The sequence below is a fragment of the Streptomyces sp. NPDC058335 genome (assembly GCF_042723915.1).
GTDB lineage: Bacteria > Actinomycetota > Actinomycetes > Streptomycetales > Streptomycetaceae > Streptomyces.
Window position 1 is genome coordinate 71,222 of the sequence record NZ_JBHXHX010000011.1, and the last position, 112,522, is coordinate 183,743.

General features: G+C 69.0%; 95 protein-coding genes and 21 pseudogenes (1 of these 116 only partly in view). 50 read left to right on the forward strand and 66 right to left on the reverse strand.

The features are described 5' to 3' along the window. Positions 1–135 precede the first annotated feature (135 nt). Positions 136–582, reverse strand: coding sequence for a DUF4383 domain-containing protein (locus ACFWJX_RS22395; protein WP_383245890.1), 447 nt, complete (start codon positions 580–582; stop codon positions 136–138). A 226-nt stretch (positions 583–808) separates the two neighbouring features. Here ACFWJX_RS22395 and ACFWJX_RS22400 point away from each other — a divergent pair, with 226 nt between their 5' ends. The 4 genes from ACFWJX_RS22400 (at position 809) to ACFWJX_RS22415 (ending at position 7,332) form a co-directional block, all read left to right on the forward strand. Then, positions 809–1,513, forward strand: coding sequence for an alpha/beta fold hydrolase (locus ACFWJX_RS22400; protein ID WP_383245893.1), 705 nt, complete (start codon positions 809–811; stop codon positions 1,511–1,513). A 255-nt stretch (positions 1,514–1,768) separates the two neighbouring features. Continuing rightward, the gene (locus ACFWJX_RS22405) at positions 1,769–2,050 is read left to right on the forward strand and encodes a DUF6207 family protein (RefSeq protein ID WP_383245895.1); all 282 of its coding nucleotides are present in this window, start codon (positions 1,769–1,771) and stop codon (positions 2,048–2,050) included. 160 nt (positions 2,051–2,210) lie between these two features. Further along, positions 2,211–5,384, forward strand: a complete 3,174-nt coding sequence (locus tag ACFWJX_RS22410; RefSeq protein WP_383245898.1) for an NACHT domain-containing protein — start codon at positions 2,211–2,213, stop codon at positions 5,382–5,384. A gap of 1,372 nt (positions 5,385–6,756) precedes the next feature. Further along, positions 6,757–7,332 carry a hypothetical protein gene (locus tag ACFWJX_RS22415; protein ID WP_383245901.1) on the forward strand — a complete coding sequence of 192 codons (576 nt, stop codon included), beginning with the start codon at positions 6,757–6,759 and terminating at the stop codon, positions 7,330–7,332. A gap of 154 nt (positions 7,333–7,486) precedes the next feature. Here ACFWJX_RS22415 and ACFWJX_RS22420 read toward each other — a convergent pair whose 3' ends face one another. The 4 genes from ACFWJX_RS22420 to ACFWJX_RS22435 all read right to left on the reverse strand — a co-directional run bounded on the left by ACFWJX_RS22420 (position 7,487) and on the right by ACFWJX_RS22435 (position 9,802). Next, positions 7,487–7,894: a MerR family transcriptional regulator gene (locus ACFWJX_RS22420; protein WP_383245904.1), complete on the reverse strand. Its 408-nt coding sequence runs from the start codon at positions 7,892–7,894 to the stop codon at positions 7,487–7,489. Further along, a complete protein-coding gene (locus ACFWJX_RS22425; protein WP_383245907.1) occupies positions 7,891–8,067 on the reverse strand; it encodes a hypothetical protein in 177 nt (58 codons plus the stop codon). The genes ACFWJX_RS22420 and ACFWJX_RS22425 overlap by 4 nt, the downstream gene beginning before the upstream one ends. A gap of 145 nt (positions 8,068–8,212) precedes the next feature. Then, the gene (locus tag ACFWJX_RS22430; RefSeq protein WP_383245910.1) at positions 8,213–8,722 is read right to left on the reverse strand and encodes an HNH endonuclease family protein; all 510 of its coding nucleotides are present in this window, start codon (positions 8,720–8,722) and stop codon (positions 8,213–8,215) included. A 3-nt stretch (positions 8,723–8,725) separates the two neighbouring features. Then, positions 8,726–9,802, reverse strand: a complete 1,077-nt coding sequence (locus tag ACFWJX_RS22435) for a helix-turn-helix transcriptional regulator (RefSeq protein WP_383245913.1) — start codon at positions 9,800–9,802, stop codon at positions 8,726–8,728. 62 nt (positions 9,803–9,864) lie between these two features. Between ACFWJX_RS22435 and ACFWJX_RS22440 the strand changes: the two genes are divergently transcribed. Beyond that, entirely contained in the window at positions 9,865–11,097 is a 1,233-nt protein-coding gene (locus ACFWJX_RS22440; protein ID WP_383245916.1) for an epoxide hydrolase family protein, read from the forward strand. Between the two features lie 389 nt (positions 11,098–11,486). Here the strand turns inward: ACFWJX_RS22440 and ACFWJX_RS22445 are convergent. From ACFWJX_RS22445 to ACFWJX_RS22455, 3 genes and pseudogenes are all read right to left on the reverse strand, one after another. Beyond that, a pseudogene (locus tag ACFWJX_RS22445) lies at positions 11,487–11,582 on the reverse strand (WhiB family transcriptional regulator); the annotation flags it as partial. Between the two features lie 319 nt (positions 11,583–11,901). Next, a pseudogene (locus ACFWJX_RS22450) lies at positions 11,902–12,048 on the reverse strand (IS701 family transposase); the annotation flags it as partial. Positions 12,049–12,108: 60 nt separating this feature from the next. Continuing rightward, positions 12,109–12,735, reverse strand: coding sequence for an NADPH-dependent F420 reductase (locus tag ACFWJX_RS22455; protein WP_383245919.1), 627 nt, complete (start codon positions 12,733–12,735; stop codon positions 12,109–12,111). A gap of 229 nt (positions 12,736–12,964) precedes the next feature. On the opposite strand from ACFWJX_RS22455, the pseudogene ACFWJX_RS22460 reads away from it, so the two are divergent. Then, positions 12,965–13,259, forward strand: a pseudogene (locus tag ACFWJX_RS22460) (IS701 family transposase); the annotation flags it as partial. Between the two features lie 119 nt (positions 13,260–13,378). On the opposite strand, the gene ACFWJX_RS22465 reads toward ACFWJX_RS22460, so the two are convergent. The 3 genes from ACFWJX_RS22465 to ACFWJX_RS22475 all read right to left on the reverse strand — a co-directional run bounded on the left by ACFWJX_RS22465 (position 13,379) and on the right by ACFWJX_RS22475 (position 16,434). Then, positions 13,379–14,203, reverse strand: coding sequence for a CAP domain-containing protein (locus ACFWJX_RS22465; protein ID WP_383245921.1), 825 nt, complete (start codon positions 14,201–14,203; stop codon positions 13,379–13,381). 1,034 nt (positions 14,204–15,237) lie between these two features. Beyond that, positions 15,238–15,597: an undecaprenyl diphosphate synthase family protein gene (locus ACFWJX_RS22470; RefSeq protein WP_383246395.1), complete on the reverse strand. Its 360-nt coding sequence runs from the start codon at positions 15,595–15,597 to the stop codon at positions 15,238–15,240. 348 nt (positions 15,598–15,945) lie between these two features. Next, positions 15,946–16,434: a hypothetical protein gene (locus ACFWJX_RS22475; RefSeq protein WP_383245924.1), complete on the reverse strand. Its 489-nt coding sequence runs from the start codon at positions 16,432–16,434 to the stop codon at positions 15,946–15,948. 257 nt (positions 16,435–16,691) lie between these two features. Here ACFWJX_RS22475 and ACFWJX_RS22480 point away from each other — a divergent pair, with 257 nt between their 5' ends. Beyond that, the gene (locus ACFWJX_RS22480) at positions 16,692–17,117 is read left to right on the forward strand and encodes a hypothetical protein (RefSeq protein ID WP_383245925.1); all 426 of its coding nucleotides are present in this window, start codon (positions 16,692–16,694) and stop codon (positions 17,115–17,117) included. A gap of 67 nt (positions 17,118–17,184) precedes the next feature. On the opposite strand, the gene ACFWJX_RS22485 is transcribed toward ACFWJX_RS22480, so the two are convergent. The 5 genes from ACFWJX_RS22485 to ACFWJX_RS22505 form a co-directional block, all read right to left on the reverse strand. Continuing rightward, positions 17,185–18,207 (reverse strand): hypothetical protein, encoded by a 1,023-nt coding sequence (locus tag ACFWJX_RS22485; protein ID WP_383245928.1) that lies wholly within the window; start codon positions 18,205–18,207, stop codon positions 17,185–17,187. A gap of 170 nt (positions 18,208–18,377) precedes the next feature. Beyond that, on the reverse strand, positions 18,378–19,115 hold the full coding sequence (locus ACFWJX_RS22490) for an ATP-grasp domain-containing protein (RefSeq protein ID WP_383246398.1): 738 nt from the start codon (positions 19,113–19,115) through the stop codon (positions 18,378–18,380). A gap of 922 nt (positions 19,116–20,037) precedes the next feature. Beyond that, on the reverse strand, positions 20,038–20,217 hold the full coding sequence (locus ACFWJX_RS22495; protein WP_383245931.1) for a hypothetical protein: 180 nt from the start codon (positions 20,215–20,217) through the stop codon (positions 20,038–20,040). Then, positions 20,217–21,794 carry a transporter gene (locus tag ACFWJX_RS22500; protein WP_383245934.1) on the reverse strand — a complete coding sequence of 526 codons (1,578 nt, stop codon included), beginning with the start codon at positions 21,792–21,794 and terminating at the stop codon, positions 20,217–20,219. The genes ACFWJX_RS22495 and ACFWJX_RS22500 overlap by 1 nt, the downstream gene beginning before the upstream one ends. Beyond that, positions 21,791–22,129, reverse strand: a complete 339-nt coding sequence (locus tag ACFWJX_RS22505) for a hypothetical protein (RefSeq protein WP_383245936.1) — start codon at positions 22,127–22,129, stop codon at positions 21,791–21,793. Before ACFWJX_RS22505 ends, ACFWJX_RS22500 begins: the two co-directional genes overlap by 4 nt. Positions 22,130–22,531: 402 nt before the next feature. On the opposite strand from ACFWJX_RS22505, the pseudogene ACFWJX_RS22510 reads away from it, so the two are divergent. Beyond that, positions 22,532–22,690, forward strand: a pseudogene (locus ACFWJX_RS22510) (glycerol-3-phosphate acyltransferase); the annotation flags it as partial. A gap of 76 nt (positions 22,691–22,766) precedes the next feature. Here the strand turns inward: ACFWJX_RS22510 and ACFWJX_RS22515 are convergent. Then, the gene (locus ACFWJX_RS22515) at positions 22,767–23,252 is read right to left on the reverse strand and encodes a carboxymuconolactone decarboxylase family protein (protein WP_383245939.1); all 486 of its coding nucleotides are present in this window, start codon (positions 23,250–23,252) and stop codon (positions 22,767–22,769) included. 181 nt (positions 23,253–23,433) lie between these two features. Between ACFWJX_RS22515 and ACFWJX_RS22520 the strand changes: the two genes are divergently transcribed. Then, positions 23,434–24,393 (forward strand): RNA polymerase sigma-70 factor, encoded by a 960-nt coding sequence (locus tag ACFWJX_RS22520; protein WP_383245942.1) that lies wholly within the window; start codon positions 23,434–23,436, stop codon positions 24,391–24,393. Between the two features lie 65 nt (positions 24,394–24,458). Here the strand turns inward: ACFWJX_RS22520 and ACFWJX_RS22525 are convergent, their stop codons facing one another. Both ACFWJX_RS22525 and ACFWJX_RS22530 read right to left on the reverse strand, forming a co-directional pair. After that, positions 24,459–24,632 carry a hypothetical protein gene (locus ACFWJX_RS22525; protein ID WP_383245945.1) on the reverse strand — a complete coding sequence of 58 codons (174 nt, stop codon included), beginning with the start codon at positions 24,630–24,632 and terminating at the stop codon, positions 24,459–24,461. Positions 24,633–24,748: 116 nt separating this feature from the next. Further along, positions 24,749–25,546: a hypothetical protein gene (locus ACFWJX_RS22530; RefSeq protein WP_383245948.1), complete on the reverse strand. Its 798-nt coding sequence runs from the start codon at positions 25,544–25,546 to the stop codon at positions 24,749–24,751. 177 nt (positions 25,547–25,723) lie between these two features. Here ACFWJX_RS22530 and ACFWJX_RS22535 point away from each other — a divergent pair, with 177 nt between their 5' ends. Together ACFWJX_RS22535 and ACFWJX_RS22540 are read left to right on the forward strand one after the other, a co-directional pair. Next, positions 25,724–26,095 (forward strand): hypothetical protein, encoded by a 372-nt coding sequence (locus tag ACFWJX_RS22535; protein ID WP_383245951.1) that lies wholly within the window; start codon positions 25,724–25,726, stop codon positions 26,093–26,095. A gap of 50 nt (positions 26,096–26,145) precedes the next feature. Then, positions 26,146–26,814: a hypothetical protein gene (locus tag ACFWJX_RS22540; RefSeq protein WP_383245952.1), complete on the forward strand. Its 669-nt coding sequence runs from the start codon at positions 26,146–26,148 to the stop codon at positions 26,812–26,814. A gap of 48 nt (positions 26,815–26,862) precedes the next feature. Here ACFWJX_RS22540 and ACFWJX_RS22545 read toward each other — a convergent pair whose 3' ends face one another. Next, positions 26,863–27,327 carry a hypothetical protein gene (locus ACFWJX_RS22545; protein ID WP_383245955.1) on the reverse strand — a complete coding sequence of 155 codons (465 nt, stop codon included), beginning with the start codon at positions 27,325–27,327 and terminating at the stop codon, positions 26,863–26,865. Between the two features lie 1,014 nt (positions 27,328–28,341). Between ACFWJX_RS22545 and ACFWJX_RS22550 the strand changes: the two are divergent. Both ACFWJX_RS22550 and ACFWJX_RS22555 read left to right on the forward strand, forming a co-directional pair. Then, positions 28,342–28,698: pseudogene (locus ACFWJX_RS22550) on the forward strand (transposase); the annotation flags it as partial. A gap of 431 nt (positions 28,699–29,129) precedes the next feature. Beyond that, positions 29,130–30,155 carry an aldo/keto reductase gene (locus ACFWJX_RS22555; protein ID WP_356596318.1) on the forward strand — a complete coding sequence of 342 codons (1,026 nt, stop codon included), beginning with the start codon at positions 29,130–29,132 and terminating at the stop codon, positions 30,153–30,155. A 223-nt stretch (positions 30,156–30,378) separates the two neighbouring features. On the opposite strand, the gene ACFWJX_RS22560 is transcribed toward ACFWJX_RS22555, so the two are convergent. Continuing rightward, positions 30,379–30,582, reverse strand: coding sequence for a winged helix-turn-helix domain-containing protein (locus ACFWJX_RS22560; protein ID WP_383245958.1), 204 nt, complete (start codon positions 30,580–30,582; stop codon positions 30,379–30,381). Between the two features lie 169 nt (positions 30,583–30,751). Between ACFWJX_RS22560 and ACFWJX_RS22565 the strand changes: the two are divergent. Continuing rightward, positions 30,752–30,895 (forward strand): annotated as a pseudogene (locus ACFWJX_RS22565) (transposase); the annotation flags it as partial. On the opposite strand, the gene ACFWJX_RS22570 reads toward ACFWJX_RS22565, so the two are convergent. The 4 genes and pseudogenes from ACFWJX_RS22570 to ACFWJX_RS22585 form a co-directional block, all read right to left on the reverse strand. Further along, positions 30,840–31,100 (reverse strand): hypothetical protein, encoded by a 261-nt coding sequence (locus ACFWJX_RS22570; RefSeq protein ID WP_383246421.1) that lies wholly within the window; start codon positions 31,098–31,100, stop codon positions 30,840–30,842. The pseudogene ACFWJX_RS22565 and the gene ACFWJX_RS22570 sit on opposite strands and share 56 nt — an antisense overlap. A gap of 97 nt (positions 31,101–31,197) precedes the next feature. Then, positions 31,198–31,530, reverse strand: a pseudogene (locus ACFWJX_RS22575) (alpha/beta hydrolase fold domain-containing protein); the annotation flags it as partial. Positions 31,531–31,688: 158 nt separating this feature from the next. Beyond that, positions 31,689–31,850: pseudogene (locus ACFWJX_RS22580) on the reverse strand (alpha/beta hydrolase fold domain-containing protein); the annotation flags it as partial. A 284-nt stretch (positions 31,851–32,134) separates the two neighbouring features. Then, positions 32,135–32,578, reverse strand: a pseudogene (locus ACFWJX_RS22585) (TetR/AcrR family transcriptional regulator); the annotation flags it as partial. A gap of 316 nt (positions 32,579–32,894) precedes the next feature. Here ACFWJX_RS22585 and ACFWJX_RS22590 point away from each other — a divergent pair. The 6 genes from ACFWJX_RS22590 to ACFWJX_RS22615 all read left to right on the forward strand — a co-directional run bounded on the left by ACFWJX_RS22590 (position 32,895) and on the right by ACFWJX_RS22615 (position 40,233). Next, the gene (locus ACFWJX_RS22590) at positions 32,895–33,785 is read left to right on the forward strand and encodes a helix-turn-helix transcriptional regulator (protein WP_383245961.1); all 891 of its coding nucleotides are present in this window, start codon (positions 32,895–32,897) and stop codon (positions 33,783–33,785) included. Between the two features lie 233 nt (positions 33,786–34,018). Further along, positions 34,019–34,672, forward strand: a complete 654-nt coding sequence (locus ACFWJX_RS22595) for a (2Fe-2S)-binding protein (protein WP_307079922.1) — start codon at positions 34,019–34,021, stop codon at positions 34,670–34,672. Between the two features lie 5 nt (positions 34,673–34,677). Beyond that, the gene (locus ACFWJX_RS22600; RefSeq protein WP_383245964.1) at positions 34,678–35,658 is read left to right on the forward strand and encodes an FAD binding domain-containing protein; all 981 of its coding nucleotides are present in this window, start codon (positions 34,678–34,680) and stop codon (positions 35,656–35,658) included. Further along, positions 35,655–37,862, forward strand: a complete 2,208-nt coding sequence (locus tag ACFWJX_RS22605; RefSeq protein ID WP_383245967.1) for a xanthine dehydrogenase family protein molybdopterin-binding subunit — start codon at positions 35,655–35,657, stop codon at positions 37,860–37,862. The genes ACFWJX_RS22600 and ACFWJX_RS22605 overlap by 4 nt, the downstream gene beginning before the upstream one ends. 146 nt (positions 37,863–38,008) lie before the next feature. After that, complete coding sequence (locus ACFWJX_RS22610) at positions 38,009–39,208, forward strand: XdhC family protein (RefSeq protein ID WP_383245969.1); 1,200 nt, start codon at positions 38,009–38,011, stop codon at positions 39,206–39,208. 47 nt (positions 39,209–39,255) lie between these two features. Beyond that, the gene (locus ACFWJX_RS22615; protein WP_383245972.1) at positions 39,256–40,233 is read left to right on the forward strand and encodes an aldo/keto reductase; all 978 of its coding nucleotides are present in this window, start codon (positions 39,256–39,258) and stop codon (positions 40,231–40,233) included. Positions 40,234–40,593: 360 nt separating this feature from the next. Here ACFWJX_RS22615 and ACFWJX_RS22620 read toward each other — a convergent pair whose 3' ends face one another. The 8 genes from ACFWJX_RS22620 to ACFWJX_RS22655 form a co-directional block, all read right to left on the reverse strand. Beyond that, positions 40,594–40,803, reverse strand: coding sequence for a hypothetical protein (locus ACFWJX_RS22620; RefSeq protein WP_383245975.1), 210 nt, complete (start codon positions 40,801–40,803; stop codon positions 40,594–40,596). Next, positions 40,803–41,015 carry a hypothetical protein gene (locus ACFWJX_RS22625; RefSeq protein ID WP_383245978.1) on the reverse strand — a complete coding sequence of 71 codons (213 nt, stop codon included), beginning with the start codon at positions 41,013–41,015 and terminating at the stop codon, positions 40,803–40,805. Before ACFWJX_RS22625 ends, ACFWJX_RS22620 begins: the two co-directional genes overlap by 1 nt. A gap of 353 nt (positions 41,016–41,368) precedes the next feature. After that, a complete protein-coding gene (locus ACFWJX_RS22630) occupies positions 41,369–42,070 on the reverse strand; it encodes an HAD-IA family hydrolase (protein WP_383245981.1) in 702 nt (233 codons plus the stop codon). A 299-nt stretch (positions 42,071–42,369) separates the two neighbouring features. Further along, the gene (locus tag ACFWJX_RS22635) at positions 42,370–43,419 is read right to left on the reverse strand and encodes an NAD(P)-dependent oxidoreductase (protein WP_383245984.1); all 1,050 of its coding nucleotides are present in this window, start codon (positions 43,417–43,419) and stop codon (positions 42,370–42,372) included. Positions 43,420–43,685: 266 nt separating this feature from the next. Then, a complete protein-coding gene (locus tag ACFWJX_RS22640) occupies positions 43,686–45,200 on the reverse strand; it encodes an MFS transporter (protein WP_383245986.1) in 1,515 nt (504 codons plus the stop codon). Positions 45,201–45,271: 71 nt separating this feature from the next. Further along, positions 45,272–46,117, reverse strand: coding sequence for an SDR family oxidoreductase (locus ACFWJX_RS22645; RefSeq protein ID WP_383245988.1), 846 nt, complete (start codon positions 46,115–46,117; stop codon positions 45,272–45,274). Between the two features lie 86 nt (positions 46,118–46,203). Beyond that, the gene (locus tag ACFWJX_RS22650) at positions 46,204–46,968 is read right to left on the reverse strand and encodes an SDR family NAD(P)-dependent oxidoreductase (protein ID WP_383245991.1); all 765 of its coding nucleotides are present in this window, start codon (positions 46,966–46,968) and stop codon (positions 46,204–46,206) included. 311 nt (positions 46,969–47,279) lie between these two features. Beyond that, positions 47,280–48,323 (reverse strand): NAD(P)-dependent alcohol dehydrogenase, encoded by a 1,044-nt coding sequence (locus tag ACFWJX_RS22655; protein ID WP_307177916.1) that lies wholly within the window; start codon positions 48,321–48,323, stop codon positions 47,280–47,282. A 250-nt stretch (positions 48,324–48,573) separates the two neighbouring features. Here ACFWJX_RS22655 and ACFWJX_RS22660 point away from each other — a divergent pair, with 250 nt between their 5' ends. Both ACFWJX_RS22660 and ACFWJX_RS22665 read left to right on the forward strand, forming a co-directional pair. Continuing rightward, positions 48,574–49,467: a helix-turn-helix transcriptional regulator gene (locus tag ACFWJX_RS22660; protein WP_383245994.1), complete on the forward strand. Its 894-nt coding sequence runs from the start codon at positions 48,574–48,576 to the stop codon at positions 49,465–49,467. Between the two features lie 88 nt (positions 49,468–49,555). Continuing rightward, a pseudogene (locus tag ACFWJX_RS22665) lies at positions 49,556–49,970 on the forward strand (cupin domain-containing protein). Between the two features lie 30 nt (positions 49,971–50,000). On the opposite strand, the gene ACFWJX_RS22670 reads toward ACFWJX_RS22665, so the two are convergent. From ACFWJX_RS22670 to ACFWJX_RS22685, 4 genes and pseudogenes are all read right to left on the reverse strand, one after another. Beyond that, the gene (locus ACFWJX_RS22670; protein ID WP_383245997.1) at positions 50,001–50,657 is read right to left on the reverse strand and encodes a response regulator; all 657 of its coding nucleotides are present in this window, start codon (positions 50,655–50,657) and stop codon (positions 50,001–50,003) included. Continuing rightward, positions 50,654–51,952 (reverse strand): sensor histidine kinase, encoded by a 1,299-nt coding sequence (locus tag ACFWJX_RS22675; protein WP_383246000.1) that lies wholly within the window; start codon positions 51,950–51,952, stop codon positions 50,654–50,656. The genes ACFWJX_RS22670 and ACFWJX_RS22675 overlap by 4 nt, the downstream gene beginning before the upstream one ends. Positions 51,953–52,210: 258 nt before the next feature. Then, positions 52,211–53,041 carry an SDR family NAD(P)-dependent oxidoreductase gene (locus ACFWJX_RS22680; protein ID WP_383246003.1) on the reverse strand — a complete coding sequence of 277 codons (831 nt, stop codon included), beginning with the start codon at positions 53,039–53,041 and terminating at the stop codon, positions 52,211–52,213. Between the two features lie 279 nt (positions 53,042–53,320). Then, positions 53,321–53,494 (reverse strand): annotated as a pseudogene (locus tag ACFWJX_RS22685) (cytochrome P450); the annotation flags it as partial. A gap of 202 nt (positions 53,495–53,696) precedes the next feature. Here ACFWJX_RS22685 and ACFWJX_RS22690 point away from each other — a divergent pair. The 3 genes from ACFWJX_RS22690 to ACFWJX_RS22700 all read left to right on the forward strand — a co-directional run bounded on the left by ACFWJX_RS22690 (position 53,697) and on the right by ACFWJX_RS22700 (position 57,902). Next, positions 53,697–54,326 carry a TetR/AcrR family transcriptional regulator gene (locus ACFWJX_RS22690; RefSeq protein WP_383246006.1) on the forward strand — a complete coding sequence of 210 codons (630 nt, stop codon included), beginning with the start codon at positions 53,697–53,699 and terminating at the stop codon, positions 54,324–54,326. A 348-nt stretch (positions 54,327–54,674) separates the two neighbouring features. After that, positions 54,675–55,460: an alpha/beta hydrolase gene (locus tag ACFWJX_RS22695; RefSeq protein ID WP_383246009.1), complete on the forward strand. Its 786-nt coding sequence runs from the start codon at positions 54,675–54,677 to the stop codon at positions 55,458–55,460. Between the two features lie 198 nt (positions 55,461–55,658). Then, positions 55,659–57,902 (forward strand): ABC transporter permease, encoded by a 2,244-nt coding sequence (locus ACFWJX_RS22700; RefSeq protein WP_383246012.1) that lies wholly within the window; start codon positions 55,659–55,661, stop codon positions 57,900–57,902. 326 nt (positions 57,903–58,228) lie between these two features. Here ACFWJX_RS22700 and ACFWJX_RS22705 read toward each other — a convergent pair. Beyond that, a pseudogene (locus ACFWJX_RS22705) lies at positions 58,229–58,650 on the reverse strand (methyltransferase domain-containing protein); the annotation flags it as partial. A 165-nt stretch (positions 58,651–58,815) separates the two neighbouring features. Here ACFWJX_RS22705 and ACFWJX_RS22710 point away from each other — a divergent pair. The 3 genes and pseudogenes from ACFWJX_RS22710 to ACFWJX_RS22720 all read left to right on the forward strand — a co-directional run. Continuing rightward, positions 58,816–59,151 carry a hypothetical protein gene (locus tag ACFWJX_RS22710; RefSeq protein ID WP_383246015.1) on the forward strand — a complete coding sequence of 112 codons (336 nt, stop codon included), beginning with the start codon at positions 58,816–58,818 and terminating at the stop codon, positions 59,149–59,151. Positions 59,152–59,382: 231 nt separating this feature from the next. Next, a complete protein-coding gene (locus ACFWJX_RS22715; protein WP_383246018.1) occupies positions 59,383–60,333 on the forward strand; it encodes a hypothetical protein in 951 nt (316 codons plus the stop codon). 338 nt (positions 60,334–60,671) lie between these two features. Next, positions 60,672–60,869, forward strand: a pseudogene (locus tag ACFWJX_RS22720) (hypothetical protein); the annotation flags it as partial. A 336-nt stretch (positions 60,870–61,205) separates the two neighbouring features. Here the strand turns inward: ACFWJX_RS22720 and ACFWJX_RS22725 are convergent. Beyond that, on the reverse strand, positions 61,206–63,266 hold the full coding sequence (locus tag ACFWJX_RS22725; protein WP_383246021.1) for an RICIN domain-containing protein: 2,061 nt from the start codon (positions 63,264–63,266) through the stop codon (positions 61,206–61,208). Positions 63,267–63,493: 227 nt separating this feature from the next. Then, complete coding sequence (locus tag ACFWJX_RS22730; RefSeq protein WP_383246023.1) at positions 63,494–64,531, reverse strand: LacI family DNA-binding transcriptional regulator; 1,038 nt, start codon at positions 64,529–64,531, stop codon at positions 63,494–63,496. 529 nt (positions 64,532–65,060) lie between these two features. Between ACFWJX_RS22730 and ACFWJX_RS22735 the strand changes: the two genes are divergently transcribed. The 4 genes from ACFWJX_RS22735 to ACFWJX_RS22750 are packed head-to-tail and all read left to right on the forward strand — an operon-like array spanning position 65,061 to position 70,340. Next, the gene (locus ACFWJX_RS22735; RefSeq protein ID WP_383246026.1) at positions 65,061–66,371 is read left to right on the forward strand and encodes an ABC transporter substrate-binding protein; all 1,311 of its coding nucleotides are present in this window, start codon (positions 65,061–65,063) and stop codon (positions 66,369–66,371) included. A 38-nt stretch (positions 66,372–66,409) separates the two neighbouring features. Next, the gene (locus ACFWJX_RS22740) at positions 66,410–67,390 is read left to right on the forward strand and encodes a carbohydrate ABC transporter permease (protein ID WP_383246029.1); all 981 of its coding nucleotides are present in this window, start codon (positions 66,410–66,412) and stop codon (positions 67,388–67,390) included. Then, positions 67,387–68,271 carry a carbohydrate ABC transporter permease gene (locus ACFWJX_RS22745; RefSeq protein WP_383246031.1) on the forward strand — a complete coding sequence of 295 codons (885 nt, stop codon included), beginning with the start codon at positions 67,387–67,389 and terminating at the stop codon, positions 68,269–68,271. The genes ACFWJX_RS22740 and ACFWJX_RS22745 overlap by 4 nt, the downstream gene beginning before the upstream one ends. Before the next feature lie 56 nt (positions 68,272–68,327). Beyond that, positions 68,328–70,340, forward strand: a complete 2,013-nt coding sequence (locus tag ACFWJX_RS22750) for a beta-galactosidase (protein WP_383246034.1) — start codon at positions 68,328–68,330, stop codon at positions 70,338–70,340. A 349-nt stretch (positions 70,341–70,689) separates the two neighbouring features. Here ACFWJX_RS22750 and ACFWJX_RS22755 read toward each other — a convergent pair. Further along, a pseudogene (locus ACFWJX_RS22755) lies at positions 70,690–70,845 on the reverse strand (IS5/IS1182 family transposase); the annotation flags it as partial. Positions 70,846–70,979: 134 nt separating this feature from the next. Then, a complete protein-coding gene (locus ACFWJX_RS22760) occupies positions 70,980–71,480 on the reverse strand; it encodes a VOC family protein (RefSeq protein ID WP_383246037.1) in 501 nt (166 codons plus the stop codon). A gap of 242 nt (positions 71,481–71,722) precedes the next feature. Here ACFWJX_RS22760 and ACFWJX_RS22765 point away from each other — a divergent pair, with 242 nt between their 5' ends. Beyond that, on the forward strand, positions 71,723–72,406 hold the full coding sequence (locus ACFWJX_RS22765; RefSeq protein ID WP_383246040.1) for a hypothetical protein: 684 nt from the start codon (positions 71,723–71,725) through the stop codon (positions 72,404–72,406). Positions 72,407–72,564: 158 nt separating this feature from the next. On the opposite strand, the pseudogene ACFWJX_RS22770 reads toward ACFWJX_RS22765, so the two are convergent. The 5 genes and pseudogenes from ACFWJX_RS22770 to ACFWJX_RS22790 all read right to left on the reverse strand — a co-directional run. Next, positions 72,565–72,712 (reverse strand): annotated as a pseudogene (locus ACFWJX_RS22770) (IS5/IS1182 family transposase); the annotation flags it as partial. A 48-nt stretch (positions 72,713–72,760) separates the two neighbouring features. Further along, complete coding sequence (locus tag ACFWJX_RS22775) at positions 72,761–73,039, reverse strand: hypothetical protein (protein ID WP_383246043.1); 279 nt, start codon at positions 73,037–73,039, stop codon at positions 72,761–72,763. A 291-nt stretch (positions 73,040–73,330) separates the two neighbouring features. After that, on the reverse strand, positions 73,331–73,636 hold the full coding sequence (locus ACFWJX_RS22780) for a hypothetical protein (RefSeq protein WP_383246046.1): 306 nt from the start codon (positions 73,634–73,636) through the stop codon (positions 73,331–73,333). Between the two features lie 228 nt (positions 73,637–73,864). Continuing rightward, positions 73,865–73,999: pseudogene (locus tag ACFWJX_RS22785) on the reverse strand (cold shock domain-containing protein); the annotation flags it as partial. Positions 74,000–74,307: 308 nt separating this feature from the next. Next, the gene (locus ACFWJX_RS22790; protein WP_383246049.1) at positions 74,308–74,727 is read right to left on the reverse strand and encodes a pentapeptide repeat-containing protein; all 420 of its coding nucleotides are present in this window, start codon (positions 74,725–74,727) and stop codon (positions 74,308–74,310) included. A gap of 126 nt (positions 74,728–74,853) precedes the next feature. Between ACFWJX_RS22790 and ACFWJX_RS22795 the strand changes: the two are divergent. Then, positions 74,854–75,767 (forward strand): annotated as a pseudogene (locus ACFWJX_RS22795) (IS982 family transposase). Positions 75,768–76,203: 436 nt separating this feature from the next. On the opposite strand, the gene ACFWJX_RS22800 reads toward ACFWJX_RS22795, so the two are convergent. After that, positions 76,204–76,473: a hypothetical protein gene (locus ACFWJX_RS22800; protein WP_383246052.1), complete on the reverse strand. Its 270-nt coding sequence runs from the start codon at positions 76,471–76,473 to the stop codon at positions 76,204–76,206. A gap of 2 nt (positions 76,474–76,475) precedes the next feature. On the opposite strand from ACFWJX_RS22800, the gene ACFWJX_RS22805 reads away from it, so the two are divergent. Continuing rightward, complete coding sequence (locus ACFWJX_RS22805) at positions 76,476–76,733, forward strand: sigma factor-like helix-turn-helix DNA-binding protein (RefSeq protein ID WP_383246055.1); 258 nt, start codon at positions 76,476–76,478, stop codon at positions 76,731–76,733. A gap of 219 nt (positions 76,734–76,952) precedes the next feature. On the opposite strand, the gene ACFWJX_RS22810 is transcribed toward ACFWJX_RS22805, so the two are convergent. Together ACFWJX_RS22810 and ACFWJX_RS22815 are read right to left on the reverse strand one after the other, a co-directional pair. Continuing rightward, complete coding sequence (locus ACFWJX_RS22810; protein ID WP_383246058.1) at positions 76,953–78,461, reverse strand: DUF4246 domain-containing protein; 1,509 nt, start codon at positions 78,459–78,461, stop codon at positions 76,953–76,955. A gap of 552 nt (positions 78,462–79,013) precedes the next feature. Next, positions 79,014–80,006, reverse strand: coding sequence for a LacI family DNA-binding transcriptional regulator (locus ACFWJX_RS22815; protein WP_383246061.1), 993 nt, complete (start codon positions 80,004–80,006; stop codon positions 79,014–79,016). 327 nt (positions 80,007–80,333) lie between these two features. On the opposite strand from ACFWJX_RS22815, the gene ACFWJX_RS22820 reads away from it, so the two are divergent. From ACFWJX_RS22820 to ACFWJX_RS22830, 3 genes are all read left to right on the forward strand, one after another. After that, positions 80,334–82,058: a discoidin domain-containing protein gene (locus ACFWJX_RS22820; protein ID WP_383246064.1), complete on the forward strand. Its 1,725-nt coding sequence runs from the start codon at positions 80,334–80,336 to the stop codon at positions 82,056–82,058. Between the two features lie 201 nt (positions 82,059–82,259). Beyond that, positions 82,260–83,630, forward strand: a complete 1,371-nt coding sequence (locus ACFWJX_RS22825; RefSeq protein ID WP_383246066.1) for a DUF1996 domain-containing protein — start codon at positions 82,260–82,262, stop codon at positions 83,628–83,630. A 26-nt stretch (positions 83,631–83,656) separates the two neighbouring features. Beyond that, positions 83,657–84,229: a DUF305 domain-containing protein gene (locus ACFWJX_RS22830; RefSeq protein WP_383246069.1), complete on the forward strand. Its 573-nt coding sequence runs from the start codon at positions 83,657–83,659 to the stop codon at positions 84,227–84,229. Between the two features lie 685 nt (positions 84,230–84,914). Here the strand turns inward: ACFWJX_RS22830 and ACFWJX_RS22835 are convergent. After that, positions 84,915–86,426, reverse strand: a complete 1,512-nt coding sequence (locus ACFWJX_RS22835; RefSeq protein WP_383246071.1) for an MFS transporter — start codon at positions 86,424–86,426, stop codon at positions 84,915–84,917. Between the two features lie 613 nt (positions 86,427–87,039). Next, entirely contained in the window at positions 87,040–87,717 is a 678-nt protein-coding gene (locus ACFWJX_RS22840) for an SDR family NAD(P)-dependent oxidoreductase (protein ID WP_383246074.1), read from the reverse strand. Between the two features lie 196 nt (positions 87,718–87,913). Here ACFWJX_RS22840 and ACFWJX_RS22845 point away from each other — a divergent pair, with 196 nt between their 5' ends. Continuing rightward, positions 87,914–88,603, forward strand: coding sequence for a TetR/AcrR family transcriptional regulator (locus ACFWJX_RS22845; protein ID WP_383246077.1), 690 nt, complete (start codon positions 87,914–87,916; stop codon positions 88,601–88,603). Between the two features lie 253 nt (positions 88,604–88,856). Here ACFWJX_RS22845 and ACFWJX_RS22850 read toward each other — a convergent pair whose 3' ends face one another. Beyond that, positions 88,857–89,546: a TetR/AcrR family transcriptional regulator gene (locus tag ACFWJX_RS22850; RefSeq protein ID WP_383246079.1), complete on the reverse strand. Its 690-nt coding sequence runs from the start codon at positions 89,544–89,546 to the stop codon at positions 88,857–88,859. A 101-nt stretch (positions 89,547–89,647) separates the two neighbouring features. Between ACFWJX_RS22850 and ACFWJX_RS22855 the strand changes: the two genes are divergently transcribed. The 6 genes and pseudogenes from ACFWJX_RS22855 (at position 89,648) to ACFWJX_RS22880 (ending at position 94,711) form a co-directional block, all read left to right on the forward strand. Continuing rightward, positions 89,648–90,586: an NADP-dependent oxidoreductase gene (locus ACFWJX_RS22855; protein WP_383246082.1), complete on the forward strand. Its 939-nt coding sequence runs from the start codon at positions 89,648–89,650 to the stop codon at positions 90,584–90,586. 84 nt (positions 90,587–90,670) lie between these two features. Beyond that, a complete protein-coding gene (locus ACFWJX_RS22860; protein ID WP_383246084.1) occupies positions 90,671–91,273 on the forward strand; it encodes an NAD(P)-dependent oxidoreductase in 603 nt (200 codons plus the stop codon). Positions 91,274–91,302: 29 nt separating this feature from the next. Then, positions 91,303–92,154 carry an SDR family oxidoreductase gene (locus tag ACFWJX_RS22865; RefSeq protein WP_383246087.1) on the forward strand — a complete coding sequence of 284 codons (852 nt, stop codon included), beginning with the start codon at positions 91,303–91,305 and terminating at the stop codon, positions 92,152–92,154. Between the two features lie 91 nt (positions 92,155–92,245). Next, a complete protein-coding gene (locus ACFWJX_RS22870) occupies positions 92,246–92,617 on the forward strand; it encodes a DoxX family protein (RefSeq protein ID WP_383246090.1) in 372 nt (123 codons plus the stop codon). Between the two features lie 52 nt (positions 92,618–92,669). After that, complete coding sequence (locus ACFWJX_RS22875) at positions 92,670–93,587, forward strand: VOC family protein (protein WP_383246093.1); 918 nt, start codon at positions 92,670–92,672, stop codon at positions 93,585–93,587. Between the two features lie 83 nt (positions 93,588–93,670). Continuing rightward, positions 93,671–94,711, forward strand: a pseudogene (locus ACFWJX_RS22880) (LLM class flavin-dependent oxidoreductase). Between the two features lie 284 nt (positions 94,712–94,995). Here the strand turns inward: ACFWJX_RS22880 and ACFWJX_RS22885 are convergent. The 3 genes and pseudogenes from ACFWJX_RS22885 to ACFWJX_RS22895 all read right to left on the reverse strand — a co-directional run bounded on the left by ACFWJX_RS22885 (position 94,996) and on the right by ACFWJX_RS22895 (position 97,360). Next, positions 94,996–95,433 carry a VOC family protein gene (locus tag ACFWJX_RS22885; RefSeq protein ID WP_383246095.1) on the reverse strand — a complete coding sequence of 146 codons (438 nt, stop codon included), beginning with the start codon at positions 95,431–95,433 and terminating at the stop codon, positions 94,996–94,998. Positions 95,434–96,206: 773 nt separating this feature from the next. Further along, positions 96,207–96,395: pseudogene (locus ACFWJX_RS22890) on the reverse strand (hypothetical protein); the annotation flags it as partial. An 89-nt stretch (positions 96,396–96,484) separates the two neighbouring features. Continuing rightward, a complete protein-coding gene (locus tag ACFWJX_RS22895; protein ID WP_383246098.1) occupies positions 96,485–97,360 on the reverse strand; it encodes a helix-turn-helix transcriptional regulator in 876 nt (291 codons plus the stop codon). Between the two features lie 104 nt (positions 97,361–97,464). On the opposite strand from ACFWJX_RS22895, the gene ACFWJX_RS22900 reads away from it, so the two are divergent. Next, positions 97,465–98,163 carry an SDR family NAD(P)-dependent oxidoreductase gene (locus ACFWJX_RS22900; RefSeq protein WP_383246101.1) on the forward strand — a complete coding sequence of 233 codons (699 nt, stop codon included), beginning with the start codon at positions 97,465–97,467 and terminating at the stop codon, positions 98,161–98,163. A 368-nt stretch (positions 98,164–98,531) separates the two neighbouring features. Here the strand turns inward: ACFWJX_RS22900 and ACFWJX_RS22905 are convergent. From ACFWJX_RS22905 to ACFWJX_RS22945, 9 genes and pseudogenes are all read right to left on the reverse strand, one after another. Then, positions 98,532–98,693, reverse strand: a pseudogene (locus tag ACFWJX_RS22905) (methyltransferase domain-containing protein); the annotation flags it as partial. 328 nt (positions 98,694–99,021) lie between these two features. Then, positions 99,022–99,888 (reverse strand): GyrI-like domain-containing protein, encoded by an 867-nt coding sequence (locus ACFWJX_RS22910; RefSeq protein WP_383246104.1) that lies wholly within the window; start codon positions 99,886–99,888, stop codon positions 99,022–99,024. A gap of 357 nt (positions 99,889–100,245) precedes the next feature. After that, complete coding sequence (locus ACFWJX_RS22915) at positions 100,246–100,614, reverse strand: VOC family protein (RefSeq protein WP_383246107.1); 369 nt, start codon at positions 100,612–100,614, stop codon at positions 100,246–100,248. Positions 100,615–101,240: 626 nt separating this feature from the next. After that, positions 101,241–103,064 (reverse strand): ABC transporter ATP-binding protein, encoded by a 1,824-nt coding sequence (locus ACFWJX_RS22920; protein WP_383246110.1) that lies wholly within the window; start codon positions 103,062–103,064, stop codon positions 101,241–101,243. Further along, positions 103,061–103,495, reverse strand: a complete 435-nt coding sequence (locus ACFWJX_RS22925) for a lasso peptide biosynthesis B2 protein (protein ID WP_383246113.1) — start codon at positions 103,493–103,495, stop codon at positions 103,061–103,063. The genes ACFWJX_RS22920 and ACFWJX_RS22925 overlap by 4 nt, the downstream gene beginning before the upstream one ends. After that, a complete protein-coding gene (locus ACFWJX_RS22930; RefSeq protein ID WP_383246116.1) occupies positions 103,492–103,746 on the reverse strand; it encodes a lasso peptide biosynthesis PqqD family chaperone in 255 nt (84 codons plus the stop codon). Before ACFWJX_RS22930 ends, ACFWJX_RS22925 begins: the two co-directional genes overlap by 4 nt. A gap of 28 nt (positions 103,747–103,774) precedes the next feature. Beyond that, positions 103,775–105,640 (reverse strand): lasso peptide isopeptide bond-forming cyclase, encoded by a 1,866-nt coding sequence (locus ACFWJX_RS22935; protein WP_383246118.1) that lies wholly within the window; start codon positions 105,638–105,640, stop codon positions 103,775–103,777. Positions 105,641–105,665: 25 nt separating this feature from the next. Then, positions 105,666–105,776, reverse strand: a complete 111-nt coding sequence (locus tag ACFWJX_RS22940) for a keywimysin-related RiPP (protein WP_215072813.1) — start codon at positions 105,774–105,776, stop codon at positions 105,666–105,668. A gap of 687 nt (positions 105,777–106,463) precedes the next feature. Then, positions 106,464–106,684 (reverse strand): annotated as a pseudogene (locus ACFWJX_RS22945) (cation transporter); the annotation flags it as partial. Positions 106,685–106,875: 191 nt separating this feature from the next. Here ACFWJX_RS22945 and ACFWJX_RS22950 point away from each other — a divergent pair. The 3 genes from ACFWJX_RS22950 (at position 106,876) to ACFWJX_RS22960 (ending at position 111,209) form a co-directional block, all read left to right on the forward strand. Beyond that, positions 106,876–108,081 (forward strand): cytochrome P450, encoded by a 1,206-nt coding sequence (locus ACFWJX_RS22950; protein ID WP_383246122.1) that lies wholly within the window; start codon positions 106,876–106,878, stop codon positions 108,079–108,081. A 405-nt stretch (positions 108,082–108,486) separates the two neighbouring features. After that, the gene (locus ACFWJX_RS22955; protein WP_383246401.1) at positions 108,487–109,545 is read left to right on the forward strand and encodes a type III polyketide synthase; all 1,059 of its coding nucleotides are present in this window, start codon (positions 108,487–108,489) and stop codon (positions 109,543–109,545) included. A 695-nt stretch (positions 109,546–110,240) separates the two neighbouring features. After that, positions 110,241–111,209 (forward strand): helix-turn-helix domain-containing protein, encoded by a 969-nt coding sequence (locus ACFWJX_RS22960; protein WP_383246125.1) that lies wholly within the window; start codon positions 110,241–110,243, stop codon positions 111,207–111,209. A 302-nt stretch (positions 111,210–111,511) separates the two neighbouring features. Here ACFWJX_RS22960 and ACFWJX_RS22965 read toward each other — a convergent pair whose 3' ends face one another. Continuing rightward, the gene (locus tag ACFWJX_RS22965) at positions 111,512–111,868 is read right to left on the reverse strand and encodes a MerR family transcriptional regulator (RefSeq protein ID WP_383246128.1); all 357 of its coding nucleotides are present in this window, start codon (positions 111,866–111,868) and stop codon (positions 111,512–111,514) included. A gap of 425 nt (positions 111,869–112,293) precedes the next feature. Here ACFWJX_RS22965 and ACFWJX_RS22970 point away from each other — a divergent pair, with 425 nt between their 5' ends. Then, positions 112,294–112,522: the 5' end (the start) of an NADP-dependent oxidoreductase gene (locus tag ACFWJX_RS22970; protein WP_383246130.1), read on the forward strand. Its footprint extends 677 nt past the window's final position; the window shows 229 of its 906 coding nt (coding positions 1–229); it begins with the start codon at positions 112,294–112,296; its stop codon lies beyond the right edge, outside the window.

The window sequence follows — 112,522 nt, forward strand, 5'->3', positions numbered from 1 at the left end:
TTTTTGGTTTTGTGGGGTGGTTTTTTTTTTTTTAAAAACACCCCCCCCACCCCCCCCCCCCGGCCCGCCCGCCCGGCGGCGGGGGGCAGTACCCGCCGCGGCCGTCCGCCGCGATGCCCTCGACGTCTTTGGCGGTCAGATCCGCCGGGGGGTGCGCCGCGTGAGCAGCGCGCCGAGCGCGATCATGCCGATGCCGAGGACGAAGTGCAGCCAGTCGTCGGCATTGTTCAGCGGTACGAAGTTGGCGTCGCTGGTGTGGCCGACGAACAGGCCGTACAGCCACAGCACCAGGTAGATCGCGCCGCCTGCGAGCAGGTAGGTGCGGGCGCCGGAGGCGGTACGGGCCATGGCGAGGCCCGCGACACCGAACAGGAGATGGACGATGTTGTGCAGGACGGAGATCTGGAAGATCCCGAAGAGTTCGGCTCCGGAATCGTGCGAGGCGAACTTCATCGTGTCGTAGTCCGTGGTGATCCCGGGGATGAACCCGAGGACTCCCACCAGCAAGAACACCGCTCCCACCAGCAGCGCCGCCTGCTGGACAGGAGTACGGGCACTCGTCATGGGTGTACGTGTGGTCATGGTCGTGGCCTTCTTGCCAGGGGGCGCATCGTCGTGAGCGCCTGTGTGCCGCGAGTACCCAGACTCCGCGCGACTCACCTCCCCGGACCACGCACTGCCAGCGCCGGGGAACAGGCGGGTGATCGGTGGACCGGCGCGGAGCGGGAACCCGCCCGTCATGTCGCACCGAGCCGGGTCCCCGCCGTACGTCCGCCACGACCGCGTCGGGCCGGCGAGCGTGAGGAGCATGGGCTCGGCCCGCCTCGACGAGGGCGAAGGCGACGGCGGCCCGCTGGTCCTGGTGCCGGGCCTGGGAGCGCCGGGCTACCTGCTGCGGACGGGGGCCCGCTGCGCCCGTTCCGGGCCGGTACGCGTGCTGGACGTCCCGGGTTTCGGCGACCCTTCGGGACCGGCCTGCCCGGAGACGCTGAAAGGGCTCGCGGACCTGGTGGCCCGGTGGCTGGCCGTCGTTCCGGGCGGGCCGGTGGTGCTCGCCGGGCACTCCACGGGAGCCCAGGTGGCGTTGCACGCGGCCCTGCGCCGGCCCGGACGGGTACGGGCCCTGGTGCTGTTGGCTCCCACGTTCCCGCCCCGGCTGCGCCGCGTGCGGCCGCTGCTCGCCGCGTTCGCCCGCACGGCCGTCCACGAGTCCCCCGGCATCGTCCCGACCTTGCTGCCCTCCTACCTGGCCGCCGGTCCCCGGCGCCTGGCGATCTGCGTGCGCTCGGCGCAGACGGACGCGCCCGAGGATGTGATCGCCTCGGTCTCCTGCCCGGTCACCGTGGTGACGGGAGAGAACGACGCCCTCTGCCCGCCCGACTGGACCCGCGAGCTGGCCCGCCGGGCAGGAGAGGGCCGGGCGGTGCGCATGCCGGGGGCGCACGCCTTTCCGTACACGTATCCGGCCGCGACCGCGGCGCTGCTGGCCCGGGTGCCCGGACGGTCGCGCTGACGCCCGTGCGCGTAACCGCGGCGGGGGGACCCGGCCCATGGCGACCGCCCCCGTCCACGGGATCACGACTGCCCTGGCCCTGTCGTTCGGATCAGGCCGGCGGTGAGGCTCGGCTCCTGTCAGCCGGCCCACCCCGCGACGCCGGGATGATCCAACGACAGGGCCCTAGGTGTCACAGAAATTGACGGGGGCCTCGGTCGGGTGAGGTTCGCCGGATCGCAGAACCTGCGGGCTGCCTGTTGCGTAGTGCCGGGCATGAGGCAGATCAATGACGCGCGTGCGGCAAGGCCAGGTCTGGCCGTGGTGGAGATTGCGGCCGCGGATGATGAGACCGCGTTCGCGGTCCAGGAGTTACTCAGCGCCCGCTGGGGGATCGCGCCGGCGGACCGTACGACCCGGGAGCCAGGTGAGCCGGGCGTGCGGCTGCGCTGTTTTCTGGACCTGCGCCAGGAACTCGACTCCGGGCATCAGGAGGAGGGCGAGCGACCCGGTTGGTGGTGTTTTCGTGTCCTGCGGCGTTCGGGTGGACCAGGGTGACGCGCTTGCCGATGGCACCGCATGACATGGACGCCGCCGCAGCCAATGCTGATCACCCCGCTTCGCGGTCCTCCGCGTCCTTCGAATCATACCGACGGGACTACCAGCACGCGGTAGCGTCGGCCTCGGCCGGGCCTGTAGAGATGCGGGAGTGAGGGACATGATGGCACGCAGACTCCTGGCGTTCGCCGACGCTCTGGTGCTTCTCGGTGCCGAGCCGCCGCGGCTGGCGGCGTTGGATCGGGCGCTCGGTGGGGCGTTGAATCTGGCGACCGCCGGGGTCAGCGGCACGGTGATCGGCATGGCCGACGCCAACGGACGCCTCCTCGGCCTCGGACGCGACGCGATCCGCGGCGTCGGCGCCCGTCTGGACCGTGCCCAGGGGCGTGCGGAGCGGACCGATGTGCTGCGCGCGGCGCACACGGTCATCGTCGTGGTGGCCTTCTTCGAGGCGATGGAAGAGTTGGAGCTTCCGTTCACCCTCGCCGAGGTGCGGTTGACCCGGGACGAGCAACTCGCCCTCGCCCAGACCGAATCGGGCTCGACCCCGCAGACGCCGGACCTGGTGTCGCTGCTACTCGCCACGGACCTGCCCTGCCCGGCACCGCACATACCGGCCTCGGCGCTCACCGCGATGCTGCTCGCGAGTTACGCGGACTACGCCCGCAGGTTCTACGCCTTCCTCGAAGGCCTCGCTCTGTGGGAGCACATGGACGCGTTGCGGCGCCTTCGGGCCCATGCGGCTCTCATGGATGACCTGCCGCGCGCGGCGCATGACCGATACCAGAGCCTGTACGTCGAGCTCGCCAAGGAGGCACCCGAATTCGGTTTCTGGGTCACACATGTGGCGCAGCAGGCGATCCACACAGACGTCGGCCGTGCCCTGTCCGGGATCGAGACTCTCCTCACCCGCACCACCGAGGCGCTGCGCCCGCCGGTAGACGTGGCCTCCGCGCTGGCGCGCGCTCACCGGGCGGCGCTCGCGCACCCCGTGCTGGACGCCGCGTCGGCGCCGGACGGCATTAGGATTCCCACCCTTCAGGACCTCTACCTCGACCCGGACTTCCGCGTCAGTGCCGTTTCCGGGCAGGCCGCACCGGCCGACCACGAGTGGTGGGGGCGACTGCCCCTCCGCCGAGACCTCACCCACTACTTGGCCGGGGCCCTCACCTCTCCTCAGCTCGCCGAGGCGCCCCTGCTGATCCTGGGCCAGCCCGGTGCCGGCAAATCCGTCCTCACCCGGGTGCTCGCCGCACGGCTCCCCTCCGTCGGTTTTCTCCCCGTGCGCGTGCCGCTGCGGGACGTCCGGGTGGAGGACGAACTGCAGGACCAGATCGAACAGGCGATCCGCGCCTCCACCGGCGAACGGGTCAGCTGGCCGGAACTGGTGCGCGCCGCAGGTGGCAGTACTCCTGTTCTGCTCCTGGACGGCTTCGACGAGTTGCTGCAGACGACCGGCGTCCACCAAACCAACTTCCTGGAGCGCGTGTCCCAGTTCCAGCGGCGTGAGGCGGATCAGGGGCGGCCCGTGCTGGCCTTGGTGACGAGCCGGACCTCCGTGGCCGACCGCGCCCGATACCCCACCAGCATGGTCGTCCTGCGCCTGGAGCCCTTCCGCGCCGAGCAGATCACGACCTGGCTGGCCGTGTGGAACGAGGCCAACTTGGCCGGACTCTCGGCGCACGGCCGCGGCCCGCTCACTTGGCAGCACCTCGAACGGCACGCCGAACTCGCCTCTCAGCCCCTGCTGTTGACGATGCTCGCGCTGTACGACGCTGCCGAGGGTGCTCTGCGGCGCGCCGACGACGACTTCGACGTCACCGAGTTGTACGAGCAGCTGCTGTCCTCCTTCGCCCGGCGCGAGGTCGGCAAGACGACACTCCACGCCGTCTCCGACGAGGACACGGCCGCCCTCGTCGAGCAGGAACTGCAGCGCCTGTCGCTCGTGGCCTTCGCCCAGCTGAACCGGGGTCGCCAGTGGGTGTCGGCCGACGAACTCGAGCAGGACCTCACCGCCTTACTGGGCAGGCAGCCGGTGCGGCCACCGGGATTCCGCACCCCGCTCACCGCCGCCGAAACGGCGCTCGGCCGCTTCTTCTTCGTCCAGCGAGCCCAGTCAGTGCGGGACGGCCAGGTACTCGCCACCTACGAGTTCCTGCACGCGACCTTCGGCGAGTATCTGGCCGTACGCCTTACCCTGCACCTGCTCACCGACCTGCTCGCACCCCGCCCCGCGCTCTCTCTCGGGGACACCCACATCGACGACGACCTCGCCTACGCACTGCTTTCCTACACCTCCCTGGCGTCCCGGCAGATGCTGCGCTTCGCGCGGTCGCTGACCGGCAGGCTGTCCATGGCGGAACGGCGCCGGCTGACTCGGACCCTCATCCAGGTTCTGACCCAGCACACGACGCGCACCGGTGACCAGCACCCGGCCTACCGGCCCGCCCTGCTGCGCACGACGACACGCCACGGCCTGTACGGTTCCAACCTCGTGCTCCTGACGGTGCTACTCGCCGAGCGCTGCTCCGCGGCCGAACTGTTCCCGGGCTCCGCGGACCCGCCGGGTGCCTGGCACCGGCACTGCCTGCTGTGGCGCTCGGCGATGAACGAGAGCCAATGGACGGACTTCGCTCTGTCCCTCGACGTGCATCACACGTGGAACGGCGAGGGCCGGGCCCTGGAGATATCGCTTCGGTCCGAGCCAGGCACCCCACCACAGCCCCTCGACATGAACTGGCACTTCCGCTACCCGAGAGGCAGCGGAGGCCCAGGCTGGTCACGGTCGTACTGGGACGAGCTGTGGCACAAAACGGCCGTGTCCGGCGGAACCAATGACTCGGTGATGCGGCATGCCCTGGATCCGGTATTCCGGTGGCTCGGCCAGGCCGTGACCATGTTCAGTTCGGTCGACGGTGCTCCGGCCTCATCGCTCGCCCACGACCTGCTCGAACTGCTGCTGGCCGATCGCACGACCATGAGCGACAGGGAACTCGGCGATCTCTACGACCGGGCGCTCCAGGGAACACGGCTGCTGATGGACATGCGCCACCCCCACCTGGTGTCGGCCGTGCACGCCCTTCTCACGGCCTTCAGCCAGGACAGGGGACGAGTCCCCGGCGACGCACACGACGACGTCCTGCAGTTTCTGGCACAGCTCATCCAGCTCATGTTCGGTGACAGCGAGAGGGCACAACCATTGCCGGTGACCGTCTTCGATGCACTGTCCCATGCGCTGGCATCCCACCGACCCTTGGTGCACGCCCTCATATCGGCGGAAGACCGGGCCCTGATCGCGCGCCACCACGATCGGGCCACCGGCCCGCCGGAGTGAGCAGGCGGGCCGACGGCCGGCGAGGCAGTCGGTCGGCGACCCTGATTGCTTCGCCCGCCCGAAGCCTACGTTTGTCCCGGCTGGTTTCGCTGAGGCGTATGCGCTCTACGCACTTCGAGCGACAGGTGCATCGAACCTCAGCCCGTTTAAGTCGATTTGCTTCTACCTCAAGGCGCCCCGGTGATCCGGCTCCGGCCCCGCATGTGCCGGACGAGATCACATCCAGCCGGGAGCGCGGCAGACGAAGCCAGGAACGACCATGAATAACGCAGCGTCGGAATACTGCTACTTCACCGGTAAGTGCGGGTCACCACGGAAGCCGTGTTCCCTGTCAAGTTCTTCTGTTCAGCTTCTGGATGCCCGTGGCTTCACGTAGTTTCGCCTCTGACAAGATCACTGCCATGACCGTCTCGTTCCGCATCGATCGAATCCTCAGTGACCGCCCCTTCGCCGAGGTCGGTGATCCAGTCCTCGCCGTCGACGACGAGAGTCGCGGCTTGTTGGCCTTGGCAGGCACACACGTGGCGGTGGCGGGGGTCCCCGACTTCGGCAGCATTGCACCTGTCGGTGTCTACGACACCGACAATCTGGCTTGCCGGGCTCATCTCCGTGCGCGGTATCCCGTACATGCCATGGCTTTCCACGCCGGCTCCCCCTGCTTGCCGTCGGTACAGGCGACTACGACGGCGGTTACTTCTTCGAAGGGGAACTGCTCCTTTTGGACCTGGAAACAGGCCGGAGCACATCGCTCATCGAGCACGAACTCGGCCGCCAGGCCCTGAGCCTGGAGTGGCTCAACGAGCAGGAACTTCGCGTGCTGATGGCGCCGTATGACGACTGGCAGGACAAAGACGCCTGGAATGAGGGACACGTTGCGGTAGTGCGCCGGCCCGACTGGAGGGCCGTACCGCCCCGGTCGCTCACCGGACACGACCTGGCCGGACCACGAGTAGCGGCCCCGCGAAACCGACCGTCGAGAGGACGCACGTCAGAGGGTCTCCAGCCTGAGTAGTGAATGGGACCCGCTCGCAACGTCCACGCAGTCGAGGAGCTGTCCGACGGCAGGATCGTGGCGACCCTCGACGGGATCCAGTTGGAAGCCTGGTTGTCCTCAGGACAGCGACAATGGGCTGTTCAGGACGACGACGGTGGCGCCCGCGACCTTGTCGTAGCCCCGCAGATGAGCGATCGGCGTGGGTCAGCCTGATGCGGCCCCCGTGGCAGGAGCACGCTCAGGCCGTGGTCCGACTGTCGCTCCAGGACGGGGCGCGGCTCGACCGCTTCACTCCGGCGGGGGCGGTGTCCCTGGTGCGATGTGCTGACGGCCTGCCCGCCCTTGCACCCGCCGGCAGGAACGGAGCGGCGAAGCAGATTGCGTATCCGGCGTGGCAGCCGGGTCTACTTCCGGGAAAGTGTCCCCAGGAAGAGCGGGCAGAAACCCGGATCAGGTGACGCCTGGCTCGCGGCTGTGGAACCGAAGAGCATACCGGTCGCCGAACGTCCGCGTGAGCCCAGAAAGGCGGAGGCCCGTCGTCTGTCTCCCTACTCCTGGACGCCTGGCGAGACACACTTCGCAGGCCCCGGCGTGGAGACTGCCGACGGCGACCTGATCCATGCTGGCACTGTCTACCACGGCCACGGATTGCAGCCAGGTGGATCGTTCGTCGTACGGCGCACGGTGGCCGGAGAGAAGCCGACATGGGTCTTTTGGACGGACCGGAAAGCCACGGACCTCGACCACGACATGGAATCCGCCTACGTCACATCCGACGACGGCGAGCTCGTCGTACTCGATCTCCATGACGGCAACGTCCGCTGGCGCCAGCACCTGGTTGTGACCGGAGTGCCCGTGGTGGCGACCGCGCTGACCGTCACCGAACCCGGCCGCCTGCTCATCGGTACCACTGACGGACGACTCCTGGACTGCTCGACCTTCTGGAAGTGCTGACGCTGTAAGGCACACTGCGATCCTTACCGACGGGAGCAGTCTTATTAGGTTGTCGATCGAGAAATCGGAATCACGTTGTCCGCTGGCGTCTTCGGGGCGCGAGCGGGGCGGGGGTCAGCAGCAGGGTCCGGCGTGGCGGTTCTCCTCGGCGAGGTCAGTGAAGGGGATGGGGCAGCAGGCGCTGGACGCGCAGACGGTCAGGTCGTCGCAGCCCGCGTCGAGAGCCGCGGCCAGGGCGGTGCGGATGGTGGTCAGGTGCGCGATCTTTGCGTCGACCTCGGCGAGTTTGGCCGCAGCGCAGTCCTGGAGCCACCGCCACGGGGCGGCCGTGGCGGTGGCGGCCGGCCTCCGGGAGTTCCGCGACCTCTTCGAGGGTGAACCCGAGCCGCTGGGCAGCCTTGATCACTCTCAGCGCGGTGACCGCGTCCTCGCCATAGAGGCGGTGACCGCCGTTGCTGCGCTCCGGCTCGGCGAGCAGGCCACGCCGCTCGTAGTAGCGAAGGGTCTGGATGTTCACCCCGGCCGCTTCCGCGACCTGCCCGCTGCGCAGGCCCGCACTCACCGCTGCTCCCCGGCGGCGGCCGTCCGGGCTACCGCGGCGTCCAGGACCGCCTCGTACGCCTGGTCCACCGCAATGTCCAGACGGACCAGGTCCTGGCCGGCGGTGGTGGTGAAGGTGAAGAACGAGCAGCAGCCGCTCTCGCGCTCCACCAGCTCCCGAACTCGGTCTTCCACACCCTCTCCGCCTGCCAGGTCAGTGCGCAGACGGAGCGGCTGGGGCCTCGACAGCGAGGTCAGGCGCTCGCGGCAGCCGGCACGGCGCCGCGCCCTGCCCCGCCGTCGGTTCCGGGCAGCCTCGGGCCTTCGGTGGTTGTCCCGGCTACCGGGCGCACGTCACCCTCACCGGCACGTTCGCGCACCCGGCCACTCGGTCGGTGGGTGCCAGGCGCTCCGTGTCGTCCACGGTGAGCTGCCAGCGCATCGTCACCGCCACCCAGTCGCTCAGGTACTGGCAGCGGTACGCCTCGGTCGGCGGGAGCCACGTCGCGGGGTCCTGGTCGGCCTTGGACCGGTTGGAGCGGGCGGTCACCGCGATCAGGGCCCGGTCGTCGCCGAGGTCGTTCGCGTACGCCTCCCGCTCCTGCGCCGACCACTGCCCCGCGCCCGAGTCCCAGGCTTCCGCGAGCGGCACCATGTGGTCGACGTCCAGGCCACCGAAGGCGTCCACGTAGACGTCGTCGTAGGGGCTGTACCACTCACCCCCGGACAGTGCGCAGCGTGCGCCCTGCTCGGGGGCGAGGAACGTCTCCGCCAGCAGCACCTCCTTGCGCGTGTTGCACCCGTCCCTGTCGGCGTCCGTCCCGTGCTGGCGCTCTTTGAAAGTTCCCATCGCCTACTCAGGGGCTCCCCGGACCTGCTCACCTTCGTTCCCCACCTCATCGGGGTACTGAGCAGTGATGGAGCCCGTTCGTCGGGAGATGCCCGGACGCCTGCGCGGCAGGAGTGCCCATGCCTTGCGTACGGCATTCAGGCAGCGGGCGGCGTGGGCGTGCAGGGCGTCGGCGAGTTCGGGTGGCGCGTGGGTGAGAGTGAAATCGGCGTCGACCGAGGTGATCATCCAGGCGAGGTCACGGGGGTTGTCGGCGCCCAGGTGCAGTAGGCAGCTGTCATCGTCGACGGGTTCGATGACGCCCATGCCGGGCCAGATGCGGTCGGTGACCGCTGCGGCGGACTCGTGCAGGGTGATGGTGGCCTGGAACGGCCAGGTCCGCGACGACAGCTGGTGAGCCAGATAGGTGGCCACGTCGGTGTCGGGGAGTTCGCGGGGGGTGAACCGCGGTCCAGTCGGTGTGCGCGGAGTAAGTCTGTCGACGCGGAAGGTGCGCCAGTCGGTGCGGTCGGTGTCCCAGGCGACCAGGTACCAGTGACGGTCGAAGCTGACGAGGCTGTGCGGCTCGACCAAGCGCGTGCTGCGGCTGCGGCGAGGGCTGGCGTAGTCGAAGCGCAGCCGCTCGCGTCGGCGGCACGCCTCCGCGATGGCCATGAGGGTGTCCGCGGAGACCTTGGGAGCCGGGGCTGCGCCAGCCCGGACGGTAGCGGTGTGCAGGGTGTTCACTCGGTACCGCAGCCGGGGTGGGAGCATCTGCTCGAGCTTGGTGAGCGCGCGCATCGAGGACCCTTCGATGCCGGCGACCGAGCCACCGGCCGCCGTGCGCAGGCCGATGACGACGGCGACAGCCTCGTCGTCGTCGAGCAGCAGCGGCGGCAGCGTGGTCCCGGCCCCGAGCCGGTAGCCCGCAGTGCCCTGGGTGGCGTTCACCGGGTAGCCGAGCGCGCGCAGTCGCTCCACATCACGGCGCAGGGTGCGTCGGCTGACGCCGAGGCGTTCGGCGAGTTCGGCCCCGGACCAGTCGCGGTGGGTCTGCAGCAGGGAGAGCAGCTTCAGCAGCCGCCCGGAGGTCTCCAGCATGCCGTAAGACTGCCGGAAGGTGAGGACCGAACCTGACCTAAGCGAGTTCTAGCGTCGCAGCCATGGCGAACACAACACCCAGCAGCGGTATCCGCTCCTTCCACATCGACATACCGCAGGCCCAGCTCGATGATCTGCAAGCCCGCCTGGCCGCCACCCGATGGCCGGATGAGCTGCCGGGTGTCGGCTGGAGCCGCGGCGTCCCGGTGACCTACCTGAAGGATCTGGCCGAGTACTGGCGCTCGGCCTACGACTGGCGGGCGCACGAGGCGGAACTCAACACGTTCCCTCAGTACGTGACCACCATCGACGGGCAGAACATCCACTTCCTGCATGTGCGCTCCCCCAGGGCCGAAGCCACGCCGCTGATGCTGCTGCACGGCTGGCCGGGCTCGGTGGCGGACTTCCTCGATGTCATCGGGCCGCTGTCCGATCCCGACGCGCACGGCGGTGATCCGGCCGATGCGTTCCACTTGGTCATTCCCTCGCTGCCGGGGTTCGCCTTCTCCACCCCGCTGGCCGGGCCGGGCATGGACACGGCCCGGATGGCCGGGGCGTTCACCCAGCTGATGGCCTGCCTCGGCTACACGCGCTACGGCGTACAGGGCTACGACACCGGATCATGGGTCGCCCCGGAGATGGGCAAGCAGGCACCGGACCACGTGATCGGCGTTCACGTCAACGCCATGATCACATTTCCCGCCGGGGCGGAGGGCGAGATGGACGGCCTGACGGAGGCCGAACAGCGACGCTGGCATCGGATGCAGAACTTCAACGACGGTTACCTTCAGTGCAATTCCAAGCGTCCGCAGACCGTGGCCTACGCCCTCACCGACTCCCCTGTCGGCCAACTTGCTTGGACCGTGGAGAAATTCAAGGAGTTCACCGACCCGGAAGACGCACTGCCCGAGGACAGCATCCACCGGGACCGCATCCTGACCGAGGTCTCGCTGTACTGGCTGACCGCCACCGCTGCCTCGGCCGCGCAGGTCTACTACGAGGAGATCTCAGCGAGCACCTGGAGCGAAGCCGCAGCCGACGACTGGACTGCCCCCGGCGCGGCGCACGACACCGGCTGGAGCCACGGTCAGGGCGACTGGGCAGCCGGTCCACGAGGGACCGTGCCCACCGCCGTGCTGCTCTCCGCCCACGATGTGACCATCCGCCGCTGGGCCGAACGCGACCACAACATCGTGCGGTGGACCGAACTCGACCGTGGCGGCCACTTCCTCGCGATGGAAGCCCCGGAACTGCTCGTCAGAGACGTCCGCGAGTTCTTCGACAAGGTGCGCTGACAGGAAGCGCCCCGAACCCTCAAGGGCCGGGCGTAACAGTCCCCCGCCCATTGAGCATGCAACCAAGTGAGGACAGGAGCAGAGGTGGGATTTTCAGAAGTCCTCATCACACGGGCCTGAACCAGGTGCGGTTTCCGGCCCGGGTCTCCTGCGCAGCGGGCAGCACCTCGACCGCGTCCTTGAACGGCAGGGCGAGCGTGCCGCCCGCCCCTCCAGCGGGCCAGGATCGGCGTGGGCGGGGAGGGTCAGAGCAGCGAGCGCGGCCGTGGCCGCCGCGAGGGTGGCGAGAAGACGCACGAGCGGGTCCCTTTCACCGACAACTGCGGGCCGTGCCACGGACCGATCGTAGGTTCAGCCCACTTGGGCCATCCTGCGCCCGGCTCCCGGTACCCGGTGCCGTGCCGGCCGAGCTCGGCGCGCGCACTCTCCAGCAGACGGCGCCAGGAGGCCACCGTCGGCCAGCGCTTGAGCAGGGCACGGCGAGTCGAGCCTAGTACTCCAGCCGGCCTTCTGTATTTGTCCTGGTCAACGGCTTGGCGGTGGGGAGTGTAGCGGGGGTTGGGCATGCGCGGGACGGTCTTGGGCCGGCCGTCCCACCAACGTGTGTCCACGCCGCATGTAATGACTGTGTCGGGCACGTGCCTGGTGGCGACGCCTCCAGCGGGACCAGTTCACCGCGTGGTTGCGGCGTGCAGGATGGCGGCGGGGTTGAGTTGCCAGCAGACGACGGATTTCGGCTGGTGTGAGGTCCACGAGGTCGGGTGTGTCGGCCTCGATACCCCCTTTTTCGCGCTCCTGCACGGCCATCACCGCAAGGAACGCGTGGGCGAGCATGGCTAGGGTGACGTGCCGGTACCAGCCGACGTAGCGGCGGACCTCGTACTCATCCAGGCCACACTCGTTCTTCGCGCTCTGGAAGCACTCCTCGATCTTCCAGCGGCATCCGGCGACTTCATGACGGCCTATCACCCGACCATGATCCACCAGTCACATCACATGGACGGCTGGGCTCTAGGCAGAGGGGCGGGTGACCACGTTGATGTTGAACGTGTGAGAACCCAGACCGCCCGCGATGCCCATGAAGAGCAGGGCGAAGTGCTCCTGTCCACGTGCGGTGGTGATGCCGCCGATGTCCAGCTGGGACGAAGCGGGCCAGCCGAGGTCGGTGAGCAGCCGGCCGGTGGTCCGTTTGGCTTCGGCGTCGTTGCCGGAGAGGAAGACGGTGCTCGGGCCATCCAGACCGTCCGGGGCACTCATCACGGTGGAATCCATGGTGCACAGCGTCTTGACGACGGGGGTCAGGGGGAAGGCTTCCTGGATCTGCTCGCCCAGGCTGCTGTTGGGGTGCGAGAGCTCAGTGAAGTCGTCGGAGAGGCCGACCCCGACATCGATCAGCAGGGTGCCGGCCAGCGCCGATGCCCCGATGGAGTGCAGTAGTTCCACGGAGACAGTCCCCGGGGTGGCGTTGACGAGTACCTCCGCGTGGGCGGCTGTCTCGTTCAGGCTTGCCACAGGGAGACCGAGGTCTGTCCGTTCCTTGGGCTGACGTGAACCAAGGAGCACGTCATGCCCTGCGGCGCTCCAGCCGTGGGCCAGTGCTCGGGCGACGTTGCCGGTGCCAAGTAGTCCTAAGCGCATGGTGGGACGCTAACTGTTGTCGGGGCGCTGCGGATCGGACCTCGGGCCCGGGTGGACCGGCACCAAAGACCTAGTTCCATGGTCGCTCGCTACTCACCACGACAAGACCGCCGACTCCCACCGGGGCAGCCGTCCCCTCCCATCGCTCCTGATATCCGGCGTGGCACTTTGACGACAACTCCTAGTACTGCCACGGTGCTTGCCGTGACCTGGCCAGGTTGGTCGTGGTGTGGTTACGGGTGGGGACCTTGCTGATGACAAGTTGTGGGCGGGTGAGTTGGAGCGATTGCACGGGCGGTTCGTGCATCGCTTTGCTCGTAGTGAGCCGCGTGAGTCGGCGCTTGCATACATGCAAGGACTGATCGCTCCGCTGGAGCGCAAGACCGGCTGGACGCTGCCCGAACAGGCCGGTCATGCCGCTCCGGACGTATCCATCGGCTGCTCACCGGATCGAATGGGACGCCGACGAGGTACTCGATGACGTGCGTGACTACGTCGTCGAGCACCTTGGCGACCCGGACTCGCGCAGCACCTACGCCCTGGACAGGACGGCACCCACGCCGGCCGCGGCCGCTCCGGAGCAAGAGCGGCCTCGGCCGGCGTGATGGTCGGCGGGCCGTGACGGGCGTGGGCCCCGTGAGCGTCAGCGGACCGTGCCGAAGTCCTGCGTCCAGTAGTTGCCGGGCTGCGCCACCCCCACACCGATCTCCTTGAAGCCGCAGTCCAGGATGTTGCGTTTGTGACCGGCGCTGGCCATCCAGCCCGCCATGACCTGCTCGGGCGTGGAGTACCCGTACGCGACGTTCTCGCCGTAGGTGCTCCAGAGGTATCCCGCGCGCGTGATCCGCTGTCCCGGGTCGGACCCGTCGGAACCGGTGTGCGACATGGTGTTATGGCTCGCCATGTCCGCGCTGTGGGCCTGGGCAGCCTGCGAGAGCTGCGCGTTCAGGGTGACCGGGGAGCAACCGACCTTGGCACGCTCGGTGTTGACCAGGGCGACCACGCGGGTGACGGCGGGGGCCGTGGTGGCGGGCGGCTTCGGCGCGGCGGTGGTCGTCGAGGGGGGTGCGGCGGTCGGCTTCGGCGCGGAGGTGGTCCTCGTCGGGGCGGGCGGGGTGGTCGTCTTCGAGACAGGCGTCTTGGGCTTCTCCGGGGCGGGCGCCGCAGTCCCGGGAGAGTTCGTCGGCGAGGCCGAGGGCGAAGCCGTCGCCGTGGGCTTCGCGGTCGGGATGTCCCGCCCCCGGTGCCCGTCCCAGGGCGTCTTCCCCACGTCCGTCCGGTGTCCGTTCCAGGACGCATTCCTCCCGTCCGTCCAGGGACCACTGGACGTGGCGATGATGGCCTCGGCTTCTCCGTCGCCCATGCACGCCATGGCGGCCGACGGCACCGCCACCACGCTCATCGCCAGGACGGCGACGGCTATGGGCCGGCGGCGCGTCTTCCTGCGGTGCTTCCGGTCTTTCCTCATGCGGACCTCGTTCGGTCGACTCTCCGTACGCCTCGGGCTCGGTTTCGCACAGACACTGCGCTTGACCTGCGGGGACGCCTTGCGGGGCCGTCATTGTTAAAAGCCGCGTGAGGGCACGGCAACGAGGGCTTCCACTACCTCGCTTAGTAGGCGAGGGCGCCCCTTGAATCCGGGCCGGGATTGTGCCGGGCCGCCCGCGCCGGACGCCGACTGCGCCTCACACTCCGTCATAAGGACGGCCGGGCCGTACGACGGCTCGAGGCCGGTGCCCCGGGCCGGTGACCCCGGCCGAGGTGCCGCGTATGCCTGCTTCCATATGCCAGATCCACCTATGTCGGCCACACGCCACGTACTATCGCGGCACGTTGATGGGGACCGGGCACGTGAGAGATGTCACTGACTTTCCCCACAGCCCTTGCGGTGCCCGGCGCGCGGCGCGATGCGGTCAGGCATCGGTGACCGTGCGCAGGAGCGCGGAGGGCCACGGCCTCCTCGTAGCCGACGGCCGGCCGGGGTGAAGACGCCGGACCATTCGACCTGTCGACGTCTCCGGCTCGCAGGGCACCTCGTGGACGGTGAGGGTGGAGCGGTAGCCGGTGACGGGGCACGCGGCGTCGAGGCGTCGAGGCGTCGAGGACCGGACCAGGTGTCGGCGGTGACCCACGCCAGAATCACGGTGGGGGCGTCCAGACGCTGGCACCGTGCCCGCCCCGAACCTCTCCCCGGCCGACGTTCCCCCGCCTGACGTCACCGCCGCACTGACGCGGCACGGCGCGGCGGCCCCGCCGACGCGCAACCGGCTGAACGCACACCGGATCCGCGGCCGCGGCCGCGCCGCCGACACCGAGGGGGCGGTGTTCCAGTACGGGTGCCACCACAGGCATGCGGACAGTCGCGGCAGGCGGCGGCGCAGGGCAGAATGTCGCGGCGGCCGTTACCGGCGGGGTGCGGTGGCCCGGACCTCCGCCAGGACGACGCCGGGTCTCCCTGAAACCCGGTCCGGAGGCAGAAGTGATTCAAGTTGTGTCACTTCTTCACTGTCGGGGCGGGGCGGCGAGTGAGGTCTGGGTGCCTCCGAAGCGGCGGTCGCGGCGTGGGTAGGCGTCGATGACCTGCCACAGGTGGGTGCGGTCGATGTCGGGCCAGAGGGCGTCGAGGAGGACGAGTTCGGCGTAGGTGGACTGCCGGGGCAGGAAGTTGGAGGTGCGCTGTTCGCCTCCGTAGACGACGTCGCGCAGGGCGAGCTGGCCGGCTTCGTGGCCTGCGGTGCGCGGCTGATTGCGAGCCATCGCCCACCGTCCGTTGCCGTCCATGATGACCGCCACATGCCGGGGAAGCAGATGAGCGGGCAGTTGGGGCGGCTGGGCGCCGCTGGGGTGTGCCACCGGTGGCAGCAGAGTCTGCGGGCCTGGTGCGGTGCGGGCGCCGTTCGCAGGACGCGGCAGGGGGATCGCGGCCCGACTGTCGGCTTGGGCTGCGGTGAGGCCCGGCGGGAGCAGCGGACCAGGCCGCCGGTCGACGGCCCGGACGTGGCGTGCGAGGGCTGGACGGGACCGGGCATGAAGACCCTCCTCCTGCTCGGTTGGGCGGCCCTGGACGGCACGGCCGCGAACACCAGCCAGTACAGCCACGGAAAGCACTGGCGATAACCCCGTCATGGAGCCCCACGGTGGGTATGGTCGTTTGGCTGACGCTTCGTCCTCCACGAGAATTCTGGGGGACTTGTGGACGACTTACCGCCGTCACCTGCCCAAGTGCCGCATCGTCTGCTGGCCGACCCCCTGTTCGTCCGGGCCCTGCGCGAGCGGGACTTCACCGTGGTGTTCGCGATGACCCACGAGGCGGGAATCTCCTTCAACCGGATCGCCGAAGCGTGCGTGCTCAAGTCCGAGCGTGTCAGCCAGATCGCTCGGGGCGCCGCGGCTGTCACCGCGCTGGCAACTGTCGAGACAATCTCCGGCGGTCTGCGCATTCCCGGTGCCTTCCTGGGACTGGCTGCGCACCCCTGGGAGGACACCGCCGCTCTCAGCTCGGAGTCCCACCATGGAGAAGATGATCCGATGAAGCGCCGCCAGTTGCTTCGTGGCGCGCTCGCCGCCGGCCTCACCGCTCCGGCGCTCGCCGCCCTCACCGCCGCTCGGACCGCCGTCGACCAGACCCTCTCCCCCGGCGCCCTGGAGGACCTCGCCGACCTGGAGGCCGCAGCCGAGAGCTACGGGTACGGCTACCACGGACAGGCCCCCACCCGCGTCCTGGCCGACCTGGTCACCGACTTCACGACCCTGCGCCCGCTGCTCACCGTCCCCCAGCCCGCACCGGTCCGGGCACGGCTGGGCCGCATGGCCGGGCAGATGGCCGGGATGACCGCGATCGTCTTACACGACCTGGGAAGTCGCCGTGAGTCCCGTGCATGGTTCGCCACGGCCGCCCGAGCCTCCGCCGAATCCGGCGACCCCCAGCTACACGCCTGGGTCCTGCCCGGGAGGCCATGGTGCCGCTCAATTACGGTGCCCCGAAGACGGCGGCACGCCTCGCCCACCAGGCCCGGCACACCGCCGGCACCCGTCCGACCGCCGCGGCGACGCCGGCGACCGCGGTCGCCGCCCGCGCCTACGCCCTCAACCACCAGAACGAGCAGGCCCGCGCCGCGCTCGAGGCCGCCGACGCCCTCATGGACCGGCTCCCCGAGAGCGAGCGGTCGGACACCTGGCTGACGTACGGCGAGCAGAAGCACCACGTCCACCTCAGCCACGCCTTCACCACCCTCGCAGACACCCGCCGCGCGAACGAGAGCCAGCACCGCGCCCTGGAGCTGTCCGCGCCGACCAGCACCATGACGCGCACCCTGCTGAACATCGACGCGGCGGCGTGCTCCCGCGCTCTGGCAATGGATGAGGCCAAGGCCCATGAGTAGCCTTGGCGCCATGGTGCTGCTCGGGATCATCGCCGTCGCTGGCTTGGGGACGTTCGTCTTCCTCTCGTTATTGGGGGCCGTAATGGGCCAGGCGGTTGGCGTGATCAGCTTCCTGCTGTACCTCGTGGGGGCCGGAATGCTCTTCGCGGTCGGCTACTTCACCGCCCGCCTGGTTTTCGACCTGTCCGAGCAGCGGAGCATCGTTGTCGGTGCGGCGCTCCCGGTGGCCTATGGAGTCGGCCGCCTCATCTGGCTGAACTTGGGGCTGCCCACACCGTTCAGCGACTACGACCGCTGGCGCGGCCAGGACCACCGGGACTACTGGAGCTGACAGATCACCGAAACGGGATGCGGCTGCGCCATCACCGTGCTCGAGGGGCTCGCCGTTCTGGTCGCACAGCAGCGTCAGGATGCCGGTCGCCGCCTCGGTGTCGGACAGGTAGGTCGGCGCGACTTCGAGCATCAGCTCGCCGATCGCGTGGGTGCTGGCGGCGAGGTCGTCGACGACGCGGCGCCGCGCGGCGACGGTCGGGTCCGTCGGCGGTTCGGCGGGCGGCGGGGGCGGTGCCGTGCGGATGTCGCGGACGGCCTGGCGGACCACGGCTCGCACCGTTGCGGTCTCGAGGGCCTGGAGGCCGCTGTGGGCGAGCGTGGCGAGGCGGCGGGTGATCAGCTCCGCAACGTCGCCGCTGCGGCTGGAGACGGTGCTCAGGGCGCGCTGGGACAGGCCGTAGTCGAGCGCGGCCGCGGCGGCCGGGTCACTGTCTCGCGTGCGAGACGTCTCGGTGCCAGCGGCGACGGCGCCGTGGATCGCGGCCAGGGAGCGGGCGACGTCCAGGAGCCGGTACGCCTGCGCACGGCTGATGCCGAGCTCTGCTTCGCAGTACGCCTCCCAGCTCGGGTGACCGAGGGGTGTCCAGACGCGGGCAGCGTGCGCGTCACGGACCCGGGCGGCGAGCACCGCCACGGAGCGCCGGACGTCGTCCATCGCCTCGCGTAGCCCGGCCGTCATCTCTCGGGCCTGCGCCGCGCCCAACGTCGGCCGCGCCGGTTCGGCGACGTCGTCCTGGTCCTGGTCGTGCTCGCCCATGACTCCATCGTCCTGCGCGTCGACGGGCCAGTGCAGGGCGTACGGAAGCTGTCCTCTGACATGCGATCTCGACCGATTGACAGGTGATCTTGACCGAACTGGAAGCGTCAGTTCCTGGAGTGCGGCCGGGCCAGCCCGGCCGCCGGGAAGCACGGTTCGCGCAGTGCGGATCAGTGCCGTTCGAACGCCAGATCTCGCGGCCGCATGTGCTCGCGTGGCCCCGCCGCCCGCAGGACCACGTCCAGCACCCGTGCCGGGTCGGCCGCGTAGGCATGCGAGAACCACGCCATGTTGGCCTCCACCACGGCCCAGCGGTGGCCTGGGCGGTACGGGTCAAGCAGTTGCCCGACGTCCACGACGACGGCACTCGGCAGCGTGTGCCCGGCTGCGGCGGCCAGCCGGTCGGCGAACTCCGTGATCTGCGCGGCGGTGACCCGGTCCGCGCGGTCCGTACCGAGCGGGCGGGGGTCGAGCCGGCTGAACACTGCGTACCGGCTCGCCGTGGCGATCCGGCCATCCAGCAGGAACAGCCGGTACTCCGCCGCGAAAGTCACCACGTCGGACAGCAGCACCGGTGTTGCCGGGTCCAGAGCGGAGGACAGCCGGGAGCCGTCGGTGTAGACATCGGCCGGGAAGGACTTGTCACGGGGCGGCTTGACGAACGTCGGCTGGTCGATCGCCCATGCGTCCGCGATGGTCCCCGCCCGCACCTGGCGGCCGGTGAACTCTTCCGGCAACTCGGCGAGCCAGCCGTCTGTCGGCTCCAGCAACGCGAACCCGAGCTGGCCTGCCAGCCGCGCTGCCGCGACCGGTCCGCCGTACCAGTGCGCAGGGCCTGCCAGGCCGGGCTCCTCCGCCGTCCTGACCGACATCCCTCGGCCCGCCGCCTCGACGGCCAACAGTTCCATCGTCGACGTCCGCCGCCCAGGCATGACCAGCACCGCGAATCCCTCCTGCACTCCGCAAAACCGCCACGCTAGCCCCACCGTGCCCACCACCGCAGCCGAGATTCCCCCGCCGCAGGCCCCAAGGTGGGCCAGGGAACGACGAGCCACAGCTCAAGATCAAGTGGCAGAAACCCGGCGTTGGTCGAGATCACTTGGCAATGTCAGGATCGCCTGTCAGAGGACAGAAGCACAGCGCGCGAGCTCCACCTCACAGGCTCACAGCCTCATAGTTCACCGCGTCACCTGGGGATATGGGGTGTGAGGCTCACAGGCCTCAGAGCGTGACGCCGGGTGCGTGACGTGGAGACATCAACGGTCAGCAACGTGACGGCGCCACTGCTCCTGCACGACGCCCCCTGGCCGCACCACTGACCGACCTGCTGCACCACGGGTCGTCCGAGGCCGTCTGGCACCCCATCAACGGCTCCGAAGAGCGCGTCGGCTGGATGCACGACCGACGCCGCTGATCACTCAACCCGCCACCTCTGCACAACGGCCCCGACCACAGCAGGTCACCGCCATTGCGCAAACCACCCCGACGGTCGCGCAACCGCGAGCAGCGGCAGCCTCACAGCATGGTCCGCATCGCGCACCATGCTGTGAGGCTGCGCAATGAGCATTGCGCAGCCGCTGCGCAGGAGACTGTGCAGCCCGTGGGCAATGGCAAGTTGGCAGAGGCGATCGTTTTCCTGCGCTGTCAGACGGCGGTGATGCGGTCGCACGCCCCCGGCCGCGCCACCGGCCCGGGTTGAGGAGACTGGTCAGACGCTGGCCGACTGGCCTGTCAGTCCTGGGGCGTAAAATCGTCCTGTACAAGCTGGCGCGGTTCGGCGTGATCCTTCACGCTGTACGCCGTCGAGGCAGACGAGGTCTGGGCGGTAGGTCAGCGCCGGGTGACGGTGTAGCCGGCGTCGTTGACATCGGCGGTCCATACATCGCGATCGAACCACTTGGTGATGTTCGGCTGTATCTCGGTGATGGTGCGCATCCTGGCTTCCCAGTCGTGTCCGGCCGGGCCGCGGCTGCCCTCGCAGCCGTCCTTGCCGTGGATGTGACCGGCCATCAAGGCGCTGACCAGGAAACATGCTCCGCGCCGCGTACCTCGCCGGCCGCCCGGCGTCGATCCGTGACGCTGCCCAGCCAGCCCAGCAGAAATCCGGCCGGCACCGTCACCAGGCCCGGGATCGTCACGTCCCAGATCCTGAAGTCCTGGTCGGGGAAGATCGACGCGGGTGTGCCGGACGTGTACGGCGACAGCACCAGCGCCGCGATGCTCAGCATCGTGGCTCCCCACAGGCACCACAGCGCACCGCGGGCGGTGAAGCCGGGCCAGTACAGGGCGTACAGCAGAACGGGCGCGAGGGCGGCGCCGCAGACGGCGAGCCAGAGCGTCGAGACGACCACCAGGTTCCAGTCGGCGACGACGACCGCCACGAGCGCGGCGACAGCGCCCGTCAGCGCCGCCGACCACCGCGACGCGGTTCCATCCGCCTTGTCCGCCGGGCGGCTCCCGGCGGTCTTGCCGTACGCGCCCAGCACGTCCCGTCCCAGGGCGATGCCGGCGGCGAGGGTCACATCCACGACGGCCGCGAGCGCGGTGAGGAAGAGGACGCAGGCCAGGGCCGCGACCAGGAGGCCGCCGCCGTCGAGCGCCCGCCCCAGCATCAGCGGCGTGAAGACCTGCGCCGACGGGCCTGCCTGGCGCAGCGCCTCACCGACGAGGGCCGCGGCGCCGACGCCGACGACGGTGAGCGCGCCGTACAGCAGGGTGAGTTCGGTGAGCATCCAGCGCCCGACGGTGCGGGCGCCGCGCGGGCTCTTCGTCGAGATTGCCCGCATGAGTACGGCGGGCATCGCCAGCGTGGCCATCGACATGCCGAAGGTCTGCCCGATCCGGTTCACGGCGCCCACCCACCCGTCACCGGTGTAGCCGCCCGGACGCAGATACGCCTCGCCCATCCGCGAGCCGTGCGCGGCGGCGTCGAGCAGCCGCCCGGGGTCCCCGCCGAAGCGGTCGAGCACCAGCACGGCAGCGACCACCAGCACGGGCAGGGCGATCGCCGACTTCGCGATCATCACCACGCCGGTGCCCCGGATTCCGCCACTGACGGCGAGCGCCGTCATCACGCAGCCGGTGACCACTATGCAGCCGGTCCGTGTACCGGGCTGCCCGATCAGCGCCGCGGCGACGTTGCCGACCACCACCAACTGCACGACCAGCAGAGGGAAGCAGACGAGCAGGGTCACCGCGCCCCACGAGACGCGCACGGCGGGCCCGCCGCTGCCGCGCGCGTCCAGCATGTCCGCGGCCGTCAACGAGGCGTGCCTGCGCAGCGGCTCGATGATCAGCACGAGGAGCAACATGACCCCGATCAGGCTGCCCAGCATCACGCCGAGGCCGTCGAAGCCGGACGTGGCGACCATGCCCACCAGTACGGTGACCGTCGCGACCGTGGTGGTGTCGCCGCCCATCGCGATGCCCTGCTGCCAGGAGCGCAGCCTGCGTTTCTCGGACCGTACGAGAGCCCGGTCGTCCTCGTCGGCGCCGGTGACGATGCACAGCATCAGGCACATCACGACGAACACCGAGAACACGGCGAAGACGAGGGACCGGGACGAGGGATCGAGCAGCGTGGTCACGACCACCTCCGGGCACCCGGCTGCGGCTCGAGCCGGTCGACCCGTCGCCCGTACACCACGAGCGCGTGCACACCGACGCCGAACGGCACCACGGCCAGGAGCACACCGAGGCTCACCGGCCCGGCGATCCGCGTACCGTACAAGGCCGGCACGAGGGAGGCGGGCAGCACATAGAGCAGCCAGGCCACGGCGATCCGGACGCCGAGCCGCAGCCCGACGGCCAGGCGCGCCGCCTCCTCGGCGTCGGGTCGCTCGCGCTCCGCGGGAGGTCGCCCGGCGGCTGCGAATGCGTCATGGTGCGGCGGCCCCTGCCAGGGCTGCGGTCCGAAGGACATGTGGGCGGCTCCGCTCACGTCGATCCGACACCCCGGAAGGGGTGCGAGTACGGGTGTGGGGGTGGGCGCGGAGTCAATCAGACACATGCACGTACCCGCAGGCCCCGGACGCAGGTCTGTTCGTCCGCCCAATACGGAGCCGTGTGGACGGTGAGCGGGCACTGCGTGATCGGGAGCGGCAGCAGTGGCCGGGACGAGCTGCGGCGCGAGCTGGGCGAGGACCAGGCGCAGAACATGCTGCGTGAGGCGCACCAGGTGCTGCCCACGCTGCCGGGCCGCCGCGCGGTCCTGCTGACCCTGCGGCGCCCTGCCGGAGGTCCGCCTCATCCGGCGCGGCCGATACGATGCCGGGCCCGGTCTCCGCCCCGGTGACGGGCCTGCGTCCAGCGAGAGGACCCCTCAGTGAGGCAGCACCGTTCCGCCCGTGCGGCGGTGTTCTCGGCCGGTTCCTGGGGCACCGCCGTCGCCAAGATCCTGGCGGACGCCGGCACCGACGTCATCGTGCACGCCCGACGCAGCGAGATCGCCGACGCGATCAACTCGACTCACCGCGATGACGGGGCGGGCTGGACCAGTTCCCGACCGCTCCCGCACGACGACCGGCCCCGATCCTTCGATCGGGGCCGGTCTCGGTGCGTCAACCGGCGACGGTGGTCAGGTTGCCGGGCACGTAGGATCCACCCTGGTTGTTGAGGATCACGCCGAGCCGGTTGGTCGCGTTGATCATGGCGACGAGGGAGACGAGAGCGATAGCCTGCTCCTCGTCGTAGTGCTTGCGCACCCGGGCCCAGGTCTCGTCAGTGACCCCTGCATATCCGTCGATGATGCGGGTGCCCTCCTCGGTGAGGGCCAGCGCGGCCCGCTCGGCGTCGGTGAACACGGTGGAGTGCCGCCAGGTGGCGACGAGGCTGAGCCGGGCCGCGTCCTCGCCGGCCGCGGCGGCGTCCTTGCTGTGGATGTCGACGCAGAAGCCGCAGCCGTTGATCTGGCTGGCTCGCAGCTGCACCAACTCCTGGGTGGATTTGGGCAGCGGCGACTCCTGGATGACCTGGCTGACGGCGTAGATCCGCTTTCCGACCTTCGTGCCGAGCTCGGTGTCGAACAGGTTCATACGGGTTTCCATCGGGGCTTCCTCACTCGTGGAATCGTGTGGCTGATGCCCATGAGGCGCCGGTCGCCGCGCTCCCGTGACATGAGGCGGATGTGACGTGGGCCACGGGGCGCGGCTGTCACAGAACCGGGGTCAGCGGCGTCCCGTGTACAACACGCACCATAGGTAGCGAGACAGAAGTCGGGAGCTGACGATGGCGGACAGGGATGCCGGTCCCGATGCAGGGGCGGCCACGACCACGGTCACGGATAGCTTCGTCGCCCACCGCAATCTGCTGTTCACGGTGGCCTACGAGATGCTGGGCTCGGCGGCCGACGCCGAGGACGTCCTCCAGGAGACGTGGCTGCGCTGGTCGGGCGTCGAGCACACCACAGTCCGCGACCCGCGCGCCTTCCTGGTCCGCATCACCACCCGCCAGTCCCTGACCCGCCTTCGCACACTCCGCCGCCGCAAGGAGTCCTACGTCGGCCCGTGGCTGCCCGAACCGCTGCTCATCGCGCCCGACGTGGCCGAGGACGTCGAGCTCGCAGACAGTGTCTCCATGGCGATGCTCCTCGTACTGGAGACCCTCACGCCGACCGAGCGTGCCGTGTTCGTGCTGCGGGACGTCTTCGACCTGGACTACGACGAGATCGCGCATGCCCTCGACAAGAACCCGCCCGCCGTCCGCCAGATCGCGCACCGCGCCCGCGCCCACGTCGCCGCGCGCCGCCCTCGCGAGACGGTCTCCCCCTCCCAGACCCGCGACGCGCTCGCCGCCTTCCAACAGGCGGTGGAAACAGGTGACTTGACCGGACTCCTCAACATGATTGCCCCGGACGTCGTCCTCCTGGCAGATGGCGGCGGAGTCGTCCGGGCCGCCGTGGAACCGGTGGTGGGCGTGACCGACGTGACCGAGGTCCTGGCCAGGCTCAGCGGCGCCCTGCTCCAACCGACCCTGGTCAACGGCCACCCGGCCCTGAGCATCCGCTGCGACGGCCGGATCGACACGGTCGTGGCCCTCCGTCTGGACGCCGGCCTCATCACCGGCCTCTACGCCGTCCGCAATCCCGAGAAGCTGTCACGCATGAACCGCGAGACGGTACTGGTGGGCTGGCGTAATCAACTGTCGCCAGTTCCCCGAGGAGCCCAGCCCGCTGGTGACCTTCCGTGATCCCTCGGGGCGTGTTCGCGAACCCTGAACGACGGCCCCGGGGCCGGTGGGAGCCGGGCATCGGCTCAGCGGACGGCGATCGGGACAACGATCGTGGCCATGGCCGCCACGGCGGTGATGCCAACGGTCATCGGCCCGCGTGCGGCGGGATGGCGGTACGCCAGGTATGCGAGGGCTCCGGGGACAAGGACGAAGGCCAGACCGAGCAGGATGAGAACGAGTAGGGCAAGCGTCGGCACAGAGGGCTTCTTCCGTGATCAGGGCATGCGTGTCTCGCATGTGGCGTGAAGGGTGTGCGGCTCCCGGGCTGGCAGCCTGGGCTACTTGGTTCTGCTGAAGGGCGCCCAATCGCGCGTCAGGATGCCGGCGGAGTGGGGCGTCGCTGCGCTGTTCGGCGGCGCTGTTCGGCGGCGAGCCTTTTGGCCTTGCGCCGGATCCGTTCGCCGAAGGCCTCCGGATCGGTGGCGCCGGCGACGGCCGCAGCCTCGGTCCAGGTGCCGCCCTCGCCGTACGCGTAAGCGAGCACCACCTGCTGCTCGGCGGGATCCAAGCGGTGCAGCATCGCGGTGACCCGTTCGTCCGTGAAGTCCGCGGTTGTCACCTGGTTCAGCACATCGACGTCGGCGGCGACCAGTTCGTACAGCGACAGCCCGTCGCCGAGCGCCGCGTCCAGCGACAGCACCCGCCCGTGCCGGGTCCGCCGCCGCCAGAGCGGCACCTGTTGCCGGTGCTCCCTACGGGCTTGTGCCTTGAGCGCACCGAGCGCGGTCACCGGCAGATACCCGGTGTCCCACAGGGCATCGCTCCAGCTTCCGACCAGCGCGGCCCTCAGTGCATTCCGCCATTGCGCGCCGCGTGGCAGTACGAGGACGTCCTTGGCAATGCCGTCCAGGTCATAGGTCATGATCTCTTCGTCCATAGCCTGCTGGCTGCTCACCAGCATGCCCACCAGTTCCTGCGAGGGCGGCGGTCCGGGCGAACGTTCGGTGATGTGCGCCGGGACGTCGGAGAGGCGGGCGCCTCCGTCCACGCTGAGGATCCTCACGGTGCCATCTGGGGAGGTCACCGCCGGGGGGTGCGGGACGTAGTAGTTACCAGGGCCCCTGACGGCTTGGTCCATGGGCTGGTAGGGCTCGTAGAGATAGTTCCACATCTGCCGGTGCGCTCCTTTGAGTGGGTGAGTCCGTTCTCCTCCCGGTCCCGGGGAGCGGGCTCACCGGTAATAAATCTTCTCCGCGCCGGTGTGATCCCGGGCATAGCGTGGGGGCGCCGCACCGGTTCGGCCCCGGTGTCCTATCCCTGACCCACGGTGCAAAGTAGCGACAGCGGCATGGAGGCGGTAGAACGTCACGACTGCCCGAACTGTGACGCACCCGCCGGCTCCGCCTACCGCACCCGCGGCGGGAAGACCGCCGCGAAGTACCACACCCCGCGCTTCGTCCTCGTCCCCGCGCTCCGCGAGGAACTCGAAGTCCTCGTCCCCGCCGACCGCCACCCCGGCCGCGCGTGGAAGCAAGGCCCGGCGCTCGCCGCCGTGCCCGCGCTCCGCACCGAGCGCCCGGTCCGCATCGGGTACGCGAGGACATCGACCGCCCGGCAGGAGCTGGCGAGCCAGCTCGAAGCCCGGCCTCTACTGGTGGGGCTCGCCTATTCAACTGTCGCGTGTTGGCCCATCCGGCTCCGGAACTGCTACTGCCCGTGACGTCTGGCAGGAGCGGGGCTGATGTCAGAGGGATCCGGTTGGATGAGCCCGTGACTGTCTATGACGTAGCCCGCCAGCTTCCCACCATCGCCGACCTGCGGGACCTGTGCCGCTCGCTTGCGATGCTCGACGCGATCCTGAGCCCGGACTGGGAAAGCCGGTACCACTCCTTCAACGCCGCTTGGGCTGAAGGCGAGGAGATGGCCTCGATGCGCAACGGGTCAGGAGACGAGTACTCCATCGCGTTCTCGGCGGCCGGGGTCTATGTCCGCGGCTTCAGCCATGAATCGCCGATGAGCCCATATGGCCAGGATGGCGAGCCCTGGCCGGGAGTGATCGACGACGTTCCCGATGTTTTCAAGACCTTCGTCGAGGAGCCGGCTTTCACCGACGAGGATGGCGTGCACGTCGTGACGGCCTGCTTGTGGCGGGAGGCGACGGATGATCAGTGGCACCACGGCACGATCGAATTCCCCTCGAACCGCGCCGACCCTGATGGGGCGACGGGTTTGTTCCAACTACTGGTCGACCGCTCACCCGAAGCGTTCCAGCGATTCGCCGAGGACTATTACGAGGTCTCTGTGGATCTGGAGGCGGTAAGTGACCTGTATGCCTTGCGGCCGCTGAGCCAGGAACTCGTGTCGTCGTTGAACGTAGAGGTCACCCTGGCGGACCTGGCCCAAGACATCTCCGAAATCGGCTATCCGCAGGCCCTCTGAGAGCCAATCCGTCTGCCCACCGGCACGTTTTTGCTGGTGGCTTCGTGTTCAGCGGTCGCCGGTTCCCCGAGGAGCCCAGCCCGCTGGCGATCTTGAGTGATCCCCAGGGGCGTATCGGCTCCATGTCCCGCCGGTCTCGTTGCGGAGCCGGGTGGTGGTCTTGTCGTGGTAGCCGAGGGCGTTGGCGACGACGGGAGCGGGCATCTCAAGGAGCTGTTGCCGGGTGGCGGCGCCGCGGGCGGCGGCCACTGGGACACCAATGTCGTTGAGGAGTGCGGACAGGTGGTCGGGGCGGAAGGGCTGGCGGCCGGGAAACAGCCAGGGTGATGCCTGGTTGGTGGCGGTGTTCATGTTGTCGCGGTCGGCGATGTAGTCCAGCAGGAGGCAAGCGGCCGGCTCGGGGACGGGTGAGGCCGGTTTCCCGAGACGGAGAAGTACTGCTTTTCCGTCCTGCACGACGTCGTTGACGGTGAGCCGCACGACCCGGGTGAGGGGCTGGGCGTAGAGAAGCACTCGGCCCCGACCACCCCGACATCGCTGACCCGTTCCACCGGGACCGGTGATCTTCGGAGTTGTACCCCGTTGGGCTGCTTGCCGAGCAGACCGCCGGGGCGCGAGATCACCGTCGTCTACCGCTACAGCCAGAACCTGGACGCCGCGCTGATTCCGTGGCTCATCGCAGGGCCTTGACCCGGACAGCACGAAGCGACCACCGACAGGGAAGGTGCCGGGGGTCACATCTGTGCGTGCAGAGTACGTTGCAGGCTTCTACGCCTTGTTGACGGCGTCTTGGATCACGGTCGCCGCACTCTTGGATCCCGGCAGAATAGCCAGGAGACTAGCTACCCCGCCCACCACGCCGCCAACAGCCGCGGCCTGGAGGAGGCTTATCTTTTCGTTCTTGTGGGCGGTCTGAGCCGACGTCGCGGCGCCGGTTTTATGGGGGGTGCGCCTGCGGTATGCGTCCGACTGTCGACGCGCAATCAGTGCGTGGGTCGTCGAGTCGGCTGCAGGCGCGGGCTTTGGCATGACCACAGGAGGAACAGCCGGTGCCGGAGCGGACACCGGATGCTGCGTGATCTTGTTCCAGACGTCCGTCCAGATTTTCTCCTCGCCGTCGTAGCCGCAGCCGCGGACGAAGGCGAGGAGTTGCGGCAGGTCGACCGGGGTGATGGTACGCGCAATGATCCGCTGGATTGTGCTGGTCGGCAGTACGAACGGTTGTTGGCTCCGGGTCTGAATCTCGCGGATGGTAGGTGCTCCGGCCGCTTCGTAAAACCATTCGAGGGCACGGCTCAGATCCCGCCGGTCGCTGATGAGTCAGGCCTGGGCGCGCTGAGTTCCTTGAGCCTCCCGCGCTCCAGGATCCGGGCCTCGACACGAAGCCTGAGTAGCGTCGGCAGTTTGCCGGGACGGCCGCACGCCTCGGTGAAGGCCACGAGCGTCTTCTCCTTCGGCGTGTACTTGCCGGAGGCGGCCCGCTGGAAGGTGATCCGCGAGATGCCGTCGACGCGCTCGCTCAGTTCTCCGCTGATCGTCTCGCTGACCAGCGGAAATCGTCACGATGTCACTCAGCTGATGCCCTTGCTGGACGCGATGCCCCGCATCCGCGGAATTCGAGGGCGGCCACGTCACGGACCCGGCCGGCTGTTCGCCGACCGCGGCTACGACTACGAAACGTACCGTCGTCTTCTCCGCGCCCGCGGCATCACACCGAAGTTCGCCCGGAAAGGCACCGCGCACGGCTCCGGACTGGGGAAGATCCGCTGGGTTGTCGAGCGGACCTTCGCCTGGCTCCACCAGTTCAAGCGACTCCGGATCCGCTACGAGATACGCGCCGACTCCATCACTCCATCGGTGGCCACTCTGAAAACGCTCAGTTAATCCGCACCGCCGTCCGGCCACGGCTGGTCGCCGACTATCCAGCGCCACCAACGCCTGTCATGCCAACTAGCCCACACTCAAGCCAAATCAAGGTTTACGACCGCCCCCGCCAAGGGGGGACTGACAGACCCCTGGACGAAGGGGGCCCCCTCCAGCCATCGACACTGGGTTTGCAAATGCTTTACTTAATTCGAGCAGGGATCACGCCCATCGCGAGCTGTCTGCGTCTTTCGCACTCAACAATCAGCCTCCTTCAGTGAACCCGATTCGAGTCAAGAACAAAGAGGAGAAGAACCGTCGTGAACCGCCGTGGATTCATGGCTGCCGGCCTTGGAGTTGGCGCAGCGTCCTTCATACCTGCTTCAGCCGCGCAGGCAACAACCCCTAAACCTTCCGCGCCCAGTTCACACCCGATGAGCACAGAGCGCCGCATGCTCGGCTCGCTGGAAGTCTCCGCCCTGGGAATGGGCTGCCAGAACTTCGCCGGGATGTACGGGCCGCCGACCGACACCAAGGAAGCGGTCCGGGTGATCCGGGCGGCCTATGACCGGGGTGTCACGTTTTTCGATATCGCCGAAGTCTACGGGCCGTACCTTGGCGAGGAGATAGTCGGCAAGGCACTGAAGCCGGTACGCGACAAGGTGGTGATCGCTACCAAGTTCGGGTTCGACATCGGTCGGGACGGCCAGATTCAGGGCCTCAACAGCCGTCCCGAGCACATCAGGCAGGTGACCAAGGAATCACTCCGGCGCCTGAAGACCGACTACGTCGACCTCATGTATCAACACCGCGTCGATCCCAAGGTGCCCATCGAGGAAGTGGCCGGGACGGTCCAGGAGTTGATCGCCGAGGGCAAGATCCGCCACTTCGGCCTGTCCGCTGCTGGCGGGGCGACCATTCGTCGCGCGCACAAGGTTCAGCGGGTCACGGCGGTGCAGAACGAATACTCCGTCTGGACACGCGATCCGGAGATAGAAGCACTGCGGGCCTGCGAAGAGCTGGGCATCGGGTTCGTGCCGTGGAGTCCGCTCGGAATGGGTTATCTGACCGGCACTGTCACTCCGATGATGGTGCACGGCCCCGCGGATCTGAGGGCTTCACTGCCCCGCTTCACTCCGGAGGCGCGTCGCGCGAACTGGCCCGTTGTCGAACTGTTGCAGCGTGTGGGAGCACGCCACCAGGCGACGCCTGCCCAGACAGCACTGGCCTGGCTGCTCGCCCGCAAGCCGTGGATCGTGCCCATTCCGGGGCCGATCACGCAGGGGCACATGGAAGAAAACATGGACGCTCTGCAGGTCCGGCTGACCACCGCCGACATCGCGGATATCGAGGACGGCTTCGCTCAGATCAAGGTGCAGGGCGCGCGATTGAGCGAGCCGATGCTCGCCATGATCGACGTCGGGGCCAAGCTGGGGACGAGCTCGGAAGGCGGGCACGGCAATTCGCCCCTGCCGTAAGCTTGGGAATTGCCATCACAGGTCACTCGACCTGCTGAGATCCCAGGAAACCGACGGCGCGTGACATGGCCGTTCTTCACGCTTCGAGAAGTCGAGCAACGAAGCGCGAAAGAACGGCCGCTTCCTATGAGGCTCCCCGTCGACGTGCGTCTCGGTCGGCCGCATCGACGCCGTGATGGTGCGTCCATCCCCTGGGAACAGGACGAAATACAGCCCGGACCGTTCAGCCTGCCGGACTGAGGTTCTCGGCGGCCTCACGCACACAGGCGTCGAGGAAGGCCGGGAACCGGGCGTTCAGTTCGTCGGCGCGCAGAGCGTTCATCTTGGATGTGCCCGCGTAGTACTGGCGGATGATGCCCGCCGCACGCAGGACGTTGAAGTGGTGCGTGGCGGTGAGCGGGCCATCGGCAGATCGAGGCCTCCGCATCTGACGTGCTGCCCGGCGCGGTACAGCTGGGCAGTGATGCTGCGGCGCACCGGATCCACGAGCGCGTCCAGCACCGCCTGGAGGGTGAACTCGTGCGGCTCGGGGTGTGCGGGAATCCGGTCGGTGTACTGGGTCACCCGTACCTCCTTCATGGCGGATGGCTGCTGCGATCCCCGCGTCCTCCGGCAAGACCAGCCGCCACCGCCTCAACCGCGGAGGCGGCCGTCAGGCCAACCACGCCCTCTACATGATCACCGTCAGCCGCATGGCCTGGGAGCCACGCACACGCGCCTACGTGGCCCGCAGGAGAGCGGGCCGAGCAGGGCCGCACCCAGCAGCGCGAGCAGTACGGGTGTGACGACGGCCTGGAACGTGACGCAGAACCAGACGATCAGGGAAACGACACCGCTCAGGAGGAGCACCAGTGCGCTGCCTGCGGCGAGGCGCCGGGCGGGCTCCGGCAGCGGGCTCTGACGGCTTTCCGCCCGGCTCCATCCCGCTTCTGCCGACTGACTCACGGATACGACCGTGGTGCGTATCACCGGTCGCGGTCGGTGCACCTGCAGGCGCCGACGGCGCGGGTGTCGCCCGCGAAGGTCTCTTCGAGGGGTTCCCCTACGGCTGTTCATGGTGTTTCTGTCTTCGCTCGCACTCGGCCCCCGACCGCGGCCGGCCTCGACTCCGCTGCAGCTCGCGCGCAAGCGCCTTCTCCTGCTGACGCCAGAAGTCCCGAGAGACCTCGACATCGGGAAACACCGCGTCAAACCCGTGAAAAGCCCCGGGGACGACGTGAAGTCCACACGGGACCCCGCTGTCGTCCAGTCGGCGCGCGTACTCGACGTCCTCGTCGTGGAAAAGGTCGAGGGTGCCCACTCCGATCCAGGCCGGAGGAAGGCCGCTGAGGTCCTCGCGGCGCGCCGCGGCCGCCGTACGGGGAGACGTCCGGGCCCGCGACGGCGTCGCCGAGGTAGGACGACCAGCCGTACCTGTTGCTCTTGGCCGTCCACAGGCGCACGTCGAGGGCGTCCAGGTCGGTTCGCGTTGTCGTGCGGTCGTCCAGCATCGGGTAGACCAGCAGTTGGAACACCGGACGCGGCACGGTCATGGGCGAGCAGCGCGCGGGCCGCGGCGATGCCGCCGCCCGCGCTGGCACCGCCGATCGCGATGCGGTCGATGTCGATGTGGAGGTGACGCGCCTGCGCGACCAGGCCACGCAGCGCGGCGTAGGCGTCCTCCACTGCGGCGGGTGCGGGACTGTGCGACGCCAGCCGGCGCGCTCGGCAGGGGGAACGATGTCATCAGGTGGTCTCCTCGTCGGGCGCGTTCGGAATCGTCCGGACACCCTGCGGGCGAACGCCGGACCGGTGGGCGGTCGTTTCACCCGCACCGACCGGGAGACCGTCACGCAGTTGTGCCAGGCCCTCGCGGACCAGGTCCGGCAGTGTGGCGCCGGTTTCGCCTCTGGCCCCGATCTCGAGCCGACGTCCGCAGCACTGCGGCTGCCGTGGCGGCCAGGAGTCGCGGAGCCAGGTCCCGCTCGACCATCGGTGCCGGTACGGTCGGCGATGAACTCGGCGAGTCGCTGATAGGCGTCCTCGTAGGCGACAAAATGCTGGGCCCGCATCGTCGGGGTCTCGGCCACTGCGCGCATCAACACCGCGATGTCGTCGCGCTGAACGGGGAACGTCGCTGTGAAGGCCGGAAGCACCTTGACCAGGGAATCCCACACCGGTTCCTCCGCAGGCCTGGCCCGCATGGTGTCGACGAGGGTGGTGCCCCGAGAGACCAATCCGTGGAGGATCGCCTTCTCACGGCTCCCGAAGTAGTTGCGGAACGTCCGCGGCGACCCATTCGCCGCCTCGGCGACGGCCTCCGGGGTCGCCGCGTCCAGACCCTGCTCCGCCATCAATGACCACGCGGCGTGGCTCAACGCGGAGCGCGTCGCCAGCTTCTTCCGCTGCCTCAGGCTCAACTCGAACGTCACGCCGGTGATCATCCAGGATTCTTTCTATTTTGGCAATCTTTCCTGCTTGGCAAATTTTTCACCATGGGCCCACGCTGTGCGCACGGGTCAGCAGGCGTCCATCGGAGCTGTGCATACAGCTACTCGGCGGGGCTCTCTGTCACACCGATAAGGAACTGTCATTTGCCAAGGCACGACGGCGTCGATGGCGCTGGCATGGGGGCGCTGTGGGTAGCCGCCGTCCAGGCAACCGCCCGCGGTCCCGACGCGCCGCCGCACTTCCGGGGGGGGTCTGCCAGTACCCCTTTCAGGGCCCGACGGGGCGGGAGGCCGTCCTACGGTGGTTCCCATGGACCGCAGCAGCGAGATCCGTGAGTTCCTGCGCACCCGCCGGGCCCGGATCACTCCCGAGCAGGCTGGCCTCACCCCACACCCGGGGCCCCGCCGCGTGCCGGGGCTGCGCCGCGAGGAAGTCGCCCAGCTAGCCGGAGTCAGCGTCGACTACTACGTCCGCCTGGAGCGCGGCCGCACCCAGGGCGTCTCCGAGGCCGTCCTGGACGCCGTCGCCCGCGCTCTGCACCTCGACGACGTCGAACGTGCCCATTTCTTCACCCTTGCGCAGCCCAAGCCCACCGCCCGAACCCGCCGCCAGCGCCCTCTCGCCCCCCAAAGGGTCCACCCGGTCCTCTACCGCACCCTGGACGCGCTCAGCGTCCCCGCGGTGATCGAGGGGCGACGGTTGGACATCCTGGCCGCCAACAAGCTCGCCTGCGCCCTCTACACCGACTTCGAAGCCCGGCCCCACCGCGAGCGCAACTTCGCCCGCTACGTCTTCCTCGACGAGGCCGCCCGCACCCTGTACACCGACTGGGACGAGGTCGCCGAGACCTGCGTGTCCAGGCTCCGCCTGTACGCCGGCCGCCACCCCGACGACCCGCAGCTCACCGAGCTGATCGGCGAACTGTCCCTGCGCAGCGACATCTTCCGCAGCCTGTGGGCCGACCACGACGTCGTCGCGCACACCACCGGTACCAAACGCCTGCACCACCCTCTCGTCGGCGACCTCACTCTCGAATTCGCGGTCCTCGCCGTCGAAGGCGACCCCGAACAGTGCCTCGTCATCTACACGCCCGAACCCTCCTCTCCCACCGCCGAAGCCCTGGGCATCCTCTCCAGCTGGGCCACCACGTCCGCCACCAACCCCCACACCACCCGACAGACACGCGACCCGGCCGGCTGACACCCGCGGCGCAACCGCAGGATCACTTCCCGAGCAGCGGGACAACGATGGCCCACGCCGGATGGAGTGCAGCGGCCCTGCCGCCGCAGGCCCTCACGCACCGAGGCGTCATCCGTCATCTCAGGCGACGGGGCGGGCCGGCCGGTTGCCACACCTGGGAGACGACACCAGCTCTCCTGCAAGCGCGCCGATCAGCAAGGCCGTTGACCTTCCACCGAGTAGAAAGCGTACGCATGTCTACTGAAGTCACTGATTCAGCTGCCCCTCCGCCGACCGCACCCCCGTCGGAACCGTCCACGTCGGAACCGTCCCGGCGCACCTTCGTCGCCACGACCGCCGTCGTCGGTGGTGCTGTGATGGCGGGCGGTCTGGCGGGACCACTCGGCCTGGGCGCCGAGGAGGCGGTCGCCGCTGACGGACCACCCAGCGGCCGTGTCTCCCTGACCGTCAATGGCAAGCGGCACACCGTCACAGTAGACAACCGGACCTCGCTGCTGGATCTGCTGCGCGAGCATCTGGAGCTGACCGGCAGCAAGAAGGGCTGCAACGCAGGTGCCTGCGGGGCCTGCACGGTCCTGGTCGACGGACGGCGGGTCAACTCCTGCCTGACGCTGGCGATACGGCTGGAGGGCGCCGAGGTCACCACCATCGAGGGCCTGTCCGACGGCGACGAACTGCACCCGCTCCAGCAGGCGTTCATCGAACAGGACGCCTTCCAGTGCGGCTACTGCACCCCCGGCCAGATCATGTCCGGCGTCGGCTGCATCCAGGAGGGGCACACCGGCTCCAAGGACGAGATCCGGGAGTTCATGAGCGGCAATATCTGCCGCTGCGGCTGTTACGTCAAGATCGTGCGCGCGGTCGAGCAGACCGCGCACGGGAAGTGAGCGCCATGTACCCCTTCTCGTACACCACGGCGGAGAACACCCGCGAGGCCCTGGACGCGGGCCGACGCGGCGGACGCTACATCGCCGGCGGCACCACCCTGGTCGACCTGATGCGCGAGACCGTCGAGCGGCCCAGAACCCTGGTCGACATCAGTGCCCTGCCGCTGCGCGAGATCGTCGTCACCCGGCACGGGGGCCTGCGCATCGGGGCGTTGGTCCGGATGTCCGAAGTCGCCGCCCACTCCGGGGTGCGCGCCCTGTATCCGGTGGTCTCACAGGCCCTAGAGCTGAGCGCCTCCGCCCAGTTGCGGAACATGGCCACCATCGGCGGCAACATCATGCAGCGCACCCGGTGCACGTACTTCCGTGACGTCACCGCGAACTGCAACAAGCGCGAACCCGGATCGGGCTGCGCCGCGTTGGAGGGCTTCAACCGCACCCACGCGATCCTCGGCACCTCCGAGAACTGCGTGGCCACCCATCCCTCGGACGTGGCCGTCGCCTTCGCCGCACTCGAGGCGACCGTGCACCTGCTCGGCCCGGACGGACAGCGCACCGTGCCCTTCGCCGACTTCCTGCTCCGGCCCGGCAGCACACCCAACCGCGAACAGGCCATCCAGCAGGGCGAGTTGATCAGTGCCGTGGAGATCCCGCCGCTTCCCCGCCCCCTGAAGTCCGGCTATCTGAAGGTCCGAGACCGGCAGTCCTACGAATTCGCCCTCACCTCCGCGGCCGTCGCCCTGCACATCCGCGGCGGGCGGATCCAGGAGGCCAAGGTCGCCGCCGGAGGCGTCGGCACCGTGCCATGGAAGCTGCCCGCCGTCGAGAGGCACCTCATCGGCGAACGACCGTCGGCAAGCCTGTGGGCTGCGGCGGCCGAACGCGCGGCCGACGGGGCCCGCCCCCTGGAGCACAACCGCTTCAAAGTCGAGTTGGTGAAGCGCACCGTCGAACGCCAGCTGCGCGTCGTAGGAGGTACCAAGTGAGCCCTCAGCCGCAGGCAGCCGTGGGAGCGCCGCTGTCCCGTGTGGACGGCCGGCTGAAGGTGACAGGGAAGGCGACGTACGCCGCCGAGCACGACATCGGCGGCGTGGTCCACGCGGTCGTCGTCGACAGCACGGTCGCTCGCGGCCGGATCACCGGCATCGACACCCGCGCCGCCCTCGCCCAGCCCGGCGTCCTGAAGGTGATCAGCCACCTCAACGCGCCCAAGCTGGCCTACCGCGACAACCCCGCCTCGATCGACCCGCTGGAAGGCGACAGACTGCACGTCTTCCAGGACGACCAGGTCCGCTTCCACGGGCAGCCGGTCGCCGCCGTCGTCGCCACCACGCTGGAGACGGCACAGCACGCGGCGAGCCTGGTGAAGGTCTCCTACGACGCCCGGCAGCCGTCGACCGACATGGCCGACCCGGCCGACCGCCCGGACTGGAAGCCCATCACCTACGCGCGCGGTGACGCGGACAAGGCGCTCGCCTCCGCCGCCGTACAGCTGGATGTTGCGTACCATCTGGGCCGCAACCACCACAACCCGATGGAGCCGCACGCCACCATCGCCCGCTGGGACGGGGACAAGCTGACCCTGTGGGACAAGACCCAGTGGGTGCCCGGCACGCAGGTCGAGCTGGCCGCCGTGCTCGGTATTCCGCAGGAGTCGATCCGGGTCATCTCGCCGTTCGTCGGCGGCGGGTTCGGCGGCGCGATCCGCTCCTGGCCGCACGTCACGATCGCGGCCGTCGCCGCCCGCGAGACGGGCCGCCCGGTCAAACTCGTGCTCTCGCGCAAGCAGCTCTACTTCGGGGTCGGTTACCGGCCCACGTACGAGTTCCGGCTAGGCCTGGGCAGTGACCGGCGCGGGCGCCTGACCGCTATGGTCAACGACGTCACGGCCGAGACCTCGACGTACGAGAACTTCACGGAAGAGGGCGTCCTGGCCCCCGGCAACATGTTCTACAGCACCCCCAACGTCCGCCAGGAATACCGGACGGTGTCGCTCGACGTGAACACGCCGTGCTGGATGCGCGGGCCCGGCTACGCCACCGGCTCTTTCGCCGTCGAGTCGGCGATGGACGAACTCGCCCACGAACTCGGCATCGACCCGATCGAGCTGCGCAGGCGAAACGAGCCGGCCGAGGACGAGTCGAACGGACTGCCGTTCTCCACCCGGCGGCTGCGCGAGTGCTACACCACCGGCGCCCGCGAGTTCGGCTGGGACCGCCGCAACCCCAAGCCCCGCTCGACCCGCGACGGGGACTGGCTGATCGGCACCGGCATGGCCGCCGGCGTCTACCACCACCTCTACTGGGCAGCCCAGGCGTCGGTCCGGCTCAACGCCGACGGCACGGCCCTGGTCGAGGCCGCGACCAGCGACATGGGCCCCGGCACCTACACCTCCCAGAGCCAGCTCGCCGCCGACGCCCTCGGCCTGACCATGCGCAACGTGACCTTCCGGCTCGGCGACTCCCGCATGCCAGTGACCCCGCCGCACGGCGGCTCCATGACCATGGCCAACGTCGGCTCCGCCGTCCAGGACGGCTGCGACAAGCTGCGCAAGCAGGCGATCGAACTCGCCGTCGAGGACCAGGACTCGCCGCTGTACGGCGCCGACGCCGACACCGTCGTCGTACGCGGCGGGCGGCTGCACGTGAAGGACAACCCCGCGCGCGGGGAGACCTACCAGCGGCTCCTGGCCCGCAACAACCGCACCTACCTCGAGGTGCTCGGCTCCTACACTCCAGAAGAGTCCCACCGGGCCTCGGTGCACTCCTACGGCGCGGTGTTCGCCGAGGTCGGCGTCGACGCCCGCCTCGGTCTTGTCCGGGTGCGGCGGATGCTCGGCGTCTACGACGTGGGCCGCGTCATCAGCCCCAAGCTCGCCGACAGCCAGGCCCTTGGAGGCATGGTCGGCGGCATCGGGCAGGCCCTGCTGGAGCACATGGTCATGGACCAGCGCGACGGCCGGATCGTGAACGCCGACCTCGCCAACTACCTCGTCCCCGTCAATGCCGACATCCCCGACCTCAAGGCCATCTACCTCGACGGCGAGGACCACGAGGCCGACCCCATCGGCGTCAAGGGCATCGGCGAAGTCGTCCAGCTCGGAGTGGCCGCCGCCCTCGCCAACGCGGTCTTCCACGCCACCGGACGCCGCATCCGCGAACTGCCCATCACGGCCGAAGCCCTGCTCTGAGCAACCGGGCCCGCCACGACCGCCCTGCGGGCCACCCCCGCCACGCAGGGCACACCAGGGCCGCCGCCGCGAACTCCGTCCCCCCGGCGGTGCGGCGGCGGCCCGTTCACCACATCCCTCGAGGAAGACCCGGTGAGGACCCGTCCATGCTGAACATCGCGGAAACGCTGTACGCCTGGTGCCGGGAAGCCCGTCCCTTCGCCCTCGCCACCGTCGCCGACGTCAGCGGCAGCGCACCCCTGCCACCCGGCACCGCACTCGCCGTGAGCACCGACGGCGACGTGATCGGCAGCGTCTCCGGCGGCTGCGTGGAGGCAGCGGTCTACGAACTGTGCCGGGAGACCCTCGAATCCGCCGGTGCCCCGGTACTGACGCGCTTCGGCTACTCGGACTCCGACGCCTTCGCCGTGGGCCTGACCTGCGGTGGCGAGATCGAGATCCTGGTACAGCGGGTGGATCCCGCGGTGCAGCCCCAACTCACCGCAGCCCTCGCCGAGATGGTGGCGGGCCGACCAACCGCAGTGGCCCAGATCGTGAACGGCCCGGAAGAACTCCTCGGCGGCACCCTTTACGTGCCTGCCGAGGGCCCGTACGACGGAACCCTGGGCGGGCAACGCGAGGACGAGGTTGTGGCGGCGCAGGCGCGTGCGCTGCTGCGGGCGGGCCGCACCGGCCGGATCGAGGTCGGCGGGGACGCCGACACCTGCCCCGAGCGGCTGTCGGTGCTCGTCCACACCAGTGCTCGGCCTCCCCACATGCTGATCTTCGGTGCCGTCGACTTCGCCGACGCGCTGAGCGAGGCGGGGCGTTTTCTGGGCTACCGGGTCACGGTCTGCGACGCCCGCCCCGTCTTCGCCACCCGCGCCCGCTTCCCGCACGCGGACGAGGTCGTGGCCGACTGGCCGCACCGGTACCTGGCCGCCACCGAAGTGGACGCCCGTACCGCCGTCTGTGTCCTCACGCACGACGCCAAGTTCGACATCCCCCTCCTGCACGTCGCGCTGAGCCTGCCGGTCGGCTACATCGGGGCCATGGGCTCCCGGCGCACCCACGAACAGCGCCTGGAGCTGCTGCGGGAGGCCGGCGTACCGGAGGCAGACCTCGCGCGCCTCAACTCCCCGATCGGGCTCGACCTGGGCGCCCACACACCCCAGGAAACGGCCGTCTCCATCACCGCAGAGATCATCGCCCGGGCCAACGAGGGCACCGGCCTGCCCCTCTCCCGCCGCACCGGCCCGATCCATGCCCCAGTCTCGGCGTCGTGGAAGGGGGCACTGGCGGACCCACCGAAAAGCAGTACCCCATACGCGGGCCCGACGGTGGCCGACGAGTGGTTGCCTGGATGAGGGGCGAGTGCGCCCGGAAATCGGAAACCTAAGAACGGAGCTATCTGATGCAGCACGTTTCACTCGGTGGGCTGAACGTCTCCCGGATCGGCCTGGGCGCCATGGGGATGTCCGCCTTCTACTCCGGTGCGAGCACCGATGACGCCGAGTCGATCCGCGCCATCCACCGGGCACTGGACCTGGGCGTCACCCATATCGACACCGCCGAGATCTACGGACCCTTCATCAATGAAGAATTGGTCGGCCAGGCCCTCCGAGGCCGCCGCGACCAGGTCGTGCTGGCGACGAAGTTCGGCATGTACTCGCACGCCGGCGGCGGACCGTACGTCCTGGACAGCAGCCCGGCGAACATCCGCACCGCCGTCGAAGGCTCCCTGAAGCGGCTCGACACCGACTACATCGACCTGTACTACCAGCACCGGGTCGACCCCGACACCCCGATCGAGGAGACCGTCGGCACCCTCGCCGAGCTGGTAGCAGAAGGCAAGGTCCGCCACATCGGCCTGTCCGAGGCCGGGGTCGAGACGATCCGCCGCGCCCACGCCGTCCACCCGGTCGCCGCGCTGCAGACCGAGTACTCGCTGTGGACGCGCGACGTGGAGGCCGAACTGCTGCCACTGCTGCGCGAACTCGGCATCGGCCTGGTGCCCTACTCGCCGCTCGGCCACGGCTTCCTCACCGGCACGTTCCGCTCTCCCGACGACATCGCCGACGACGACTGGCGCAAGACCAACCCGCGCTTCACCGGCGAGAACTTCCAGCTCAACCTGCGCATCGTCGATGAGGTCCAGGCCATCGCCGCCGAGGTCGACGCCACCACGGCCCAGATCGCCCTGGCCTGGCTTCTCGCGCAGGGCGACGACGTCGCCCCGATCCCAGGCACCAAGCGCGCCGCCCGCGTCGAGGAGAACACCGCCGCCGACCGCATCAAGCTCAGCACCGACCAGATCGAGCGGCTCAACAACCTCACCCCGCCCGCCGGTGAGCGCCACGACGAGAGCGGCATGGCCGCCATCGAGCACTGACCGGCCACACCGGGGCATCGGCGCCCGTCCAGCGCCGAACCGCCCTCAGGCTCACGCGGCTCAGGCTCTCTGAGCTCCCACTGCTGCCCCGGCACGTCCGCCGGGGCAGCAGCTCGTTTTCCACCACGGGCGCCGAGGTCGTACGGGAGACGTCCGGGGCGAGGGTCATATAGGTCGTCAGGCCTCGTTCAGGGCCGTGGTGGCCGGCCCGACGGTGCCCGGCGGGATGCCCCGATGGCTGAGGGCGTCTTCGACGGCCTGGACGCAGGGCCAGTGCGGTATTGCCTGGGGTGTGCCGCGTAATCCTGGCGGGTCCAGCAGCACGGGTCCCCCAGCAGCGGGAGCAGGCAGGGGTGGGGGTTAGGAGGCACGGCGGAAGACGGCGGCGGGGCCGATGACCTGCGGGCCGAACTTGTCACGAATCCGGTCGGCGGCGCCTTCCGCGGCAAGGCGGGCCTCGTGGGCGTCATCGAGGGACAGCTGCCGGGCCACCTGGTCGGCGTCGAGGAGGTCGTCGCCCTTCAGGATCAGACCGGTCAGGCGGCCGCGCTGCAGGCCGGCGGTGTCCATCAACTGGTAGGCGAGCTGGCGCAGGTCGTCCTCATGGGCGGAAGGGGCCGTCGGGCGGCGGGTCCTGTCCCAGCTGCCGCCGTCGTCTTCTTCGCCGCCGTCTTCCTGGCCGGCTGCTTCTTTGCGGTCTTCTTCTTCGGCAGCTCGTGGATGTCGGCGTCCTCGCCGCGGGAGGCCTTGGTCTGCTGGCCGGACTCGGTCAGGGCGGCCATGAGATCGAGGACCTTGCCCGGCTGCTCGGGCTCCGGGGCTGGCGCGGTTGAAGCAAAAGTGTTCGCCGAGACGCACGTCGCGCAGTCGCGACGCGGGTGTTGGTCGCCGTGGTGGCGGTGAGGGTGGCCCGGCCAGCTACAGCGTTCGTCGGACCCGGAAGGGGTGGTGGGGGGCCGGGCAGTCCGGCATTGGAAACATCAGGAACCAGCCGCCGAGGAAGAGGTGGTCGTCGAACGTCCTGATGGACGTCTCGTCGGCCGGACCCAGGTCCGGGTCGGCTGCGCTCCGCGTCCACCGCAGGTCGGCTTCACCCGCGCGTGGGGTGGGCGGTGACGCGAAGCTGCGGATTTCGTCATCGGGTCTGCGCCGCCGAGTCGGCCGGAGGGGTCCGGGCGGGTGGCGTGACCGGTCGCAGGTGGTTCTCGGCCGCCAGCAGCTCCTCCCCCGACCAACGCAGCGACCGCAGGTCGGCGACCACGACGTCCGCGTCCGTCACCAGTGCCCGTTCGCCGACGCCGACGACGCCGCCCACTCCGGCTCGGCGGGCGGCCTCGATGCCGGACGTGCTGTCCTCCAGGACGACGGTGTGCTCGATCGGGGTGCCGAGCGCCTTGGCGCCCAGGAGGTACCCCTCGGGGTGCGGTTTGCCGTCGGTGACGTCGTCCGCGGTGACCAGTACGGACGGCACCGGGAGCCCTGCGGCTTTCAGACGGGCGGTGGCCAGTGCCCGGGTCCCCGAGGTGACCACCGCCCACATGCCCTCCGGCAGTGACCTGAGGAGGTCGGCCGCTCCGGGGACCGCCGTGACCTGGGCGGCGTCCTCCAGCTCGAAGGCGTCGATGGCGGCCAGCGCCTCGGCGCGCAGGGCCGGCGGGATCAACAGCCGCACGGTGTCGGCGGATCGGCGGCCGTGGACGGCGGCGGCTACTTCGTCGGGATCGAGGCCGTAGGCCTGGGCCCAGCGGCTCCAGGCGGCGATGACGCTCTTGTCGGAGTCGACCAGGACGCCGTCGCAGTCGAAGAGCAGGGCTCGGGCGGGGAGGGTGACGGACATGGCGGTCCTTGGGTGCGAAGGTGGTCGGGCAGGCCGGTGCGCTCCGGGGAGGGCCGGGCCTGCCCGTGAGTCGGTTACGTGCGTGTGGTGCCGCCGGTGCTCAGTTCGCGTCCGCGTGGTCGAGCGCGTCGTCGAGGGTATCCACGGTCCGCGCGCGCCGCCGAAGGCTTCAGCCGCGGACCGCCCCTTTTCTCCGTCCGGGTGCACCGCGGCCACCAGGTGCGCCCCGGCGCCTCGGGCTGCGCGGGTATGCACGACGGCCATGAGGCCGGCACCGGCCACGGCGACTCGCATGGCACTCATGCGTTCCTCGCACCCGCCGCGGTGGTGACCGGACGGCTGCGGTAGCGGTGGACGAGCTCCCGGGCCGCCACCTGCATACGCACCGGCGGCAGGCCCGCCCTGATCTGCAAGAGGTCGTCGAGGACCATCTCCCCGATCTTCTCGAAGGCCGCGGGGATACCGCCGGCCCGGTGCGCGGACAGCACGAGTCCTTCCACCGCACGCGCCGGGTGATCGGCCGTCACCGGCTCCTCGGGCCAGACGTCCAGTGCCGCGAGGAAGTGGCCCTGGCTGACGAGTTCGATCAGGGCCGTGAAGTCAGCGACCGCGGCCCGGCTGACCAGGACCAGGCGGGCACCGGGGCGCAGTCGGCGCAGCCGTGCCTCGCTGAGCAGCCGCTCGCTCTCCTCGGTGATCGTGGCCAGGACGAACAGGACCTGGCTGGTCTCCAGTACCTCGTCGAGCGAGGCCGGGATCACTCCGTGCTCCTCCAGGTGGCGCTCCGGCAGCCACGGGTCGTAGACACGGATGGTGGCCCGGAACGGCACGAGCAGCTCGTGCAGCGCGCGCCCGAGGTTGCCGAAGCCGATAAGGCCGATCTCGGCGCCGCGCAGCAGGATGGAGTCGGTGTTGGACGCGAAGGTGTACCCCTCGGCGCCGGCCCGGAAGGCGCGGTCCTCGCGGGTGATGCCCCGGGCCAGGTCGAGCGCGAGGCCGAGGGAGTACTCGGCGACGGCCTGTGCGTAAGCGGGTCCGCAGCCGAGCACGTGGACACCGCGGTCGGCGCAGGCGGCGTAGTCGACGTTGGGGAAGAAGTTGCCCTCGACGTTGCACAGGGCCCGCAGGCTCACGGCACGCTCGACGCGTTCGGCGGGCAGGTCGGGCTGGCCGACCACGGCGAAGGCCCGGGGAAGCGCCAGGTCCAGCTGCCGTTCGGCGTCGGGATCGCCTTCGAGGTCGAGCACCTCGAACTCCTCGTGCAGTCGACGCAGGGTCACCGGGGCGAAGATCCGCTCGGTGGACTGGGGCGCGGGGTAAAGGACGACCAGTTCCTTGGGATGTGTCATAGGGCGGCTTTCTGTGGGGGCGGAGAAAGGGGGCCGGGCGCGGTGCGTTCTTCGGAGCGCAGACGGAGCATGACGTTCTCGGCCTTTGTGGGCTTGGCCGGGCCAGGGTCGCGGCAGCAGAGGCATCAAGGGACGTGACCGGGGCCAACGGGCTCGAAATCTCATGCTCGCGGACAGTTTGCTCGCTGAGTACGAGGAACGGCACGTGCGGACCGTCAGGGGGTGTCTCGACGTTCCACATGTGCCGTTCCTCGTACGTCAGCGCGTCAGCGCGTCAGCTCAAGCTCGCTCTCCTCTAGACCGAGTGTGCCCGCTGAGGGCCCACCTCCCGCCGCAGTGTCGCCCCGCAGCACGACCAGGACGACAGCGGTGATCAGCAGCCCAACTGCGGTCAACGCGGCCACGGCGATCACCGCCGTCCCCATGCCGGGGAGCAGTTTCCCGGCCCGGGCCCCGCCCGAGCTCGACATGATGGCGGTGACGACGGCCATCATCACGGCCCCACCGACCTGGATGAAGGTGTTGAGCAGTCCTGAAGCCAACCCCTGCTCGTCATCCGAAACGCCTGCGGTCGCCTGCGAGTTGACCGCGGGAAACAACACCGCGAATCCGATCCCGAGCAGCACCATGGTCGGGAACATGAAGTTCCAGTAGCTCATGCCCGGCGACGTACGCAGGAACAACAGATAAGCCGCACCGAACGCCAGCAGGCCCACCCCCACCAGGACCGTGGTGTTGAACCGGTCGAGGACGCGTTCGATCTTGATCGCGGAGATCACGACGATCAGCCCGACCGGCAGGAAGGCCACCGCCATGCTGATAGGGCTCCACCCGAGCGAACCCTGGACGTAGAGAGTGGCGAGGAACTGGAAGGCGGCATAGCCGCCGAACATCACGAAGCCGGCGACGTTCGCATGCACCAGCCGCATCGAACGCAGGATGCCCAGGCGGAGGAGCGGGTGGGGGTGGCGCAGCTCGATGACGACGAACGACACCGCGAGCAGGGTTGAGATCGCGAAGAGGGCCAGTGTCTGGGCGCTGGCCCAGCCGACCTCGGGAGCCTGTACGACGGCATACACCAGGATCAGGAGAGACCCTGTCGAGCTCAGCGCGCCGAGCAGGTCGAACTGCGCGAAGCTGAACTTCTCCCGGGCCACCCTCGGCACGACCCGCATTCCGATCACGAGCAGGAGCAGCGCGACCGGGCCGGGGAAGAGCAGGGTGGCACGCCACGAGAGCTCGGTGAGGAAACCTCCGAAGACCAGCCCGAGCGAGAACCCGGAGGCTCCGCAGGCGGAGTAGATAGAGAACGCCTTGTTGCGGGCGGGGCCCTCGGCGAACGTGGTGGTGATGATCGACAGGCCTGCCGGCACGGTGAACCCGGCACTCACACCCTTGACGAAGCGCAGCGCGATGATCAGCGCGTCCAACGTCGACAGGGCACTGATGACCGAGGCGACACCGAAGACGCCGACCGCCGCGAGGAACACCCGGCGGCGACCCAGGAGGTCCGAGACCCGCCCACCGAGGAGCAGGAAACCGCCGTAGCCGAGGACGTACGCGGAGACGATCCATTGGAGGATGGCCGTGTCCATGGCCAGGTCCCTGCCGATGGAGGGGAGGGCGACTCCGACCATGGATATGTCGAGGGCGTCGAGGAAGAGCGCCCCGCACAAGGTGACCAGAAGCATCCAGGTCCGGCTGTTCCAGCCCGTCGACGCGGAGACCGCGAAACCCTGCGGGTCACTGGTCTGGGGGATGGGTGAGGTGGTGTTGGGCAAGGAAGGCAAGGGAGGCTGGTGCCCTTCGGTACAGGGAGATACTGGTGGGTCCGCCTGGTGTGTGGGGTGGTTCAGGCGTTGGTGTCGTCGTGGCCGAGGTTGCCGCCCAGTGCGCGGGAGGCTTCGACCTGGGCGAGGAGTTCGCGGGCCTTGGCCGTGACGCCCTCGATGGCGTCGGCGCCGGCGACGAAGCGCACCGGCGGCTGCTCCTGCCCGACAACGGTCAGCAGGGCGCGGGCGAGCTTGACGGGATCACCCGGCTGCTGCCCGTTGATGCTCTTCCACGCCGCGACCGTGGCAGTGGTGCGCTCGGCGTAGTCGGCGATGGTCGGCTCGGGCCACGTGGTGGAGGCATCCACCAGCAGCTCGGTACGGAAGTAACCGGGCTCCACGATCGTGGTGCGGATGTTGTACGGCGCGATGTCCTGGTGCAGGGCCTCCATCCAGCCCTCCACGGCGAACTTGGAAGCCGCGTAGGCGGCGGTGAACTCCGTGCCCACCTGACCGGCCAGCGAGGAGATCGACACGACGTGACCGTCGCGCTGAGCACGCATCACGGGCAGGACCGCACGGGTGACGTTCATCGGGCCGAACAGGTTGGTCTCGATCTGCCGGCGCATGTGCTCCGGGGAGACCTCCTCGAAGTAGCCGGCGAAGAAGTTCCCCGCATTGTTGATCAGCACGTCGATACGGCCGAATCGCTCGACCGCCGCCTGCGCGGCCGCCTGCGCCTCCTCCAGACTGGTCACATCCAGCCTCACGGTCAGCAGGTTGTCCTGCGGCCCGCCCAGCGTCTTCTCAACCTCCTCGGGGCGCCGCCCGGTGGCCACGACCTGGTGACCGGCCGCCAGAGCCTCACGGACGATGTCCGTGCCCAGACCGCGCCCGGCACCAGTGACAAAAATGACCTTGCTCATAACCATTCCTTTCCGGGGCCGATGCGGCCCGGGTGATGGGGTGTTGATGCGTTGCCCCGGCCGGGGAGGCCGCGCGATGGAGGTGCTCAGGCTTGCTCGGTGGGCATGATCCACAGCTCGCCGACGGCGGCGTGCCGGGGACGGGTGACCATGTAGGTGACACCGTCCGCGATGTCCTCGGGCGCGAGGACCTCGGTTCCATCGAAGAAGGGGTTGATCACCTCGTCGCGGATCTCGGGCTTGTTGTGCGTGCCCAGTTCGCTCTCCACGGCACCCGGCTCGACGACTCCGACGCGTACGTGGCGCTGGGTGACTTCCTGGCGCAGGGACTCGGTGAAGGCGTGCACGCCGAACTTGGTGGCGTTGTAGACACCGAACCCGCTGCTCGCCACGCGACCGGCGTAGGAGCCGATGTTGACGATGTCGGCGACCTGGCGCGGCGCCTGTTCGGCAGCCTTCAGCAGATGCGGCAGGGCGGCGCGGGTGGTGTAGAGCAGACCCTGGACGTTGACCGCGATCATGCGGTCCCACTCCTCGGCGTCCGCCCCGACGACAGGCCCGACGAGCATCAGACCGGCATTGTTGACCAGGGTGTCCAGCCGCCCGAACCGCTCGACGACCTGCCCCACGGCCACTTCTGCCTGGTGACGGTCGGTGATGTCCGCTTCCACCGCCAGCGCGGTACCACCGGCTTTCTCGATCTCGGCAGCAAGAGCTTCCAGGCGGTCCTTGCGGCGAGCCACGAGCGCCACCGAGGCGCCCTGCCCGGCGAGCTCGCGGGCGGTGGCGGCGCCGATCCCGCTGCTCGCGCCGGTGACGAGAGCGACGGTTCCGGTCAGTTTCGTTGCCATGGGGGGTGTCCTCATCTCCAAACGTGGGGTGAAAGGGCAGACGGCGGGGCTGCGGCGGCGACAATCTCCTGCGTGCCGTTACAGCGCGTACTACTCGAATGATCGATGCCGTGCAGCAGGCCCGCTATCCAGGCAACCACCCGCCTGCCCTGCCCGGGCCCCTGTACGGGGCACGCCTCTTCCGGGGGTCTGCCAGTACCCCTCTCGCCGGTTCCGGCGAGGGGGGCGCCGTACGGCCCCCATCGACCGCCGTGGCCGGGCGTCGTCGCCGCCGGCGACCAGGTCCAAGCGGCCACGGGCTGAGGGTCGGCTCAAGCGAGCGTGGCGGTGTCGATCACGAAGCGGTAGCGCACGTCCGAGGCGAGGACGCGCTCGTAGGCGTCGTTGATCTTCGAGGCGGGGATGACCTCGATTTCGGCACCGAGGCCGTGCTCGCCACAGAAGTCGAGCATCTCCTGGGTTTCGCGGATGCCTCCGATCGCCGAGCCGGCGTAGGAGCGTCGGCCGAGGATCAACGAGAAGGCGTTGACCGACAGCGGCTCCGCCGGGGCGCCGACGTTGACCATCGTGCCGTCGATGGCCAGCAGCGAGAGGTAAGCGCTGACGTCGAGCGGCGCGCTGACGGTGTTGACGATCAGGTCGAAGGTGCCGGCCAGCTTCTCGAAGGTGTCCGGGTCGCTGGTGGCGTGGTAGGCGTCCGCGCCGAGGCGCAGTCCATCGTCGATCTTCTTCAGTGACTGGGACAGGACGGTGACCTCCGCACCCATGGCGTGGGCGAGCTTGACGGCCATGTGGCCGAGTCCGCCCAGGCCGACGACGGCGACCTTCCGGCCCGGCCCGGCACCCCAGTGACGCAGCGGGGAGTAGGTGGTGATGCCTGCGCACAGCAGTGGCGCGGCCTCGTCCAGGCCCAGGGTCTGGGGAATCTTGACCACGAAGTCCTCGGTGACCACGACGTGGGTCGAGTAGCCGCCCTGGGTGATCGTACCGTCCCGGTCGACGGAGCCGTAGGTGAGGATGTTGCCGCGCAGGCAGTACTGCTCTTCGCCCTTGAGGCAACTCGTGCACTCACCGCAGGAGCCGACCATGCAGCCGACGCCCACCCGGTCGCCGACGGCGTGACGGGTGACCGCGGGGCCGATCTCGGTGACGATACCGGCGATCTCGTGACCGGGGACCAGCGGATACGGGACCTCGCCCCACTCGCTGCGGACGTGGTGGATGTCGGAGTGGCAGATCCCGGCGTACTTGACCTCGATCAGGACATCGTGCGGACCCAGGTCGCGGCGCTGGATCGTGGTGGGGACGAGCGGCGCGGTCGCGGAGACCGCGGCATAGGCGTTGACGGTGAGCACAGGTTCTCCTGGTCTGGCGTGTGCGGTTCCCACGGCGGTCACACCGCGGGGGCCTGACGGACGGCCGGTGGAGGTTCCCCGCCGACGGGGCGTCACATCAGGTCTTGCGGGCCGGCGTAGCGGGCCCGATATCCACGCAACCACGCGGCGGCCCCCGCCCGAGCCCCCGTAGGAGGCACTGCTCACAGGGGGGTCCGGCAGTGCCCCTTTCCAGCACCTGACGCGTCCGGGATCGCCGTACGGTGGACCCATGGACCGCAGCAGCGAGATCCGTGAGTTCCTGCGCACCCGCCGGGCCCGGATCACCCCCGAACAGGCCGGTCTCGCCCCGCACGGCGGCGCCCGCCGCGTGCCGGGACTGCGCCGCGAGGAAGTCGCCCAGCTCGCCGGGGTCAGCGTCGACTACTACGTCCGCCTGGAGCGAGGCCGCACCCAGGGCGTCTCCGAAACCGTCCTGGACGCCGTCGCCCGCGCCCTGCACCTCGACGACACCGAACGCGCCCACCTCTTCGACCTCACCCAGCCCACCCCCGCCCGGACCCGCCGCAAGCGGCCGCTCGCCCCCCAGCGAGTCCACCCGGTCCTGTACCGGACCCTGGACTCTCTCAGCGTCCCCGCGGTGGTCCAGGGGCGACGCCTGGACGTCCTTGCCGCCAACAAGCTCGCCCACGCCCTCTACACCGACTTCGAAGCCCGGCCCCACCGCGAGCGCAACTTCGCCCGCTTCGTCTTCCTCGACGAGGCCGCCCGCACCCTGTACACCGACTGGGACCAGGTCGCCAGCGACTGCCTCGCCTTGCTACGCCTGTACGCCGGCCGTCACCCCGACGACCCGCAGCTCACCGAGCTGATCGGCGAGCTGTCCCTGCACAGCGAGACCTTCCGCCGTCTGTGGGCCGACCACGACGTCATCGCCCACACCAGCGGCACCAAACGCCTGCACCACCCGCTCGTCGGCGACCTCACCCTCGACTACGTGGTTCTGGCAGTAGAAGGCGACCCCGAGCAGACCCTGGTCATCTACACCCCGGAGCCGGCGTCCCGCTCTGCCGAAGCTCTCAACATCCTCGCCAGCTGGACCAGCACCAGCACGTCCACCACCCGCCCGCACACCTCCGGACAGACGCACAACCCAGCCGGCTGACACCCGCGGACATTCGCAGCACGAGCGCCCGAAGCGGCCCACCGCCGCATCACGGCCGCATCCCAGCGCCTTCGCCAGGAGAAGCAGCATGGAATTCGCCAAGCAGCAGCCAACCGTCAAGGCACCGGCAGACTGGTTCACGGGTGACGTGTGGTTCGACATGATCCACGCCGGCCAGGAGCCGTCCCTGATGCGCGCCAACCTGGTGCGTTTCTCGCCCGGCGCGCGCACGCACTGGCACTCTCACGCCCTGGGTCAGGCCCCATACGTCGTCTCCGGCACAGCCCTGATCGGTACCCGCGACGGCACGGTCTTCGAGGCTCACCCAGGCGAGACCGTACACCTGTCCGCCCGGCGAGGAGCACTGGCACGGCGCCGTGTCCGACCGTTTCATGGAGCACATCGCCATGTGGGAGGGCCTCGGCGACGGCACCCCGGAGACCGAGTGGCGGGAGCCGGTCACCGAGCAGTACAACGGGCCGCGCACCACCAGCCGGGCCTGAACCGGCAACCGCCCTGTGAGGGGGCCGGGTTCATGCCGGCCGGACCAGTCCCACGTCGTAGGCGAAGACCACGGCCTGGATGCGGTCGCGGGCACCGGTCTTGGCGAGGACGCGGCTGACGTGGGACTTGACGGTGGTTTCGGCGACGTGGAGGTGCGCGGCGATCTCGGCGTTGCTGTAGCCGCAGGCGATGGCGTTGAGGACCTCGCGTTCGCGGTCGGTGAGGGAGGCGAGCCGGCGTTCCTGATCCCGACTGCGGTGGCTGATCTTCTGGCTGAAGACGTCGATGAGTTTCCGGGTGAGGCCGGGCGCGATGACGGCGTCTCCGGCAGCCACCGCGCGGATGGCGGCGACGAGTTCACCGGGCTTGACGTCCTTCAGGAGGAACCCGCTGGCGCCCGCACGCAGGGCCGCGTAGGCGTCTTCGTCGAGGTCGAAGGTGGTCAGGACCAGAACGTGGGAGCGGCTGCCGGAGGTGACGATGCGTCGGGTGGCCTCGATGCCGTCCATGCCGGGCATGCGGATGTCCATGATGACGACGTCGGGGCGGAGTTCAGCGGCCAGCTTGACCGCTTCGGCTCCGTTGGCGGCCTCGCCGACCACGGTCAGGTCGGGGTGCTGTTCGAGGAGCATGGCGAAGCCGAATCGGTGCAGGGCCTGGTCGTCGACGACGAGGACGGTGGTCATGACGGGCAGCTTCCCGTGGACGATGCTGGGGCGGTGAGGACGGCTCCGTGGTCGTGGGCGTCCTTTCGCTGCGGGCGGGTCCGGCGGCTTGGCGGAGGTGTCGGGGGCGTGAAGGGTGCCTCGGTGGGGATGAGGAGGGCGCGGACGGTCCAGCCGCCGCGGGTGTTGGGGCCGGCCGTGATGCTGCCCTGGTAGAGGGCGGCACGCTGGCGCATACCGACCAGGCCCTGGCCTCCGCCATCGCTCCGGTCGTCCCGATGCCGGAGGCGATGGGGGCCGGTGTCCTCGATGGTGACGTGGACCAGGTCGTGGCCCACGCAGACGGCGACCTGGACCGTCGGGGCGGGCACGGCGTGCTTGAGGGTGTTGGTGAGAGCCTCTTGCACGATGCGGTAGACGACAAGTTGGAGTCCCGGGGCGAGCCCTTCCAGGTCGCCCTCGGTGTGCAGGGTGGCACTGGGGCCCGCGGACCTGACCCGTTCCAGCAGGGCGTCAAGGTCTGCCAGACCCGGCTGGGGGGCGAGCGGGGCATCGCCGGGTTCGCCGGGCTCGTCATGGATGACGGTGAGGAGGCGGCGCAGGTCGCCCAGGGCGCCGCGCCCGCTGTCGGCGATGAGCCGCAGGGTGTCGGCGCCGCGTCTGGGTTCGTTCTCGGTGAGTCCGGCGGCGCCATTGGCCAGGCCCACGACGACAGACAGGGTGTGGCCGAGGATGTCGTGCATCTCGCGGGCGATGCGGGCGCGTTCGGCGGCTGCGGCGAGGCGGGCACGCTGGTCGCGTTCCACTTCCAGGCGCACGGCACGGTCCTGCAGGGCCGTGATGTAGGAGTTCACGAGTCGGCTGATGACACCCAGTCCGGCGATAGCCACGACGTCGAGCAGCATGATCAGGATCAGCGCGGGAGCCTGCAGGAAGTGGTCGAACTGCCCGTCGTCCGAGTAGACCACGTACGCCGCGATCCCTTGCGCGAGGCCGACGGCCAGGGCAACGACCAGTTGGCGGGCGGTTCCACGGCGGCCCACGTTGAGCAGGGCCACCATCCGCCCGGCGTCCGCGGCCGACAGGATTCCCAGGGGGAGTGCCGCCACGGCGGTGGCGGTGGTGATGGCGTAGACCGTCATGGGGTGCTGCCTGCGCCAGAGCAGCGGGACGGTGAGCCCGGCGATCAGCGCCAGGACCGCCGGGACGCCGGGTCCGTCGGCCGCGTCCAGGAGGGAGGGCAGGCCGAACGCGGCGCACAGGGCCGGCACGCCCCAGCGTGAGACCTGCGGATGGGCCTTTTCCGCACGATTCATCGACGCTAGCCAGCACAGCAGAGGGCGGAACGTGCGGTGTTCCGGACCACTCAGCAGGGTCCGTGGATCTACGGGATGAGCCGGCGGTGCTGGTGCGGTCACTGTCGTACATCCTTCATGGTGTGAGCGGGCCTTCCAGCGGTCCTGGCGGTGACGGCCGAGGGCAGGATTTGGAGACCGGCCGGGGCGGCTTCCCGCCCGTGCGGCCAGCGGCCCGAACCCGCGCCCGGGGTGTCGGCCGGAGCGCGGGGCGGCTCGTCAGACGGCGGACCAGCCGTCGTCGACGGGCAGGACAGCGCCGTTGATCATCTCGGCGGCATCGGAGGCGAGGAAGACGATGACGGCGGCCTGCTCCTCGGGGGTGGACCGTCGGCCGGGGTTGGTGCGGAGGAAGTCGCGCATGACGGTCGGCCCGTGCGGGGCCGGCCCGCCGTCGGGTTGGGCCTCGCCCAGCATGGTGTTCACGAGGGCCGTGATCTTGGCGGGTTCCAGGGAGTTGGTGAGGTTGTTGGTCTGTGTCCCGCCAGGGGCGATGGCGTTGGTGCGGATGCCCTGCCCCCGGTACATCACGGCGAGGCTCTTGACCAGGCCCACGACGCCGTGCTTGGAGGCGGTGTAGGCGGTACCGGACGCGCTGCCGCGGAACCCGGCCTCGGACGCGGTGAAGACGATCGTGCCGTGGCCCGCTTCAAGCATGTGCGGCAACGCGGCCCGGGTCAGCAGGAAGGGCGCCGTCAGGTTGATCCGTATGACGCGTTCCCACTCGGCGTCCTCGACGTCGGCCAGAGCCGACATGCTGTCTGTGATGCCTGCGTTGTTCACCAGGACGTCCAGGCTGCCGAAGGTCCGGATGGCTGTGGCCACGACCTCGTCGACCACCTGCGGGTCGCTGAGGTCGCCGGCGACTGCGACGGCGGTGCTACCCGCCGCCTCGATCGCCTTGGCGGTCTCCTCGGCGCCGTCCTTGTTCAGGTCCGCGACCAGGACCTTGGCTCCCTCCTTGGCGAACATCAGGGCCGCGGCCCTGCCGATGCCCGAGGCCGCCCCGGTGACGATGACGCTGCGTCCTTCAAATCTCGTGCCGCTCATGGGTATTCCTCTTCTCTATGTGCGTTTCACGCCTCTGTGCGTGCGGTCTGATCCCGCCTGATGGTCGGCGGTGGTCCTTGCGTTGCGGACCGGTGTCCGCGGGCCCGGCGGCGGTGGGACATCCGCCGCCGGGCCCGGGATGCTCGCCGTACCCCCTGTCCCCACGGAGCACGGCGCGGTGGGGCCGCCGCCGCTCAGGACGGCCCCGTTCGTGTGCCCGGGCTCAGTGAGCCGGGGCCTGTGGTGGCTGACTGCGCAGGGCGCTGTCAGCCTCGCCGGTCACCAGGCGACCGGCAGTTCGCGGATGCCGTAGACGGCCATGTCGTGCCGGAGCCGCAGCTCCTCCAGCGGCACCGCGAGCCGGAGCCCGGGCAGCCTGCGCAGCAGGGTGGGCAGCGCCACCTGCAACTCCATCCGCGCCAGGGACTGGCCCAGGCACTGGTGGGTGCCGTAGCGCGCACGGTGAGCTGCCCCAAAGGGGGGCCGGCGACCGGCTTGCCATGGCGATGACCATCGGCGGCATGGGCGTTCGAACAGCCGTGACTGGCGTTGGTGGAGTGCCAGGCTCATAACGAGCTGCCGCCGGGGCCCACACTAGACACGTTCACCCGATCTTGCCAAGAAGGAAAATTTGCCAAGCTGGAAAAAATCCTGGATGGTGGTCGGCATGACGAAAGAGCCGAGCCTGCGCGAACGGAAGAAGCTGGCGACCCGGGCGGCATTGAGCCGTGCGGCCTGGTCCCTGATGGTCGAGCGGGGACTCGACGCGGCGACCCCGGAGGCGATCGCTGCGGCAGTGAATGTGTCGCCGCGCACGTTTCGCAACTACTTCGCCAGTCGCGAGGAGGCGATCCTCGACGGCCTGGTACGGAGCGGCACCTCCCTGCTCGACGCCATGCGGGCCAGGCCCATGGAGGAGCCGCCGTGGGACTCCCTGAGCCAGGTGCTTCCGTCCTTCGCCGCGCAATACGCCGGTCAACGGGACAACTTCGCGGTGCTGATGCGCGTGGTCGGCGAGCAGCCGTCGATGCGGGCGCAGCACGTGGTCACGTACGAGCAGGCCGATCAGCAGCTCGCGGAACTCATCGCCGAACGCACCGGCGCCGACGCCGAGCGGGACTTGACTCCCCGCCTGCTGGCCGCCGCGGCAGCTGCCGTGCTGCGGACGTCCATGGAGATGTGGGCAAAAGGCGACACCGACGTCGCACTGCCCGATCTCGTCCGAGAGGGCCTCCGGCAGGTGCGCGCCGGCCTTCCCACCGGTGCCGCCGTGGCGGCTTCCTAGCCATCCCCACCTGTGTCGCTGTCCACGCGCCGGGGGGCGCGTGATCTCGCAAACCTTTGATGAGGAGGAGCGCCTCATGGCAACGATTCAGTGCACGCTGAACCGATCCGCATTCCGTCGGCAACGGCTTGCCACGGCACCGGCCGGGCGCCACCGCGCCAACGCACACCGGTCTGCCGGTGCGGCAGAAGAGAGCCCGAGAAACCGATGAATGCCTTCCACCCCGACCTCACGCGCGCACGCTTCCTCCCCAAGATGTCCTACGGGCCCGTGACCTCCCGCCTCATGCGGAGTCTGAAGCCGCGCCCGACCGCCCCTGGGACCGACCTCACCGTTCAGGAAATAGTCGTGCCCGGGCCGAAGGGCGCACCGTCCGTCTCGCTCCGCGTCTTCCAGCCGACCGGCTTGAAGTCGGCTGCTCCGGCCCTGCTGTGGATACACGGCGGCGGCCTCATCTTCGGAGCCCCGGAACAAGACGACCGGACGAGCATCGCCTTCGCCCGCGAACTCGGCATCACCGTGGCCGCGGTCCGTTATCGACGGGCGTCGGACAGTCCCGCGCCCGCGGCCGTCGAGGACGCCTACGCGGCACTGCGCGGCCTGATCGCGCGGGCGAGCGAACTCCACATCGACATCGACCGCATCGCGATCGGGGGTGCCAGCGCGGGTGGCGGAATCGCCGCGGCCCTCGCACTGCTCGCCCACGACCACGCCGAGATCCGACCGGTGTTCCAACTGCTGGTCTACCCGATGCTCGACGACCGCACGACGACGAGAACGGACCTGGACGCGCGGAACATGCGTCTCTGGACTCCCAAGAGCAACCAGTACGGCTGGTCGTCCTACCTCGGCGACGCCGTAGCGGGCCCGGACGTCTCCCCGTACGCGGCCGCAGCCCGCCGCGAGGACCTCACCGGGCTCCCCCCGGCCTGGATCGGCGTCGGCACCCTCGATCTCTTCCATGACGAAGACGTGGAGTACGCGCGCCGCCTCAGCGACAGCAAAGTCCCCTGCGAACTCCACATTGTTCCGGGCGCGTTCCACGGGTTCGACGCGGTGTTCCCCAAGGCCGACGTTTCCCAGCAGTTCTGGCGCCTGCAGGCGCGGGCGCTGGATGCCGCGCTGTACGGCTGACACACACCGGCGCGCCACTCGGCGCTGAACGCGGCTCGCCCCTCGGCGCGCACCCGCATCGCCATCGAAGTCCTCCCAGAGCCCGGCCGGGTCCCCCTGCGCGAGAGCGCTCCCAGTCGGGCTGACAGCCCATGCCCACGCACAGCGCGGAGAAGGCGCCTGCGCCTTGCACCCCGGCACATTGATCAGGAGCACATTATGGAAACACCGACCCCCGTCCGTGAAGCGAGCGGGCGTGAGCCGGTCGCGTCCGAGGCGGGTACCTCCGACGCGGACCGGAAGATGAAGATCGTCAAGTACGTCTTCCTCTTCGTCATGCCGTTCCTCATGGTCACGATGATGTACGCGACGTACATGGGCACCATGCACTCGCCGAAGACGCGGGACATGCCGGTCGCCGTCGTCGGTTCGGGGGCCGTGGCCCAGTCCGTCGTCGACGAGCTGGAGTCCGCCGAGGACGGCGCCGCCGATCCCCGGCTGGTCGCCGACCGCTCGGAGGCACTCGACCAGCTCAAGGACCGTGACGTCGCCGGTGTCCTGCTGATCCCCGCGGACGGCTCCACCGAGGCGACCCTCTACACGGCCCAGGCAGCCGGCGCCTCACAGGCGGGAACGGTCAAGCAGCTCCTCGCCCCGGTGGCAGCGGGCCACGACTGGACGACCAAGACCGAGGACATCGCGCCCCTGCCCGCCGGCGACAGTGCGGGCATCGCGCTGCTGTTCGCCGCGATCGGCATGATGATGGTCGGGTACGCCCCGCTGAGCGGCATGATCGCGGCGGTGCCGCATCTGCTCGCCGTGCGCAGGTTCCTGCCGCTGCTGGCCGGCTGGGCGGTGGCGACCAGCTCGCTGATCTGGCTGATCCTGGGGCCGATCGTGGGCGCGGTCGACGGGCATTATCCGGCGTTCGTCGGGGTCGCCCTGCTCGCGACAGGCGCCGTGGCCCTCAGCCAGCTGCTGTTCGTGAAACTCATGGGCGGACTGGCGGTGCTGCCCGGCATGTTGCTGTGGATGGTCTTCGGGGTGCCCGCCTCCAACCTCGCCATGCCGATCCACTCGGTGCCCGGCTTCTTCGGCTTCCTGCACAATGTGCTGCCGCTGCCGGCCGCGGGCGAGGCATTGCGCTCCATCGTCTACTTCAACGGCCTCGGCGTCGGCACCCACCTGCTCACCCTCGCCGCCTGGCTCGTCGCAGCCCTCGCGCTCAACCTCCTGGTGGAGCGCCGCAAGGGGATCGCCATTCCAAACACCGAGGCGACCGACGACCCCCACTTCCCCCGGCCCGCGATGGCCGGTGGCCCGGTGCGCTCCAGGCGGCTCCGGTACTTCGCGGTGGCCGCCTTCCCGCTGACCATCCTCACCATCGTCGTCGGCCTGATGAGTGCCTCCCTGCACCAGCCGCAGGTCCGCGACATGCCCGTCGTGGTCGTCGGCGCCTCACAGGAACAGGCCACGCAGGCGGCCCGCGGTCTTCAGGACGGCCTGGGCGACCTGCTCTCCCTGACCACCAGCACCTCCCTCGACGCGGCGACGGACCAGATCCGCGAGGGCGAGACCGTCGGCGTGTACGTCCTGCCCACCTCAAGGGGCGGCGAGGCCATGCTGTACACCTCCTCGGCCGCGGGCGCGAGTCAGCACTCCGCGCTGCAGTCGATGTTCCAGCAGATCTCGGCGAGCCAGAAAACGCAGCTGGAACTGACCGACGTCCAGCCGCTGAACGACTCCGACTCGGGCGGCAGCAACAGCATGTACGCGGCCATGTCCTGGATCATGGCCGGCTTCCTGGTCATGGCGGTCCTGCGCGGCGGTGCCCCGGAGATCAAGCGCCTGCGGCAGCTCCTGCCCATGCTCGCCGGCTATGCGGTCGGCATGGCCGTGTGGCTGTGGTTCCTCTTCGATGTCCTGATCGGCGCGATCAACGGCCACGGCTGGGCGATGATCGGCTTCGGAGCCCTGACGATCTTCAGCATCTCGATGTTCACCGGAGTCTTCACCCGCACCCTCGGCATCGCCGGCATCATCCCCGTCCTGGTGATCGCCCTGATGGCCGGGATCCCTGCCTCCGGCGGAAGCATCTCCCTCTACATGGTCCCCGAGTTCTTCCGCGACCTGAACGGCGTCCTGCCCCTGCCCGCCGCGGTCGACATCGTCCGCGCCACCGTCTACTTCGACGGCTCCGGCATCGCCGGCCACCTCGGGACCATCGCCACCTGGGGCATCGTGTGCCTGCTGATCCACATCGGCATCGACTGGGCCATCGCCCGCCGCGACCGCACCCGCGGCACCGACGGGTCCGACACGACGCACGGCGGCGGCACCCTGGCACTCGGTGGGCAAGCCGAGCAGCCCGTACCAGCCGGCTCGATCGGACCGGTGCCCGAGGCAGCATCGCGCGCCGTCTCCCTGAGCAGCAGGCGGCGAGCCCTGCGCCGACGTTCCTGACCCTGTGTGGGGCCCCGGCCGACCGGACGGGGCCCCACACGCCGCACCGCCACCTCAAGGGTGGCCCCCACGCAGACGCCCGAGCCTGACCAGACGTCACCACTGCCCGATCTCGGCCGGTCCGGCTCGAAATCACGACAGTCGAGTACCGGTCGCGGTCGGCGGCCTGCGTGTGAGAGGCGAGACGAAACACGATGAGCAGCAGCCGTACGAAAGACCCTCGAAGAGGTCTTCACGGAGGGACAGCCCGGCCATCAGAGAGAGCCGGTGCACCGAGCGCGTCCGGCGATACGCAGCACCGGCCTGCCGATGAGGGGGCCGGTGCCGACGCAGTCGCCGCGCTCGGCACGCTCGGCCCGCTGGTTGGGCGTGAGGTGATCGTCGGCGACGTCGGAGACGCCGATCCGGCCGCCGGGCTTGAGGACCTGGAAGGTCTCGGTGAACACGGCCTGCACGTCGATCGTGCCCGCCGGCAGCGGGATGGCCTCGATGGTGCCCTTGAGGACTCCACGTTCCTCGCACCGGCCTTCGCTGCGTCGGCCAGCGCGAGGGCGAGCATCTCCCTGATCATGTCCAGGCCGTATGCCTTGCCGGTCGCACCGACGCGGCGGGCGGACAGCAGGACGTCGATGCCGCCGCCGGAGCCCAGGTCCAGGACGTGCTCGCCCTCGTCGAGGTCGGCGACCGCGGTCGGGTTTGCCCCAGCGAGCCACGCCGCGACAGCGCCAACCGGAAGCTCATCGGTCTCGCCTTTTCCTTCATGTCCTGTGAGCCCGGGAACACGACGGTCCCGCTGAGCTCTGCACGGTCCACTGCTCCATCTCCCGGTTCTGCCAGGTGAGGGGCGGGACACACGGTGTGGGCCGGGGGTCCCTACAGCAGGGCGCCGCCGGACACTTCGAGGCGCTGGGCGGTGACCCATCGCAGGTCCTCGGAGACGAGCACGGTGATGGCGTCGCCGCTCTTCGACGAGCTGATCGTCCCGTCCTACCTGAGCGGCATCGCTCCCCGGGACGATCCACGCGCCGTCTACGTCATGGGGCAGCCCGGAGCGGGCAAGCTGCTGGCCGCCCGGATGGTCCGCCGCGCGATGCGGCTCGGAACAACGGCGAGGACGACCTCGTCCACGCCGGCCGCCGCGGCGATGTTCGCGAGCTCCGCGATCCCGGCGAGCGCGTCCTGGCCGACCTTGAGCGGGCGCACCCAGATCAGACCGACCGGCTCGCCACGGGCGGCGACTGGGCCATGAACGCCCACAGTTACCGGAAACTGCGGCTCTCCCACGCGTGGGTCCTGGAACAGTTCCGGGTCGCCGGGCTGCGTCCCACGCGGGAAGGTTCCGGGCCGGGCGGCATGCGGATCGTGGCGCTCAGGCGTGGGTAGGGAGGCGTCCCGGCGCGCGGCAACCTCCGAGCGGTCGGCGGCGACCAGAGGGGGAAGTGAAGGCACGTGAAATCCCGCCCCCAAAAGGGAGATCATCATGCGCGCCCGCATCGCAAGACTGCTCACCGTCTTCGCCGCCGTCCTGGCCGTGCTGCTCGCGCCCGGCCTGACGACCCCGTCCGTGGCACAGGCGACGAACGACCGATCGGCCCGGGAAAGGACCCAGGACCACGTTGTGGCCCAGGTCCTGGCGAAGGCTCAGGGCCAAGCCGAGGCAGCGGTCGCCTCGGCGGACGTCTGGAATCCACCCGCGAACCTGGTCCAGCCCCTCAACGAGGTCTGGAACCACGTCGAGTCCACCTACGGCAACCTGTACGGCTTCCGCAACTACGGCTGGGACCAGATCATGGCCAACCGCGGCAGCGTCAACTACTGCGTCCGCTGGGAGTCGGACCAGCCGGTCAGCGCCGCCCTGCGCGACCAGATCCACGCCGCGCTGAAGAAGCAGTTCGGCAAGTGGATGGCGGCGATGGTCGACAACGGCGTCGGCCACAACGCTTGGCCGTACACCAACGTCCCCGTCAACATCGTCGGCTGGGCGGTGAAGAACCGCTCCACCCTCCAGTGGAGCGACAACTCCGTCGACATCTACACCAACATGCTGGACGGTGGCGGAGCCCCGCAGTGCGCCCCTGACTGCGGCCGCTTCTTCCACCAGGACGGCAACTACTCTCGCTGTCCCGGCGGCGCCGCCCGCCACTACGACCAGTCCCTCTGGCTCACCGAGGGCTTCGGCGGCGGCGCCGGCGGCGACTGGGGGCAGCGCATGGGCCGCTCCTACTTCACCGGCGCGCTCAACCAGGAGAACATCCACATCTACCTGCACGAGGTCGGCCACACCTTCGGCCTCGACGACTTCTACGACTGGTCCCCGACCGGCCAGTGCTGCTTCCTGATGAAGGCCGGCAGCGCCACCCAGATCACCGAGTTCGACAAGTGGATGTTCCGGGACTTCTGGCGCCACATGAAGTACCGGTACGGTCTCTGACACCTCCCTCCACCGACCTTCGCGGGGCCATGACAGATGTCATGGCCCCGCTGTGAAGATGATCGTCCCCGCGACGGATGTAAGGAGCACCGGCACCTCGCGACAATCACCTGACAGAGCCCGGGAGTTGACCGTCCAGGCCCATCAGGAACGTCAGAAACGAGGGAACAGCCGCGCGTTCAAACGTCTCGTCGGGACCGCGCTGGGCACCACACTCCTGCTCGTCACGGCGGCGCCGGCTGTGGCGGCCGCCCCCGGAGCGGCGGGAGCGGCACCGGTGCCCACCAGGCTGGACCGGGCCGAGCTGCGCGCCACGCTCGACGCGATCCACGGCCGGGATGTACGGCACCTACTCGTCGGTGTCGCTGACCGCAACCCAGGAAGCCGCGCAGATCCGCGGCGAACCGGCCACTGAACGGCCCGACATCTACCGCAACGACCTCGCCAAGAGTCTCAACAACCTATCGCTCCGACTGGGAGAGCTTGAACGGACGGCGAAGGCACTGGACGCGATGCGCGAGGCGGTCGCGATCCGCCGCGAGTTGGTCGCCATCCAGCCGGAGCGGCACTGGTTCGCCCTTTCCGTCAACCTCACCAATCTGTCGACGCGCCTGGTGGCCGCGGACTGCCACGAGGAGGCACTGGTCGCCTCGGAGGAGGCCGCGGCGATCCGCCGCCAGCTCGCCTACACCGTTCCGGACGCCACGTTGATGGCTCCGGTGAGCATGCCCTTGGCGAAGTGCTTCTGCAGGAAGGGGAAGATCTTCTTGCCGGATGTGGAGAGCGGGCGTGTTTTTCAGACGCCACCAGGCCCCCTGACGCCCGGTTCACATCGCGATCCGGAGCTGGCAGGAGGCCCTTCGTCAAGCCGTTCAGTTGATGCGGACGATCTTCCAGAACTGGTCGTCGATGTTCAGGTCGTTCCACTGCACGACTGCTGCGCCGTTGCTGGTGGAGGACTGGGCGACGGCGGCGTTGAGGCCGCTGTTGAGGTTCTTGAGTTCGTAGTAGCCGTTGCCCGCGTCGCTGAGGGTCCACTTCTGTGAGTCGGTGGTGGAGGGGGTGGTCTGGACGACGGCGGCTCCTGCGGTGGTGGAGCTGCTGCGGATGTCCAGGTTGAGGTTGCTGTTGACGTTCTTGACCGTCCAGGCTCCGCCGCCCGCGGACTGGAATGTGAACAGTTGGCAGGCGCAGGCGGAGTTCTGCCACTGGTCGGCGGCGGTGCCGGTGGCGGCGGAGGCGTTGGGTATGTCGAGGTACTTGCCGCTGTTCTTGTTGACAAGGATGTACTGTCCGGTGCCCAGTGGCGGCGGGGCGGTCTGGGTGAGGTTCCAGCGCTGGCAGGCGCAGCTGGTGCCGCTCCACTGAACGGCGGTGGTGCCGGGGGCGGTTGAGGCGTCCGGGATCTCCAGGTATTTGCCGGTGACGCGGTTGGTGAGGGTGTAGCCGCCCGCGGGGTGCGGGGCGACGGCCCATTCGTGGTCCAGGGTGCCGTTGTCGTCCCATTGGAGGATCCTGGCACCGTTGGCGCTGGACTGGTTCTCCACCCCGAGGACCTTGCCGCTGGCGGCATTGAAGATCTTGAAGTAGCCGGACGACTGCTGCACGAAGCGCCACTGCTGGTCGGTGGCGCTGGTGGTGTTCTGCTGGGTGGCGTAGGCGCCGTTGGTGGTGGAGCCCCCCGCCATGGCGAGCTTCAGGTCACTGTTCGTGTTGGACAGGGTGTAGGTGGCACCGTCCGAGATGCCGCCGCCCAGATCGATGGTGCCGTAGGTGACGGGGTTGGAGAGGTTGCTGCCTCCGTTGCCGCCACTGAGCACGAGCAGGCTGTGGCCGTCGGCCAGGGGGACCATGCCGCGGCTGTAGCCGCCGGCGACGTTGGAGCTGATGCGGGTCCAGGTGTTCGCGGCGCCGTTCTGGGTGTTGAGGAACAGGTCGCTGGTGCTGTAGGCGCCGACGACAAGGGTGCCGTTCGGACCGCCGGTGGGCAGCCACGTGATGTACGGGGTGCTGGTGGGGACCACGCCGTCCGTCGAACGCAGCGGAATGCCCGTGACGGAGTCGAACGCCTCCGGGTCGGCGGAGATCTTGTAGTAGACGGCGAAGTTGCCCGAGGGTGAGCCGCCGTACTCGTACGTCATGACGTAGTTGCCGTTGGGCAGCTTCGCGACGGTGGCCATGCCCGGACGCTGGCTGAAGGTGGGCATCGCCACGTCGTCGACGACCGGGCCCCAGGTGCGGACGTCCGTGGAGACCTGGTGCACGATCTTCTGGCCGTGGTCGAGGTCGCGCTGGTCGGAGTAGTAGACGATCAGCTTGCCGCCGGAGACGAGGAAGAACGGCTCCCACACGGGAGTGTTGCCATTGCCGTTCTGGTCGAAAGCCGGGCCGCCGGTGGCGATGTTACTGACGAAGCTCCAGGTCTGCCCGCGGTCGGTGCTGGCATAGACATCGATCTTGATGGCCGAACGGTCGGCGGGGACGGAAGCTCCGGCGGCCAGGATCGTTCCCGCCGGGAAGCCGCCCACTGCGGTGGGGAGTTCGAACAGCTCGGGCTGCCAGCGCATGCCCCAGCCGTTCTGCGTGTCGGCGACCTCCGAGATCTTCGTCCAGGAGTTGCCGTTGTCCGTGCTGCGGTAGATCGGGAAGACCGGTGTGCCGGAGGAGTACTGCTCGAACGTCGCGAGCATCGTGCCGTTGGCCGAGCCGTTGTGCTGCATACGCATCGCCCGCGGGTAGAGCGACCCGGGCGAGGGCGCACCCGACGGCGGGGTGTACATCGTCTGCGAGGGACGGGCCAGGGCGTCCGCCCGGCCGGTGGGCATGACCATGGTCATCACCGAGACGAGCAGGATGAAGGCCAGGGACAAGAAGGAGACGGGACGGGAACGCGGAGCGGCGCCGAGTCTGGCGCCTGTCTGCGCAGGGGACATTGCGGCTCCCAGGAGAAGGTGTGTTTCGGTGTCCGCCGGCTGGAAACGGCTCAGAGTGACGCGGCGGAGTTCGTTGGGCGCGTGGCCCGGGGGACAGCCGGGCGACACTGCAGGGCGCTGCTCGCGAGTGCGGGGGGGGACGCGGCGCGACAAGTCCGGAACGGCGGAGGTGGAGCGCCCCGGCGTGTGGGTGCGCCGGAGCAGTGGCACGGGGGGGGTGGGGTGGGTCAGAGGGAGGACGGAGGCGCGGTAGAACCGCGGACGATCAGTTCGACGGGTGGTTCGTTCGCCGGCGGCAGTTCGGTGTCAGGCTTCTCCATGGCGTGCAGGAGAAGCCGGATTCCTTCGCTTGACGCCGCCTCGAAGGGTTGACGGACGGTGGTCAGAGGTGGGGAGACGTAGGCGAAGACGGGGTTGCCGTCGAAACCGACGACACTGACGTCTTCCGGTACACGACGACCGCTTTCCCGCAGGCCGTGGATCAGTCCGATGGCCATCTCGTCGCCCGCGGCGAACACCGCGGTCACGAGGCGGTCCGAGGCCAGCCCGAGGCCCGCGGCATACCCTGAGGCCGCCGACCAGTCGCCGTTCAGCACGGGCGGTTCATGCGCGCCCCGGTCCGCCAGCGCCGCCCGCCATCCCTCGATGCGGTCCTTGGTGGCGTACCACCGGCGCGGACCGGCGAGGTGATGGACGGTCGCGTGTCCCAGGTCCAGCAGGTGTTCGGTGGCCGCGCGGGCCAGCTGATGCGCGCCCACGCCGACGGTCAGTGTCCGGGCGGCGGTGAAGGCGGGTGGCGCTCCGACGAAGAGGACCGGCACGTCGACGCCGAGCGGGACTTCACCCTCGACGATGGGTACGGAGACGACGATGCCGTCCACGCCCTGCTCCAGGAGTGATTCCAGCGCGCCGGCGATGCTTTGCGGGTCGCCGTCCGGGGTGTTGACCACGCGCAGTGCGTAACCGGCGTCCCGTACGGCCTGTTCGATGCCCACGAGCAGGGAGGCGGTTCCATATCCGGCGGTGCCCAGAGCAACCACACCGATGGACCGGGTGCGGCCGGAGGCCAGTGCCCTGGCCGCGTGGTTCAGCCGGTATCCGAGCTCCTCGGCGGCCGCCAGGACACGTCGGCGGGACTCGTCGGAGACGTACGGCTCGTTGTTGAGGACCCGGGAGACCGTCTTGCGTGAGACGCCGGCCAGCCTGGCCACGTCCTCACTGCGCGGCGCGGAGGAGCTCGCATTGCGCTCCAGCCCTGTCGTCATCGAGTCTCCTCATGGCCATGTGTTCTCCATCGAGCGAGGTCATTACGTGACCGACCGGTCTGACCGCGCGGTCAATGTCTACGCATCTGCCGAGCACACGTCAAGAGTTCTCGCAATGGCACTTGCCTCCGGCGCGACGGAAGCCGACACCCGTTGCCTGACGGAGCAAGGTGCCCGGTGGCTTCTGAGGAAGGCATGCTCCTGCGTGCATTCCTGCACTTCATACGGCGATTAACGGAGCCCGGACGGTTCGATGGCCAGCCGTGTCAGACCCATCCGTCCGGCCCGGCTGCCGGCGAATGAGACTTCCGGCCGGACCGGGCACCTCGTGGATTCCCGGACCGAAGTCTTGACAGCGAGTCCACGGAGCGTTCACGCTTCCTGGCGTTCGACGATCGTGTTTGTTTGGTCGTGTTGGATTCTCGTTCTCGTCTGACCGTCAAACGGTCCCTCGACGACCCACTCTCCGTCTCACCCCCATCCGGCTGACGTGCCATACCTGGGCACCGCCAGCCCAGTAGGAGCCGAAATGCACCGTTCCTCCCCCGGTCAGTTCATGCCTGGCACCACCCGCCGCACTGTGCTCCGCGGCCTCGGCGGAGCCGCGGTACTCGGTGCCGGCATCCCTCTGCTGAGTGCCTGCGCCGACAGTTCCGCCTCGTCGGACGGCAAGACCGTCACCGTCGGCTCCAACGCCTCCGACGCCGTCCCGAAGAAGGCATACGGCGACGTCTACGCCGCCTTCACGAAGCAGTCGGGGATCGAGGTCGCCATCAACACCAAGGACCACAACACCTTCCAGGAGCAGATCAACTCCTACCTCCAGGGAACGCCGGACGACGTGTTCCAGTGGTTCGCCGGCTACCGGATGCAGTTCTTCGCGGACAAGGGTCTGGCCACCCCGATCGACGACGTGTGGAAGACGATCGGCGGCAACTTCCCTCCAGCGATGCACGACCTGAGCAAGGGCCAGGACGGCAAGTACTACCTGGTGCCGCTGACTACGTCGCCGTGGGCGGTCTTCTACCGCAAGAGCGTCTTCCAGAAGTACGGTTACGAGGTCCCCACCACATGGGACTCGTACGTCGCCCTGTGCAAGCAGATGAAGAAGGACGGCCTCGTCCCGATCGCGTTCGGCGACAAGGACGCCTGGCCGGCGATGGGTTCCTTCGACCAGATCAACTTCCGCGTCAACGGCTACGACTTCCACGTCGAGCTGATGGCGGGCAAGGCTTCGTGGACCGACGCGAAGGTCCGCAAGGTCTTCGACACCTGGGCCGAGACCCTCCCCTACCACCAGGAGGGCGCGGTCGGCCGTACCTGGCAGGACGCCGCCCAGACGCTGGTGGCGAAGAAGGCCGGCATGTACATGCTCGGCATGTTCGTGGCCCAGCAGTTCACCGACAAGGCGGACCTGGACGACCTCGACTTCTTCCCCTTCCCCGAAATCGACCCGGCGTACGGGCAGGACACCGTCGAAGCGCCGACCGACGGCATCATGCTCAGCAAGAAGCCCAAGAACCGCGCCGGTTCCGTCAAGCTGCTCGAATTCCTGGGCACGCCGCAGGCCGAGGAGACCTATCTCAAGGCCGACCCGAGCCTCATCGCCGCCTCCTCGAAGGCCGACACCTCCTCCTACAGCGCCCTTCAGAAGAAGGCGTACGAGATGATCGGCGGCGCGAAGCACCTCACGCAGTTCATGGACCGTGACAGCCGCCCGGACTTCACCTCGACGGTGATGCAGCCCGCGCTGCAGAAGTTCGTCCGCGACCCCAAGGGGATCGACGGCCTGCTGTCCTCGATCGAGCGCCAGAAGAAGACGATCTTCGCGTCCGGCTGAGACCGACCCTCCCTCCGAAGCGGATGAACACCGACACCATGAGCTCCGAAACGACCACGACGGTCCCGAAGGCGGCCGCCGTGCCGCCTTCGGGCCGTGCGCCTGAGAAGAAGCAGGTCCCGCAGGGCCACAAGCGCCTGCTGACCCGCCGTGACCGCATCACGCTCGGCCTGATGGCCGGCGTGCCCACCGTCCTGCACGTGGCCCTGGTCTGGGTCACCGCGCTGGCCTCGATCGCCCTGGCCTTCACCAGCTGGGACGGCATCGGCTTCGACTCCATCAAGTGGGTCGGGCTGGACAACTTCAAGCAGCTGTTCTCCGACAACCCGCAGTTCTGGCCGGCCGTCGAGCACAACGTCATCTGGTTCGTCGTGCTCATCCTGATCCCGACGCCGTTCGGCCTGTTCCTGGCCGTGCAGCTGGACAAGAAGATCAGGTTCAGCCGCGTCTACCAGACCGCGTTCTTCCTGCCGGTCGTGGTCTCGCTGGCCGTGACGGGCTTCGTCTGGCAGCTGGTCTACAACCCGGACACGGGCCTGATCAACAGCCTCATCGGGGCCAACGAACCCGGCCACTACATCGACTGGATCGGCGACCCGAACCTCAACCTGTGGGCCATCCTGATCGCCGCCTCCTGGCGGCACACCGGCTACATGATGATCCTCTACCTGGCCGGCCTCAAGGGCGTCGACCCCTCCCTGCGGGAGGCCTCCGCACTGGACGGCGCCAACGAGTGGCAGACATTCAAGAACGTCATCTTCCCGACCCTGCGCCCCACCAACACCGTCGTTCTGGTCGTCACGATCATCGAGGCGCTGCGCGCGTTCGACCTGGTCTTCGTCTTCAACAAGGGCGCCCAGGGGACCGAACTGCTCTCGATCCTGGTCACCAACAACATCATCGGCGAGTCCAGTCGCATCGGATACGGCTCCGCGATCGCCGTCGTCCTGCTGGTCATCTCCCTCGTCGTGATCATCCCGTACCTGATCGCGACCTTCCGGAAGGAGCGGCAGGCATGAGCACCGCCCTGGTGACCAAGCAGCGCACCCCCGTCCGTCCCGCCCGCGTCCTGTTGCACGCCTTCCTGGTCGTGACGGCCTTGGCCTGGCTGGCCCCTCTCCTGTGGGCTGCCTTCTCAGCGCTGAGGCCCTACTCCGAGACAAGCGAGAAGGGCTACGTGTCCTGGCCCGACAAGCTGAGCCTCGACAACTTCACCAACGCGTATCTGCAGTCCGACATGCTGCACTACTTCGGAAACACGCTGCTCATCGCGGTCCCGGCCGTGCTGGTCACCCTCCTGCTGTCCTCGATGGTCGCCTTCTATGTCAGCCGCTTCGACTTCCGCCTCAACATCGCGCTGCTGTTGGTCTTCACCGCGGGCAACCTGCTGCCGCAGCAGGTCATCATCACCCCGCTGTACCGGATGTACCTGCTCATCGACCTGCCGGGCATCACGACGAGCGGCAAGCTGTACGACTCCGCACTGGGCCTGGTCCTGATCCACGTGGCGTTCCAGTCCGGCTTCTGCGCCTTCGTGCTCGCCAACTACATGCGCTCGCTACCGCACGAACTGACCGAGGCCGCGCTCGTCGACGGCGCCTCCGTCTGGCGCCTGTACTGGCAGATCGTGCTGCCCCTGTGCAAACCCGCGATGGCCGCCCTGGGGACGTTGCTGTCCATCTGGATCTACAACGACTTCTTCTGGGCGCTCGTGCTGATCTCCACCGGCGAGAACATGCCGATCACCTCGGCGCTGAACAACCTGTCCGGCCAGTACTTCACCGACCCCAACCTGGTCGCCGCCGGTGCCCTGCTCACCGCGATCCCCACCCTGATCGTGTACTTCGCGCTGCAGCGACAGTTCGTCAGCGGCCTCACGCTGGGCGCCAACAAGGGCTGACACACCCCCACTCGTCCCACCCCCTACACCCCTACACCCCTCCCGGAGCACCACCAGTGAGTACCGCACGCCGTCTCCGCATTCCTGGAATCGCCTACGGCGGTGACTACAACCCCGAGCAGTGGCCCGAGGAGGTCTGGGCCGAGGACATGCGCCTGATGCGCCAGGCCGGGGTGACCATGGTCAGCATCGGCATCTTCTCCTGGGCCCTGCTCGAACCGGCCGAGGGGGTCTACGACTTCGCCCGCATGGACAAGATCCTCGACCTGCTCCAGGAGAACGGCATCGCCGCCGACCTGGCGACACCGACGGCGGCCCCGCCGGCCTGGTTCTTCCACAAGCACCCGGAAACGCTGCCGGTCGACCGGGACGGCCGCGGACTGTCGTACGGCAGCCGGCAGACGTTCTGCCCAAGCAGCCCCGCCTACCGCCGAGCGGCGCTGCGTATCGCCGGAGCGCTCGCCGAGCGCTACGCCGACCACCCGGCCGTCGCCATGTGGCACGTGCACAACGAGTACGGCTGCCACAACGACGCCTGCTACTGCGACACCAGCGCCGCCGCCTTCCGCACCTGGCTGCGCGCCCGCTACGACGACCTGGACGCCCTCAACCACGCTTGGGGTACTACGTTCTGGAGCCAGTGGTACCACGCGTGGGACCAGATCCTGCCGCCCCGCACCACATCGGCTCCCCCGAACCCCACCCACCAGCTCGACTGGCGCCGTTTCTGCTCCGACGAACTGCTCTCCTTGTGCACCGCCGAACGCGAAGTACTGCGCCGGGCCGCTCCGGATACCCCCGCGACCACCAACTTCCTGGTCCTGCGCACCATCGACGCCCTCGACTACTGGCGTTGGGCACCGGAGCTGGACATCCTCTCCAACGACCACTACCTGCTGTCGGACGACCCGGAGGCCGAGGTCGACATCGCCCTCCACGGCGACCTGATGCGCTCGCTCGCGGGCGGCCCGTGGTTTCTCATGGAGCACTCGACCGGCGCTGTCAACTGGCAGCCCGTCAACCGCGCCAAGCGGCCCGGGGAGATACACCGCAACGCGCTCGCGCACGTCGCCCACGGTGCCGACGGCATCGCGTTCTTCCAGTGGCGGGCGGCGAAAGCGGGCGCCGAGCAGTGGCACTCGGCGATGCTGCCGCACGCCGGCACCGACAGCCAGATCTGGCAGGACGTCGTCCAACTGGGAGCAGACCTAAGGGCGTTGGCCGAAGTGCGGGGTTCCACCAGCACGGCGCAGGTGGCGATCGTGTGGGACTGGGACGCCCGCTGGGCCCTGGAACTGCCCTCCCAGCCCAGCGGCGAGCTGCGCTACCAGGACCTGGTTCGGGACTGGTACACCCCTCTGTGGCGGGCCGGGGTCGCCGTCGACTTCGTACGCCCCGACGACCCCGAACTCGACCGCTACCGGCTCGTCCTGGCACCCTCGCTGTACCTGGTCACGCAGGCGGCCTCGGCGAACCTCGCCCGGTTCGCCGAACGCGGGGGCACGCTGGCCGTCGGCTTCCACAGCGGCATGGTCGACGAGAACGCCCATGTGTACCTGGGCGGCTACCCCGGCGCGTTCCGCGATGTCCTCGGCGTGGTCACCGACGAGCTCTTCCCTCTGCTGCCGGGCGAGAGGACCGGCCTGACCGGCGACGTAGCCTCGGGCGCCACGGCCGACCTGTGGTCGGAACGCATCCGGCTCACCGGCGCACAGGCCGTCGCCTCCCACGCCGACGGCCCACTGGCCGGCCACCCCGCCGTCACCCGCCACCGGCACGGCAACGGCACCGCCTGGTATCTGGGCACCCACCCCGACCAGGAAACTCTCGCCGAGCTGCTCCACCGCATCCGTCAGGAGGCCGGCGTCACACCGGAGCATGACGCACCCGCCGGGATCGAGGTCGTCCGGCGCCGCGGCGCGCAGGCCGACTACCTGTTCCTCATCGACCACACCGGCAAGGGCGCCGAAGCACCTGCCGAAGGCGTCGAACTCCTCACCGGCACACCGGTCACCGGAACCGTCACCGTCCCACCGGGAGGAGTCGCCGTAATCCGCGAGCCCCGCTGACGCGTCTGGAGAAGTGAGCGGACGGCGGCACCACGCCAGGTGCGCGGCCCGGTCACCTCCGCTGTGCGAAGCCACTGATCAATACATACCGGCGGTGAAGCGGTGGTGGCCGACGCAGTCAGCACGAGGACACCGCGCCATCTCTCCACCCGAGTAGGACTGGATTCGCGACGCTCAGGCCCAGGGGGGTGGGTACGGCCGGCCGCACCGGCGTCTCGTCGGCCCCGCGAGGCCGCTAGGTCGTGTCGAGCCGCTTGAGAGAGCTCTTCCTCGTTCGGCTGATTCCTTCGTCCGAGGATCTTGAAGATCTGGCGGCAGATGTTGCGTCTGAGGCATCGCTGGTCGTCACGAGGGTGTCGTGTCTGCGCAGGTACACCAGGCCGACAAGCGCGCGCTGGTGTGGCGGTAGTTTGCAGCGGCGGTCACCCTCGCGGGTGACGATGAGCATGGTGGCCCACTCGACCAGGACGTGCGGCAGGTCGAGTGCGGCAGAATACGGAACCAACGGGGCTCCTGTGCCTGTGGGTCGAGACTTCGAACACCTCCCCCAACGGCACGGGAGCCTCGTGCGTTGCGCACACCACAAGCGTCACCCGATCAGTGGCCGTACTCAAAACCCTCACTACCTGAACCAGCCTGTCAGGCGCTCGGGCCGGTGCGCACGAAGAGGCAGAACGGGTGGCCCGCGGGGTCGCACAGGACCCGCACGTCGGCCTGGGGTTGGAAGTCCGCCACTGTTGCCCCCAGAGCAAGAGCATGCTCGACCGCTGCTGACAGATCGTCCACCTCGATGTCCAGATGCATCATCATCTGCTGCTCTGACCGTGTGGAGGGCCACTGCGGACGGATGAAGAGCGGTTCCGTCTGGAACGACAGTCCGGCACCGTCGTCGGACGCTGCGATCTCAACCCAGCCCGGTTCTTCCTTCCGCACCGGCCACCCGAGCAGGCCCTGGTAGAACTGCGCCAGCTCATGAGGGTTCGGTGCATCAAGAGTGGTCGCGGCCAACGTGAATCGCGGTTGGGGCTTCATGAAGTGCTGCTGCCCGGTTCTGCTGCTGACAGGCCGGCCGTCCACCAGCGGACCGCTGCCAACGCCTCGTGACATCCCTTCCGACGTCCCCTCGATCCATTGTTTCATCGCGGAATTGGCGGTTGATGCGGTTGTGCGGGGTCGCGCCAGGAGATGGTGGCCTCGCCGGTGAGGTGGCAAGCCAGGAGGTCGGTCATGGACAGGTGGATCATGGCTTCGGAGCGGGCCCTCCGGGTCCGGCGTGCGGTCCGCGACGAGCGGCTACGGTGGTCCCACCGCCTCCCGTCGGGCCGGGGCGCACCGGGAAAGGGCGGATCGGCGGGCGGTGACGCCGGAAGGGGGCGGACGGGGTGGCTGGACGGGCACGCTACGGGGCCGGGGTGGTGGCCTTGGCGGGGGTCGCGCTCCTGATCGGGCTGCTGGGACGGCCTTCGGGCGGCGACGGCGATACTGGCGGAGTCGCCACGACCCCGGCTTTCTCCGTCGCCCCGGGATCCTCCGGGCGGCCGGTCACCCCGACGGCCCCGGTGCCGGAAAGCCCGGTGGAGACGCGCCTCGACCTCTTCTCGTTCGGTGGCCTGTGCCAGGAGGAGGGGAGTCGTCCGGTTCCCCGTGCGGCACGCGTGTCGGCGTCGGGACCCCGCCCTCTGGTCGTCCATGTCAACGGGCTGCTGCACCAGTTCGAGGGCCGCGGCGGCTTCGACCGCGCCGACCCGTTCACGCCGCTGCCCGAGCGGGTGCAGCTCGTCGCCTGCGCCCGGTACGAAGGTCCGGGGAAGCTGCTCAAGGTGTGCCGGTACGAGTCGCCCGTCGAAGTGGGCCGGGAGATCTCCCATTTCGAGGGCCGGTACGTGGTTCGGGTCCTGGAGGCCCGTACCGGCCGCCTGCTCGGCACCCACCGCATGGCCGGCCGCACCTCCGCCGCCTGCACACCGTTCGTCGAGGGCGGCGCGGACACCGAAGAGGTCAACCCGCCCGGCGACGCCGCGTTCCGGGAACTCCTCGACCCGTACGCACGCGCCGAGAAGCCCTGAGCGGGGCGGCGTCTCGGCCTGTCGCAACGACAGTGTGCGGCGCTACCCGGCAGGATCCGGACGCCGGGCCCCAGTTGAGGATGCTCGTCGCAGAGGTCCCAGCGCTGCACCGGCGAGCAGACCGAGGCCGCCCTGCCCCGGAGGAACCGCGCTCCTCCCTCGCCGGTGAGGCGGCTGGCCATGAGGTCCGTCATGGCGAGGGGGTTGATGGCTTCGGAGCGTTCGGGGAGGGTGTCGTAGTCGCGGGCGCAGGCGGCGGTGAAACATGAGCCATCCGTAGGGCCGCTCGACCGCCCACTGCTTTGACTGCGGGTGGTGGTCGCGGCGATGGATGGACGATGACTTCGTGGCTGGTCAGCGGGCGGGTTTGATGCGGAGGACGGCGGCCGCATCGAGGATGTCGACGACCTTCAGGCTCATGGCGTCGTTGATGGTCGCGGCGGGTCCCTCCCCGCAACTGAACCCGACACTGCCTTCGCCTTCCGACGACACGCCGCCGCCACCGGAGCAGCCCGAGACGCTGTAGCCCGACCCTGTCAGCTGGGCGACCATGTCGACCTTGCCGCCCGCGATCGCCGTCACCTTGATCGGCCCGAGGCCGTACGTTTCCGGCACCGTCACCGTGTCTCCCACGGCGACCTTGATTTCGCATGTCCCGTCAGCACACGGCCCGGTTGGCGAGGGCGACGGCGTGGCCGTCTCTGTGGGGCCGGACACCGACCCGGATGCGGACCTGCTGGGCTGGCGCTCGGCGGTGGACCCGTCCGAAGAATCCGAGGAACACGACGTAAGTGCGGCGAACACGCAGGTGACAACAACGGCCACTGCGGCGGTGGGTGACGTTCTTCTACGCATCATGATTTCCATTGAACCCCGCCGCCTGCCGCCCAGGCAGGTGCGTGCAACCGCGGCCCGGCCGTCTTCTCACACCCAGAACTTGATGGGCGCGGCGTAGCGCTTGCGGGCGTGGTGACCGCGCCGTCGCAATGCCCAGGTGACCGCCCTGGCAGCGGTTCTGCGCGACCCGGAGTCCAGCACCGCGCGGCAGGTGAACCAGATCGGCACCAGCAGTGAGGCGTTGTAGTCGGGCTGTCCGAAGCCGACGCGCCGGTCCGAGACATACACCTCGTCGGGCTCGCGACCTGGCACGGCGCGCGCGATCCTGGTCGCGGTGACTACCTCCGCGCTGGTCTCGACGTAATAACCGTCCCGCGTATACGCCTCAGGCATGAGCGCTCTCCACGCTGTCGATGGTCCGGTCGTCCTCGCTGGCGCGCCGCGCAGAATGACGCTGCGCGGCCCGTAACAACAGATACAGGAAGCGGTGCGGGGCAGGGAAGGGGCCGCCGCGCGCAGCGGCACGACGGCTACGAGGTGATACTGCGGGGGTTCCCCGCGCTGGCGCCGCGGCGCCGACGATGAACAGCAGTGACTGGATTGGCGCTCGCCACCCGCCGGTCACTCCAGCGGAGTCACCTTGGTCGCCTGCGGGCCCCTCGCACCCCGCACGATGTCAAAGGCCACCCTCTGCCCGGCGTCCAGGGTTTTGTAGCCGTTCATCTGTATCGCGCTCCAGTGGAAGAAGACGTCCTCAAAGGCTCTCGGTACTGGGGCCGGTTTGCCTCGCAACCTGCTCCACCAGCTTCGGGGTGGCGGGGAAGAGGAAGGAGTCCAACCGTCAGGCGTGATCCAGCCGTATCCCTTCTCCGAATTGAACCACTTGACTGTTCCTTCAGCCATGTCCGCCTTCCGTTCCATTCGATCGGTACGTCCGGGCAGTGACGAGGCTGCCCTGTGGCTGCCAGGACCGCTCTGACTCTCGGCCTCGGCCTAGATGATCGATTCCAAGGGGGGCGACCCGATGAGTCGAGGCCGGTCCATACGCCTCGGACATCGGCCGATCACCCGATGGGCCAGCCGATGACCTGGTCGAGCTGAAGGTCGCGGAGGACAGCGTTGTCCAGCTTGATGCCGGTGGTGTTGGTCAGCCCATGAGGCGAGGTGCCGGTGAGGACCTGACCGAATCGCGCGCCGGTCAGATCCGCCGCCCGGAGGTCCGCGCCGGTCAGATCGCAGCCCGCCAAGGAGACCCCACGCAGGGAGGCGCCGCTCAGGTTGGCCCCGCGAAGGTCGCACAGCTTGAAGCGGCAGCCGTCCAGGGTGGCTTGACGCAGATCAGCCCCGCGAAACGAGCACCGCGTGAACCACAACTGCTGCAAGCGCACCGATACGAGATCACCACCGTCGAACGACTCCCGATGCAGAGCCGCATACCGACGGCGGGACGCCAGGTCTTCCTTTGCCGTCACCACTCTGCCCATGCCGGACATCGTGTCAGCCCTGGGAGACGGTTGTCGTCGGCAATTGCGGGCTCCGCACCACCGGCCAGCCCAGAAGGATGTGCGGAACCGGCACGCGGGGTAGGTGAGGGAGTCCAACGTCGGTGTGTGAAGACTGAGTTGGACTCCCTCGCGACCGCACTTTATGTGAAGATGGACGACCTGTTGAAGGATTCGCCGCAGCTTGCCCCGTGGCGGCCGGCGGTGGGCATCGCGCCGCAGTTGAGTGACGCCGAGCTGGTGACCTTGGCGATGATGCAGGCGATGCTGGGCTTCACCTCCGAGGCCCGGTGGCTGCGGCACGCCCGCGCCCACCTGTGGCATCTGTTCCCCTACCTGCCCCTGCAGCCCGGCTACAACAAGCGGCTGCGCAAGGCCTCCGAGCTCATCCGGCGCGTCACCCGCACGCTGGCGGTCGACACTACGCTGTGGACCGACGACGTGTGGGTCGTGGACTCCACACCGGTCGAATGCGGCCGCTCCCGCGAGACCGTCAAACGCTCCGACCTGGCCGGATGGGCAGAGTACGGCTACTGCGCCAGCCACTCGCGGTTCTTTTGGGGCCTGCGCCTGCATCTGGTCTGCACCCTTCACGGCCTGCCCGTCGCCTTGCCCTGACCGGCGCCAAGGCCGACGAACGTGAGACCCTGCTGGACCTGCTCGCCGCCGAGCCGTACCTCATCGGCGAGCGTCCCGGCCAGACACTGATTGGGGACAAAAACTACTTCGGCCGCGAGTTCGAGCAGCAGCTGGCGGAGCTGGACATCCGCCTCCTGCGGCCGGCCCGCAAGGGCGAGGCCGAGCGGTCCGGATCACAGCTGTTCAAGCCGCTTCGGCAGGTCATCGAGTCGGTCAACGAGACCTTCAAAGGACAACTCGACCTCGAACGCCACCGCGGCCGCACACCCGCAGGCGTGGCTGTCCGCGTCCTGCAACGCGTCCTCGCACTCACCGCCGCCATCTGGCACAACAACCACACCGGCCAACCGGTCATGCGCACACTGACCGCCTACGACCACTAAACCCCTTGGAATTGATCATCTAGTGCCGGTACGACGCCAAGAGTTCGGAAACAGGTGCCCATCCTTCACTGACACAGAAGGCCGTTGATCGTCCGGCGGTGGCATCGACGAACGTTCGCTGGCGCAGGTCAACTACATTCTGTACTGCTCACGAGTGCGCACGAGGCATGATCACCAGTGTCACGCTCACGCTCTGCCAGAGTGACAGTTTGGGATTGTCCGGTGAAGGCGGACCTTGACCAATTGCCACTGGGGTTTGACCGGTGACGAAGAAGGCTGCTCAGCCATCTTCCGGGACGTCCGGCGCCAGGTCTCGACATGCCTGACGCATTGTCTCCAGCGCGGCGCATCGTGCCACAAGCGCTCATCTTCTGCGCCCTGTCGGACAGTTCATCGCCGCTGTACAGAACCGCTCCGTGAGCGAAGGCTCGAAGCCTCAGCTCTGTTCGGGCCGGGCGCGGGCAATGAACGCGGCGAGGTCGCCGGTGGCTACGGGATCGGCGGTGAGTCGGACCGCAAACGCCAGCTGGTCGAGGCCTGCACCCGGCGCGAGGTGCGCGAGTGCGGTGGGCAGGGCGGCGTAGGCGAGCAGGTGCGTCGGCAGCAGATCGTCGGCGGCCGCGCGGGCGGCCGGACCCGCGTACTTCCCGCGGCGCGTGGCCAGGGCATGGGCGAGCCAGGCGTCGACGCCCGTCTGCACGTACATTGATGCCGACCGAGGAACTGGACGCCGTATGGCACGGCACGGAGTCCACCCTCACCTACCAGGTCGTGCTGGACGCGCTACGAGAGCTGTACGAGCAGCAGCGGACCGTCATCCAGCTCATGTACCACCTGGAGTGCGGTGTGGCCCAGGCGGCCGAGTACCTCGGCGTCCCACCTGGCACCGTCAAAAGCCGTGCCTTCTACGCCATGCGGCCCCTGCGCAAAGCGCTGGAGACACGAGGCGTGCTCGGCGAGGAATAGTGTCCGCGGCCTGACGCCGCGCGGTCAGCTGAACTGGTTCTCGCCCGAGACGCCGGGGCGCACCCACGACCTGACAGCGCAGCACGAGCCCGCGGCATCGCCCAGGCGTGCCTGGCCGCGCGAATCCGCGTGTTCGCGGACCGTGGCCTGTCAGGGGAGCCAACGCCCCCGTTCGCTCCCCCGCCACCACCACCGCGAACGGCCCAGATCAGAACAGGTTCAGTGCTCGCAGAGGGAGAATTCCCGTTCGTATAGCTGCTCGTTGTGTTCGTCGACGAAGAATTTGCGTTCCTGCATGAGTTGTTCGCGGTAGTTCTTGGCTTGTTCTAGCGTCATGGTCGAGGTGTCGGACCATGGCTGTTGCGGTGGCACGTCAGATGTCGAGACGATCTTTTCCGACGGGTCGACCAGGAAGAACGCGAGGATTTTTCGATATCCCGGGCGGGTGGGGTCCGTGAGGCGGAATGAGCCGACGCGGTGTTGCAGGATGTTCGGGAACGCCAGGCAGCGGCCCGCTGGGGTCGATGCCGATCCGAGCATCTGGTTCAGTGCGTCTTCGTCCTCCAGGCCGTAGACCTCACGCAGACCGTTGTCGTCGTTCTGTTCGTAACTCGGGTCGTCGAGTGCCGCTCGGAAACTCAGCCGGCTCTCGGTGATGTTCTCGCTGCCCCAGTAGTAGATGCCCGTCGAAACGATCCGCTCGTTCATCATCCCCTCGACATGCCAGGAACCGCCGGGATACTCGGGCTTGTCCGGGGTGAGATGAATAGCGGCGAGCTTGACGATGACCTGGAGACGGCGGCCGCGCAGGTCGACTCGGGCGGACTCATCGGGCAACTCGGGCGGGGTGAAGGTTGGGGCGTCCGGGATGACCGGACGGCGGTTCTCCCACCAGTCGTCCTGGGCGAGTTCCCATGCACGGACGGCTTCTGCGTAGGCCCCGTCATCACCGTAGGAGGATTTGTCCGGATACTCCGGCTCCGAGTCGTACCATCCGTAAGGATCGGCCTCGATCCGCAGGGGTCGCGGATGACGTAGATCGGTGAGCACGTTCTCCAGCAGCGGGCGCATGCGCGCGAGCAAGTCGGGCAGAACGCCTGATAGTTCGTGATGAGTCTCGGGATGCACGTTGTTGACGTACGAACGGAAGGTGACATCGCCGTCGTCACTGACGTCCACGTCCGTGGGCAGCCACTGGAATCTCTCCGAGACTTCGTACTTCGAGTAACGGTCCGTCGGGTTCTGCCAAGCCCGCTCGGGCCCACCGCTCACCTCTCTCACCAGACAGAACAGTGAGGGATGAACCAGATCCAGTACCTGGCCGTCGGATCCGGGATGCCAGTCCTTTTCTGCTTCGGGGACCTCTTCCAGAACCCGAACCGCCTCGCGCAGCCGGGATCTGAGCTTGTCGTCGACCAGTGTGTCCGACTGCCACACCCCGTCGACGGCGGACACCTCGACGCCGGTTCGTCCTTCCCGCAGCGCGGCGTAGTGGTGGAGTTCGGCAAGCACGTAGCGAACCTGCGCTTCGGTGAGGCCCTGCGCGACCGCTTCCTCCGTCCACCTGGCGACGATGTCGGCATCGTTCATCTTGTCGAACCACCGCGGCTTGGCCCGAATGTGTGAGCTGCACTGCATCATCTGAAGTTCCCGCAGCGTTCGGGGTGTCGCGAACGCTATGGAGCGGGAAGCACGAAAGGGCAGCGGAAAAGCAGACAGGCCAGTCAATTCTCTTGGTCCTCCCGGTCGGTGTGCGGTGGCCGGAAGGATACGCCAGCGGACTGACATCGCAGCCGTGGTCCCTGTCATCACTGGACCGCAGAGGTCGGGCTTCGACGTACTGGCGTGACGCCCGGTCAGCGCTCATCCGAAGCGAGAATGCGCAAGGGGGCGACGGGGGTTGCAGGCGTTGCGGCGCGGTCGGCCGTGATGTTCTTCACTCCGGCCGTGCGAGGGCCCCGAAGACAAGCAATCGATTGTGAGTGGGTCCGACTGTAGTCGCCCTGTCGCACCGTCATAGACCTGCGGCGGCATCCACGACGAGTACCGGGACAGGAGAGTCCCCCGCCTTCGTGCCGACCTGCCACTCGTTCCAGTTCGCCACCGACCCGCCCGAGTACGTCTGTGTGCCGTGTCGAAGGCGACGCTCGCCTCCTTCGGCAGCGCTCTCACCCGCATGCCGAAGTGGCGGTGTTCGTCGAATCCGAGCTGGTGACCCGCCGTGGTTGATGCCGATTGACGGCCCCTCGACGGCACGGGGCAAGTCATTTCGTCAGGGGATCAACTCGACTCGCGGACCACGAGTTCGTTCGGCATGATGACCGGGCTCGTGGGGCCGCCGTCGATGAGGCTGAGGAGCAGGTGGACGGCGGTGGTTGCCTGGTCGGCCATCGGGCTGCGCACCGAGGTGAGCGCGGGGGTGGTGTAGGAGGCGGCTTCTATGTCGTCGAAACCGACGACGGCGACGTCTTCGGGCACGCGTCGTCCCGCTTGGTGGAGTGTGCGCAGGGCGCCGATCGCCATCAGGTCGTTGGCGGCGAACACGGCATCGAGGTCGGGGTCGTCCTCCAGGAGTTGGCGCATGGCTTCGGCGCCGGAGACCCTGCTGAAGTCTCCCAGTGCCACGATGGAGCGCCGGCCGGTTTCGCGTAGCGTGTGGCGGTATCCGTCGAGACGTTCGCGTGCCTCGTAGAGTTCGAGCGGTCCGGTGATCGTGGCGATCCGGCGTCGGCCGCGTTCCAGGAGGTGGCGCACGGCCAGTGCTGCTCCGCCGGCATTGTCCAGGGCCACGTACGGAACGTCCTGTGCGGAGGTCCGGTTGAAGGAGACGACCGGCAGACCCTGCCTGGCCAGGGCGGCGGGCAGCGGGTCTGTGCCGTGGAGGGCGACCAGCAGCACGCCGTCCACGTGCCCGCCTGCGATGTACTGCTCCACTCTGGTTCGGCTCTGGTCCGATTCCGCGAGCATCAGCACCAGCCGTTTTCCGGCGGTCTCGAGCTCCCTGCTGACGGCGCGGACCACGGCGGAGAAGAGAGGGTCGTCGGAGACGACTCCCTGGGGCGGGTCGGAGACGACCACGGCAAGGGTGTCCGTGCGACGGGTGACGAGGTTGCGTGCCGCCCCGTTGGGGACATAACCCAGTTCGTGTACGGCCTGCATGACGACGTCTCGGATCTGGGGGGCGACCGTCGTCTCACCGTTGATGACGCGGGAGACACTCGACTTGGACACGCCCGCCCGGGCGGCGACCACTTCAAGAGTAGGGCGCTTCATAGCTGTCCGTCCCCTGCGCCGCCGCCCGGGTCCGTCCTCGGGGAGGGTTCTCTCATCAGGGCGACCTCCGGCTCTGCGTCATGGCGATGCAAGCAGCGTATCCGCAGGCAGGGGCAGACATGAGCGTGTCAGGACCTCGACTCCGTTTGCGTCACCACTGCGTTGTCCGCCTGCCGCTAGGGCCGCGAGAAATCGCTCCCCGAAGGTGACACGCCGGTTTCGGCGCTTTTTTTCCTAGGTGACAGGCCTCTTGACAGCCTTTGTCGACCCCTCCATTCTCCGATCAGGGAGCGCTCCCTCACCCCGCCCCCACCTGAGGAGTCGCCCGTGCAAACGCTATTGCGTCGTTTCGGCTTACTTCTGGCCGTCGCGGCCTCATTGCTCACCTTCGTCGCACTGCCGGCTCCCGCCGCTCAGGCAGCGGAGGTGTTGCTTTCCCAGGGAAAGACCGCCGCCGCCTCGAGCACGGAGGGAGTCTTCAGCGCTCGCAGCGCCGTCGACGGCGACGCCGGCACCCGGTGGTCCAGCGCGTTCGCGGATCCCCAGTGGATTCAGATCGACCTGGGAACCACGGCCGGGATCAGCCGTGTCGCGCTCAACTGGGAAGCCGCGTACGGCAAGGCGTTCAGGATCGAGGTGTCGAACGACGCCGAGAGGTGGACCGTCGTTCACGAGACGGCCACGGGTACAGGCGGCGTCCAAAGCCTGGTTGTCGCTGGAACGGGCCGCTATGTACGGATGTACGGCACCCAGCGCGGCACTCCTTACGGGTACTCACTGTGGGAGTTCCAGGTATTCGGTGCCTTCGGCGCCGGCGACCCGGGCGGTGACACCGACAAGCTGCTGTCCTACGGCAGGACGGGCACGGCCTCGTCGTCGCAGACCGACCAGAACTGCTGGGAGTGCTCGCCCGCCAGGGCTTTCGACCGCGATCCGGCCTCGCGCTGGGCGACGAGTCCCACCACGGGTTGGACGGATCCGGGCTGGATCGCCGTCGATCTCGGCGCGCCGGCGCAGATCAACAAGGTCGTATTGCAGTGGGATCCCGCCTTTGCCAGGTCCTTCCAGATCCAGGTCTCGCCGAACGGAGCCGACTGGACGCCGATCTACTCGACGACGGCCGGCACAGGGTTCAAGCAGACGCTGGTCGTCTCCGGCAACGGCCGCTATGTGCGCATGTACGGCACCGAGCGTGCCACCCCTTACGGCTACTCGTTGTGGGAGTTCCAGGTGTACGGCACGGGCGGTGATCCGATACCGGCTCCGTCCCTGCCGAGCGACCCCGCGAATCCGCCGCGGCTGGTGTGGAACGACGAGTTCGAGGGCGCCGTGGGCAGCAGGCCCGATGCCTCGAAGTGGAGGTCGGATCCCGGTACCGGACCCAACAACGAGCTGGAGTACTACACCGATCACCGCAACGCCGCCCTGGACGGGGCCGGGCACCTGGTGATGGAAGCGCGCAGGGAGGCCACCGCCGGATCATCGTGCCCTCCTGATCCGCTGAGCGGCAGCGGCACGTGCCAGTACACGTCGGCGCGGATGAACACAGGCGCGACGTTCCAGTTCACCTACGGGCGTGTCGAGGCACGCATCAAGGTGCCCAAGGGCAACGGCCTGTGGCCCGCCTTCTGGATGATGGGCGCCGACTTCCTGACGGGCCGACCATGGCCGTACAACGGCGAGGTCGACATCATGGAAGTCCTCGGCAAGGACGTGAAGACCGCGTACTCGACCGTCCACGCGCCGGCCTACAACGGCGGAGGCGGAATCGGCGCGCCCTACACGCTGCCCGGGAACGCCGACTTCTCCGATGACTTCCACACCTGGGCCGCCGACTGGAACAGCAAGGGCATCACCTACAGCCTGGACGGCCGGACCGTGTTCTCCCTCGACAAAGACGAGGTGGAGCGAACCCGCGGACCGTGGATCTTCGACCACCCGCACTACATGATCCTCAACCTGGCCGTAGGAGGGGACTGGCCGGGCCCCACGGACGCCGGCACACCCTTCCCCTCCAAGATGCTCGTCGACTACGTGCGGGTCTATCAGTAGTCGCTCCGGGCTCCGTGAAGCTCTCGGGCCGCTCTGCCGCCCCCTCGGGCGGCCCGGGACCTCCGCCCCACACCGGGGGCACGCTTCTCTGCCCTGCCCTGCCCTGCTTCGGCCTGCTCTGCCCTGCTCTTGCTCTTTCCCATGGCCGTACTCGCAAGGAGCCGGCCGTTCCCCTCAATCCGACGCTCGTGAGGAAGTGACATGCGCAGACATCCCATCCCTCTGTACACGCTGTTGGCGGGCGCTTTAGCGGTCGTGCTGGCCGCCGCCCTGAGTTTGACGGTCTCGGCTCAGCAGGCGCGGGCCGCCACGGTCACCGTCCAGGCCGAGTCCTACGCGGCCCAGTCAGGCGTCTTGTTCGAGGCGACCGCGGACACCGGTGGCGGTCAGAACGCGGCGTTCCTCGCCGACGGCGACTGGATGCGTTTCGACAACGTCGACCTCGGCGCGGCCGGCCGCCTGACGGTTTCCGCCCGGATCGCTTCCGCTGCCGGCTCGGGCACGGTGGAGCTGCGCACCGCCAGCCTGACCGGCCCGCTGCTCGCAGTCGTGCAGACCTCCCCGACCGGCGGCTGGCAGAACTGGGTGACCCGTGCCACTGACGTCGCCACCCATCCCACCGGGTCGCAGACCGTCTTCGCCGTCCTGCGCGGCGCGACCAGCGGCGACTTCGTCAACATCAACTGGTTCTCCTTCGTCGGCGCGGGGGACGGCACAGCGACCGGATGGGTCCCTGTCGACCAGGCCAAGTGGAACGCCCAGCTGACGCAGTTCCGTGCGATGACGCCGGCCGCGGTGCCCGCCGGCGTGGTGCGGGTGCCGGAGTTCAACGCCACCTGCACCTACAGTCACTCCAAGCCGGACGACCCCATCGTTCTGCCGGGCCTTCCTGGTGCATCTCACATGCACAGCTTCTTCGGCAACAAGAGCACCGACGCGTTCTCCACAGCCCAGTCGTTGCTGGCCAGCGCACCAACCAGCTGCACTCCCGCCAAGGATCTCTCGGCGTACTGGGTTCCCACCCTGTACGAAGGCGACAAGGCCGTCGAGGCCGAGGGCATGATCGTCTACTACGGTTCGCGGCTGCCCGACCCGTCGGCGACCGTGCCCTTCCCCGAGGGGTTCCGCATGATCGCGGGCGATGCCAAGGCACAGACGCCCACACCTGCGGGATCGCCCGGCCAGTTCTGGTGCGCCGGCGAGGGCGGCGAGATCGGCCGCAGCGCCGACGGCAACTGGCCAGTCTGCGCCCCGAAGGCCCACCTCACCCACCAACTCGTCTTCCCCGACTGCTGGGACGGCAAGAACCTGGACAGTCCCGACCACAAGTCGCACGTAGCGTTCACCTACGACGGCAAGTGCAGCGGCGCCTACCCCGTCGCCATCCCAAGCGTCTCCTTCGTGATCAGCTACCCCACCAGCGGCAGCGCGGCAGGCTTCCGGCTGGCCTCGGGCATGGCATCGTCCATCCACGGCGACTTCTTCAACGCCTGGGACAACGCCGCTCTCGGGCAGCGTGTGAAGGACTGCATCACCCAGAAGGCCAAGTGCAACTCCGCCGGCACCTTCTGACCCTGCGGTCGGCATGCGCCGTGGCCATGGCGCTCCTGGCTGTCGGCTGCACCACGCAGCCGACAGCCGGCACGTCACCGAAAGCCGGTGCATCGCCGTCGGTAGTCTTCAACGCCACCGACACCGCATGGATCCAGTTGATGATCCCCATGAACGAGCGTGCGCAACTCCTGACCGATCTGGCTCCCTCCCGCTCAGGCAAGACAGACCCCGCCCTGACGGCGCTGGCAGCCAAGACCGGATCGGGACTGCGCGAAGACCTGCGACGCCTGCGTGCCTTGCTGGAACTCTCAGGCGTCCCCGACACTCGCCCGCACGAGGGGCACAACATGCCGGGCATGGTCAGCCTGACCACCATCGAGAAGGCGGGCGCCACGACCGGTCAGGAGTTCGACAGCATTCTCACCGACGCGCTGCGGGCCCACTTGACCCAGGCCCGGATGCTCTGCGCCAGCGAACGCACCCACGGCCAGGCCGGCGCGGCGAAAGAACTGGCCGCGGCCATCGCGACGAACACAGCCAGACTGATCACCTGGCTGGACAGGCTGCGCCCGGCGCAACCTTCGCCGGGCGGCACCACTGCGGCGACACGGCCGTAGGCGCGGCAGGCGGTGCAAGGGACCACGCAGAGTAGCCATGTGGTGCACGCAGCCCTGTGCGCCCCCGCCATCGCGCTCCGGGTCGGGGGAAGGGTTGCGTGCACGGGCCCTTCCAGATGATCCGCATGCCCGCCACTTGCTGGAACGCGTGCGGGTCGTCAGCATCGCCGATGACGTCAGCGGCAGCGGGGGTCAAGCAGGTCAGGTCTGATGCGGATCGACAAGGAGTGCCCGCTCACCTGCAGATCCACCTGATCGTGGCTGATCGTGGACAACTACGGCACCCACAGGACTTCTGGGATCAGAGCCTGGCTGGCCACACCACGGTTCGGACCGTGCGCACCTCGACCGACTCCTCCTGGATCAACCAGGCCGAGCGGTGGTTCGGCTGGCTCGCCCACCAGCGATCCGCCGCGGCACGCACAAGAACGTCCAGGCCCTCGACGCCGCCGTCCGCGCCTGGGTCGAGGACGGCGGGGCTTCGTCGCCCTCTATGCCGTGGTTGGACCCAGGGTGGTGGCGCAGGCGCCTATTCGGCAGGGCGGCTGCTGTCAGACGAAGAGTCGCACGGCATCGCGTGACGAGCGGTGGGCGGACGCCGACGGGCCCGGTGCTCAGGAAGCACCGGGCCCGTCATCCGCGCCTTCCCCGTCCCCACGGTCGGACGCGGGTCACCACATGCCGCTCACATGTGGACGGTGGGGGCTGCGTCCGCGTCGACCGCCGGCACACCGCGCCGGTAGAGGACCGCCGTGAGCAGGGCGCCGACCGCGAAGAAGCCGGCGGACCACCAGTAGGCGGTGGAGTAGGACTCCAGTGCGGCCTGGGCCTGGACGAGCTTGTCGGTGGGGTTCTTGCCGACCAGGTACGAGGTGGCGGCGCCGGCGGCAAGCGTGTTGAGCAGCGGGGTGCCGATGGAACCGCCGATCTGCTGCATCGTGTTGACGGAGGCCGACGCCACGCCGGCGTCCTCGGTGGCCACACCGCTGGTGGCGAGGCTCATCGCCGGGGCCATGATCAGGCCGATGCCGAGGCCGGTGACCAGAAGCGGGGGCAGGACGTGAGCCGCGTAGGTGCTGTCCAGGCCGAGGTCGGTCAGCCAGATCATGCCGACGGCTCCGAGGACCATGCCGAGCGGGACCACGATCTTCGGTCCGATGCGCGGGATCAGGACGCTGGTGGACAGGGTGGCGCTCACCATGAGGGCGCCGACCATCGGGAGGAAGGCCAGACCCGTCCGGACGGCGGAGAAGCCGAGGCTCAGCTGGAGGTAGTAGGTGAGGAAGAGGAACACGCCGAACATTCCGGCGCTCGAGATGAGCATGGCGGTGAAGGACGCGCCCCGGTTGCGGTCCAGGAGCACGCGCATCGGCAACAGCGGATGAGAGGCCCTGGTCTGCCACCACGTGAACACCGTCAGGAGCAGGGCGCCGACGGTGAGGAAACCCCAGGAGAGGGGCGAACTCCAGTCGTGGGACTCGGCGTTGGAGAAGCCGTACACGATGCCGAAGAGGCCGGAGGTGACCAGGACCGTGCCGGGAATGTCGAGCTTGGAGCCGCGGTCACGGGCCGTGCGCTGGAGCAGCAGGAAGCCGCCGACTATGGCGAAAGCCGCTATGAAGAGGTTGACGTAGAGGGTCCAGCGCCAGTTCATGTACTCGGTGAGGACACCGCCGAGCAGCAGGCCGACAGCCGCGCCGGAGCCGGCGACCGCGCCGAAGATGCCGAAGGCCCTGGCGCGTTCCTTGGGATCGGTGAAGGTGGTGGTCAGCAATGAGAGTGCGGCGGGCGCGAGCAGCGCGCCGAACAGGCCCTGGAGGGCGCGGCCCGCGACGAGCATCTCGAAGCTGGTGGCGGCGCCCGCCACGGCCGAGGCGACCGCGAAGCCGCTCACGCCGACCAGGAAGGCGGGCTTGCGGCCGAAGAGGTCGGCGATCCGGCCGCCGAGCAGCAGCAGACTGCCGAAGGCGAGCGAGTAGGCGGTGACGATCCAGGTGCGGTTGCCGTCCGAGAAGCCGAGGTCGGCCTGCGCGGATGGCAGCGCGATGTTCACGATCGTCGCGTCCAGCACGACCATCAGTTGGGCGAGGCCGATGATGGCGAGGATCCACCACCGATGGCGGGGCCCGCTCTCCTCAGCCTGTGAACCGCTCTTCCCGAGCGACACCGTGTCCGGCGCTGCGGCTGTCTGAGCCATGGGGACGTACTCCAGTCGAGGTTCAGGTAACGAAAGAGGAAACGAAACCGTTTCGTACACCTAGCCTAAGCGCCCTTCGATCGAAACGCAAAAGTTTCGCTGGGGCGGTGGGCTCGTGCCTTCCGTCGGAGCACCTGGCACCTGGCACCACAGCGACGCTCATGGACGTGGTGGGCCGAACGCCGACGCCGACGCAGAGAGGTCCACCACAGGGCCGGGCCGTGCTCCGGACCACCTCGCCCGCAGCAGGCGCAGGGCGGGCGGGCGGGGCGCTCGCACGGTACGCGCCGTGGGGCGTCGTATGCGACGGGCCCGCCTCCAGCAGCAGGCTCGGAGCCGCCACAGATGCGCGTGGCGCGGAAGTTGGCCAGGCCCACGTCGGCGGAGGGCTGGAAGGTCTGCCGCCACGCGCTTCGCTCTCGCCGGTGCCGTGCTCACCGGCCGGCTGAACGCCGCGCCGCCCCGCCAGGGCGGGCCTCCTCCCCCGACCCCGTTGCTCACCTGCGCCCGCGAACACCAGACCGGGAGCCTTCGTGGCGAGCGCGCTGCGGCCGGCCGGCCGCAGCGCGCTCGTGGACTGCCCGAACGGGCCGGGGCGAACCCTCGTGCGGTGTCAGCGGCTGAAGACGAGTTCGGCCTGGTCGCGCTTGGTGGTGTGCAGGTCCCAGTAGACCGGGGAGATCTCTTCGGGCTGGGCGGTCGGGAAGTCGGGGACGACCGACACCCCGATGGATACGTCGATGCCGACGTGGGCGGCCTGGACGCCGGTGCCCTCCAGTTCCTTGTGCAGGTTGATCGCCCAGTTGCGCAGCGCCGCCGCCGCGGCGTTCACGTTGCCGACCTGCGGGACGGGGTCGATGGAGCCGGCGCCCGTGGTGAACAGCAGGGTGCCCGCCCCGGCCTCGCGCATCGCGGGCAGCACCACCTTGGTGGCAGCGATCGCTCCGTACAGCTGGAACTCCATCTCGTGCTGCACGTGGGCCGGTTCGGTAAGGGTCGGGGTGGTCAGGGTGGTGGAGCCCATCGTGCCCACCGGGGAGTACTCCAGGACGTCGATGCCGCCGAAGTGGGCGGCGGCGCCCTTGAGCGCCTGGGTGAGCGCGTCGCGGTCGAGGACGTCCGCGGGGAACGCGGCGGCCGAGATGCCCTCGGCGGTGAGCGTGCCGACGAGCTGGTCGAGCTTGTCGCGGTTGCGGGCGACGAGCGCGACGTCGAAGCCGCGGGAGCCGAAGGTGCGGGCGATGGCCAGGCCGAGCTGAGGGCCGGCTCCGACGATGACGATGCTGGTCATGGTGGTGGTTGTCCTTCCGTAAAGCGGTGTCAGGGAGGTGGGCGTGGCCCTCCGGTGGCTGACGCGGGCACCGGATGCCTCGCACCCATATCCAGACAGGGCTATCCGTTTTGCAAACGGAAAGCCCTATCCGATTTCTGCTCATCACCGTAACACCAAAAATGGATAGGGCATTCCGGTTGGTAGGGTGGCGGGTATGACCCCTGGCCCCAAGCCGCACGACGCCCAGTCCCTGCGCAGCGATGCCGAGCGCAATCGCGGCCGGATCCTCGTCGCGGCGCGCACGGTCTTCGAGCGTGACGGGCTGGCCGCGTCCATGGCGTCCGTGGCCCGCGAGGCGGGAGTAGGGATCGCCACCCTCTTCCGCCACTTCGGCGCCAAGGAAGACCTGATCGCCGCCGTCTTCGCCGACCGCATGGATGCCTACGTCGCCGCCGTCGACGAAGCTCTCGACACCCCCGATCCGTGGGCGGGTTTCACCGGGTTCATCGAGGCCATCTGCGCCATGCAGGCGACCGATCGGGGCTTCGCCGACGTGCTGACCACGACGTTCCCGGCCGCAGAGGGCCTGGAGGAGCGGCGTGCGGCGGCGTTTCAGGGCTTTCTGGAGCTTGTGGACCGCGCCAAGGACAGCGGGCAGCTACGGGCGGACTTCGCCTCTCAGGATCTCGTCCTCCTGCTCGTTGCCAACGCCGGTGTCGTAGCCTTCGCCGGCGACATCGTCCCGGACGCCTGGCGCCGCCTGGTCGCGCTGGTGATCCAGTCGTTCCAGGCCCCAGCGCGGGGCCCGCTGCCCGCCGCACCCGCGGATGACGCCCTGTATGAGGCCATGCTCCGTGCCGGGTCGGCGAGTATCGCCTCCCGTGAGCGCAGCAGCACCACGTGATCGCGTCGGGCGTCCTTGACCGGCCCGTCGGCGGGAGCGGTGCGTCTTGGGTCCTTGCCCGCAGAATTTCGCAGCGAGCAGTGCCGGCCAGGGCCTGCTCCGCTACGTGATCCGACGCGGCTGCCCCGACGATGTGCACGCCGAAGGCGTGAACGGGCAGGCCGGACGGCGTTTGCACGGGCTCCTGTTCCATCGCGGGATAGCTCCGGGCTCTCGCGTGTTCGCCGTTCAGCGCCACGGGGGGGTTCAGTGGTTATTGCTGATGCGGTCGGGTGAGGCGGACCATTGCGCGGTACAGCGCGCCGGGTGCGGGAGCCTCGGGCATCGGGGGTAGAGGGGCTCCGGGGTTGGCGTAGGAGCGGAGCATATGGGCGACGAGGCGTTGCCAGGCGTCGGGGGCGGCGTCGCCGGCTGCGTTGACGACGCCGGCGTTGGCCATGAGCAGGATCGGCATGTCGCGGTCGGTGAAGTCGTCGCGTAGGTGGCCGGTGTCCTTGGCACGGGCGATGAGGTCGAGGAACCCGTGGTATGCCTCGGCACGGCGTTCTTCGAGGGCCTTGGCGGCAGGGAAGGTCATGGTCAGGACGTCGGCGAAGCCGCGGTCGGCGGCCTGCATGGCGCAGACGGCCTGCACGTAGCCGGTGAACCCGTGCCAGGGGTCGGGGTCGGCCAAGGCGGTGGCGACGGCAGTGGCGTAGCCGTCCATGCGGTCGGCGAAGACCGCGTTGATGAGTTCCTCGCGGGTGACGAAGCGACGGGAGAGCGTTGCCTTGCCCACTCCTGCCTCGCGGGCGACGGCCGCCATGGAGACGCCGAGTCCCTCGCGGGCGTAGAGGCGGCGGGCGGCGGCCAGGATGCGGTCGCGGTTGCGTTCAGCGTCGATGCGCAGACCCGTTCCGGGCTGGTCATCCGGGGTGGCGCGGGGAGCTGCGGAAGAAGCCATGCACCCATCCTACCCAAGTGGAACAGGTTGCCCACTTGTGTTGTTACGCTGGGCAGAGTGAAACGGGAAGGCCGTTCCACTTACCTGGAAGGTGTTGTGGCATGCGTGCTCTCACGCTGAACGAGGTCCCCTCCGCCCCGGCCGTCGCCGAGGTCGACGCTCCGGCGCCCGGCGCGGGCGAGCTGCTGGTGAAGGTTGCCGGGTCGTCGGTCAACGGCTTCGACCTGTCAGTGACGTCCGGCCGGCTGGACGGGATGATGGAGCACCGTTTCCCGCTGGTGCTGGGCATGGACTTCGCCGGGACCGTCGAGGCCGTGGGCGAAGGCGTGGAAGGCTTCGCGGCCGGGGACGCGGTCTTCGGTGTGGCGATGAAGCCGTTCCTGGGCGCAGGTGCGCTGGCCGAGTACGTCACCGTGTCCGCCGGCTACGGCGTCGCCCGCATCCCCGCGGGCCTGGACGTGAAGGACGCGAACGGGCTCGGGCTGGCCGGGACGGCCGCGCTGAACAGTGTGGAGGCGCCCGCTCCGGAGAAGGGTGAGACGGTGCTCGTCTCCGGCGCGACCGGTGGTGTCGGTGCGCTGGCCGTGCAGCTGGCCGCCGCCCGCGGCGCGCGCGTGATCGCCACCGCCCGCCCCGGCACCGAGGCGGACTTCGTCACCGGCCTGACCGACGCCGACGTCGCGGTCGTGGACTACACGGCGGACCTCGACGCCCAGGTGCGGGCCCTGGCGCCCGAGGGCGTCGACGTGGTGCTGCACCTGGCGGGCGACGCCGCCCAGCTGGTGGGGCTGCTGCGTGAGGGCGGGCGGATCGCCTCCACCCTCGGGCTGACCCAGGAGGCCGTCGAGACGGAGGGCGTCACCGTGCACCCGATCATGGCCGACCCCAACCCGAACACCCTCGCCACCCTGGCAGGCCTGGCCGCCGCCGGTGAGCTGCGCGTCCCGGTCACCGCGACTTTCCCGCTGGAGCAGGCGGCCGAGGCGTTCGACGCCTTCCGGACCGGGACCCTCGGCAAGATCACCGTCACCTGCCCCTGACCCCGGCTCCCGCCCGCGCCCAGGTCCTCGCGGCCCGGCCGCGACGGCGGCGCGCCGACCACTCCCCCGAAGGAACGAAGCCGTATGAACGTCACCGTCTTCGGCGCCACCGGCGCGATCGGCTCCCTGACCGTGACCGTGCTCCTGGAGCACGGTCACCAGGTCACCGCCTATGCCCGCAATCCCGACAAGGTCCCCGGATCCTGGGGTGAGCGGGTACGGGTGGTGGTCGGCGAGATGTCCGACCAGGACGCCGTCGACTCGGCCGTCGCCGGCGCGGACGCCGTCGTCAGCGCGCTCGGCCCGAGCATGGACCGCAAGGCCACCGGGCTGCCGCTCGTCGCCGGGACCGGTCACATCCTCACCTCCATGAAGCGCCACCACGTGCGCGCACGAGAAGCCCACCCCGGTCACCCGCCTCATCGGCTTCATGCCACGCACGTTCATGCGCCGCGCCTACGACGAGATCACCGGCATGAGCGACCAGGTCATGCGCTCGGGCCTGGACTGGACCGTCGTGCGCTTCATCGCTCCCAAGACACGCCCAAGCAGAACCGCGTACGGGTCGGCTTCTTCGGCACGGACAAGCTCGGCTTCGCCGTCAGCCGCGCCGACATCGCCGCCTTCACCGCAGCTCAGGTCGACGACGACACGTACGTCGGCCGCGCCCCCGCCATCAGCAACTGACCCCGCCCCACCGGAAGAAGAGACTCCTCATGACCCTCGCGATCATCGGCGCCACCGGCAGACTCGGCGCCCTCACCATCGACGCCCTCCTGAAGCGCGGCGTCCCCGCCGGCGACATCCTCGCGCTCGGCCGCAACACCGACCGCCTCACCGAACTCTCCGCCCAAGGCGTGCGCATCGGCGTCGTCGACCTGGACGATGTCCCGGCGACCGCCAAGGCGCTGGACGGTGCCGACAAGCTGCTCCTGATCTCCTTCGGCCCCGGCGACCGCGTGGCCCAGCACGGCCGGGCCATCGACGCCGCCCGCCAGGCCGGTGTGCGGCACCTGGTGTACACGTCGGGGCTGGAAGCGCCGACGACGATCCTCGAACTCGCCGCCGACCACAAGGCCACCGAGGAACTCGTCACCGCCTCCGGCATCCCCGCAACCTTCCTGCGCAACGGCTGGTACACCGAGAACCACCTGCAGGACTTCGCCGGCGCCCGCGAGCGCGGCGTCATCGCCAACAGTATCGGCGACGGCCGCATCGCCACCGCCCCGCGCGAGGACTTCGCCGAAGCCGCTGCCGTCGTCCTGTCCACGCCCGGTCACGAAGGCACGGCGTACGAGCTGTCCGGCGACATCGCCTGGTCGTTCGAGGAATTCGCCGCCACCGCGGCCGAGGTCCTGGGCACCCCGGTGCGCTACCAGCCGCTCACGTCCGAGCAGGAGCGCGAGCAACTCCTCGCCGTCGGCCTCGACGAGGGCACCGCAGGGTTCCTGGTCACGCTGAACGCCAACATGCGCGACGGTGCCATGGCCCCCACCCCGGGCGACCTGTCCCGACTCATCGGCCGCCCGACCGAGCCGCTGGTCACCACCCTCAGGTCCTGGGTCTGACCCAGCCCCGGCCGCACGGGCGCAGGAGGCTCGAACGCCTCCTCCTGCGCCGGCCCCTGACCGTCCCCTCTTCCTTGAAGGATCCCGCCCTGTGAACGTCTTCCTGTGGATCGTGCAGGCCGTCCTCGCCGCCATGTTCGCGATGGCCGGCGTGATGAAGTCGACCCAGTCCAAGGCCAAGCTCGCCGAGAAGCTGCCGTGGGTGGCCGACTTCTCCCCAGCCACCGTCCGCTTCATCGGCATCGTCGAGCTGGCCGCGGCTCTCGGCCTGATCCTGCCCGCCGCCACCGGCCTCGCCCCGGTACTGACCCCGCTGGCCGCCACTGGACTTGCCGTGGTCATGCTCCTGGCCGCGATCACCCACGCCCGCCGCAAGGAAACCTCCGCGATCGCCTTCAACACCGTCCTGCTCGTCCTGGCCGCCCTCGTGGCCTGGGGCCGCTTCGGCCCCTACAGCTTCTGACCCGCACGGCCCGCCCTTTTCGCCGCGCTGCTGCTTGCCAAGGAGAGACGACGTGAAGATCCACGCGTTGGGATACCTCGGTTTCGAGTCCCCCCGCCACGACCAGTGGCTGACGTTCGGGCCCGAGGTCCTGGGCCTGCAGGTCGGGGAACGCGGTGCTGACGGCACGGTGCACCTGCGGATGGACGACCGCCACCGCCGCCTGTCCATCCACCCCGGAGACGAGGAGCGGCTGTCGTACGTGGGCTGGGAACTGGCGGGCAAGGCCGCCTTCGAGGAGGCCGTCACCGAGCTGACCGACAAGGGATGCGAACCCCGCGTCGGCAGCCGCACGGAGTGCACCGAGCGCCAGGTGCAGGGCGTCGCGAAGTTCGAGGATCCGTTCGGATTCCCCCACGAGATCTTCTACGGTCCCGTGTTCACCGCGGGGTCGTTCCTGCCGGGCAAGCCGATGGCCGGACGCTTCGTCGCCGGAACCGACGGTGTCGGCCACCTCGTCCTCGTCGTCCCCGAGATCACCCCGGAGCTGGAGGAGTTCGCCACCGGCGTGCTGGGCCTGGAGCTGTTCGGCGGCTGGACTTCCGCCACCCCCGACGGAGCTGTCGCGGGCCCGCAGTTCTACCGCTGCAACCCGCGCACCCACTGCCTGGGCTACGTCGGCGTCCCCGGCATGCGCGGCGTGCAGCACATCGCGATCGAGTCCACCCACCTCGACGATGTCGGCCGAGCCTGGGACCTGGTGCAGGAACGCGACGACATCCCCGTCACCGTCACCCTCGGGCGGCACATGTCCGACACCCTCATCTCCTTCTACATGCGCTCACCCACCGGCTTCGACATCGAGTTCGGTGCCGGCGGCGAACTCCTGCCCGACGACTTCGTACAGACCAGCCCTTCCACCTCGGAAGCCTGGGGCCACAAGTTCGTCGCCGAGGGCTGGGCGCCCACCGTCCGCCCCTGCACCCTCTGACCCGCCCCGCCGGGGACGCGCCGAGCCGCGCGTCCCCGGCCACCGCCCCCTCCATCAGCAACGGAAAGCGCAGGACCCCGGCCATGACCTTCGAACTCGGCGTCTACTCCTTCGGCAACACCCCCCGCCAGGCGGACGGCCGACCCGGCCCGACCGCGCAAGCCGTCCGGGACGTGCTGGAGGCCATCAAGCTCGCCGACGAGGTCGGACTGGACTACTTCGGGGTCGGCGAGCACCATGTGCGGGCGATGCCGCTGTCCTCGCCCACCGCCCTCGTCAACGCGGCCGCAGCGTCCACGAGCCGGATCAAGCTCAGCACCGCCGTGAGCGTCCTGTCGACCGACGACCCCATCCGCGTCTTCCAGCAGCTCGCCACCGCCGCGGCCATCGCACCCGGCCGCATCGAGACGGTCGCCGGACGCGGGTCCTCCACCATCACCTTCCCGCTGTTCGACCAGGACGAGCACGACTACGACATGCTCTACGCCTCCAAGCTCGAACTGCTGATGGCGGTCAACGCCGGTGAGAACGTCTCCTTCAACGGCCCGCATCGCAAGCGCCCCCTGCAGAACGCGACCGTGTTCCCGCGCCCCGAGGAACCGCTGAAGATCTGACTGGGCACCGGCGGCAGCCCCGACTCCGTCTACCGCGCGGTCGAACTCGGCCTGCCCATGTTCCTCGGCATCCTCGGCGGCACCCCCGAACACTGGGCCCAGTACGGCCGCGCCTACCGCGCCGCCTGGAACCAGGCAGGCCACCCCACGCAGCAGGCCGACATCGCCGTCGCCGTCCACGGGTTCGTCGCCGACACCGGCGACAAGGCCCGCGCCACCTACCTGGAACACGAACACCGCATGATGGCCGAAGGCATGGCCGAACTCGGCCGTCCCGCCCCACCACGCGCCGACCGCGCAGCGGCATTCGGCCCCGACGGCATGGTCTTCGTCGGCAGCCCCAACGAGATCGCCGACCGTATCCTGCACCTCCACAGCCGGCTCGGCCACGCCCGCCAGATCCTCCAGATGGACGTCGGCGGCATGCCCCAACGTGACTTCCTACGCGGCATCGAACTTCTCGGAACCGAAGTCCTGCCCCAGATCCGCACCGAGCTGGCAACACGCTGACTGTCACCGACGAACGCTTCTCGGAGCGAGATCGAGGATGACCCGCGTCGGCGGCCAGATGAGCGTGCACTTGGCCGGACGGGCCGACAACCGCGCTCAGTCACAGGAACGTGTCCCGTGTCACCCACTTCGACCGCGCGCCATCGAGCCTTGACAGCCCCGTCCTACCACCCGGTTGGGCCGCGGACCCACGTCATGGGACAGGGGGTTCATGCAGTCCGTTGTCGCACGGTGCACGTGCAGCAAGCAGGGCCCTCCGACGAAGGGCTCTGGCTTCCTCCATCTCAGCGCAGTTGCTCGGCCAGTCCGACGATGATGCCCTCCGGGCCGCGGAGGTAGCAGAGCAGATAGCTGTCCTGGAACCGGGCGATCTCGCCGACGAGTTCGGCGCCGTGAGGGCGCAGGCGGGCAACGGTGTCCTCGATGTCGTCGACGGCGAACATGACGCGGTGCGTGCCCACAACGTTGTGCGGCCGGTTGCGCCCGGCACTGATCACCGCGGGGCTGCGGTACTTCGCCAGCTCGAGCCGACTGTGACCGTCCGGGGTCCGGACCATCGCGATGTCACAGCGGACGCCGTCGAGTCCGGTGCACTGGTCGGCGACGAGACCCTCGACCTCCGCCCTGCCCTCCAGCTCCATACCGAGTTCCACGAAGAACGCGATGGCGGCATCCATGTCCTCGACGACGATGCCGACGTTGTCCATCCGTTGAATCGCCATGCTGGTTTCTCCTTCTTCCTCGTACGGCCGGTGGTGGCCGCCGATGTCCCTGGGACGGCGCCGGTGGCACGTTCTCGACATCCTCAGACCGCCGAACTCCGAAAATATCTGGATCGCGCCTCAGCACCGCTACGGCAGACCCGCGGGCCAGGCGCCACCACCGAGGGTGAGTGCGGCGCAGGTGGCCGCTCCCATGAAGACGATCAGCCGCAGCGTGCCGTCCCCGCTGTTTCAATGCTTCCTCGACCATTCGCAGCGTGCGCGCTTGAGCTTTGCGCCTCCCCCATCAATTCACGGTGCCGGGTCCCCCTTGGCGGGTGGAGTTCCCCGTACCGCTCGCCCTCGCCACACCCGTCCGGGCCCCGCCGCGCGGCGCCGGCGCGCGCTGGGGGCCACGCTGACCCCCGGCGGGCCCGAGCCATCCGTGGACGGGAATACAGATAGGCGCGCTGGATGGGGCTCTGGGCACAAGCTCCGGTACATCACCGTCCAGCCGAACCTCGTCGCCGAGGTACGCACTGACACAGCGGTAGACCGCGACCGGCACAGGCACAGGCACAGGCACCCTGTGCGCTACCTGCGCCGCTGACACCTTCAACGTTGCCGTCCTCGGGCCAAAGTTCTTCGAACTCGCTCACTTCCTCCGGGGCGAGATAGCCATGGCCCAAGATCTTCGCCAGCCTCGTATCCCAGGGCCGGTTACCGCTGTAGTTCGGAGTCAGCAGCACACCGACGCTGCACAGCGCCTGTGGGCGAACGCTCTTGCACAGCCCGTAAACGATGCCCCGCAGCACAGCCCGGTCATCTGCGGGCAGGCGTCCGGGATACCGACGCCGCCTGGGCGGCCGTGGAGGCAACAGCGGGACCACTCGTTCCCACAGGTCAGCAGACACAAGATCAGCAAACACGTGACAAATCCTGCCGACACAACACCCACTGCCAAGCCCGACAGCGAACTTCATTCTGGAACGATCAGTAAGACGTCATGGCAATGGCAACCCGTTGGCCGGACCGAGCACGCGGCGGCGCAACCCCGACCACGTAGGTCGGATCAGTTGCGGGTGGTGGCCGGTGGGCCGGCGATGGCGATGAGCCGGAGCTTGGTCTCGTCCTCGCTGCCGGGCACAGCGGTCATGATGACGATTTTGAGCTCGGAGTCGCCGTCGGCCAGGATGTCGCAGTCCACCGTGACCGGACCCACTGACGGGTGGTCGATCGTCTTGTGGTCCTCCCGGTGTGCGGCCACCTCTCCGGTCGCCCATAGCTCGGCGAACCTCCTGTTGCCCGCGGTCAGGTCACGGATCAGCGCGGCCAAGCGATCGTCCTGAGGGAAGCGGCCGGTGGCGCGGCGCAGGTCGGAGACGACGGCGGCGTCGGTGGCGTCGCGGTCCGCCTCGGTCACCGGCCACAGCGCGAGGTGGGCGGGGCCGGCGTTCACCGGGAACCTGTCGCGGGCGAAGTTGCGCAGGCGCGGCGGCGAGGCGGAGGGGTCGCCCAGCAGGGCGGCCCACCCACGGTTCCACCACACCAGTTGCCAGTCCGCCGCGAACACGGCAACCGCCACGTCCCCGAGCCGGGCGAGCACCCGTTGCACGCCGGGCGGCAGATGGTCAGAGATCGCGCCGCCCACCGGCGGTACGAGCTGGGCCAGCCGGTACAGGTGGTCCCGCTCGGCGGTGGACAACTGCAGGGCGCGCGCCAGGGACGCCACCACCGACGCGGAGGGTGTCGTGGCCCGCCCCTGTTCAAGGCGCACGACGTAGTCCACCGATACCCCGGCCAGGTCAGCCAGTTCTTCGCGCCGCAGCCCGGCCGCCCGGCGCCCGCGGGCCGCCGGCAGCCCGGCGGCCGATGGGGGCAGCCGGTCCCGCCACGTGCGGATCATCGCGCCCAGTCCGGTTCCGGGTGTCGTCGACATGATCTCCATCCTCCGGCATCCCCGATCGTGTGTGCGGCGCGAGGGTGGTACTGGTCTTCCTACCGTCGAAGCGTCCCTGGCCCGCCTCCGTCGTCGAGGCCAGTATCGAACGCATGACGATCACCTTCATCACCGGAGCCAACAAGGGTCTCGGCCGCGAGACCGCCCGCCGCCTGATCGAGAGTGGGCACATCGTGCTCGTCGGAGCCCGCAACCGCGAGCAGGGCGAGGAGGCAGCGGCCGCTCTCGGCGCGCGGTACGTCCCCATCGACGTGACCGACGACGCCTCCGTGGCCGCCGCGGCCGCGAACGTCGCCGAACACGAGGGCAGGATCGACGTCCTGATCAACAACGCCGGTGTGCACGGCCCCGTCGGCGATCCCAGCGACCTCACCGCCGCCGACGCCCGCGCCGTCCTCGACGTCAACGTCATCGGCGTCGTCCGCACCACCACCGCGTTCCTGCCGCTGCTGCGCCGCTCGGACGACCCTGTGATCGTCAACGTCAGCAGCGGCATGGGCTCCCTCGCCCTCACCCACGACCCCGGCCGGCCCGAGTCGCGCGTGATCGCCCCGCTGTACACCTCCTCGAAGGCCGCCCTGACGATGTTGACCACGCAGTACGCCAAAGGGCTCAAGGGCATCCGCGTCAACGCCGCCGACCCCGGCTACACCGCGACCGACCTCAACGGTCACAGCGGCCCCCAAACCGTCACCGAGGGCACGGACGCGATCGTCGCCCTTGCCACCGAGGAGCCCGGCGCCGGCACCGGACGCTTCGTCTCCCGCCATGGCGAGATCGCCTGGTCCTGAAACCGGCCGTGTCGGAACAGCCGCTTCCGGCGACGAGGAACCTACGAAGTCGTTGCAGTGTTCGGGGTGGCTCCAGGCGCAGATCGCATCGTGATCAATCTGCGGGAGTCGCCCTCGCGGCGGGGCCCGGACCGGTAGATGTTCTTGCGTGACACGCGTGCAACTGACGGACGGGGAACCAGAGTTCATGGGGCCGTACCTGCCGATCGGCGCGTATGGCCCGTACCCTGAGCGGCTACGGGCCCGCCCGCGCTCGACCGACGACAGGTGCATCCACACCGCCGACACCAGCACCAGATCGAAGGGCGCCCCGCCAGCCGCCCCAGGTCAGGCAGGGCGTCCTGTACCCCACGGATCCTCTCGTCAGGATTCAGATCCTGCGCGACGTCCCGTAGCTCGCGCACGGGCTCGACGGCAACCACCTCACAGCCGCGTCGTGCGAGTGCGGCGGCGTCCCGCCCTGTGCCGGCACCGATGTCTGCCGCCCCCGCCGGAGGCGGCGGCAGCAAGTCCGACACGCCCCCGTGCACCCCCTCGAAGGAGACACTCCCCTACCGCTTCCCGAGACGCTCGGCGTTGAGCGCGTAATACGCCTGCACACCCACAGCACGCCGACTCGCCGCGGAACGCGTGCCCAGGGAGGGGAGGGATTCTCGCCTGCTTCGACCAAGCCCTCACGCTACGAGAGCACACTGACAACGCCGGCACACACAGTCGCGCAGGGCCGGTGGCGCGCCAATATAGCGCGTCGGGCCGGCCTTCGTTCCCAGTGGGCGGCAGCGCGACTGAGCGCTGCGGGTGGCCCGAAAGCCAACCGAAGCGCCTTCCCACCCCTGCCTCGGAGGCTTGCCGCTTTGTTCAGCCGTGCTCGGGCTCCACCGGGAGCCACAGTTCGGCATCCGCCTCGGTCTTGTCCGGCGACAGGCGGATGCGCAGGATCTCGGGACCGGTGCGGCTGCGGTAAGGGTTCGACGGGAACCACTCGGTGAAGACATCCCGCCACAGCTCCTGGATGGCCTGCGGCGCCGGCCCGGAGGTGGTGAAGACCGCCCAGGTGCCGGCCGGGACGGCCAACGTGGTGGTGCCTTCGGGAGCGGCCGCGGAAGTGATCACGCCGTGGTGGTAGTCGAGTTCGGTGCCCTCGGCGCGGCTGGGGTCCAGGTCGTCGCAGACCGCGACGATGCCGTGCGGCTCCTGGTCCGACAGTTTCTCCAGGCGCTCCAGGGTCTGCGGGTCGATCCCGCGGACAAAGTCCATGATCGCCTGGTTCGGCCCCGCATGTACGAGCGGTACCCGGGCCTTGAGCCCGACGACGGTGAAGTCCGTCTTGTCGACAACGCGGTATCGCATACTGCTGCTCCCTTCAATGGTGAGGCGGAAGGCCATCCGGGACTGGGAGCTGAGCTCTGCACCGGTACGCCGGGCTTCACCCGGTCCGATGCCGTGCATGGCACGAAATGCCCGCGCGAACGCCTCGCCGGAGCTGTAGCCATAACGCACCGCGATCTCCAGCAGCGTCACATGCCCTGCGAGTACTTCCGCGCCCGCCAGGGTGAGCCGACGGCGCCGGATGTACTCCGACAGCGGTATGCCCGCTAGCGCGGAGAACATCCGGCGCAGGTGGTACTCCGAGGTGGCCGCGACGCGTGCCAGCTCCTCCACCTCGATGTCCTGGTCGAGATGGCACTCGATGTGCTCCATAGCCTGGTTCAGCCGCTCCAGCATGCCCAGCGCTCCTTCCTCTTGACGACCACCACGCTAGGCAGCATCCACCTTGCCGGACCCGACATCTTGTGCCCGATCAAGTCGGGTGCACCGTCCTGGCGGTCGGGTGCACCGTCCTGGCCGCCGGGCACGTGGCCGACCTGCAGGCTGGTCGCCCGCTCACGGTCGGGAACGCCCGAGCAGGGGCGGCTGACTTCACGAGCAGTCCCCAACCCCCTTCGCCCCAAGCTCCGTACTGACCCGCCCGCACCACCCACCTGTTTCGCACGCTGCTCGTCCTGACGAACATCGAGGCCACTACCGACGGTTGATCTCCACCGTAGGTAGCCCACGATCAGCCCATGCCCGGGAACAGCGTCACCGGGCCGGGATCGGCTGAGTGAGGTTCACCGGGTTGCCGTCGGGGTCCTGGATGTGGGCGACGCGCTGTCCCCACGGCATGTCGTTGGGGCCGCCGCGGACCGAGCCGCCCAGCGCCTCCACCCGGCCGAACGTCTCGTCGACATCGTCGACACCGATGCTGAGCAGGATCCGCGACGCCGCCCCGGCCCCCGGGTTCGCCTTCGCCACCAGCCCGAGGTCGGTGTCGCCGATGCGCAAGCCGAGGTAGAAGGCTGGGCCTTCCGCCGGTTCCCGGAAGATCTCCTCAGCGCCGAACAATTGCGTGTAGAACCCGAGCAGGACGTCCTGGTCGGCAGTCACGATCACTGGCTGGATGGTGGACATGGCACTCCTGTCGAGAACGGTCGTGTCGCTGGGTAGACCGCTCGAGGACAGTGAACTCATCGGCAAGACCAACCCGCCGACGATCTACGACACAGACTGCCGCCCACGACCAGCACGAGCACCCCGAAACGAGGCCACGCCACCCCGCTGACCAGCCACTCAAGATGGCGGAGCTCCAGTCGGTGACCCGCACGGTCGCCGCATCGTGCTCGCCCCAGGCGTCCGGCGGCCGGTGACGACACGGCGACCTGGGCAGCGGTGCCCTCAGCCAGTCGTCGTCGGAACCGAGCCGAACCGCTTCCAGGAGCCGCCACCGCCAGGCGCAGCCCCTCTCCAGGGCTGCGAGGAACACGTGCGGCCTGTCGGCGACGGCTGACAAGTAGACCAGTGCCGACGCTTGAGTTCTCACATCCGCGCCGACGACGGCTTGGGAGACCTTCGGCCTGTACGCGGCGTCGCAGGCCGCGGCCCGGTCCCTCGCGCGGACCTGGGCCAACGAGCTGAAGGGCAGGGGCATCGGGTCAACACGGTCGCGCCGGGCGCGATCGGCGCCCCCGGGGTCGGCATCGCCATCGACGAGGAGAACGCGGCTTCCGTCAAGGCGGAACTCGCGGCGGGAGCGGTTGTCACGCTGGAGGGCGGGTGGCAGTCGGCCGCAGCATTTGGCCGGCGGCCAGTTCGCGGTAGGGGCTGGTGGTGAGTAGTTCCTCGTGGCGACCGCAGGCGACGGCAGCGCCCTCCTCCAGGACGATGATCCTGTCGGCGTGCTGGACCGTGGACAGGCGGTGCGCGATGACCAGGACGGCGCATTCCCGGGCCACGTCACGCATTACGGTGGTGAGCGCGATTTCGTTGACGGCGTCAAGGTGGGACGTCGGCTCGTCGAGGAGCAGGAGGGAGGGGCGGGCGAGCAGGGCGCGGGCCAGGGCGACCCGTTGCCGCTCGCCTCCGGAGAGTGTGCCGCCGCGTTCGCCGAGCATGCCCGAGAGGCCGCCGGGCAGCCGCTCGACGACGTCTGTGAGCTGGGCGAGTTCGACTACGCGCTGGACTTCGGCCTCGGAGGCGTTGGGTTCGGCGTAGGTGATGTTGTCCAGAAGCGTTCCGTGGACGACGTGAGTGTTCTGGTCGACAACGGCGATGCGTGAGCGGCACTCCGCGCGGCTCAGCTCGGTGGCGGGCCGGCCATCGAACAGCAGGGTGCCGGAGTCTGGTTCGTAGAATCTGGCCACGAGGGCGAAGACTGTGCTTTTGCCTGCACCCGAGCGGCCGACCAGGGCTGTCTGGCACCGGTGAGGGACGGTGAAGGAGATACCGCGCAACACAGGCCGGCTCGGGTCGTAACCGAAGGTGAGGTCACGCAGGGCAAGGGCGGGCTTCTCGTACGAGACGGTCCGCTGGGCCGGTTCACACACTCCTGCCCGAGCTGCCGGCGTTTGGGCCTCTGAGGGCTCCGCCGGTAGGGACAGTGCCTGTTCGATGCGCTGGTAGGCGCCCATGCCGCGCTGGATCAGGCCGACGGCGCGGAAGACCGAGGACAGCGGCAGGACCAGGTAAGAGGCGTAGAGCAGGAAGGCAACCAGGTCGCCGAGGGAGTTGGCGTGGCCGTTGACGCGCAGGCCGCCGATGACCAGGACGATCAGGAAGGAGCCCTGGACGGCGAGTTCAACGGCCGGGCTCATCACGGAGGCGAGTTTCGCGGTCCGTACGCCGGCGCGGTACGCCGATTCGACGCATCCGCCGATGCGGGCCGCTTCACGATCCTCCGCGCGGTGCACCCGGACCATCGGCAGGGCGCCGAGCGCGCGTTCCAGGTCGGCGGCGACGGCGCCGATGGAGGTCTGCATGCGTTCGGAAGCGGCCCGGATTCCCTTGAGCAGTGAGGCGACGATCACGGCGGCGACGGCCACGGTCACCGCGACGAGGAGCAGCAGGAGCGGGTCGATCCACAGCATCAGGACGATCGCCCCGGCGGCGACGAGGGCTCCGGTCACCAGGTCGACCAGTGCCTGAGACACCACTTCCCGCAGCAGAGTGGTGTCGGCGGTGACCCGGGAGATCAGGTCGCCACTGCGGTGCTTGTCGTACTCCCGTATCTCCAGTCGGAGCAGCCGCCCGACCAGGCTGTGGCGCAGCCCTCGTACGACGCGTTCGCCCATACGCTCCAGGACGAAGCGGCCCACCGCGCCCGTCGCCGCTTCGGTGACGAACAGCGCGGCCAGGAGCAGTAGCAGCGGCCCCAGTACCTGTCCGCGTCCGCTCGCGTCCACGACCTGTTTGGCGACGAGCGGCTGGGCCAGGCCCAGGGCGGAGCCGACCAGCGTGAGCACGGTGGCGACGAGGACGGAGGCGCGGTAGCCGGTGGTGAGCCGGTACATTGTGGCGACCGCGGCTCGGGTGGAGCGGTCGCCCTCGGCGGCCGGCTGTGTGTGATCCACGACGGTGTCGGTCATCGGCCCGATCGGCTCGCGGCGGCGACCGTGATGAGCCGGGTGAAGTAGTCGTCGGGTACGCCTTCGCCGACGGGCCGGCCGTCCGCCTCGATCCAGGCGTGTGCCGTAAACGGCGGCACCACGCGCACGCCGGTGCACCAGGTCGGCCAGCTCCCCGTCAGACGGCACAGCAGTGCGGCTCCCAGTGAACGGGGCAGGCAGCCCTTCGGGCCGGCGCAGCGCAGGCTCACCGCGCACATGGCATCCCGCGCGGTCGTGGCCTGTGCGACCGTGGCAGGCCTGGCGCCGCGGCGGGCGCGCTCGAGGACAGCGCGGATCCGGCGAGGCGGCAACAGGGAGAGCACGAGAGCGGGCAGCAGGACGAGGCGGGCGGCCAAGCGGCGCGCGAAGGGGACTCCCGTGGGCCGCTCCAGCGCGCTGGGTGTCGTCATCGGGCCAGACCCGAGGTCCGCAGCTGCTGCACGAGGGCATCGACATCCTGCCTCGCCTGGGCGAGGTCGATGTCGAACTCGTTGGTGAGGGCGGTGACCGCGTCTGCTTCGTCACCGCCCGCCATCAGCGTCCCGACCACCAGGGTGGCAGTGGGATTCAACTCCCAGTACGCGCCGGCGCGTTCGTCGAGGAGAACCGTGCCGTAATCGGTCTGGGCAGTGGAGACGTGGGCGCCGAACCGCATTGACATCCTGTATGTGCCTTTCCTGTGGTCGAGTTCATGGCTCGGTCTGGTAACTGGCCTGCGCATTGGGCTCGGGCTTCCGGTTGAGGCCGCGCAGCCACACTTCGGTGGCGATGGTCGAGTAGAGGATCGCGTCACGCAGTTCGGGGGTGCCCGGTCGCTGAGCGAGCCGGCGCAACGCGTTCCCGTCGACCAGGCCCAACTGCTCCAGCCGGGAGTCCTCCCACAGCGCCAGCAGATCGGCGCGGTGCTCGCGCAGCCCGTTGGACGCGTCCATGGAGGCGGCGGCCTTGGTGGTGCGCCGCAGGCACGCATCGGGCACGATCCCGCTCATCGCGGCGGTCAGGAGGGGTTTGTACCGCCAGGGCGTGACCCGCTCGCTGGGGCGCACCGCCAGGCACGCCTCGATGACGCGGTCGTCGAGGAACGGTGATGCCATCGGCACGCCTGCCCGTGCGGCCATCCGGTCCCACTGGCGGATGATGCGAGTGCAGGAACGGACTTGGTCGAGGTCGGCGTGCAGACCGCGGTCGGGGTGCAGCGGGACTGCGTCCGCCGCCGCGCGCAGCGCCCGCTGCGCTGCCCGTTCGGCATCGGGGGTGACCCAGTCGAAGAGGCGCGGCGGCATGCCCCAGCCGAGGCTGGTGCTGACGGTGGCGGGCAGTGGGTCACGCAGGCGACCGCCGGAATCCGCCAGCCACTTCCCGTACGGCCGCGAGTCGGCCAGTGCCCGTGCCATACCCCCCAACGGCCACTGCCACAGCGCCTTGAAGCCGCGCAGTTGACGCGAGGCGAACAGCGGGCGGGTACGCAGCAGTCGGTGGTAGTACGCCTCGGAGCACCAGGCCACATGGTCGCCGCCGATGCCGGTCAGATGCAGCCGGCTGCCGCGCTCGGCCATGGCGGGCACGTGGTGCAGGACCCGGGAGCGGTCCATGACGCCGATGGTCGGTTCGTCCAGCAGGTCGTCGATGGTGAGCAGGTCGTTGTAGACCAACGGTGAGGCGTCGGCATCCCAGACGACATGGTCGATGTCCGGCATTGACCGGGCGGCCTGCCTGGCCCAGTACAGATCGGTGTCGGCGGGATCGCGCCCCGGCCAGGTGCTGGCCACGACATGGGCCGGCGAACGGTCCGCCAGGAAACAGATCGAAGTGGAGTCCAGGCCGCCGGACAGGTCACTGCTGACCACACCGCCCTGCCGGGTACGGGCATCGACCGCCGTGGCCAATGCTTCACGGACAAGGGGGGCACCCTCGGCGAGCGTGCGTACCGGATCGGGCGGTGTCCACCAGCGCGAGTGGCGCACGGTCCGGCCGTCCGCCGCGACGGTCAGCGCGTCCTGGGGGGACACGGCGGTGATGCCTCGCCACATGGGTGCCTCGGCGAGCGGATGGGGAACGGGCCACAGCAGCCGGACGGCCAGTTGCTCCTCCTCCGGTTCGCCGCCGAGCGCGGCAGCGAGTACGTCGGCGCGGCTGGCAGCCACCCGCACGCCGTCAACGGGAGCGTGGAAGACCAGCCGGAGCCCGGAGGCTGTGCCCTGGACCCTGATCTGTCCGTCGAGCGCGGCGAGGAGATGGAAGCTCCCGGGAAGGGAGAGGGCCAGTGCGTCGAGTTCGGCAAGGTCGCGCAACCGCCCGGCGCGGCGCTCCAGTTCGGCGGCGTCGGTCGGGCAGCAGCCGATGACAGCGAGACCGGTGTGGCCGGCGTGTGCGGTGACGATCTCGTCGTCGTGCCAGTGGCCGACGATCCAGGGACGGCCTGAGTCGTGTGTGACGGTTCGGACACCGGGGCGGGAGAAGGAGCGGGCCACGGCGGCCGCGTCCTCATGGTCGGTGAAGACCGTGAAATGCGCGTCGCCGGGGCCCGTCCCCACACTCTCGTACAGTTCAGTCATGACGTCGAGACAGAACCGTCCCTCGTCAGTTCTTGCTCAGGATGAGCCGGTCGTTGCCGGAACTCTGCAGGAGCCCGGTCTTCTTCCGGAACGTGCCCAGCTTGGCGAGCGTCGGTGCTTCGTAAGCCTTCTTCATCGATGTCTCCCTCACGTGCAGGTGCCACGACGCCTCCCTGACCGGCTGCAAACCGGAGGCCGGCTCACAGGCGCCCTGTCCAGGACTCATCGGAAGCCCGGAACGAGAAGCGGGTGCATGCCAGAGATACCTGCATCAGTAGGCGCCGTGGCAAGACCGCTAAAGAAAATAGGATTGTATATAAAAGGCGCATTCAGCCGGAAGGTGTGCCCTGCTGGTCGGAAGCTTCGCCAAAAAGGCAACATTAGGTCAGCAGGATGTATTCGGAATCGAAGAAACGTTTCGACCTGCGCGTGCAGAAGCCCGCAGCGGGATTGTCGAAGAGGGTGAGCCGGCGAGAACTGGACGGAGCCGCCGGGGCGCACTCCGCTATCGCCGCCGCGCTTCCTCCCCTCGAAACGACTGAAGGGGTCCTGCCAGCCCGATCACCAACCCGTGTCACGCCACCGACAGATCAGCCCACCGCCGACCTTCGACATGCCGACGGCCCCTGATGCCGGGCGCGGATTCGGGGGCCGTCACACACGAGTCACGGCGTGGGACTGCCGATTTTCTGCGCGTGTCACGTGCTTACGATCCCGGCGCCACTTCCATCAGGCCACCGTTTGTGCGGTTACCGACTTCGGTGGCGTGATGTCGTCAAAGTGAGGCCGGTTCCGGTGAAACTCCTGCGTGCTCTGCTCGTCAGAAATGCCAGGCAACCGCGGCGGGGCGGAGACCTCGATGGTGGAGTCCAGGGCGAAGCCGATCAGCGCGGTGGAGGAGGCGATCGTCCCGGCGGTGATCGCTCCGACCGCCTCAATGACGTCGTAGGTGATGGTGGCCGCGACCAGCGGCCGTATCCGTTTGGCGAGCGTGTCCCGGCGGACCGGGGAGGGGCGGATGCCGATCGATATCTCGGCGGTCATCTCAGCAGCAGCCTTCTCGTCCGCGTCCACACAGGTCTTGTCGGCTTCGACCGCCACCACGGCAGTGGCAGGTCGTGCCGCGCATATTAGGCCGAATGGCCGGAGTGGTGCGTGCCTCTGCGGGTGATCGGATACTTATGTCCCGTCCCGGACACTTTGGGCCGCCTACAGATCTCGATCGGGAGCCACGCATGAAACCAGACCCCATCGCGCGAAACTGTCCGTTCGACTATGCCGAGGCCCTCGAGTTCGACCCCGTGCTCCAGCACTTGATGACCGAAGAGCCCGTCTCCCGCATCCGGCTGCCCCACGGCGAGGGGGAAGCATGGCTCGTCACCGGTTACGACGATGTGCGTACGGTGACTACAGACCGGCGTTTCAGCCGACGTGCCGTCATCGGCCGGAACTTTCCGCGCATGACCCCTGAACCCATCGTTCAGGACGAGGCGATCAACGTGATGGACCCACCGGCCAGCAGCCGCCTGCGCAGTCTGATCTCCAAAGGTTTCGCGCCTCGTCACATGGAACGCATGCGGGTCCGCACCCAGCATGTAGTGAACGAGCTGCTCGACCGGATGGCGGAGCACGGTTCTCCCGCAGACCTCACCGAGCACTTGGCCGACCCCCTCCCCCTGGCGACCATCTGCGAGGTCCTCGGCATCCCCGAGGCCGATCGAACCCAACTGCGGTCCCACGCACGGACCATGATGAACACAGGCCTCGACAACCGGGACAACGCGGTTCGGGCCAAGGCCGATCTCCGCGCCTACTTCCACACGTTGACCGGGCGTCGGCGCGAGATGCCCGGTGACGACCTGATCAGCGCGCTGGCCACGGCTCGTGACGGAGATGAGCTTCTCAACGACCAGGAACTGGCTGTTATGGCCATGGTCCTGCTCATCACCGGACAAGACACCACCACCTACCAGATTGGGAACATTGCCTATGCCCTCCTGACCCGTCCCAAAGAGCTCGCCATGCTGCGCGCCGATCCTGGGATGCTCCCGCAGGCCATCGAGGAACTTCTGCGCTTCATCCCCTTCCGTAAAGGCGTCGGCATTCCCCGCGTCGCCATGGAAGACGTGACATTGAGCGGGGTGACAATCAAGGCAGGGGACATTGTGCACGTCTCCTATCTGACAGCCAACCGTGACGGACGGAAGTTCGACCGGCCGGATGAGCTGGACCTGAATCGCTCCGGTCCCTCTCACATGACCTTCGGCTGGGGCGGACACCACTGTCTCGGTGCTCCGCTCGCCACCACGGAACTCCAAGTCGCCATCGGGACCCTTTTGGAGCGCTTCCCCGACCTGCAACTGGCGAAGCCGGCCGAAGAGGTGCGCTGGAACAGGACGTCGATCTGGCGCTATCCGCTCGCGCTGCCCGTCACCTGGTGACCGTGACGAGGGCCGGGCGCTCCGGGTCGCCAGCCGCCGCATCGGACAAGGCCGCATCGGCAATGCCTGGTCAAGAGGCCCGCGGCCCACGGCCCGCTGTGCCGCAGGCCGTCCCGTCGGGCGCTCCACTCGACATGCGGGCCTTCACCCTCTCGTCGTAGCGTGGATCAGACGGCTGACCAAGCCGTGGCGGATCACCTTCCGTCCGAACGGGGAAAACTCAGTCTTCGACGGTCCATCCCGACCGCGTCCGTGCCAGGGACGTCGAATCCGGCGTCGGAGCCCACTCACGATCCGTGCCCACCACTTCCGTGTGGACGGATCTTTGTGGCTACCGCCGGAAGACGAACTGCCCGCATTGGTCACGGTCCGGCCGTGTGGACCATGTCCACTGTGAGGCGTTCCATGGCGGTTCTCTGTAAGCCGGCGATCGAAGTGCCCGAGTACGTCATCACCAACGAAGAAACACTGGAGCTGGCACGACGGCTGCACGGCGACCATCCGCAACTCGAGCTGGCCCTCAGGCTCATCGAACACACCGGCGTGCAGAAGCGACATCTGATCCAGCCCATCGAGAAGGTGCTGCAGCACCCGGGCCTCGACGACCGCAGTGCCACCTACGAGGCGCACACCAAGGCCCGCGTGCCGGCCGTGGTGCGCCGGGCTCTCGACCACGCTGAACTGGAGCCGCAGCAGATCGACATGATCGTCTACGTGTCCTGCACCGGCTTCATGATGCCCCCGCCGACCGCATGGCTCATCGATACAATGGGCTTCCGGCCGGAGACCCGACAGCTGCCCATCGCCCAACTCGGTTGTGCAGCGGGCGGTGCAGCCATCAACCGGGCGCACGACTTCTGCACGGCGTACCCCGAAGCGAACGCCCTCGTCGTCGCCTGCGAGTTCTGCTCGCTGTGCTATCAGCCCACCGACCTCGGCGTGGGGTCCCTCCTGTCCAACGGTCTGTTCGGCGATGGCATCGCTGCGGCCGTGATCCGGGGCAACGGTGGCACCGGAGTCCGCCTGGAACGCAACGGCTCGTACATCATCCCGGGCACCGAGGAGTGGATCTCCTACGCGGTCCGCTCCACCGGCTTCCATTTTCAGCTCGACAAGCGCGTGCCCGGGACCATGGAGCCACTCGCCCCTGCGCTGCAGGCCGTCGCGGAACAGCACCAATGGAACGCCAGCAAGATGGACTTCTACATCATCCACGCGGGCGGTCCGCGCATCTTGGACGACCTGAGCCTCTTCCTGGACGTGCCACCGGAGGCGTTCCGCTTCAGCCGAGCCACCCTCACGGAGTACGGGAACATCGCCAGTGCGGTGGTACTCGACGCCCTGGCCCGCATGTTCGACGAAGCATCAGCCCTTGAGGGGCATCGCGGCCTGATGGCCGGCTTCGGGCCTGGCATCACCGCCGAGATCGCACTGGGCACCTGGACCTCGGAGTCCGAAGTGTGACGCACTTCAGCTACGTCGCCAAGGCCCCTGTGTCTTGCGGCCATTGCCGTGGCTGACGACGAGCCATCGCAGCGGGAGCAGCAGTCAGAGAGGTGCGCTTCACCGCGACTCAACGGCATGAGTAGGGGCCCGGACGGCGGCCGGGCCCCACTCCAGCGCGTTCGAACCTGGCCTCGGGCCTCGCCTTGCTAGTGCCGTACGTGCGGGCGGCCTTCGGCTGAGCATGCGCCAGGTGCGTGGCCGCCGCGAAGTCGAGCAGCTCGCCGCGGCGTCGGCGCAGGCCCGTCTTGTCGATTAGCCGCTCGACGGTGTTGCGCTGCCCGCAGTTCATCCCCCTCCTCTCAAAATCACGCGTCCGTGGGCCCGTCAGCCGCCCTCTGGACCGGTGCCTGTCCCACCTCCCACCGCGGCCTACCCATACCCATATGGACCTGTCGAAGCCCTACGAGAACGGCGGATTGTAGCAGCTGATGAAGGCAACGGACTGCTGGGCACTTTGTCAGTGGTGCACGGTTTCACGTTGGGCCGCATCAGGGCGTGGGCCTTACCTGTGTCCGTCCAAGCCGTTGCACAGCAAGAGAGACTCCCGACACACTGATGTCGGGAACTGTCCGCGTCGAGGGGTGACTTGTGGGGGAACGGGCCGAGGTACTGCCAGGCCGGCTCTGTGACCGATGCAGACGAGGGTCTGCCTCATGAGCCCGGTCCTGGACACCGCGTTGATACCGCCGCCGGACCGCGAGGAAGTGGTCCGGAACGCGGTGTGGGAATCCATGGTGGCAGTCGATATCGACCACCGTCCTGCGGCTGAGGACATCTCCGTTCGCATTGGGCTCGGCAAAGTGGGGCCCATCAGGATCTGTTCGGCGCGGGCGACCGCGGTCACGATCCGTCGGACGGAGCGGCTCGCCCGGGAGGACGAGGAGCCGGCCGTCTCTCTAGGTGTGCAGATGACGGGCAGCAGCGTGGTGGTGCAGAACGGTCGCGAGTGTCTGCTGAGGCCGGGAGAGTGCGCCGTCTACGAATCGATCGCTCCCTACACGCTTCTCTTCGACGAGGGAGTCGACCACCGCTTCATCCGTTTCCCCCGCGCGGCACTCGCCCTCCCCGACCGGTTGTTACGAGACATCACCGCGGTCCCCCTGGGACCCGACAACCCCATTGCGCGCCTCGCCTTCACCTACTTCTCCCAACTGGCCGTCGCCGAAGAACTGCAGCGGGGTATGCACGCCGACGCCGTCGTGGAACCCAGCATCGAGCTCCTCCGTGCCGTCCTGAGGTCCCAGCACGGCAACTCCAGCCTTGCCAAGCGGCCATTGGAGGCGTCACTCAGCCTGCAGATTACTCAGTACGTCCGGAAGCATCTGGCTGATCCCGATCTCTCGGCGGCCCGGATCGCCGCCGCACACGGCATCTCCGTGCGTCATCTCTACGCTGTGCTGTCCCGGTCGGGAATCAGCCTCGGAGACTGGATCCGCACCCGCCGATTGGCCGAATGCAGACGGGAGTTGGCCGGCCCGAACGGCAGACTGCGAACCATCGCCGCTACGGGACGGAGTTGGGGCTTCGTGGACGCGACCCACTTCAGCAAGGTCTTCAAACAAGCATACGGAATCTCCCCCCGAGCTTGGCGCGACCAGAACCACCCCCACTCCTCCGCTTGATGGGCTCCTCGAGTCCGTCTTTCGCGTGACCGACCTTGGACGCATCGGTCCGAGCTGGGGTCAGACCGCGAGGAGCGCAACTCATGCCCGCCGGGACCGTCTTCGACCGGGCGGCGCAAACGTGCACCCAGGTCAACCCGCCGCGGCCCGCCCTGCCCACCGCTGCCCGGCGTGTGTCCGGGGTAGCGAGAGCGACGAACGCTGTTTCGACGGCCTCCGGATACGCCTGGGGCTTTCCCGTGGCCGGCGGGTGCCCGATAGATGCCGGACAAGTCGGGGCCCCACCCCTCGCGACGGGGCGATCAGTCCTGCGCCACGTTCGCCGCGGTCACATTCTCGATCACGCGGTCGAGTTTGGTCTTGGCCCGGGTCAGGTCCTGGATGCATGCGGCGATGCGGTCGCGTTCGATCATGAGCTGGTCGAGCATGGCGGGGGTCGCGACGCCGGTGCTCACGCACGGCAGGAGTTCGACGACGGTACGGCTGGAGAGGCCGGCCGCGAAGAGGTCCTGGATGAGCTGGACCCGCTCCAGGGCTTCGTCGGGATAGTCACGCTGCCCACCGGGCGTCCGCGCCGATTCGAGGAGCCGCTGTTCCTCGTAGTAGCGCAGGGCCCGCACGCTGACCCCTGACCGCCTGGCGAGCTGTCCGATGCGCATGGCGCAGGTCACTCCCTTCCCGCTCATACCTCACGTTCACGTCAAGTTTAGGCTAGTAATACCGGCTCCGGGGGCAGCCCTGGGGGCCGATCGAACCGTTGCCGGCGCCGAGATTGATCATGACCCGGTGGCGGACCCGAGGGCGTTCACGCGGTTCACGTACGCACGGCAGTCCTCGCGTCGTGCCGGGATCGCCGAGCCCGCCCGAGGCCACATGGGTGTCGACCGTGACGGGCGGCGTGATCCCTCGTAGGGCGCAGGCCCCCACGCTCACCCCCGCCCGCTCGGCAACCTCACCCATCCGCGCCTGCCCTCCTCCGGCCGGGCGGCAATTGCGGCTTGCACCTCACGTCAACGTCAGGTTCTAGAGTGACGAGCGTCGGACGAACACGTCATTCCGGCCCGTCAAAGTAAGGCAGACCATCATGCGCGCAGCACGGTTCCACGCATACGGCGGAGCGGAGAGCCTGGTGATCGAGCAGGCCCCCGCCCCCCACCCCGGACCCGGTGAGATCCGTGTCCGCGTCGCGGCGGCCAGCGTCAATCCCATCGACTGGAAGCTGCGCGCCGGCGCCCTGCACCAGCTGATTCCCCTGGAGCTGCCCGCCATTCCCGGGCGCGACGGCGCCGGTGTGGTCGACGAGATCGGCGACG

What these genes read in the sequence shown, in the direction of transcription:
- ACFWJX_RS22535 (WP_383245951.1), top strand. Translation starts at nt 25,724, where the DNA reads ATGGAGGCGGTAGAACGTCACGACTGCCCGAACTGTGACGCACCCGCC.
- ACFWJX_RS22410 (WP_383245898.1), top strand. Translation starts at nt 2,211, where the DNA reads ATGATGGCACGCAGACTCCTGGCGTTCGCCGACGCTCTGGTGCTTCTC.
- ACFWJX_RS22620 (WP_383245975.1), bottom strand. Translation starts at nt 40,803, where the DNA reads ATGGACACCGCCGGCCTGCAGCGCGGCCGCCTGACCGGTCTGATCCTG.
- ACFWJX_RS22440 (WP_383245916.1), top strand. Translation starts at nt 9,865, where the DNA reads ATGGCGAACACAACACCCAGCAGCGGTATCCGCTCCTTCCACATCGAC.
- ACFWJX_RS22455 (WP_383245919.1), bottom strand. Translation starts at nt 12,735, where the DNA reads ATGCGCTTAGGACTACTTGGCACCGGCAACGTCGCCCGAGCACTGGCC.
- ACFWJX_RS22650 (WP_383245991.1), bottom strand. Translation starts at nt 46,968, where the DNA reads ATGGCAACGAAACTGACCGGAACCGTCGCTCTCGTCACCGGCGCGAGC.
- ACFWJX_RS22950 (WP_383246122.1), top strand. Translation starts at nt 106,876, where the DNA reads ATGAAACCAGACCCCATCGCGCGAAACTGTCCGTTCGACTATGCCGAG.
- ACFWJX_RS22855 (WP_383246082.1), top strand. Translation starts at nt 89,648, where the DNA reads ATGCGTGCTCTCACGCTGAACGAGGTCCCCTCCGCCCCGGCCGTCGCC.
- ACFWJX_RS22955 (WP_383246401.1), top strand. Translation starts at nt 108,487, where the DNA reads ATGGCGGTTCTCTGTAAGCCGGCGATCGAAGTGCCCGAGTACGTCATC.
- ACFWJX_RS22625 (WP_383245978.1), bottom strand. Translation starts at nt 41,015, where the DNA reads ATGGCCGCCCTGACCGAGTCCGGCCAGCAGACCAAGGCCTCCCGCGGC.
- ACFWJX_RS22925 (WP_383246113.1), bottom strand. Translation starts at nt 103,495, where the DNA reads ATGACGACACCCAGCGCGCTGGAGCGGCCCACGGGAGTCCCCTTCGCG.
- ACFWJX_RS22800 (WP_383246052.1), bottom strand. Translation starts at nt 76,473, where the DNA reads ATGTACGTGCAGACGGGCGTCGACGCCTGGCTCGCCCATGCCCTGGCC.
- ACFWJX_RS22835 (WP_383246071.1), bottom strand. Translation starts at nt 86,426, where the DNA reads ATGGCTCAGACAGCCGCAGCGCCGGACACGGTGTCGCTCGGGAAGAGC.
- ACFWJX_RS22895 (WP_383246098.1), bottom strand. Translation starts at nt 97,360, where the DNA reads ATGGAGATCATGTCGACGACACCCGGAACCGGACTGGGCGCGATGATC.
- ACFWJX_RS22935 (WP_383246118.1), bottom strand. Translation starts at nt 105,640, where the DNA reads ATGACTGAACTGTACGAGAGTGTGGGGACGGGCCCCGGCGACGCGCAT.
- ACFWJX_RS22660 (WP_383245994.1), top strand. Translation starts at nt 48,574, where the DNA reads ATGGACCGCAGCAGCGAGATCCGTGAGTTCCTGCGCACCCGCCGGGCC.
- ACFWJX_RS22805 (WP_383246055.1), top strand. Translation starts at nt 76,476, where the DNA reads ATGCCGACCGAGGAACTGGACGCCGTATGGCACGGCACGGAGTCCACC.
- ACFWJX_RS22560 (WP_383245958.1), bottom strand. Translation starts at nt 30,582, where the DNA reads ATGCGGAGGCCTCGATCTGCCGATGGCCCGCTCACCGCCACGCACCAC.
- ACFWJX_RS22865 (WP_383246087.1), top strand. Translation starts at nt 91,303, where the DNA reads ATGACCCTCGCGATCATCGGCGCCACCGGCAGACTCGGCGCCCTCACC.
- ACFWJX_RS22405 (WP_383245895.1), top strand. Translation starts at nt 1,769, where the DNA reads ATGAGGCAGATCAATGACGCGCGTGCGGCAAGGCCAGGTCTGGCCGTG.
- ACFWJX_RS22635 (WP_383245984.1), bottom strand. Translation starts at nt 43,419, where the DNA reads ATGACACATCCCAAGGAACTGGTCGTCCTTTACCCCGCGCCCCAGTCC.
- ACFWJX_RS22515 (WP_383245939.1), bottom strand. Translation starts at nt 23,252, where the DNA reads ATGGAAACCCGTATGAACCTGTTCGACACCGAGCTCGGCACGAAGGTC.
- ACFWJX_RS22840 (WP_383246074.1), bottom strand. Translation starts at nt 87,717, where the DNA reads ATGACCAGCATCGTCATCGTCGGAGCCGGCCCTCAGCTCGGCCTGGCC.
- ACFWJX_RS22715 (WP_383246018.1), top strand. Translation starts at nt 59,383, where the DNA reads ATGCGCGCCCGCATCGCAAGACTGCTCACCGTCTTCGCCGCCGTCCTG.
- ACFWJX_RS22520 (WP_383245942.1), top strand. Translation starts at nt 23,434, where the DNA reads ATGGCGGACAGGGATGCCGGTCCCGATGCAGGGGCGGCCACGACCACG.
- ACFWJX_RS22670 (WP_383245997.1), bottom strand. Translation starts at nt 50,657, where the DNA reads ATGACCACCGTCCTCGTCGTCGACGACCAGGCCCTGCACCGATTCGGC.
- ACFWJX_RS22830 (WP_383246069.1), top strand. Translation starts at nt 83,657, where the DNA reads ATGGCGCTCCTGGCTGTCGGCTGCACCACGCAGCCGACAGCCGGCACG.
- ACFWJX_RS22400 (WP_383245893.1), top strand. Translation starts at nt 809, where the DNA reads ATGGGCTCGGCCCGCCTCGACGAGGGCGAAGGCGACGGCGGCCCGCTG.
- ACFWJX_RS22530 (WP_383245948.1), bottom strand. Translation starts at nt 25,546, where the DNA reads ATGTGGAACTATCTCTACGAGCCCTACCAGCCCATGGACCAAGCCGTC.
- ACFWJX_RS22495 (WP_383245931.1), bottom strand. Translation starts at nt 20,217, where the DNA reads ATGGCCGGTCACATCCACGGCAAGGACGGCTGCGAGGGCAGCCGCGGC.
- ACFWJX_RS22960 (WP_383246125.1), top strand. Translation starts at nt 110,241, where the DNA reads ATGAGCCCGGTCCTGGACACCGCGTTGATACCGCCGCCGGACCGCGAG.
- ACFWJX_RS22430 (WP_383245910.1), bottom strand. Translation starts at nt 8,722, where the DNA reads ATGGGAACTTTCAAAGAGCGCCAGCACGGGACGGACGCCGACAGGGAC.
- ACFWJX_RS22860 (WP_383246084.1), top strand. Translation starts at nt 90,671, where the DNA reads ATGAACGTCACCGTCTTCGGCGCCACCGGCGCGATCGGCTCCCTGACC.
- ACFWJX_RS22595 (WP_307079922.1), top strand. Translation starts at nt 34,019, where the DNA reads ATGTCTACTGAAGTCACTGATTCAGCTGCCCCTCCGCCGACCGCACCC.
- ACFWJX_RS22915 (WP_383246107.1), bottom strand. Translation starts at nt 100,614, where the DNA reads ATGTCCACCATCCAGCCAGTGATCGTGACTGCCGACCAGGACGTCCTG.
- ACFWJX_RS22745 (WP_383246031.1), top strand. Translation starts at nt 67,387, where the DNA reads ATGAGCACCGCCCTGGTGACCAAGCAGCGCACCCCCGTCCGTCCCGCC.
- ACFWJX_RS22725 (WP_383246021.1), bottom strand. Translation starts at nt 63,266, where the DNA reads ATGTCCCCTGCGCAGACAGGCGCCAGACTCGGCGCCGCTCCGCGTTCC.
- ACFWJX_RS22965 (WP_383246128.1), bottom strand. Translation starts at nt 111,868, where the DNA reads ATGCGCATCGGACAGCTCGCCAGGCGGTCAGGGGTCAGCGTGCGGGCC.
- ACFWJX_RS22675 (WP_383246000.1), bottom strand. Translation starts at nt 51,952, where the DNA reads ATGAATCGTGCGGAAAAGGCCCATCCGCAGGTCTCACGCTGGGGCGTG.
- ACFWJX_RS22505 (WP_383245936.1), bottom strand. Translation starts at nt 22,129, where the DNA reads ATGTCCTTCGGACCGCAGCCCTGGCAGGGGCCGCCGCACCATGACGCA.
- ACFWJX_RS22780 (WP_383246046.1), bottom strand. Translation starts at nt 73,636, where the DNA reads ATGCCTGAGGCGTATACGCGGGACGGTTATTACGTCGAGACCAGCGCG.
- ACFWJX_RS22845 (WP_383246077.1), top strand. Translation starts at nt 87,914, where the DNA reads ATGACCCCTGGCCCCAAGCCGCACGACGCCCAGTCCCTGCGCAGCGAT.
- ACFWJX_RS22700 (WP_383246012.1), top strand. Translation starts at nt 55,659, where the DNA reads ATGGAAACACCGACCCCCGTCCGTGAAGCGAGCGGGCGTGAGCCGGTC.
- ACFWJX_RS22610 (WP_383245969.1), top strand. Translation starts at nt 38,009, where the DNA reads ATGCTGAACATCGCGGAAACGCTGTACGCCTGGTGCCGGGAAGCCCGT.
- ACFWJX_RS22485 (WP_383245928.1), bottom strand. Translation starts at nt 18,207, where the DNA reads ATGGGCGAGCACGACCAGGACCAGGACGACGTCGCCGAACCGGCGCGG.
- ACFWJX_RS22590 (WP_383245961.1), top strand. Translation starts at nt 32,895, where the DNA reads ATGGACCGCAGCAGCGAGATCCGTGAGTTCCTGCGCACCCGCCGGGCC.
- ACFWJX_RS22760 (WP_383246037.1), bottom strand. Translation starts at nt 71,480, where the DNA reads ATGAAACAATGGATCGAGGGGACGTCGGAAGGGATGTCACGAGGCGTT.
- ACFWJX_RS22630 (WP_383245981.1), bottom strand. Translation starts at nt 42,070, where the DNA reads ATGTCCGTCACCCTCCCCGCCCGAGCCCTGCTCTTCGACTGCGACGGC.
- ACFWJX_RS22465 (WP_383245921.1), bottom strand. Translation starts at nt 14,203, where the DNA reads ATGAGGAAAGACCGGAAGCACCGCAGGAAGACGCGCCGCCGGCCCATA.
- ACFWJX_RS22600 (WP_383245964.1), top strand. Translation starts at nt 34,678, where the DNA reads ATGTACCCCTTCTCGTACACCACGGCGGAGAACACCCGCGAGGCCCTG.
- ACFWJX_RS22790 (WP_383246049.1), bottom strand. Translation starts at nt 74,727, where the DNA reads ATGGGCAGAGTGGTGACGGCAAAGGAAGACCTGGCGTCCCGCCGTCGG.
- ACFWJX_RS22435 (WP_383245913.1), bottom strand. Translation starts at nt 9,802, where the DNA reads ATGCTGGAGACCTCCGGGCGGCTGCTGAAGCTGCTCTCCCTGCTGCAG.
- ACFWJX_RS22900 (WP_383246101.1), top strand. Translation starts at nt 97,465, where the DNA reads ATGACGATCACCTTCATCACCGGAGCCAACAAGGGTCTCGGCCGCGAG.
- ACFWJX_RS22615 (WP_383245972.1), top strand. Translation starts at nt 39,256, where the DNA reads ATGCAGCACGTTTCACTCGGTGGGCTGAACGTCTCCCGGATCGGCCTG.
- ACFWJX_RS22815 (WP_383246061.1), bottom strand. Translation starts at nt 80,006, where the DNA reads ATGAAGCGCCCTACTCTTGAAGTGGTCGCCGCCCGGGCGGGCGTGTCC.
- ACFWJX_RS22680 (WP_383246003.1), bottom strand. Translation starts at nt 53,041, where the DNA reads ATGAGCGGCACGAGATTTGAAGGACGCAGCGTCATCGTCACCGGGGCG.
- ACFWJX_RS22480 (WP_383245925.1), top strand. Translation starts at nt 16,692, where the DNA reads ATGGTGCCGCTCAATTACGGTGCCCCGAAGACGGCGGCACGCCTCGCC.
- ACFWJX_RS22645 (WP_383245988.1), bottom strand. Translation starts at nt 46,117, where the DNA reads ATGAGCAAGGTCATTTTTGTCACTGGTGCCGGGCGCGGTCTGGGCACG.
- ACFWJX_RS22740 (WP_383246029.1), top strand. Translation starts at nt 66,410, where the DNA reads ATGAGCTCCGAAACGACCACGACGGTCCCGAAGGCGGCCGCCGTGCCG.
- ACFWJX_RS22910 (WP_383246104.1), bottom strand. Translation starts at nt 99,888, where the DNA reads ATGCTGGAGCGGCTGAACCAGGCTATGGAGCACATCGAGTGCCATCTC.
- ACFWJX_RS22735 (WP_383246026.1), top strand. Translation starts at nt 65,061, where the DNA reads ATGCACCGTTCCTCCCCCGGTCAGTTCATGCCTGGCACCACCCGCCGC.
- ACFWJX_RS22930 (WP_383246116.1), bottom strand. Translation starts at nt 103,746, where the DNA reads ATGTCAATGCGGTTCGGCGCCCACGTCTCCACTGCCCAGACCGATTAC.
- ACFWJX_RS22850 (WP_383246079.1), bottom strand. Translation starts at nt 89,546, where the DNA reads ATGGCTTCTTCCGCAGCTCCCCGCGCCACCCCGGATGACCAGCCCGGA.
- ACFWJX_RS22690 (WP_383246006.1), top strand. Translation starts at nt 53,697, where the DNA reads ATGGTGGTCGGCATGACGAAAGAGCCGAGCCTGCGCGAACGGAAGAAG.
- ACFWJX_RS22490 (WP_383246398.1), bottom strand. Translation starts at nt 19,115, where the DNA reads ATGGAACTGTTGGCCGTCGAGGCGGCGGGCCGAGGGATGTCGGTCAGG.
- ACFWJX_RS22825 (WP_383246066.1), top strand. Translation starts at nt 82,260, where the DNA reads ATGCGCAGACATCCCATCCCTCTGTACACGCTGTTGGCGGGCGCTTTA.
- ACFWJX_RS22885 (WP_383246095.1), bottom strand. Translation starts at nt 95,433, where the DNA reads ATGGCGATTCAACGGATGGACAACGTCGGCATCGTCGTCGAGGACATG.
- ACFWJX_RS22730 (WP_383246023.1), bottom strand. Translation starts at nt 64,531, where the DNA reads ATGACGACAGGGCTGGAGCGCAATGCGAGCTCCTCCGCGCCGCGCAGT.
- ACFWJX_RS22940 (WP_215072813.1), bottom strand. Translation starts at nt 105,776, where the DNA reads ATGAAGAAGGCTTACGAAGCACCGACGCTCGCCAAGCTGGGCACGTTC.
- ACFWJX_RS22395 (WP_383245890.1), bottom strand. Translation starts at nt 582, where the DNA reads ATGACCACACGTACACCCATGACGAGTGCCCGTACTCCTGTCCAGCAG.
- ACFWJX_RS22555 (WP_356596318.1), top strand. Translation starts at nt 29,130, where the DNA reads ATGCTCGGCTCGCTGGAAGTCTCCGCCCTGGGAATGGGCTGCCAGAAC.
- ACFWJX_RS22920 (WP_383246110.1), bottom strand. Translation starts at nt 103,064, where the DNA reads ATGACCGACACCGTCGTGGATCACACACAGCCGGCCGCCGAGGGCGAC.